General features: G+C 57.3%; 96 protein-coding genes and 5 tRNA genes. 67 read left to right on the forward strand and 34 right to left on the reverse strand.

The genetic code is table 11. The features are described from left to right. Positions 1 to 699 (forward strand): hypothetical protein (locus KBX14_RS06540; RefSeq protein ID WP_256042136.1); only part of this gene is annotated, 699 nt, incomplete at its 5' end. A 305-nt stretch (positions 700 to 1,004) separates the two neighbouring features. Then, on the forward strand, positions 1,005 to 2,066 hold the full coding sequence (locus tag KBX14_RS06545; RefSeq protein WP_070362600.1) for a glycoside hydrolase family 25 protein: 1,062 nt from the start codon (positions 1,005 to 1,007) through the stop codon (positions 2,064 to 2,066). On the opposite strand, the gene KBX14_RS06550 is transcribed toward KBX14_RS06545, so the two are convergent. The 6 genes from KBX14_RS06550 to KBX14_RS06575 all read right to left on the reverse strand — a co-directional run bounded on the left by KBX14_RS06550 (position 2,063) and on the right by KBX14_RS06575 (position 7,263). Next, positions 2,063 to 2,872 carry a spermidine synthase gene (locus tag KBX14_RS06550; RefSeq protein WP_070362599.1) on the reverse strand — a complete coding sequence of 270 codons (810 nt, stop codon included), beginning with the start codon at positions 2,870 to 2,872 and terminating at the stop codon, positions 2,063 to 2,065. The two genes, KBX14_RS06545 and KBX14_RS06550, sit on opposite strands and share 4 nt — an antisense overlap. 16 nt (positions 2,873 to 2,888) lie before the next feature. Continuing rightward, the gene (locus tag KBX14_RS06555; RefSeq protein WP_083433196.1) at positions 2,889 to 3,638 is read right to left on the reverse strand and encodes an ABC transporter permease; all 750 of its coding nucleotides are present in this window, start codon (positions 3,636 to 3,638) and stop codon (positions 2,889 to 2,891) included. A gap of 2 nt (positions 3,639 to 3,640) precedes the next feature. Further along, positions 3,641 to 4,387 carry an ABC transporter permease gene (locus KBX14_RS06560; protein WP_070362598.1) on the reverse strand — a complete coding sequence of 249 codons (747 nt, stop codon included), beginning with the start codon at positions 4,385 to 4,387 and terminating at the stop codon, positions 3,641 to 3,643. Next, positions 4,384 to 5,298 (reverse strand): ABC transporter ATP-binding protein, encoded by a 915-nt coding sequence (locus KBX14_RS06565; protein ID WP_070362597.1) that lies wholly within the window; start codon positions 5,296 to 5,298, stop codon positions 4,384 to 4,386. Before KBX14_RS06565 ends, KBX14_RS06560 begins: the two co-directional genes overlap by 4 nt. A gap of 82 nt (positions 5,299 to 5,380) precedes the next feature. Then, positions 5,381 to 6,085: a response regulator transcription factor gene (locus tag KBX14_RS06570; RefSeq protein WP_070362596.1), complete on the reverse strand. Its 705-nt coding sequence runs from the start codon at positions 6,083 to 6,085 to the stop codon at positions 5,381 to 5,383. After that, the gene (locus tag KBX14_RS06575; protein WP_256042137.1) at positions 6,082 to 7,263 is read right to left on the reverse strand and encodes a sensor histidine kinase; all 1,182 of its coding nucleotides are present in this window, start codon (positions 7,261 to 7,263) and stop codon (positions 6,082 to 6,084) included. The genes KBX14_RS06570 and KBX14_RS06575 overlap by 4 nt, the downstream gene beginning before the upstream one ends. A gap of 100 nt (positions 7,264 to 7,363) precedes the next feature. Between KBX14_RS06575 and mnmA the strand changes: the two genes are divergently transcribed. Together mnmA and KBX14_RS06585 are read left to right on the forward strand one after the other, a co-directional pair. Continuing rightward, positions 7,364 to 8,455: a tRNA 2-thiouridine(34) synthase MnmA gene (mnmA, locus tag KBX14_RS06580; protein ID WP_070479184.1), complete on the forward strand. Its 1,092-nt coding sequence runs from the start codon at positions 7,364 to 7,366 to the stop codon at positions 8,453 to 8,455. Further along, positions 8,452 to 9,297: a methionine synthase gene (locus KBX14_RS06585; RefSeq protein WP_070362593.1), complete on the forward strand. Its 846-nt coding sequence runs from the start codon at positions 8,452 to 8,454 to the stop codon at positions 9,295 to 9,297. The genes mnmA and KBX14_RS06585 overlap by 4 nt, the downstream gene beginning before the upstream one ends. Here the strand turns inward: KBX14_RS06585 and KBX14_RS06590 are convergent. Further along, a complete protein-coding gene (locus KBX14_RS06590; RefSeq protein ID WP_070363535.1) occupies positions 9,294 to 9,977 on the reverse strand; it encodes a 3'-5' exonuclease in 684 nt (227 codons plus the stop codon). The two genes, KBX14_RS06585 and KBX14_RS06590, sit on opposite strands and share 4 nt — an antisense overlap. 50 nt (positions 9,978 to 10,027) lie before the next feature. Here KBX14_RS06590 and ligA point away from each other — a divergent pair, with 50 nt between their 5' ends. Beyond that, the gene (gene ligA / locus KBX14_RS06595) at positions 10,028 to 12,076 is read left to right on the forward strand and encodes an NAD-dependent DNA ligase LigA (protein WP_070362592.1); all 2,049 of its coding nucleotides are present in this window, start codon (positions 10,028 to 10,030) and stop codon (positions 12,074 to 12,076) included. Here ligA and KBX14_RS06600 read toward each other — a convergent pair. Beyond that, positions 12,073 to 12,738 carry an amino acid-binding ACT domain protein gene (locus KBX14_RS06600; protein ID WP_070362591.1) on the reverse strand — a complete coding sequence of 222 codons (666 nt, stop codon included), beginning with the start codon at positions 12,736 to 12,738 and terminating at the stop codon, positions 12,073 to 12,075. The two genes, ligA and KBX14_RS06600, sit on opposite strands and share 4 nt — an antisense overlap. 189 nt (positions 12,739 to 12,927) lie before the next feature. On the opposite strand from KBX14_RS06600, the gene gatC reads away from it, so the two are divergent. The 5 genes from gatC (at position 12,928) to gatB (ending at position 18,559) form a co-directional block, all read left to right on the forward strand. Beyond that, positions 12,928 to 13,227, forward strand: coding sequence for an Asp-tRNA(Asn)/Glu-tRNA(Gln) amidotransferase subunit GatC (gene gatC / locus KBX14_RS06605; RefSeq protein ID WP_070362590.1), 300 nt, complete (start codon positions 12,928 to 12,930; stop codon positions 13,225 to 13,227). Between the two features lie 2 nt (positions 13,228 to 13,229). Next, on the forward strand, positions 13,230 to 14,711 hold the full coding sequence (gene gatA, locus KBX14_RS06610; RefSeq protein WP_256006515.1) for an Asp-tRNA(Asn)/Glu-tRNA(Gln) amidotransferase subunit GatA: 1,482 nt from the start codon (positions 13,230 to 13,232) through the stop codon (positions 14,709 to 14,711). A gap of 199 nt (positions 14,712 to 14,910) precedes the next feature. Continuing rightward, positions 14,911 to 15,942, forward strand: coding sequence for a 6-phosphofructokinase (locus KBX14_RS06615; RefSeq protein ID WP_070479179.1), 1,032 nt, complete (start codon positions 14,911 to 14,913; stop codon positions 15,940 to 15,942). 90 nt (positions 15,943 to 16,032) lie between these two features. Continuing rightward, positions 16,033 to 17,037 carry a bile acid:sodium symporter family protein gene (locus KBX14_RS06620; RefSeq protein WP_070479177.1) on the forward strand — a complete coding sequence of 335 codons (1,005 nt, stop codon included), beginning with the start codon at positions 16,033 to 16,035 and terminating at the stop codon, positions 17,035 to 17,037. Positions 17,038 to 17,059: 22 nt separating this feature from the next. Beyond that, positions 17,060 to 18,559, forward strand: a complete 1,500-nt coding sequence (gatB, locus tag KBX14_RS06625; RefSeq protein ID WP_070479176.1) for an Asp-tRNA(Asn)/Glu-tRNA(Gln) amidotransferase subunit GatB — start codon at positions 17,060 to 17,062, stop codon at positions 18,557 to 18,559. A gap of 77 nt (positions 18,560 to 18,636) precedes the next feature. Here gatB and KBX14_RS06630 read toward each other — a convergent pair whose 3' ends face one another. Continuing rightward, a complete protein-coding gene (locus KBX14_RS06630; protein WP_070976366.1) occupies positions 18,637 to 20,070 on the reverse strand; it encodes a hypothetical protein in 1,434 nt (477 codons plus the stop codon). A 348-nt stretch (positions 20,071 to 20,418) separates the two neighbouring features. Continuing rightward, positions 20,419 to 20,880 carry a MarR family winged helix-turn-helix transcriptional regulator gene (locus tag KBX14_RS06635; RefSeq protein WP_070362584.1) on the reverse strand — a complete coding sequence of 154 codons (462 nt, stop codon included), beginning with the start codon at positions 20,878 to 20,880 and terminating at the stop codon, positions 20,419 to 20,421. 165 nt (positions 20,881 to 21,045) lie between these two features. Between KBX14_RS06635 and KBX14_RS06640 the strand changes: the two genes are divergently transcribed. Beyond that, entirely contained in the window at positions 21,046 to 21,861 is an 816-nt protein-coding gene (locus KBX14_RS06640) for a DoxX family protein (RefSeq protein ID WP_070362583.1), read from the forward strand. Positions 21,862 to 21,874: 13 nt separating this feature from the next. On the opposite strand, the gene ilvD is transcribed toward KBX14_RS06640, so the two are convergent. From ilvD to KBX14_RS06655, 3 genes are read right to left on the reverse strand one after another with little or no spacing between them, the layout of a single operon-like run. Beyond that, on the reverse strand, positions 21,875 to 23,713 hold the full coding sequence (gene ilvD / locus KBX14_RS06645; RefSeq protein WP_070362582.1) for a dihydroxy-acid dehydratase: 1,839 nt from the start codon (positions 23,711 to 23,713) through the stop codon (positions 21,875 to 21,877). A 3-nt stretch (positions 23,714 to 23,716) separates the two neighbouring features. Beyond that, complete coding sequence (locus KBX14_RS06650; protein ID WP_070362581.1) at positions 23,717 to 24,244, reverse strand: PH domain-containing protein; 528 nt, start codon at positions 24,242 to 24,244, stop codon at positions 23,717 to 23,719. Positions 24,245 to 24,267: 23 nt separating this feature from the next. Beyond that, positions 24,268 to 25,701 carry a mechanosensitive ion channel family protein gene (locus KBX14_RS06655; protein WP_256042138.1) on the reverse strand — a complete coding sequence of 478 codons (1,434 nt, stop codon included), beginning with the start codon at positions 25,699 to 25,701 and terminating at the stop codon, positions 24,268 to 24,270. Between the two features lie 241 nt (positions 25,702 to 25,942). Here KBX14_RS06655 and KBX14_RS06660 point away from each other — a divergent pair, with 241 nt between their 5' ends. The 3 genes from KBX14_RS06660 to ilvC are packed head-to-tail and all read left to right on the forward strand — an operon-like array spanning position 25,943 to position 29,411. Continuing rightward, positions 25,943 to 27,817, forward strand: a complete 1,875-nt coding sequence (locus KBX14_RS06660; protein ID WP_256008507.1) for an acetolactate synthase large subunit — start codon at positions 25,943 to 25,945, stop codon at positions 27,815 to 27,817. 1 nt (position 27,818) lies between these two features. Next, a complete protein-coding gene (gene ilvN / locus KBX14_RS06665; RefSeq protein ID WP_070362578.1) occupies positions 27,819 to 28,337 on the forward strand; it encodes an acetolactate synthase small subunit in 519 nt (172 codons plus the stop codon). A gap of 60 nt (positions 28,338 to 28,397) precedes the next feature. After that, positions 28,398 to 29,411 carry a ketol-acid reductoisomerase gene (gene ilvC / locus KBX14_RS06670; protein WP_070362577.1) on the forward strand — a complete coding sequence of 338 codons (1,014 nt, stop codon included), beginning with the start codon at positions 28,398 to 28,400 and terminating at the stop codon, positions 29,409 to 29,411. 71 nt (positions 29,412 to 29,482) lie between these two features. Here ilvC and KBX14_RS06675 read toward each other — a convergent pair whose 3' ends face one another. After that, positions 29,483 to 29,887 carry a hypothetical protein gene (locus KBX14_RS06675; protein WP_070362576.1) on the reverse strand — a complete coding sequence of 135 codons (405 nt, stop codon included), beginning with the start codon at positions 29,885 to 29,887 and terminating at the stop codon, positions 29,483 to 29,485. A gap of 99 nt (positions 29,888 to 29,986) precedes the next feature. On the opposite strand from KBX14_RS06675, the gene KBX14_RS06680 reads away from it, so the two are divergent. The 7 genes from KBX14_RS06680 to KBX14_RS06710 all read left to right on the forward strand — a co-directional run bounded on the left by KBX14_RS06680 (position 29,987) and on the right by KBX14_RS06710 (position 38,768). After that, positions 29,987 to 30,895, forward strand: a complete 909-nt coding sequence (locus KBX14_RS06680) for a cation diffusion facilitator family transporter (protein WP_256008508.1) — start codon at positions 29,987 to 29,989, stop codon at positions 30,893 to 30,895. A gap of 21 nt (positions 30,896 to 30,916) precedes the next feature. After that, positions 30,917 to 32,800 carry a DUF262 domain-containing protein gene (locus tag KBX14_RS06685; RefSeq protein ID WP_070976374.1) on the forward strand — a complete coding sequence of 628 codons (1,884 nt, stop codon included), beginning with the start codon at positions 30,917 to 30,919 and terminating at the stop codon, positions 32,798 to 32,800. A gap of 40 nt (positions 32,801 to 32,840) precedes the next feature. Further along, positions 32,841 to 33,680, forward strand: a complete 840-nt coding sequence (locus KBX14_RS06690; RefSeq protein ID WP_240492716.1) for a hypothetical protein — start codon at positions 32,841 to 32,843, stop codon at positions 33,678 to 33,680. 56 nt (positions 33,681 to 33,736) lie between these two features. Then, complete coding sequence (gene serA, locus KBX14_RS06695) at positions 33,737 to 35,323, forward strand: phosphoglycerate dehydrogenase (RefSeq protein ID WP_256042139.1); 1,587 nt, start codon at positions 33,737 to 33,739, stop codon at positions 35,321 to 35,323. 72 nt (positions 35,324 to 35,395) lie between these two features. Continuing rightward, positions 35,396 to 36,412 (forward strand): 3-isopropylmalate dehydrogenase, encoded by a 1,017-nt coding sequence (locus tag KBX14_RS06700; protein ID WP_256042140.1) that lies wholly within the window; start codon positions 35,396 to 35,398, stop codon positions 36,410 to 36,412. Positions 36,413 to 36,476: 64 nt separating this feature from the next. Continuing rightward, entirely contained in the window at positions 36,477 to 37,940 is a 1,464-nt protein-coding gene (locus KBX14_RS06705; RefSeq protein ID WP_256042141.1) for a cell wall-binding repeat-containing protein, read from the forward strand. A gap of 36 nt (positions 37,941 to 37,976) precedes the next feature. After that, positions 37,977 to 38,768: a fumarylacetoacetate hydrolase family protein gene (locus KBX14_RS06710; RefSeq protein WP_083290949.1), complete on the forward strand. Its 792-nt coding sequence runs from the start codon at positions 37,977 to 37,979 to the stop codon at positions 38,766 to 38,768. Positions 38,769 to 38,774: 6 nt separating this feature from the next. On the opposite strand, the gene KBX14_RS06715 is transcribed toward KBX14_RS06710, so the two are convergent. Beyond that, positions 38,775 to 39,890 carry an isochorismate synthase MenF gene (locus tag KBX14_RS06715; protein WP_256001098.1) on the reverse strand — a complete coding sequence of 372 codons (1,116 nt, stop codon included), beginning with the start codon at positions 39,888 to 39,890 and terminating at the stop codon, positions 38,775 to 38,777. A gap of 91 nt (positions 39,891 to 39,981) precedes the next feature. Between KBX14_RS06715 and gltX the strand changes: the two genes are divergently transcribed. From gltX to KBX14_RS06750, 7 genes are all read left to right on the forward strand, one after another. Next, complete coding sequence (gltX, locus tag KBX14_RS06720; RefSeq protein WP_070479159.1) at positions 39,982 to 41,481, forward strand: glutamate--tRNA ligase; 1,500 nt, start codon at positions 39,982 to 39,984, stop codon at positions 41,479 to 41,481. Between the two features lie 189 nt (positions 41,482 to 41,670). Continuing rightward, positions 41,671 to 41,742: transfer RNA gene (locus tag KBX14_RS06725), tRNA-Gln, on the forward strand. A 28-nt stretch (positions 41,743 to 41,770) separates the two neighbouring features. Then, positions 41,771 to 41,843: transfer RNA gene (locus KBX14_RS06730), tRNA-Glu, on the forward strand. A gap of 83 nt (positions 41,844 to 41,926) precedes the next feature. Next, complete coding sequence (locus KBX14_RS06735) at positions 41,927 to 43,186, forward strand: alpha/beta hydrolase family protein (protein WP_256042142.1); 1,260 nt, start codon at positions 41,927 to 41,929, stop codon at positions 43,184 to 43,186. 39 nt (positions 43,187 to 43,225) lie between these two features. Continuing rightward, positions 43,226 to 43,298: transfer RNA gene (locus tag KBX14_RS06740), tRNA-Glu, on the forward strand. Between the two features lie 127 nt (positions 43,299 to 43,425). Beyond that, positions 43,426 to 44,226: a carbonic anhydrase gene (locus KBX14_RS06745; protein WP_256006537.1), complete on the forward strand. Its 801-nt coding sequence runs from the start codon at positions 43,426 to 43,428 to the stop codon at positions 44,224 to 44,226. A 30-nt stretch (positions 44,227 to 44,256) separates the two neighbouring features. After that, positions 44,257 to 44,556 carry a hypothetical protein gene (locus KBX14_RS06750; protein ID WP_070362564.1) on the forward strand — a complete coding sequence of 100 codons (300 nt, stop codon included), beginning with the start codon at positions 44,257 to 44,259 and terminating at the stop codon, positions 44,554 to 44,556. On the opposite strand, the gene KBX14_RS06755 is transcribed toward KBX14_RS06750, so the two are convergent. Beyond that, the gene (locus KBX14_RS06755; RefSeq protein WP_176754842.1) at positions 44,537 to 45,229 is read right to left on the reverse strand and encodes an IclR family transcriptional regulator; all 693 of its coding nucleotides are present in this window, start codon (positions 45,227 to 45,229) and stop codon (positions 44,537 to 44,539) included. The two genes, KBX14_RS06750 and KBX14_RS06755, sit on opposite strands and share 20 nt — an antisense overlap. 60 nt (positions 45,230 to 45,289) lie before the next feature. Between KBX14_RS06755 and leuC the strand changes: the two genes are divergently transcribed. Continuing rightward, a complete protein-coding gene (gene leuC, locus KBX14_RS06760; RefSeq protein ID WP_256042143.1) occupies positions 45,290 to 46,732 on the forward strand; it encodes a 3-isopropylmalate dehydratase large subunit in 1,443 nt (480 codons plus the stop codon). 19 nt (positions 46,733 to 46,751) lie between these two features. Continuing rightward, the gene (gene leuD, locus KBX14_RS06765) at positions 46,752 to 47,348 is read left to right on the forward strand and encodes a 3-isopropylmalate dehydratase small subunit (RefSeq protein ID WP_070976394.1); all 597 of its coding nucleotides are present in this window, start codon (positions 46,752 to 46,754) and stop codon (positions 47,346 to 47,348) included. Here the strand turns inward: leuD and KBX14_RS06770 are convergent. The 3 genes from KBX14_RS06770 to KBX14_RS06780 are packed head-to-tail and all read right to left on the reverse strand — an operon-like array spanning position 47,332 to position 49,284. Continuing rightward, positions 47,332 to 47,793, reverse strand: coding sequence for a hypothetical protein (locus KBX14_RS06770; protein ID WP_070362560.1), 462 nt, complete (start codon positions 47,791 to 47,793; stop codon positions 47,332 to 47,334). The genes leuD and KBX14_RS06770 overlap by 17 nt on opposite strands. Position 47,794: 1 nt before the next feature. Then, on the reverse strand, positions 47,795 to 48,241 hold the full coding sequence (locus KBX14_RS06775; protein ID WP_070976395.1) for a YbjN domain-containing protein: 447 nt from the start codon (positions 48,239 to 48,241) through the stop codon (positions 47,795 to 47,797). A gap of 35 nt (positions 48,242 to 48,276) precedes the next feature. Then, positions 48,277 to 49,284, reverse strand: a complete 1,008-nt coding sequence (locus KBX14_RS06780) for an NUDIX hydrolase (RefSeq protein WP_071573936.1) — start codon at positions 49,282 to 49,284, stop codon at positions 48,277 to 48,279. A gap of 113 nt (positions 49,285 to 49,397) precedes the next feature. Here KBX14_RS06780 and KBX14_RS06785 point away from each other — a divergent pair, with 113 nt between their 5' ends. Next, entirely contained in the window at positions 49,398 to 50,411 is a 1,014-nt protein-coding gene (locus tag KBX14_RS06785; protein ID WP_176754843.1) for an NAD(P)H-dependent glycerol-3-phosphate dehydrogenase, read from the forward strand. Positions 50,412 to 50,432: 21 nt separating this feature from the next. Next, entirely contained in the window at positions 50,433 to 51,497 is a 1,065-nt protein-coding gene (locus KBX14_RS06790; RefSeq protein ID WP_370296005.1) for a D-alanine--D-alanine ligase family protein, read from the forward strand. On the opposite strand, the gene KBX14_RS06795 is transcribed toward KBX14_RS06790, so the two are convergent. Beyond that, the gene (locus tag KBX14_RS06795; RefSeq protein WP_256042144.1) at positions 51,494 to 52,465 is read right to left on the reverse strand and encodes a DUF3515 domain-containing protein; all 972 of its coding nucleotides are present in this window, start codon (positions 52,463 to 52,465) and stop codon (positions 51,494 to 51,496) included. The genes KBX14_RS06790 and KBX14_RS06795 overlap by 4 nt on opposite strands. A gap of 31 nt (positions 52,466 to 52,496) precedes the next feature. Here KBX14_RS06795 and KBX14_RS06800 point away from each other — a divergent pair, with 31 nt between their 5' ends. From KBX14_RS06800 to coaD, 6 genes are read left to right on the forward strand one after another with little or no spacing between them, the layout of a single operon-like run. Continuing rightward, complete coding sequence (locus tag KBX14_RS06800) at positions 52,497 to 53,462, forward strand: thiamine-phosphate kinase (protein ID WP_256042145.1); 966 nt, start codon at positions 52,497 to 52,499, stop codon at positions 53,460 to 53,462. Beyond that, positions 53,459 to 54,103 (forward strand): uracil-DNA glycosylase, encoded by a 645-nt coding sequence (locus tag KBX14_RS06805; protein WP_070362555.1) that lies wholly within the window; start codon positions 53,459 to 53,461, stop codon positions 54,101 to 54,103. Before KBX14_RS06800 ends, KBX14_RS06805 begins: the two co-directional genes overlap by 4 nt. 11 nt (positions 54,104 to 54,114) lie before the next feature. Continuing rightward, positions 54,115 to 55,677: a DAK2 domain-containing protein gene (locus KBX14_RS06810; protein ID WP_256042146.1), complete on the forward strand. Its 1,563-nt coding sequence runs from the start codon at positions 54,115 to 54,117 to the stop codon at positions 55,675 to 55,677. A gap of 3 nt (positions 55,678 to 55,680) precedes the next feature. Next, entirely contained in the window at positions 55,681 to 57,783 is a 2,103-nt protein-coding gene (locus KBX14_RS06815; protein ID WP_256001090.1) for an ATP-dependent DNA helicase RecG, read from the forward strand. Positions 57,784 to 57,799: 16 nt separating this feature from the next. After that, on the forward strand, positions 57,800 to 58,384 hold the full coding sequence (locus KBX14_RS06820) for an RsmD family RNA methyltransferase (protein ID WP_070362552.1): 585 nt from the start codon (positions 57,800 to 57,802) through the stop codon (positions 58,382 to 58,384). A 3-nt stretch (positions 58,385 to 58,387) separates the two neighbouring features. Next, a complete protein-coding gene (gene coaD / locus KBX14_RS06825) occupies positions 58,388 to 58,897 on the forward strand; it encodes a pantetheine-phosphate adenylyltransferase (RefSeq protein ID WP_070362551.1) in 510 nt (169 codons plus the stop codon). Positions 58,898 to 58,950: 53 nt separating this feature from the next. Here the strand turns inward: coaD and KBX14_RS06830 are convergent, their stop codons facing one another. The 6 genes from KBX14_RS06830 to KBX14_RS06855 form a co-directional block, all read right to left on the reverse strand. Further along, positions 58,951 to 59,742: an amino acid ABC transporter ATP-binding protein gene (locus tag KBX14_RS06830; protein ID WP_070362550.1), complete on the reverse strand. Its 792-nt coding sequence runs from the start codon at positions 59,740 to 59,742 to the stop codon at positions 58,951 to 58,953. Between the two features lie 2 nt (positions 59,743 to 59,744). Further along, positions 59,745 to 60,686 carry an amino acid ABC transporter permease gene (locus KBX14_RS06835; RefSeq protein WP_070362549.1) on the reverse strand — a complete coding sequence of 314 codons (942 nt, stop codon included), beginning with the start codon at positions 60,684 to 60,686 and terminating at the stop codon, positions 59,745 to 59,747. A gap of 6 nt (positions 60,687 to 60,692) precedes the next feature. Next, positions 60,693 to 61,559 carry an ABC transporter substrate-binding protein gene (locus KBX14_RS06840; RefSeq protein WP_070479199.1) on the reverse strand — a complete coding sequence of 289 codons (867 nt, stop codon included), beginning with the start codon at positions 61,557 to 61,559 and terminating at the stop codon, positions 60,693 to 60,695. Between the two features lie 84 nt (positions 61,560 to 61,643). Further along, complete coding sequence (locus KBX14_RS06845) at positions 61,644 to 62,198, reverse strand: hypothetical protein (protein ID WP_256042147.1); 555 nt, start codon at positions 62,196 to 62,198, stop codon at positions 61,644 to 61,646. Between the two features lie 87 nt (positions 62,199 to 62,285). Then, positions 62,286 to 63,425 carry a hydrogenase formation protein HypD gene (gene hypD / locus KBX14_RS06850; protein ID WP_070362547.1) on the reverse strand — a complete coding sequence of 380 codons (1,140 nt, stop codon included), beginning with the start codon at positions 63,423 to 63,425 and terminating at the stop codon, positions 62,286 to 62,288. A 36-nt stretch (positions 63,426 to 63,461) separates the two neighbouring features. After that, positions 63,462 to 63,731, reverse strand: coding sequence for a HypC/HybG/HupF family hydrogenase formation chaperone (locus KBX14_RS06855; protein WP_070362546.1), 270 nt, complete (start codon positions 63,729 to 63,731; stop codon positions 63,462 to 63,464). 240 nt (positions 63,732 to 63,971) lie between these two features. Here KBX14_RS06855 and hypE point away from each other — a divergent pair, with 240 nt between their 5' ends. Next, positions 63,972 to 65,066: a hydrogenase expression/formation protein HypE gene (gene hypE, locus KBX14_RS06860; RefSeq protein WP_256042148.1), complete on the forward strand. Its 1,095-nt coding sequence runs from the start codon at positions 63,972 to 63,974 to the stop codon at positions 65,064 to 65,066. A gap of 23 nt (positions 65,067 to 65,089) precedes the next feature. Here hypE and hypF read toward each other — a convergent pair whose 3' ends face one another. Beyond that, positions 65,090 to 67,387, reverse strand: coding sequence for a carbamoyltransferase HypF (hypF, locus tag KBX14_RS06865; protein WP_256042149.1), 2,298 nt, complete (start codon positions 67,385 to 67,387; stop codon positions 65,090 to 65,092). A gap of 47 nt (positions 67,388 to 67,434) precedes the next feature. Between hypF and KBX14_RS06870 the strand changes: the two genes are divergently transcribed. The 6 genes from KBX14_RS06870 to KBX14_RS06895 all read left to right on the forward strand — a co-directional run bounded on the left by KBX14_RS06870 (position 67,435) and on the right by KBX14_RS06895 (position 73,585). Beyond that, positions 67,435 to 67,779: a hydrogenase maturation nickel metallochaperone HypA gene (locus tag KBX14_RS06870; protein WP_070362543.1), complete on the forward strand. Its 345-nt coding sequence runs from the start codon at positions 67,435 to 67,437 to the stop codon at positions 67,777 to 67,779. Positions 67,780 to 67,795: 16 nt separating this feature from the next. Further along, entirely contained in the window at positions 67,796 to 68,614 is an 819-nt protein-coding gene (gene hypB / locus KBX14_RS06875) for a hydrogenase nickel incorporation protein HypB (protein WP_256042150.1), read from the forward strand. 167 nt (positions 68,615 to 68,781) lie between these two features. Beyond that, the gene (locus KBX14_RS06880; RefSeq protein WP_083329509.1) at positions 68,782 to 70,023 is read left to right on the forward strand and encodes a hydrogenase small subunit; all 1,242 of its coding nucleotides are present in this window, start codon (positions 68,782 to 68,784) and stop codon (positions 70,021 to 70,023) included. 38 nt (positions 70,024 to 70,061) lie between these two features. Next, the gene (locus KBX14_RS06885) at positions 70,062 to 71,801 is read left to right on the forward strand and encodes a nickel-dependent hydrogenase large subunit (RefSeq protein WP_070479130.1); all 1,740 of its coding nucleotides are present in this window, start codon (positions 70,062 to 70,064) and stop codon (positions 71,799 to 71,801) included. After that, positions 71,798 to 73,030, forward strand: coding sequence for a Ni/Fe-hydrogenase, b-type cytochrome subunit (gene cybH / locus KBX14_RS06890; RefSeq protein ID WP_084028583.1), 1,233 nt, complete (start codon positions 71,798 to 71,800; stop codon positions 73,028 to 73,030). The genes KBX14_RS06885 and cybH overlap by 4 nt, the downstream gene beginning before the upstream one ends. A 3-nt stretch (positions 73,031 to 73,033) precedes the next feature. Next, positions 73,034 to 73,585, forward strand: a complete 552-nt coding sequence (locus KBX14_RS06895; protein WP_083290945.1) for a hydrogenase maturation protease — start codon at positions 73,034 to 73,036, stop codon at positions 73,583 to 73,585. Here the strand turns inward: KBX14_RS06895 and KBX14_RS06900 are convergent. Further along, a complete protein-coding gene (locus tag KBX14_RS06900) occupies positions 73,563 to 73,898 on the reverse strand; it encodes a hydrogenase maturation nickel metallochaperone HypA (RefSeq protein WP_071573925.1) in 336 nt (111 codons plus the stop codon). The genes KBX14_RS06895 and KBX14_RS06900 overlap by 23 nt on opposite strands. 51 nt (positions 73,899 to 73,949) lie before the next feature. Here KBX14_RS06900 and KBX14_RS06905 point away from each other — a divergent pair, with 51 nt between their 5' ends. The 3 genes from KBX14_RS06905 to KBX14_RS06915 all read left to right on the forward strand — a co-directional run bounded on the left by KBX14_RS06905 (position 73,950) and on the right by KBX14_RS06915 (position 75,470). Continuing rightward, complete coding sequence (locus tag KBX14_RS06905; RefSeq protein WP_256042151.1) at positions 73,950 to 75,074, forward strand: reducing hydrogenase subunit alpha; 1,125 nt, start codon at positions 73,950 to 73,952, stop codon at positions 75,072 to 75,074. A gap of 7 nt (positions 75,075 to 75,081) precedes the next feature. Further along, entirely contained in the window at positions 75,082 to 75,339 is a 258-nt protein-coding gene (locus tag KBX14_RS06910; RefSeq protein ID WP_070362538.1) for a HypC/HybG/HupF family hydrogenase formation chaperone, read from the forward strand. A gap of 57 nt (positions 75,340 to 75,396) precedes the next feature. Continuing rightward, positions 75,397 to 75,470 (forward strand) — tRNA-Leu (locus tag KBX14_RS06915). 130 nt (positions 75,471 to 75,600) lie between these two features. Here KBX14_RS06915 and KBX14_RS06920 read toward each other — a convergent pair. The 3 genes from KBX14_RS06920 to KBX14_RS06930 form a co-directional block, all read right to left on the reverse strand. Continuing rightward, on the reverse strand, positions 75,601 to 75,960 hold the full coding sequence (locus tag KBX14_RS06920) for a hypothetical protein (RefSeq protein ID WP_256001398.1): 360 nt from the start codon (positions 75,958 to 75,960) through the stop codon (positions 75,601 to 75,603). Continuing rightward, positions 75,957 to 76,355, reverse strand: a complete 399-nt coding sequence (locus KBX14_RS06925) for a TetR/AcrR family transcriptional regulator (protein ID WP_256001397.1) — start codon at positions 76,353 to 76,355, stop codon at positions 75,957 to 75,959. Before KBX14_RS06925 ends, KBX14_RS06920 begins: the two co-directional genes overlap by 4 nt. 142 nt (positions 76,356 to 76,497) lie before the next feature. Further along, positions 76,498 to 77,247, reverse strand: a complete 750-nt coding sequence (locus KBX14_RS06930; protein WP_256042152.1) for a sulfite exporter TauE/SafE family protein — start codon at positions 77,245 to 77,247, stop codon at positions 76,498 to 76,500. A gap of 144 nt (positions 77,248 to 77,391) precedes the next feature. Here KBX14_RS06930 and KBX14_RS06935 point away from each other — a divergent pair. The 7 genes from KBX14_RS06935 (at position 77,392) to KBX14_RS06965 (ending at position 86,117) form a co-directional block, all read left to right on the forward strand. After that, positions 77,392 to 77,465: transfer RNA gene (locus tag KBX14_RS06935), tRNA-Leu, on the forward strand. Positions 77,466 to 77,506: 41 nt separating this feature from the next. After that, positions 77,507 to 80,176 carry a DNA polymerase I gene (gene polA, locus KBX14_RS06940; protein ID WP_256042153.1) on the forward strand — a complete coding sequence of 890 codons (2,670 nt, stop codon included), beginning with the start codon at positions 77,507 to 77,509 and terminating at the stop codon, positions 80,174 to 80,176. Positions 80,177 to 80,812: 636 nt separating this feature from the next. Next, the gene (rpsA, locus tag KBX14_RS06945) at positions 80,813 to 82,276 is read left to right on the forward strand and encodes a 30S ribosomal protein S1 (protein WP_256042154.1); all 1,464 of its coding nucleotides are present in this window, start codon (positions 80,813 to 80,815) and stop codon (positions 82,274 to 82,276) included. Positions 82,277 to 82,343: 67 nt separating this feature from the next. Then, a complete protein-coding gene (gene coaE / locus KBX14_RS06950) occupies positions 82,344 to 82,958 on the forward strand; it encodes a dephospho-CoA kinase (protein WP_256001394.1) in 615 nt (204 codons plus the stop codon). A gap of 31 nt (positions 82,959 to 82,989) precedes the next feature. Next, positions 82,990 to 85,089, forward strand: a complete 2,100-nt coding sequence (gene uvrB / locus KBX14_RS06955; RefSeq protein ID WP_070479118.1) for an excinuclease ABC subunit UvrB — start codon at positions 82,990 to 82,992, stop codon at positions 85,087 to 85,089. An 18-nt stretch (positions 85,090 to 85,107) separates the two neighbouring features. Then, positions 85,108 to 85,566, forward strand: coding sequence for a universal stress protein (locus KBX14_RS06960; protein ID WP_070362532.1), 459 nt, complete (start codon positions 85,108 to 85,110; stop codon positions 85,564 to 85,566). A 107-nt stretch (positions 85,567 to 85,673) separates the two neighbouring features. Next, complete coding sequence (locus tag KBX14_RS06965; RefSeq protein ID WP_070362531.1) at positions 85,674 to 86,117, forward strand: universal stress protein; 444 nt, start codon at positions 85,674 to 85,676, stop codon at positions 86,115 to 86,117. Positions 86,118 to 86,164: 47 nt separating this feature from the next. Here the strand turns inward: KBX14_RS06965 and KBX14_RS06970 are convergent, their stop codons facing one another. From KBX14_RS06970 to KBX14_RS06980, 3 genes are all read right to left on the reverse strand, one after another. Next, on the reverse strand, positions 86,165 to 88,360 hold the full coding sequence (locus KBX14_RS06970) for a UvrD-helicase domain-containing protein (RefSeq protein WP_256042155.1): 2,196 nt from the start codon (positions 88,358 to 88,360) through the stop codon (positions 86,165 to 86,167). A 72-nt stretch (positions 88,361 to 88,432) separates the two neighbouring features. Beyond that, a complete protein-coding gene (locus KBX14_RS06975; protein ID WP_256001392.1) occupies positions 88,433 to 89,473 on the reverse strand; it encodes a DoxX family protein in 1,041 nt (346 codons plus the stop codon). Between the two features lie 82 nt (positions 89,474 to 89,555). Next, positions 89,556 to 90,176 (reverse strand): MBL fold metallo-hydrolase, encoded by a 621-nt coding sequence (locus tag KBX14_RS06980; protein ID WP_256042156.1) that lies wholly within the window; start codon positions 90,174 to 90,176, stop codon positions 89,556 to 89,558. Between the two features lie 108 nt (positions 90,177 to 90,284). Between KBX14_RS06980 and uvrA the strand changes: the two genes are divergently transcribed. From uvrA to argH, 12 genes are all read left to right on the forward strand, one after another. Further along, a complete protein-coding gene (gene uvrA / locus KBX14_RS06985; RefSeq protein WP_256042157.1) occupies positions 90,285 to 93,137 on the forward strand; it encodes an excinuclease ABC subunit UvrA in 2,853 nt (950 codons plus the stop codon). Between the two features lie 260 nt (positions 93,138 to 93,397). Beyond that, on the forward strand, positions 93,398 to 93,946 hold the full coding sequence (gene infC / locus KBX14_RS06990; protein ID WP_083290943.1) for a translation initiation factor IF-3: 549 nt from the start codon (positions 93,398 to 93,400) through the stop codon (positions 93,944 to 93,946). Positions 93,947 to 93,977: 31 nt separating this feature from the next. Beyond that, positions 93,978 to 94,172 (forward strand): 50S ribosomal protein L35, encoded by a 195-nt coding sequence (rpmI, locus tag KBX14_RS06995; RefSeq protein WP_070362525.1) that lies wholly within the window; start codon positions 93,978 to 93,980, stop codon positions 94,170 to 94,172. 53 nt (positions 94,173 to 94,225) lie between these two features. Then, positions 94,226 to 94,612, forward strand: coding sequence for a 50S ribosomal protein L20 (rplT, locus tag KBX14_RS07000; protein WP_070362524.1), 387 nt, complete (start codon positions 94,226 to 94,228; stop codon positions 94,610 to 94,612). 88 nt (positions 94,613 to 94,700) lie between these two features. Further along, positions 94,701 to 95,522, forward strand: coding sequence for an RNA methyltransferase (locus KBX14_RS07005; RefSeq protein WP_256042158.1), 822 nt, complete (start codon positions 94,701 to 94,703; stop codon positions 95,520 to 95,522). A gap of 111 nt (positions 95,523 to 95,633) precedes the next feature. Further along, positions 95,634 to 96,662 (forward strand): phenylalanine--tRNA ligase subunit alpha, encoded by a 1,029-nt coding sequence (gene pheS, locus KBX14_RS07010; RefSeq protein ID WP_370687077.1) that lies wholly within the window; start codon positions 95,634 to 95,636, stop codon positions 96,660 to 96,662. Positions 96,663 to 96,675: 13 nt separating this feature from the next. Further along, positions 96,676 to 99,183: a phenylalanine--tRNA ligase subunit beta gene (pheT, locus tag KBX14_RS07015; protein ID WP_256042160.1), complete on the forward strand. Its 2,508-nt coding sequence runs from the start codon at positions 96,676 to 96,678 to the stop codon at positions 99,181 to 99,183. Positions 99,184 to 99,346: 163 nt separating this feature from the next. After that, on the forward strand, positions 99,347 to 100,480 hold the full coding sequence (locus tag KBX14_RS07020; protein ID WP_256042161.1) for a bifunctional ornithine acetyltransferase/N-acetylglutamate synthase: 1,134 nt from the start codon (positions 99,347 to 99,349) through the stop codon (positions 100,478 to 100,480). A gap of 110 nt (positions 100,481 to 100,590) precedes the next feature. Beyond that, the gene (argF, locus tag KBX14_RS07025; RefSeq protein ID WP_070362519.1) at positions 100,591 to 101,538 is read left to right on the forward strand and encodes an ornithine carbamoyltransferase; all 948 of its coding nucleotides are present in this window, start codon (positions 100,591 to 100,593) and stop codon (positions 101,536 to 101,538) included. Beyond that, positions 101,538 to 102,029, forward strand: coding sequence for an arginine repressor (locus KBX14_RS07030; protein WP_070362518.1), 492 nt, complete (start codon positions 101,538 to 101,540; stop codon positions 102,027 to 102,029). The genes argF and KBX14_RS07030 overlap by 1 nt, the downstream gene beginning before the upstream one ends. 89 nt (positions 102,030 to 102,118) lie before the next feature. Further along, on the forward strand, positions 102,119 to 103,318 hold the full coding sequence (locus KBX14_RS07035; RefSeq protein WP_070479104.1) for an argininosuccinate synthase: 1,200 nt from the start codon (positions 102,119 to 102,121) through the stop codon (positions 103,316 to 103,318). Between the two features lie 18 nt (positions 103,319 to 103,336). Then, positions 103,337 to 104,770, forward strand: coding sequence for an argininosuccinate lyase (argH, locus tag KBX14_RS07040; RefSeq protein WP_070976437.1), 1,434 nt, complete (start codon positions 103,337 to 103,339; stop codon positions 104,768 to 104,770). The last annotated feature ends 172 nt before the right edge of the window (positions 104,771 to 104,942 follow it).

The raw sequence follows: 104,942 nt of genomic DNA on the forward strand, positions 1-104,942 counted from the left end.
GGCAAGATCGGCAAGGATTACAACTCCACCATCGGTGCCGCCGATGTGAAGGTTGATGGTAAAGCGCTTGCCGCGCAGCAGGAAGCGATGCAGCAAGCTGAGGCCGCGCAGGGCAGTGCGAAGGTTGCTGTTGTAGGTGACCCTGAGCTTCACCGTGGTGAGAATACGGTGAGCTTGAAGGTTGCAAATCCTGGGTTGGATGCGGCCCGGATGCGTGTTGAGGTTGTCTACCCGTCGGGGAAGGCCGAGCAGGTTGTTACGGTTGCTGGTCAAGGCGAGGCGACGGTTGCGCTGCCAATCAGTGTTGGTGTGGTGAAGACGTCGTCGTTGCCGTTGGATGTGCGTGTGGTCAATGAGGATGGCTCCCAAGCCTTTGCTGGCCGGTTTGATGTTGCCGCGGTCATGGATGCGGATGTTGATGGTGATGCGATGGCTGGTGCGCCTCGTAAACCGCAGCAGAATACGCAGACTGCCCCGACGACGGCGAAGGCTGGTAAGCATGAGTCTTCGCAGCAGTTGACGACGGCGCAGCGCCCAGCGGCGAGTGTGCAGGATGATCGTCAGGATGCGGCAAGCAAGGATCGTATCCAGGCGGAGGGTGAGACGAATATTGCGGCGATTGTTGCTCCGATTGTGGTGCTGCTGCTGTTAATTGGTGGTGGTGTTGCCGCGGCGATGTCTGGTGGTCTGCACTTCTAGCTAGTTGTTCTGTGGGGCCTGTGGTGCCGGGAGTGTTCCCGGTGCCGAGGGCTCCGTTTTTCTATTGTGTGTCGGGCTGGGGTGTGGGATTGTTCCCCGGCAGCACGAACTATTTTCGAGTGGCATGAGGGGGTGCACCAGAATCCGGGTTTTGCCGCCCGTCGTGACGAGAACTTGCTGGTCGTGTCTGCGTGTGGTGGGAATGTGGTGCCCAGCCAACATACAGGCAGATAGTACTGAAGCGTCTGATGATTTGTGTGTGTCGCGTGTGAATGGTGTGACTGGTGTGCGCTAGAGTGTCGCGTATGTATGTAGCCCCTAGACTTCGCTCTGCAACCGCGGCTTTTGTGGCCGCGACGCTTGCCCTTGCGCTTACTGTTTTTGCACCTCAATCGTTGAGTCCTCATGCGGATGCTCAATCAATCCCTGGTCTGATCTCTGGCGTTGATGTGGCTGATCACCAGCGCCCTGGTGGTGCGCCAATCAACTGGAAGATGGCAGGAACGGTCGGTGGGCAGCACTTTGCGTTCGTCAAGGCGACTGAGGGAACGACGTACAAGAACTCGTTTTACGAAGAAGATGTCAAAGCTGCTGCAGATGCAGGTTTGAAGGTCGGTGCATATCACTATGCGCGACCGGGGATGGACCCTATTGCGCAGGCTCGCCACTTCGCAAACGTCATTAACGCTGGCCCTGCGCAGCAGCTGCCACCAGTTCTTGACCTTGAGGTCGATGAGGGGCTTGGTCCAACACAGCTCGCGGCGTGGACGCAGATCTTCCTCACTGAGTTGGAGCGTGCATCGGGCAAGCGGCCGATGCTCTATACCTACCGTTATTTCTGGTACGAGCGGATGAACAACACCAACGCGTTTACTAGCTACCCGCTGTGGCTTGCCGCATACCAGAACCAGCCGCCACGTCCGGTCGGTGGCTGGGACAAGTTGACGTTCTGGCAGCGTAGCGACTCCGGCCGGGTCGCTGGTATTCCGGCGACTGTCGATATGAACTTGTTTAACGGCACCGGTGCACAGTTCGGCGGTTTCGCCGCTGGCAATCTCGGTTCCGCAGGTGGCGTCCTTGAGACGTTCCAGGTGCCGGACTCCGATCAGCTTGAGGTTCTGGAACAGAACAGCACGGCGCTGGTCGTCGCGATCCTCGCGTTGGCCGCCGGTGCCCTGGGTGCATCACAGGTTGCGTCGGAGGCTGCGAAATTCGGCTTTGATATTAAGGACGCGAACAACATCGCTGGCCTTGTCCAGCGCCTGGCTTCTCAGGGCGAACTGCCCGTGGATGACCTGCGTAACATGATGATTGGTGATTACCAGGTTGGTGACCTGCTGATCCTGTTGGATAACGCTGCGCACTAGACGTCGGTAGGCGCGTCGTAGCGAGGGCTCGTAGCAAGGCTACGGGCCCTTTTTTCGTGCTTGAACTGCGCAGGCACGGCGCCTTTGAGCAGTTCACGGTTTAGCGAAGGGCTGGCCTCGATTGGTGTGTTTGCGGCGATGAGGACGATGTTGCCGTAGCGGCGGCCTTTCAGCATTGGTGGGTCCGCGATTGCGGCAACGTGTGGCCACACTTCGAGCATGCCAGCCAGTTCTTCCTTCGCTTCTTTGAGATCCGCGTGGCTGCCGCAGTTTGCCACATATATTCCTGACGGGCTGAGTGATTTCCGCGCTTGCTCGAAGAACTCCACCGTGGTCAGGTTTCGTGGAGTGATCGCTGATGAGAAGACATCGCGAATGATGATGTCGCGGGTGTTGGGTTTGAAGCTGTCGGTGACTTCGCGGGCGTCACCGACTCGTATTTTAACGACCGGTGAACGGGGGATATCGAAAAGTTCGCGGGCGAGCTCGGCAAGTGACATGTCAATTTCCACGACAGTGTTGCGCGAGCCGTTCCACTTAGAAGCAAAGTAGCGGGGCAGTGTGCAGGCAGCGCCACCGAGGTGGGTTAGGCGTGGTTTGGGCCAAAGGGGGACGTCGACAAGCTGTTGGTCGTTCAGAAAATCAGCGATCCACCTCATGTATTCGAAGTCCAGCCGTTCGGGGTCGCCGGGGACGATGTGGGAGCTCGGCACGCCGTTGACGAGGAGCACCATGGAGCCGTCCGGTTCGTGGAGAACCTCCGCGACGCCGGTATCGATTTCATGGAATTCACTTTTTGCTGCCATGCACAGTGACAGTACCTTACGCCTTCACGTCGGCATGGCGCAGGTACACGACGGACGCAAGCCACGCTGTGGCAGTAAGCAGCAGGGTGCTTGCGAGGACGCCGGACACCGCATTCCACTCGAGGATACCCGAGCCCGCGACTGCGTTACCGCCCATCCACAGCATCGTGGCCACGCCGACGGGAGGAAGCAGAAACTGCGCTACTGTGGCGCCGGCAGCAATTGCACCAAAAGCGACGAGGCTGGCCACCACGCCAAGGGCGACTGGCATGGCAAAGTTGCGGACCAGCATTGAAGCGAAGCTTTGCCACGCGGCCACTGCCATCGCAGGAACCACAGCGAGTAAGGACGATGCGAGTAGGGCCATCGGCGGCATGCCTGATAGGCCAGCGACCCAACCACCGATAGTGCTCAAGACGATGAACACGCACTGCATAATTGAGGTCATCGCGATGAGTACAGCAAGTTTTGCGGTGACCAGACTCGCCGCCGATCTGGACGAGGTAAGCAATGTGTTCCAGTTGCCGCCACGGTGCTCAACGCGCCACGTGGAGGACGCGAGAATCGAAATACCCGCCACCATGAAAAGCATGCCGTAAAATAGCGTCGCCTGGGACCAATAGCTCGTCCACCCGGATTCCAAAGTCTCAGAGTTGGCGGCGTAGTTGCCAGCACCGAAGACGACGGAGACGAGTGGGATGGCGACGGCAACGATTGTGATGTAAGTGCGCCGAAGTTTACAAAACTCGTTAACGATCATGTCCATGATTAGATTTCTTTCCTGTCGAGTATTCGCGTTATTGCAACGAACCCTGTAGCGAGCAACACGACGTAGACACACCACGAAGCCCAACCTGGTTGCGTAGGAACTGCGCCTTCGTTAGCGAAGGTGTATGGGAGTAGGACTGCAAAATAGCCGAAGGGGTTCATCTCAGCGAGCCACACAGGGGAAAGCAGCGAGGTGATGCCGAGGAAGCCTCCCGCCACGCCAAATGCCAGCACTCCTACTTGCGATTCAGTGACCGCTGCGAGCACGAACATGGCGCTGGTGATCGCTAGGCTAGTGACAACGGCTGCAACTACGTACACTGCCCAGGCTCCAGCTGTGCTTCCGCTAGGCAGCGGCGCACCCAGCAATACTGGTAGCGCGATGCACGCCGTGAACTCCATCAGCTTGAGCGTGACGATGAGAGGCGCCACTACTCGGAACTTTCGTCGCAGCAGCGAGCCCTTGCGGACGCCAGCAACCGCGTTGAGCAGCCACCCGCCACTTGCATGCTCGTTATCGACGGCGCGACTGGCAATGAGCGCCAATTGCAGTGGGGTGAGAAATGCGAGCGACATCGCAACCGCAATCAGTTGGCCCGACCATGCTGCCTCCGGGGCAGCGGTGAACGCGTCGATTTGGCCGTCTGAGAACAAGCTCATACAAGCGAACAGTACGATGCCCAGGGAGAGCACGCCGCCCAGTAGCGAGATGTGCGTACGACGCAGCTTCAAGAATTCGATGCTCATGCGCTAAGCCCCTTGCGTCCTGTCATCCCAATAAAAATTTCTTCCAGGCTGCGGTGCTTTCGCAGAACCTGGTAGATCGGGACTCCGTGATGGACGAGCTGCGCGCATGCAGTAGCAACGGCCTCCTCGGTAAGTCCGGGTAGTGCCACGCCCCCGGAAACGATGCGTGGTTGCAAGTCTCGTAGAACTTCGGTGGCAACGGCTGCCTGTGGGGTTTGGACGTAGACGTCGGGGAGGTGGGCGTCGAAAAGCTGCTGCTTCGAGCCTTGAAATATGAGCTTGCCTTGGTTGATAATGCTGAAGCTGGTGGCCATCTTCTCCATTTCGGAGAGCAAGTGACTTGAAACGAGGACAGTACGGCCTTCGTCGCGTGCGAGACTGATGATAAGCTCGCGGATTTCTTCGATACCTGCAGGGTCGAGGCCGTTGGTTGGTTCATCGAGGATGAGCAATTGAGGGTCGCGTACGAGCGCGATTGCGATGCCGAGGCGTTGCTTCATGCCGAGCGAATAGTTCTTGACCTGTTTGTCCATGTGCTTTTCCAAGCGAACAAGTCGTACCGCGCGCTGCGCGTTTGCAGAATCGGCTTTGAATAGACGCGTCACAATCTTCATGTTCTCCGCACCGGTGAGGTGCGGGTATGCCGCTGGCGACTCGATGAGTGAGCCGATGCTAGCGAGTACCTCGCCGCGTGTTGAGCGGGTCATCGGCTGCCCCAGCACGGTGATCTCCCCGGCAGTTGGTGTGGTCAGGCCGAGCAACATTTTCATTGTGGTTGATTTGCCGGAGCCGTTCGGCCCCAGGAGCCCGTGCACGGCGCCCTGCGGAACCTCAAGCGAAAGCTTGTCGACGACTGTGTGCGCACCGTAGACCTTCGTCAGGCCCTTCGTAGTAATGATTGGTGAGTTCATGGTGTTCACTATCGCCAAGTGAGGCTCCGAAAGCGTCGGAGCTTGGTACGATCTTGCAAGTCATACCGGGGGATGATGGTGCTTAGCCATCGAGGAGATCGGAACGATCGACAAGGCCCGTGCGATAGGCGAAGAGCGCCGCATGCACGCGGTCGCGCGACTGGGTCTTGGACAAGATCCTCCCGACATGCGTCTTCACCGTTGGCATGGAAATGAACATGCGCTCAGAGATCTCCGAGTTTGACCAGCCACGACCGATTGCGATGAGTACTTCGCGCTCGCGGGCAGTGAGCTCGCCAAGCGCCATGCGGTCAGTCGCAGAAATTGAAAGCTCCTCGTCGGCGTGTGCGGCTTGGCGCGTGCTGTGAGAGATCCGAGCAATGATGCGTTTGGTGGCGCGCGGAGAGATGACGGCATCGCCAGCAGCGACGGTACGGATGGCGTCGAGAAGTTCCTCGGGTTGTGTGTCCTTGAGCAAGAACCCACTGGCGCCGGCCCGCAGTGCGTCCACGACGTAATCCTCGTCATCGAACGTGGTGAGGATAATGACCTTGGTTTGCGGGAAACGGCTGGCGTACTCGGCCGTCGCGGCAATGCCGTCGAGGATGGGCATTTGCACATCCATCAGCACTACATCGACCGGGTGGGATGCCTGTTGCTCGAGTGCCTCAGCGCCGTTCGAGGCCAGCCAATCGACGCCCAAATCTGTCTGGGAGTCGATGACGAGCTGGATACCGTGGAGGAAGAGTGCCTGGTCGTCGACGATCCCTAAGCGAATTGTGCTCATGCATGCTCCAGCGTGTCGGGGTGTATCACTCCGGCGAGACCTTGCTCAACGTAGGGGATTCGCACTTGCGTGACCCACTCTGCACGCCCGCTGTTGGTGGGGGTGGGGCCTGCCTGCAAAGTTGCCCCGATAAGAGCGGCGCGCTCCCGCATCCCACGCAAGCCGTGGCCATTGACAAGGCTTGCTGCAGTGCCATCGAATCCATTGTTCACACGGATTACCACTTGTTTTTCCTCCCACGTCACATCAAGCAAAGCAGCGCCGTCGCCGTGTTTGAGCGCATTCGTGAGAGCCTCCTGGACCACGCGTCTGGCCGCAAGGGACGTAGCAAGTGGTAGCTGCTCTGGTGCAGATCCCGTTTGCGAGTAAGTGATATCCAGGCCGCCGAGTCGACTCGTACGAACCAGCTCTTCGAAATCTAGAGACACTGGTGAAGGTTCCACCGACCGCGACTCGGGCGCACGAAGTAGCGCGACCACTTCGCGCATTTGCGCCAGGGATTCCCGTCCGACCTCTCCGATTACTCGAAGGGCTTTGTCGCAGTCCCCGCCGTAGCGTCCGCCATCGGCCTGCGCAACAATCACAGTGAGCGAATGGGTAACCACGTCGTGGATCTCGCGGGCAAGGAACGCGCGTTGCTCAGACATAGCCTGTTGAAGCTCGATCCGTTGCTGCCGCAGCGCCTGCTCGAGCTCGCGGGTTGCGGCTTCTTCGGTCCGCCTGCGTAGCTCGCCGAAGAGTCCAGCCGCCACTAGCAACGTGGCGCTCCACGCGAGGTGGGGAAGCTGCTGCTCAAAGGGCATGCTCCGAGGCACGGGCGATACGAGTGAGAGTGCCACGAGGTCTCCTGTAACGAGCGCAATGGCAGCGAAGTCGCGAAGAACTGGGCGAACATTGCGACGGATGATGTAGGCAGTGAAGACCCCAACGACAATCACCGCTACCGTGAGGTTCGTGCTGAATGCACGCATCCCCAATAGGACGAATGCGGTGAGCACAGTTGCAGTTGGCCATCGCCAGCGGGAAAAAGGGGCGACGATAGCCCACAGCAGGAGAGGTACGACCGCCCATGCAGATCTCGTGGCACTCAGGACACCAAGCGAAGCACACACGCCGAGGACAAAAGCGATGCTTGCGTCACGCATGCGGATCGGCAGGCGGGCAGTAAAGGGAGGCATATCCATAACCTAATCGACCTGCGCAGGGCTGTCGTCATGCCTGGGTATGATTCGGCGTACGCTTTTCTTCTCCTCCTGCTCGCGGGTACACTTCCGCCACATGCGAGTTTTAGTGGCGATGAGTGGAGGCGTGGACAGCTCAGTGGCCGCTGCACGCCTTGTCCAAGCTGGCCACGACGTTGTGGGCGTGCACCTGGCGCTCTCGCAGGACCCGCAGGCCACCAGAGAGTCGGCACGCGGGTGTTGCTCGCTGGAGGATTCTGCGGACGCTCGACGTGTGTGCGACAAACTCGGGATTCCATTTTATGTGTGGGACTTTTCCGATCGCTTTAAAGCCGAGGTCATTGATAATTTCGTGTGGTCGTACGAGCATGGTGAGACCCCGAATCCATGCCTGCGATGCAACGAGAAAATCAAGTTTGCTGCCTTGCTTGAGCGCGCTGTCGCGCTTGGGTTCGACGCGATCGCTACCGGCCATTACGCAACTATCGACGAAGACGGGAACCTGCGGCGCTCGGTGGACCCGCTGAAAGACCAGTCTTATGTGTTGGGAGTGCTGACGCGTGATGAGCTTGACAAGTGCATCTTCCCAGTCGGTGATACGGAAAAACCTCAGATTCGTGAGGAGGCGGCAGCGTTCGGGTTCGCTACCGCTCAGAAGCCGGACTCCTACGATATTTGCTTTATCCCGGACGGCAACACCCAGGCATTTTTGGGTAGGTCCATCGGTATGCGCCCAGGAATCGTGCGCGATCAGGACGGCACCGAGCTCAAAGAGCACGACGGCGCGTTCCAGTACACCATCGGACAGCGCCGCGGCCTCAACCTTCGCGTGCCAGCCCAGGACGGAAAGCCGCGCTACGTCACCGATGTCGACGCCACCACGGGCACGGTTACTGTCGGGCCGCGCGAAGCGCTCAAAGTCTGGCAGATCGACGCAGACCGCCTGAAAGTACTGCATCCGGCGATGCAAGGTGAGTTCGCGGCCAATGTACAGATCCGTGCGCACGGCGGGGTCGTCGCCTGCCACGCACGCGTTGAGGGCAACAGCATGCATCTCGAGTTGGAGACGCCCCTGGAGGGAGTCGCGCGAGGGCAGGCTGCCGTGCTGTACTTGCCTGACCCGGACGGGCGCGGTGACGTGGTGCTGGGGTCCGGCACGATTTGTGGGACTTCGAGCGTGCAACCATGACGGCGTTCGGCCTCGGGGAGTTGCCCGGCACAGACCTCGTCACTGCCGCGGACGTTGTGCTTTCAGAATCACCGCTGCCACACATTCCACAGCTGCCAGAGCGTGGGATCGGGAGTGACCTGATTGGGCGAACAGCCGCGTTGCTCGACATTCCCATCGACCGCGGCCCGCGCGGATGGCGCGTTGGCACCCAGCACCGGGCGGTGCGTGACCAGATGGATCGCGACCTGGATGTCCTGGAATCGCTGTGGGCCGGCAAGCTCGATGCGATCAAAGTCCAGGTTGTCGGTCCTTGGACACTTGCAGCAGAAATTGAGATGCGCAATGGACACCGCATGATCACGGACACTGGTGCGCTGCGGGATGTGACCGAGGCGCTTGCACAGGCTATTGACGATCATCGAGAAGATGTGGGGCGTCGATTAGCTCCGACAGTGCTGCAAATCGACGAGCCAAGCCTCGACGCCGTGATGAGAGGCTCACTGCGTGGTGCGACTGATGCCGAACGCATCCCGGCATACCCAGAACCGGAGGAGCGCCTCGCAGGCTTTGGTAAGTACCTACTCCACGCGCCAATGATGATCAACGTCCCTTGGCAGACCGTAGACCTTGCGGACCTACAATCAACCGCCGAAAAAGACCGCTTTGCGCAACTGCTCGATCGCGGCAGCCGCTTCGCGCTTGCACCCATGCGGCCAAGGGATGTGTGGAACGTGCTCGACGAACTCCAAACCGACCCTGAGGCCTGCAGCTTCGACGTGTGGGCACGACCCGCGGATACGTTGAAACAGGCCGCTGCGAACTACCGTGAAGCCGCTGAAATGGCGGAAGGGCTGCGCTAACTCGCATCCCCGATCATCGGCCACGACGTCGTGAGGTTTGAGACATCACGCCCCTTCGACTCGAAGAACTCCCGCAACTCTGTTTGGAGTTTGTAGTACTCCACGGCCTGAAACTCCATCAACTCGTCCGTGCTCATCTGGGCGAGTTCAGGGTAGGTGGAGCGGACCTGCTTCCACGCAAGGCGCGCAGCGGCGGTCGCATCAGCCGTCGCATCGTGAGCGTTGTCGAGCTTCACTCCGTACAGCTCGCACAGAGCGCCGAGGTTGCGTTTCCCCTTCCTGTAGCGGTCCTTCGCCCGGTCGATGACGAGAGGGTCGAAAACCGGGCCGGTTACAGTGAAGTCTCCGGTGAGCTGTCGCAGCACAGAAAGGTCATACGGCGCGTTAAAAACGATGAGAGTGAGGCCGTCCTCCCAACCGCGCTTAATCATGTCAACTGTTTCTTGCAAGACCTCATCGTGCGGGCGGCCGTGCGCGCGGGCGTACTCCGTGGTGATGCCGTGGACCGCGGCAGCCTCTGCGGGTATCTCAACCCCTGGGTCCGCGAGCGCCTCGTGCGCGTTCGCCTGCGCACCGTCGATCGTGACAAGGGAGGACGTCACAATACGAGCAGTGCGTGGGTTCACAGAAGTCGTCTCGAGGTCGAAGGACATCATGCGGGATGCGTCGAAGAAAGCCATGCACATTACCTTACTAACCGTGTCGGACAGAGACGCTAGACTTGCACGTTATGAACGAAAATGTGAACGAATTGCCTGCTAATGACGTCGATGTGCGTCGACTCTGGGATGAGATTGCCAGCCAAGTTCGTCACCATCGGGATCTGTACTACAACAGCCAACCCGTTATTAGTGACGCCGAGTTTGATGAGCTTTTCCAGCGCTTGGTGCGACTTGAGGAAGAGCACCCCGAGCTCGCTGTTCCGGACTCACCGACGATGCAGGTCGGTGCGCCGACCGGCGGTGCGTTCGACGATGTCGAGCACCTCGAGCGGATGATGAGCCTAGATAATGTTTTCTCGGAGGCAGAGCTACGAGACTGGCTGGCAAAGGCGCCGGGCCCGTATCTGACAGAGCTCAAGATCGACGGGCTTTCGATCGACCTCGTGTATGAAAACGGCGAGCTGGTTCGCGCTGCTACGCGTGGTGACGGGCGCGTGGGCGAGGACATTACGGCCAATGCAAAGGTCATTGAAGATATTCCGCACCAGCTGCAGGGCGATGCCCCGGCGCTAGTCGAGGTGCGAGGGGAAGTTTTTATCCGGCCCGAGGACTTCCCAGATCTCAACGCTGCTCGCATCGAAGAGGGCGGGAAACCGTTCGCGAATCCGCGCAACGCGGCTGCCGGAGGCTTGCGTCAAAAGGATCCCGAGGATGTGAAAAAGCGCAAACTGCGGATGATTTGCCACGGCATCGGTGCGCGCGAGGGGTTTGCCCCGAAGACCCAGCACGAAGCCTACGAGCAGATGGCAGCCTGGGGGCTGCCAGTGTCTGAATACACAAAGCGCGCAGCAACTGCTGATGCGGTGGTGGATGCCGTTCGCTATTGGGAACAGCACCGCCACGACGCGATCCACGAGATGGATGGGCTCGTTGTAAAAGTCGATGCGGTTGAGGAACAGCGCCAACTAGGAGCGACGTCGCGGGCGCCACGGTGGGCGATCGCGTACAAGTACCCGCCGGAGGAGGTCACGACGAAACTGCTCGATATTGAGGTTTCCGTTGGGCGAACTGGCCGAGTAACACCGTACGCGGTAATGGAGCCGGTTTTCGTGTCTGGTACGACTGTCGCCATGGCGACGTTGCACAATCCGACCGAGGTCCGCCGCAAGGGCGTCCTCATTGGTGACACGGTCGTAGTGCGTAAAGCTGGCGAGATTATCCCTGAGGTGTTGGGTCCCGTCGCAGATCTTCGCACTGGAGAGGAGCGGGAGTTCGTGTTCCCCGCGGAGTGCCCAAGTTGCGGGGCAACGTTGGCGCCTGCGAAGGAAGGGGATGCGGACTGGCGCTGCCCGAATACGCGTTCATGCCCGGCCCAGCTGGCGCAACGTCTGAAGTACCTCGCCAGTCGCGGCGCCTTTGACATTGAGGCGCTGGGCGAAAAGGGCGCGCAGGACATGATTGACACTGGTGTGATCCAAGACGAGGGCGACCTGTTTGATCTCACAGAGGAAGACCTCAAGAAGTCACAGGTCTACACCACGAAGAAAGGTGCGGTAAATGCCTCTGGCCGCAAGCTACTGGAGAACCTCGACACTGCGAAAAATGCCGATTTCTGGAGAGTCCTCGTCGCGCTTTCGATTCGACACGTCGGTCCGACCGCAGCTCGTGCGCTCGCCTCCCGTTACGGCAACATGGAAGCGCTTGTCGACGCCCCACTGGAGGACCTTGCGCAAACAGACGGAGTAGGCGCCATCATTGCGGAATCGTTCCAAGAGTGGTTCCGCGTTGACTGGCACCGCGAGATCGTCGAAAAGTGGACAGCTGCTGGCGTGACGATGGAAGTTGATGCCGCCGACGTTGCTCCGCAAACCCTTGAGGGGATCACCGTGGTGGTGACGGGCACGCTCGAGGAATACACGCGTGATGGCGCGAAAGAGGCGATCGTGTCGCGTGGTGGTAAGGCATCGGGGTCTGTGTCAAAGAAGACGGACTTTGTGGTCGTCGGCGAAAATGCCGGTTCAAAAGAGCAAAAGGCGCGTGAGCTCGGCCTCAGGATTCTCAACGAGGAAGAGTTCACCCGCCTGCTCGAACAGGGGCCAGAAGGAGTTGAAGACTAGGAAATTATCGAACCGATGATGGTTCCCAAGTCTCCGATCTGAGCTACCTCTGATGCAAGGAAATCAGGGCCGCCGATGCGACCGACAACGAGAATGTACTCGGAGGCGCCGAGGGGAGTGATGGCAAGCGCGGTATCGAGTTGCCACCACGACTCTGGTGTCCACGCGTCGTTGTCCGGAACGAGCACCCGCGCATGCTCGAGCGGTGGCATGATTGGGTGGGATTGGTCATCTTCTGGTGCAGCCTGGGAGGCGCACAGGCGGTCGAGTCCTTCGGGGGTGTGCTTCAGCACCACGGCCCAGGAAGAGGTCATTGCCTGGGGGATCATCACGGTTAACTCGTCGAGTGCCTGCTTCGGATTGTTTGCAAGCTCGGCGATTTTCGCCAGCATCCGGATGTGCCCACTGCGGTCAACGCGCCCAGTGAACGGGCGGATCGAATCAACTTCAACGCCGTCGATGGCTGAAGCTGCTGTAATGAGTGCGTCGACCATCGTTCCGGTGGGCAAGCTGACAACAATGTCGTCAGTGACGGTACCGCTTGGATCAGTCTCGACGATGTCGACGGACTGAATATTTGCGTCGATTACGCCGAAGGCTTCCGCGAGTTCGCCAAGACTGCCGGGTAGGTCGGGCAAGGTCACTCGTACGAGGTAAGACATAGGCTCTTTTATAGCACTGCATACGGACAGCATGCTGCCAATTACATGAATATATGCATGCAATTGTAAAAATGAGGCGAAAAGGGATGGGGCGATGGTGTGGTGTTGCCTAGTGCGATGCGGGTTCTGGGGATAACGTAGAATGAACACGTTTTAGTGGCTAACCTACGGTAAAGATTGGACTTCACATTGGCTGAGATTTCACGCGATGAGGTCTCCCGCATCGCACGCCTCGCGCGAATTGCGTTGCAGGAGGATGAGCTTGACCAGATCGCCCAGCAGCTCGACACCATTGTTGACGCTGTTTCGAAGGTGCAACAGGTCGACACTGATGGGGTGGAGCCGATGAGCCACCCCCACTCGATTGACGCTGGCATGAGGCCGGACGTCGAGAAGAAGACGTTGACGCAGGCGCAGGCCCTTGACCAGGCCCCTGAAGTTGATGAAGAGCGCTTCGTAGTTCCACAGATCCTTGGAGAAAGTGAGTAGGCATGACTGAGTACACGCTTCCATCTGAAGGCATTGTGTCGCTTCCAGCTCACGTGCTTGCACAGAAAATCCAATCCGGCGAGCTGACGTCGCGCGAGGTTACCCAGGCATTCCTGGACCGCATTGCGGAGACTGATAACGAGCTCGGGGCATTCCTACATGTCGGCGCCGAGGAGGCTCTCGCTGCGGCAGACGAGGTGGATGCCCAGGTCGCTGCTGGTAAGCCACCGGCTTCAAAGCTGGCTGGTGTACCTCTGGCACTGAAGGATTTGCTGGTGACGACGGATGCCCCGACCACCGCTGCATCGAAGATGCTTGAGGGATACCGCAGCCCGTACGACGCTACGGTAGTCCGCAAGTTGCGCGAGGCCGGTATCCCAATTCTGGGCAAGACGAACCTCGACGAGTTTGCGATGGGTTCCTCCACTGAGAACTCCGCCTATCAGGTCACCCGTAACCCGCATGACCTCGAGCGTGTTCCGGGTGGATCTGGCGGTGGTACCGCTGCTGCACTTGCCTCTGGCCAGGCACCAATTGGTATTGGCACTGATACCGGTGGCTCTATTCGTCAGCCGGCATCGCTGACAGGCACCGTCGGTGTGAAGCCGACGTACGGCGGTGTTTCCCGCTACGGTGTGATCGCTTGTGCGTCGTCGCTGGATCAGGTTGGACCGTGTGCGAACAACGTCCTCGACACGGCGTTGCTGCACGAGATTATTGGCGGCCACGACGAGTTCGACGCCACAAGCGTTGACACTCCGGTACAGGAGCTCGCAGCTGCCGCTGAACAGGGCGCTTCGGGCGATCTGTCTGGCGTGAAGATCGGACGCGTGAAGCAGTTCTCGCGCCCAGGTACCCAGCCAGGCGTCACTGAGCGTATCGACGCCGCCTTTGCACAGTTCGAACGTCAGGGCGCAGAGATCGTCGAAGTGGACTGCCCGAGCTTCGACGACGTCATGGGCGCGTACTACATCATCCAGATGTCCGAGGTTTCGTCGAACCTCGCGCGCTTTGACGGTATGCGCTATGGCCTGCGCACGGGTGACGACGGCAAGCACTCTGCGGAAGATGTGATGGCGTCGTCCCGTGGTGACGGCTTCGGCCCGGAGGTGAAGCGTCGCATCATCCTCGGCACGTATGCGTTGTCTGTTGGTTATTACGACGCCTACTACCTGCAGGCGCAGCGTGTGCGTACCCTCATCGCGCAGGATTTCCGTCGGGCGTTTGAGAAGGTGGATGTCATCGCTGGCCCGGCCGTTCCTCAGACTGCGTTCAAGATCGGGGAGAAAGTCGACGATCCGTTGGCAATGTACAACTTTGACCTCTTCACCTTGCCGTTGAACCTGGCAGGCCTCCCGGGCATGAGCGTCCCGGCGGGGACGGCAAGCGATACTGGTCTTCCCGTTGGCTTGCAGATTATTGCTCCTGCTTTTGAAGACGAGCGCCTGTACCGTGTTGGTGCGGCGTTTGAGGCTGGACGCTAGCTTTCTTATCTGGCATATCCACCACGACCCCGCAGGTTACTGCCGCGGGGTCGTTTTCATTTTGATAACACCTTAATCGTCTATGTTGTGGATTTGTGTGTGAATGGGAGTATCAATTTGACGCCTGTGACCAGCGGAAATCAGATTTTTGGGCATGCGGAATAAGCCCTTTTGCCTTGAAAGCGCTAGGGTTGTGTGTATGCGACTTGCCACTCTTACCTCCGGCGGCGACTGCCCAGGGCTGAACGCCGTCATTCGCGGAATCGTCCGAACTGCCAGCGCGGAATATGGCTCGACAGTTGTCGGGTACCTCGATGGCTGGGTCGGGCTGATGGAAGACCGCAGGATTGACCTGTACGACGATGCGTTTATCGATTCGATTTTGCTGCGCGGCGGCACCATCCTGGGGACCGGCCGTTTGCACCCCGACAAGTTCAAAGCCGGTATCGACACTATTAAGGCGAATATGGATGACGCCGGTATCGACGCCCTGATCGCCATTGGCGGCGAAGGTACCCTCAAGGGTGCCAAGTGGTTGTCCGATAATGGCATTCCAGTTGTCGGCGTTCCAAAGACCATTGACAACGACGTCGCCGCGACTGACTACACGTTCGGCTTTGACACCGCAGTATCGGTTGCTACCGACGCGATTGACCGCCTGCATACGACTGCAGAATCACACAACCGCATCTTGATCGTCGAAGTGATGGGCCGTCACGTCGGCTGGATTGCACTCCATGCCGGTATGGCAGGTGGTGCACACTACACGGTCATCCCTGAGGACCCATTCGACATTGCAGATATTTGCAAGGCAATGGAGCGCCGCTTCCAGATGGGAGAGAAGTACGGCATCATCGTTGTCGCCGAAGGCGCTATCCCGAAAGAGGGCACGATGGATGCAGGCCTCGGTGAGGAAGACGAGTTCGGTCACAAGACCTTCAACGGGATGGGGCAGATCATCGCTGACGAGATTAAGCGCCGCCTCGGTTACGATGTCCGAACTACGGTGCTGGGGCACATCCAGCGCGGTGGTACGCCAACGGCGTATGACCGAGTGCTTGCCACTCGTTACGGCGTGCACGCAGCCCGTGCTGCACACGAAGGCAACTTTGATACCTGTGTAGCCCTGCACGGTGAGGATATCGATCTCGTGCCGCTCGAGTCCGCAGTGGCACACCTGAAGACGGTTCCGGAACACCGGTACAAGACTGCACGAAGCATGTTTGGATAAGAAATTTTTGGGTGGAGCGCCCGCGCCAGTGCAAAAGATTTTTGCGGAAACTGGCGCGGGCGCTCCTTTTGTGTGTCTATAGTGTGACCTATGACTGTTTCGGTAGATGAGAAAAGAGAACCATCTAGCGGGAATGCCCAGGACCGCGCTGCATACCTCGCAACGCTGGGCTTCCCAGTGCTAGTACTGATTGGCTTCGCGCTTGGTGCAGCAGCACCTGGCGCGGTCGCCCCAATTTCTGGTTGGACTACGTGGCTCCTGGGCATTGTGATGTTCGGCATGGGGCTTACCTTGCGCCCAGTTGATTTTCGTCTCGTTTTTTCGCGTCCGCTCCCGGTACTCATCGGTGTGGTTGCGCAGTTCGTCATCATGCCTGCAATTGCAGTAGCGATTACTGTGGTGCTCGGTCTGCCGTCTGAAATCGCGGCAGGTGTGATCTTGGTTGGATGCGCACCAGGTGGTACGTCATCCAACGTCGTTAGCTACCTTTCCCGTGGTGACGTAGCTTTGTCGGTCACTATGACGTCGATATCGACGCTGCTTGCACCAATCATGACGCCGCTGTTGACTCTGTGGCTGGCAGGCCAGCACATGCCAGTGAGTGCAGCAGCAATGGCGCTGTCGATCGTCAAGATGGTCATCGTTCCAATCGTGCTCGGTCTCGTCGTGCGCCTCGTGCTGCCTCAGCTTGTTGACGCCATCTTGCCTGCGCTGCCGTGGGTCTCTGTGATTGCGATCTCGATGATCGTGGCGATTGTCGTGCAGGGCTCCCGTGAGAAACTTGCAGAGGCTGGTCTCTTGGTGCTGCTGTGTGTAGCAATCCACAACATCCTGGGGTACCTGCTGGGCTACCTGACTGGAAAGGTCACGCGTCAGCCGGAAACCGCTTCTCGAACAATGGCTGTCGAGGTTGGGATGCAGAACTCCGGCCTAGCCGCCACGCTTGCCGCACAGTACATGAACCCAGTCGCGGCACTTCCAGCGGCAGTGTTTTCTGTATGGCACAACCTCTCCGGTGCGGTATTTGCGTTCATCTGTCGCTCCGTAGACCAGCGGAAACGTGCTATGGGCGCGCCAAGCGACACGGAGAACTAGGAGAGCACTACACTAGAGCACTATGACTGCGTACGACCTGATGGATTACGACGAAGTACTGGAAAAATTCGACCCGGTTATGGGGTTGGAGGTACACGTTGAGTTAGCAACCGAGACCAAGATGTTCTCGACATCTTCAGCCCACTTCGGTGCGGCGCCAAACACCAACGTCGACCCTGTGTCGCTTGGATTGCCTGGCGCATTGCCCGTCGTTAATGCAAAGGGTGTTGAGTGGGCAATCAAGATCGGCCTTGCACTGAACTGCAAGATTGCGGAAAGCTCGCGCTTCGCGCGTAAGAACTACTTTTACCCGGATCAGCCGAAGAACTACCAGATTTCGCAGTACGACGAGCCGATCGCGTACGACGGCTACCTGGACGTCCTGCTCGATGATGGTACTGAGTACCGCGTTGAAATCGAGCGCGCGCATATGGAAGAAGACACCGGTAAGCTGACGCACCTCGGGTCTGCCTCGGGGCGCATCACGGGTGCGACGGCCTCGTTGGTTGACTGTAACCGCGCTGGTGTTCCGCTCATTGAGATCGTGACGAAGCCGATTATCGGTGCAGGGGAGCGTGCTCCCGAGGTCGCTCGTGCGTACGTTGGCGCGCTCCGCGAGCTTGTGAAGGCTCTCGGTGTCTCTGATGCACGCATGGACCAGGGGTCGATGCGCTGTGACGCGAACGTTTCGCTGCGCCCGATCGGTCAGGAGAAGTTCGGCACCCGTACGGAGACGAAGAACATCAACTCCTTGAAGTCGGTTGAGCAGGCCGTCCGCTTCGAGATGATGCGTCAGGCACAGGCGCTCGTCAACGGCGAAGAGATTGTGCAGGAGACTCGCCACTACCAGGAGAAAGATGGCTCGACGTCGAAGGGGCGTCCAAAAGAAGAGGCCTCTGAGTACCGCTACTTCAACGACCCAGACCTGCCCCCAGTTATCGCGAAGCCTGAGTGGGTGGAGGAGATCCGCAAGACGCTTCCGGAGCTTCCGTGGGTGCGCCGGGCGCGAATCCAGGAAGAGTGGCAGTTGCCTGAGAAGGAGTTCCGCGATTTGGTGAACGCTGGCGCGTTGGATCTGGTTGTGGATACAGTCGAGGAAGGTACGACTCCTGACGAGGCGCGTGCTTGGTGGGTGTCGTACATTCAGAGCAAGGCAAACGAGCTCGGCAAGGACCTTGACGCAGTTGGAGTGACGCCAAAGGACGTTGCTCGTGTGGTCGAGTTGGTGAAAGAAGGCAAGCTGACGACCAAGCTGGGTCGCCAGGCTATCGACGGCGTGATTGCTGGCGAGGGCCATGTTGATGAGGTTGTCGCTGCTCGTGGCCTCGAGGTCGTGCGTGATGATGGCGCTATCGAAAAGGCTGTCGACGACGCGTTGGCTGCCAACCCGGACATCGTTGAGAAGTACCGAGCCGGCAACAAGAAGGTAACCGGCGCGATTGTCGGTGCCGTGATGAAGGCAACGCAGGGCAAGGCTGATCCTGGTCAGGTGAACAAGCTGATCGCGAAGAAGCTGTCCTAAGCTACATCGCATAAAGGAGCCCCCGCGCCGATTCGAACCGGCGCGGGGGCTCCTTTATGTACTGCAACGAAACGGATCTATTTGCCCTTCGATGCGTTCTTGACGTCCTCGTCGGTGACGGCTGGGAACGTGCCAGTTTCGTACATCTCTGAGTAGGCCTCCCAGTCGATTGGGTCGTCGTGTGAGTCGGCGTCACCAGGTGCACCGTCGTACTCCTCGGAGTCGGGGTCGAGTGCCGGTGCGTCGTCGAGCGAGAACTCATTCTCTGGATCAGCGTGGAGATCCGCAGCGACTTCCTCCTGGACGGATTGCCACAGGTGTGTGTCACCAACGTGAGACTCGGTGACCAGGTCTTCGACCTCTTCGCGCTCCTTCGCGGACAGTTCGCTTTCTGCTGGGTCCAGCGCGGTTTCTGCGAGCTCTGCGAGGCGCTCACGTCGTTTGGTCTCTGCCGCGATACGTCCACGATCCTTGAACCAGGAAATAATCATAACGATCGAGAGCACAAGTCCGAGATAGCCAACGACAGGGTAGACCCAACCAACGAGGGCCGAGAAACCGATGAAAGACAGCGCGAAGCCAATGCCGACCACGATGAAGTAGATCAGTCGGAACTTTTCCTGACGGCCATGAGCGAGACGCCGCGCCATGGCGTAGAACATGCCTACCGCGGTGTTGTAGATCATCAAGTAAATCAGCAGCGAGACGACGAAGCCGACCGCTGGGTGCATGTTGTCAAACACCATGAGCAGTGGGAAGTCGGCGCCGTAGACGCCTTCCATGTTCATGAAAATGATGAAATTCAGGATGACCAGTAGGGCCGCAAAGATGAACCCGCCAAGCAATCCGCCAATGCCGGCTTCGCGAGGGTTGAGCTGCGAGCCCGCAATGACGAGGATCATCGAAACAGCCATGATGATGCAAAGCGTTGCGTAGTTGACAGCGGAGAGCAACCAGTTGTTGCCCACACCTGTAGCAGGTGCGTTCTGCATGGAGAGCTCGTTGATTTGGCTGATGTTGTCTGGCATGTGCACCAGCGTGATCATCAGCGCCACGATCACCGCGACGATAAGAAATGGCGTGATGATGGAAATGACGTTCGTGAGCTTGTCGACGTCCAGGAACCCTGAAAGGACAAGCAGGACGGTCATGATGGCCGCGCCCACCCAAGTTGGGAGCCCGAACTGTTGGTCAAGGTTCGAGCCTGCACCGGCGACCATGACGAAGCCGATCGCAAAAAGGGTGAACATCGTGGCGACGTCCATAAATTTCGATACAAGTGGCTTTGATACGTTCTTAAAGACGGCGCTGTGGTCGTCAGCGAGGTAGAAAGAACCCAACTGGAAGAGCGTCGAGCCAACGACGACGATAATGATGCCAGCAACAATCGAGCCGACAAGGCCCCAGTAGCCGTACGCGAGGAAGTACTGAATCACTTCCTGGCCGGATGCGAAGCCAGCTCCGACGAGCAACCCCACGAACGCGAGCGCCACACGGATAGATTTACGCATAAAACTTTGTCCCTATTGAATATGTAGAAATCGATATAAAAACTTAGCGGTGGCGTTATTGCAACGTCCACCGAACGGGAGTTGATGGTATCAAAGGCATTTCTCCAGCGCACACCATAAAACGGACGGAACAGTAGTGTTAAAGGCTCTGGGGGTGGCGCTGATAAGCGTTCGGCCGTGGTGGGCGTGGGTTGCGACTATCGAATAAACCGCCTGGTAGTAAGGGAGAAGTTGCCAGGTGGTCAGACGGGGGAGGTGCGGGGACGTGTGGAGGGAGAAGCTGGCGTCAAAAAGTATGAGATGCACGCCAAAGCGTTACAGAACTGTTACCTTGGCTAGGCTCGTGCCTTAATGGTCTGGTCCTGCCTTGGCGACGATCTTCTTCATGATTCGGTTGAGTTGGTCGGCCTCTTCCGGCGTAATGGAATCGAATACGAGCTCGCGGAGCTTCTGAAGGTAACCGGGCGTGGACCGCACGATGAATTCGACGCCGTCTTTGGTGAGCGTGGCGATGTTGGTGCGGCGGTCCGTCGAGTCTTGGCTTCGCGCCACGAGCCCACGTCTCTCCAAACGTGCGACGATATGGGACAAGCGTGATGCAGACATCTGTGTTGCCTTCGCGAGTTGGCTCATCGTGATCTTCTGATCGTCAGCTTGTGCGATCTCTACCAGTGCAAGGTAGTCAGACAGATTCATGCTTTCATTGGCCTTGAGTGCTTCGTCAAGGCGGGCAGGGATCCACGAGATCATTGCCCACATAGTGAGCCAAATTTCAGTGTCGTGTTCATCAAGCCAACTGAATCGATGCATGTGATGAGATGTTAGTAACTACAACAGATTTCAACCTAATTTTGTTCAGAGTCCCAGCTTCCGGGGCTACGTTTGAACGAAGGTGGCGTCTCTTAGCGCAAGAAGTTTTGTGGCGCGCCGACGTACAGCCTCGTAATCGGGCAGATTTGTTCTAGATTGCTAGGCATGACTGATAAAAACTTGCGCGATGCTACACCCGAGGATGTAAGTGGACTCGAAGGCATTCCTGAGTTTCAGGGATCGGCTCGAGGCGACTCGGCTCAGGGAATCTATTCGATGACGGGGAAGGCTGCTCCCACTGAGGTGTTTCCAAACGCCGACGCTCCGGGCGGCTTCGATGCCACACCGGCGACCGAAACGGTTGTTGCCAACAACACGCTCGATTCGGTGCCGACGACCTATGCGCAACCAGATGTTGCCGCTGACTCTGACCTGGAAGAGGAGAAGGTTGAGCACGCAAAGCGCGGTACGCTCGACTTTGGCTTGCTGATTGCGCGCCTTACCATCGGGCTCGCGCTCATCCTGCAAGCGATTGCGGTGTTCTTCCGTCTAGGCGATTCGGCTGGTATCGGTGGGCTGGAAGCAGAATTTGCTGCGCAGGGCTACGCATTTACCGACGGCCTGGCTATCATCCTGCCGACGTTGCAGCTCGCCGCAGGTGTCTTCTTGCTGCTAGGGCTGTTGACGCCAGTTGCAGCGATGGTGGGCATCGCAGTTACTGGCTTTGCCGTTTTACACAGCATTGTTGTGAGCGGAGTTGGCCTGAACGTGTTCGAGTGGGAACCAGCAACAGTCTTGGCAGCAGTGCTTTTCGGTGTGGTGCTCGCGCTGCAGTTTGCTGGCCCTGGCCTGTACGGCGTCGACGCGACCCGCTCGTGGGCGCGCCGACCACTGGCAAGCTCCTGGATTTTCGCAGTCCTTGGGTTAGCCGCAGCTGGTGCGCTGTGGTGGTTCGGCGCCGGGGTAAACCCGCTCGCCTAACCACGACTGCCCGCTAGTCGAGCTGGCGGACGGCGCCCTTGTCGGCGGACGTTGCCATCTTTGCGTACACCTTGAGAGCCTTCGACACTTCGCGGACACGATTTGGTGTCCACGGGTGCTCGGAGGCTTCCATTGCTTCACGGCGCTTTTCCAGGACGTCTTCGTCGACATCGAGGGTGAGCTCGCGCCGAGACACTGAGATCGAAACGGTATCGCCGTTTTCGATCAGGCCGATGAGGCCACCGTGGGCAGCCTCGGGTGAGATGTGTCCGATGGAAAGTCCTGACGTGCCGCCGGAGAATCGGCCGTCGGTAATCAGGGCGCACTTCGTGCCCAGTCCGGCACCCTTCAAGAAGGAAGTGGGGTGAAGCATCTCCTGCATGCCTGGCCCACCCGCGGGTCCTTCGTAGCGGATCACGACAACCTCACCCTCAAGTACTTCGTGTGCCAAGATCATCGACACCGCCTGCTCTTGCGAGTCCACAACATGCGCCGGTCCCGAGAACTCCCAGAGACCTTCTTCAACACCTGCAGTTTTGAGGATCGCGCCGTCCGGAGCAAGGTTGCCACGCAGGACGACCAAGCCGCCGTCAGAAGTAAACGGGTGGTCGACATCGTGGATCACGCCACGGATGGCATCGGTATCCAGGCTCGGCCACCGCGCTGACTGCGAGCATGCCTGCGTGGTTCGCTTGCCACCCGGCGCGGCGTGGAAGAGCTCGATGGCTTCTTCACATACGCCGGTGCCACGGATATCCCAGTCCTTGAGCCACTCGTGGAGGGAGTCGTAGACAATTGAGTGCACGTCCTCGTGTAGCAGTCCGCCGCGGTGGAGCTCGCCGAGGATTGCTGGGATGCCTCCGGCGCGGTGGACATCTTCGACGTGGGCTGTGCCGTTTGGAGCAACCTTTGACAGGCACGGGATGTGGTGGGACAGGTCGTCGATATCCGCGAGTGAGAAGTTCACCTCGCCCTCTTGCGCGGCCGCAAGGATGTGCAGAATCGTGTTCGTCGATCCACCCATGGCCATGTCGAGGGCCATTGCGTTGCGGAACGCGTGCACGGTTGCGATCTCGCGCGGCAACACTGAGGTGTCGCCCTCTCCGTAGTAGCGGTTGCACAGGTCAACGATGGTGGCGCCAGCTTTTTCGAACAGCTCACGGCGCGCTGTGTGCGTGGCCAGAGTGGTGCCGTTGCCAGGCAGTGAAAGGCCGAGCGCTTCGGTAAGGCAGTTCATGGAGTTAGCGGTGAACATGCCGGAGCACGATCCACAGGTAGGGCAGGCGCCTTCGACGATGGCATCGAGTTCGTTATCGGAGACAGCATCGTTTGCGGAAAGCGCGATGGCGTCAACAAGGTCGGAGGCTGGCTTTTCGACGCCACCAACGTTAATTGGCTTGCCTGATTCCATCGGGCCGCCGGAGACGAAAACCGTAGGGATGTTGAGCCGCAAAGAAGCATTCAGCATGCCCGGTGTGATCTTGTCACAGTTGGAGATGCATACCATTGCGTCGACGGTGTGGGCGTTGACCATGTACTCCACCGAATCCGCGATGATCTCGCGGCTGGGCAGGGAGTAGAGCATGCCGGAATGACCCATGGCGATACCGTCGTCGACGGCGATGGTGTTGAATTCTTTCGGCACACCGCCGGCGGCGCGTACAGCTTCCGCAACAATTTCCCCTACCTCTTTGAGGTGCACGTGGCCAGGAACGAACTGCGTGTATGAGTTGACGATGGCAACAATCGGCTTGCCGAACTCATTTTCTTCTGTACCGGTTGCTCGCCATAGTGCACGTGCGCCTGCAGCTTGGCGGCCAATGGTTGTGACTCGTGAGCGGAGAGGGATCACGGCTTACTCCTTTGTACGTGGCGCGGGCTCGGGCCGTGGCCCGGGCAGATCAGGGTGTGCCTTGACGTATTCGTCGTAGGCTTCTCGCGACATTAGTACTTTATTGCCGTCTTTGTTGATGATTTCATATTTTCCGTCGGCGGCTTCCTGCGCCTGCGTGATGACGTCCGTGATTCGGCCCCGGGAAGCTTCTGCAAGTTCCGGTAGCATATTAAAGGTCACGCCGGGCATGGTGTGCGATGCCCCGTCAAGAGTTGTGGCCTTCGCCTTCGCACCCTGAAATGCAATTCCCGCCAGGTCAGACCAGGCGATGGTCACGTTTGGCTTCACCATGTACCGCAGAGCAATGCCGCGTTCGCTGATCGTGGTGGAGGCGGTGAAGATCCAGAGCAACCACGCGAGCGGAATGATCAGCAGCCAGCCAAGAAGGAGCGGAGCCCAGGAAATTCCGATCAACGCGATGCCTGTCATGAGGACAACCGCAATGACGTGTTGTTTGCTAGGGCGAAAGGTGGTGGGCGAGTCAGTCATGCAAGTTATGCTAGCCAATCTTGTTACGGCTGCGGGAGTTGCTCCTTATCGACGTCCACTTCGTCCGTCGCCGTCTCTTCCTGAGTAGCTGGCGTGGCCACCGGTTCCGGTCGTTCGTATGTGGATGTTTCGGACGTCCAATCAGATGATTCCGACTCGGTCGTTGTGGATGAAGGCGTGGTTGCTTCGGTGGTTGGCGTGGCTGTTGGAATAGTAGTGGTGACGTCGGACGTGGGGATCTCTTCTTGGGTGGCAGGCATGGGGGCGCTCGTGGATGCAACCGGCCGGGCAGGTGGCGCCCAAACACCGGAATTTGCGTTGCTTTCCTCCGCGGGTTGCAACATGAGGCCGCGGACAATGAGCAAAATGGCGAACCCCGCGAGGAGGAACGCTGTGGACATACGCATAATTCCGCGGAATACGCGCTTCGGTTCAGGTGCGTCGTCATCAGTAAGCGTCAAGTCATCAACTGCTGCCGGATCTTGGGCCACTGGGTCTGTCGCCGGCAGCTTTTGCGTCTGAGGAAAGGACTCTGGAATACGCTCTGTGGGCGTTTGCGCATCGAAGTGCCTGGTCGGTTGTTCCAAACCTTGCACCAGTGCGCCCTCGAATGTTGTTGCCGCGCCGTACTCGTTCCAAAACTCGTCGAGGATCGCCATGCGGATTGCGCGCTCCACCTTCCACTGCATCAATGGTTGAGTGCGAACCATCACGCGCATATCCACGGTCCATGAGCTTCCGACAGTTGCGGGGGCGTTCACCGCTACTGCGGGTTGTACTTCGACCTCGTCGATGGTGGCGTCGGCAATGTCGGGTTGCGCAATCGCACGCTGCGCCGCGGCGAGGGTCCTCTTCAACGCTTCTTCCGCAGACGTTGAACCGAGCAGTGGGACAGGAATGACGACGACCGCGCTGGACCAGTAGTTGGATTGGTTGATGCATATGCGTGCCGTCGAGTTCGGAATAGAGATGGTCGATTGCTCGATGGTGCGGATTTGAGTTGCGCGCATTGTAATCTGAATGACCTCACCGGAGACGTCAATCCCGTTGCCCTGAAATGCGACGTAGTCGCCCACACCAAACTGCTTTTCGCTGAGGATGAAGAAACCCGCCAGGAAATCCGCGATGATGTTCTGTGCGCCAAAACCGATGGCTGCCGATACAACCGTTGCGGGGATCGCGGCACCGGCGAGTGAAAAGCCGAGTTGTTGCAGTGCAAAGACGAAAATCAAGAAGTAGGCAACCATCTGGGCGATGTATACCCCGACGCCCACGATTGCTAGGCGGCCCTTCGATTCGTCCGTCTCACCAGACTCTTTGACCTGCCGCTCAGCGTGACGGTTGAGGAAACGCCCTGCTCGTGGTACTAAAAATGCGAGGGTGAGCAGGAGCGCGAGATTGATGCCAGTCTCGGCGAACCAGCGCCAGATCTGTTCGGCTATGTATGACAACGGCATAGTTTTTGAATATTAATCCGAATCCCTCACATTTCCCTGTGGAATGTGTATGATTCAACGCATGATCATTTCGCGTGTACTAGTCATTCTTATTCCGCACCGGCGCTTGCCGTAGCGGACTGCTTGCCTAGTCAGTCGCGAACTCAAGCGCCCTCGACAGCCACACGGCTTGGTCGGGGGCTTTTGTTTTAGATCTGATTCGATATTTGCTGTTAATTGAAACACTAAGGAGCTCGACATCGTGGTTGCTTCACACAAGCCCCCGACGAATGCATCGACGCAGCCTGGTGATGAGCGCACCGCGCCGCTCATCACCGGTGCCGACGCTGTCGTTCGCAGTCTTGAGGAGCTAGGTACCGAGATTGTCTTTGGCCTCCCCGGTGGCGCGGTGCTTCCTCTCTACGACGCACTGTTTGCAGCGAAGAAGCTGCGGCACGTGCTGGTTCGACATGAGCAAGGTGCAGGCCATGCTGCCGAAGGGTACGCGGTGGCATCCGGAAAGGTCGGTGTGTGCATCGCCACTTCCGGGCCGGGGGCCACAAACCTTGTCACACCGATCGGTGACGCTTATCTGGACTCTGTGCCGATGGTCGCCATCACCGGCCAGGTAGGTTCGTCAATGATCGGAACCGACGCGTTCCAAGAGGCGGACATTCGTGGCATCACTATGCCGATTACGAAACACAACATCATGGTCACGGACGTCAACGAGATCCCGAGTGTGATTGCAACTGCATTCCACATCGCATCTAGTGGCCGTCCTGGTCCGGTGCTTGTGGACATCCCGAAGGATGTTCAGGCACAGCTCATGGAGTTCTCGTGGCCGCCGAAACTGCTCGAGACTGGGTATGTTCCCGCTGACGAGCCGCTCAGCGAACAGGTAATGAAGGCTGCGGAGCGAATCTCGCAGGCGAAGCGGCCGGTGTTGTATATCGGTGGTGGCGTCGTCAAGTCTGCTGCGAACAAGGAGCTGCTTGAGCTTGTCGAGGCCACTGGCATCCCAGTGGTGACTACCTTGATGGCGTTGGGCGCATTCCCGCAGGACCAACCGTGCTACATGGGCATGCCTGGCATGCACGGCACCGTGCCGGCGGTTGGTGCCCTGCAGGAAGCGGATCTCCTGATCGCAATCGGAACCAGGTTTGATGACCGCGTGACCGGTGACGTTGACACCTTCGCGCCTCACGCAGACACGATTCACGCTGACATCGACCCGGCGGAGATCGGGAAGATTCGTCCAGTTGATGTGCCGATCGTCGGTGATGCGAAGAAGGTGCTTGCTCAGCTCACTGCAGCGTTTACAGGCTCGCCGAATACTCCGGCGCCGAAGATAGACGCCTGGATGGAGCGGCTTCAGGATCTCCAGGAGCGGTTCCCGCGTGGGTACGACAAGCAAGACGATGGGAAGCTTTCTCCGCAGTTTGTGATCGAGATGCTGTCGAAGACCGTCGGAAAGGATGCGATTTACGCGTCCGGCGTTGGCCAGCACCAGATGTGGTCAGCGCAGTTCCTGGACTTCGATAAACCTCGTCACTGGTTGAGCTCCGGCGGCGCCGGCACCATGGGGTATGCGGTGCCAGCCGCTATGGGTGCGAAGGCTGCGATGCCCGATAAAGAGGTATGGGCCGTCGACGGTGATGGTTGTTTCCAGATGACGAACCAGGAGATCACCACCGCGGCGATGGAGGGCTTGCCAATCAAGGTCTGCCTGATTAACAACGGCAACCTCGGCATGGTCCGCCAGTGGCAAACGTTGTTCTATGAAGGCAACTACTCGCACACCAAGCTCGGTGGGGAAGAGGCATACGTCCCTGACTTTGTGAAGCTCTCTGAGGCACTCGGGGCGCAGGCTGTTCGCGTCACGAAGGAAGAGGACGTCGTCCCCGCGATTGAGTGGGCGCGCGGTATCAATGATCGGCCGGTCGTAGTTGAGTTCATCGTCGGCGAGGACGCACAGGTTTGGCCGATGGTCGCTGCGGGCGCTTCGAACTCAGACATGCAGTACGCGCTCGGGATGCGGCCGTTCTTCGACATGGAGGAATCCGCCGCGGAAACCCCAGAAGCAATTCACGAAGTGTTGACGACACTCGAAGATGAAACAGAGGGAGCGAAATAAGATGGCACCAGTGCAAACAATCACTCGGCATAGGCTGTCGGTGCTTGTGCAGGATGTCGATGGCATCATTACGCGCGTATCCGCTCTGTTTACGCGCCGTGGCTACAACATGGTCTCGCTTGTGTCGGCAAGCACTGAGACCGAAGGCATCAATCGGCTGACCATCGTGGTCGATGCGAGCGAGTACTCCGTTGGGCAGATCCAGAAGCAGCTCAACAAGCTCGTCCAGGTTATTAAAGTCCAGAGGCTTGACGACGACGCCACCGTCGCCCGATCAATGATGCTGGTCAAGGTGAGCGCGGACAACAGTAACAGGCCGCAGGTCGTGGATGCCGCGAACATCTTCCGCGCACGTGTCGTCGACGTCTCGCCCGAGTCCCTCGTGATTGAAGCAACGGGCACGCCCGCAAAGCTGCGGGCGTTGCTTGAAGTACTCGAGCCCTTCGGAATTCGCGAGCTTGCGAGTTCCGGTGATGTCGCGCTTTCGCGCGGCGCCGAAACAATGGCATCGCAATCCTAAGCGCGACGCTATTGACTCCGATATATTTCTCCATACGCATACAGAAAGGTGAGCCGACTCATGGCTATTGAAGTTTTTTACGACCAGGATGCAGACCTGTCCATCATCCAGGGAAAGAAAGTCGCAGTAATCGGCTATGGATCGCAGGGCCACGCGCACGCGCAGAACTTGCGTGAATCCGGCGTCGATGTTGTGATCGGCCTGCGTGAGGGCTCGAAGAGCGCGGAAAAGGCCAAGGAGGCTGGCTTCGAGGTCAAGAGCAACGCTGATGCTTCCGCATGGGCGGACGTCATCATGTTGCTGGCACCGGATACTTCGCAGGCAGAAATCTTCCGCAACGATATTGAGCCAAACCTGAAGGCTGGCGACGCCCTGTTCTTCGGCCACGGCTTGAACATCCACTTCAACCTGATTGAACCAGCGGACGACATCATCGTGGGCATGGTTGCGCCGAAGGGCCCGGGCCACTTGGTGCGTCGTACGTTTACTGAGGGCAAGGGCGTGCCGTGCCTGATTGCTGTCGAGCAGGACCCAGAGGGCAATGGCCGCGACCTGGCACTCTCGTACGCTGCAGCAATCGGTGGTGCTCGTGCCGGTGTCATCCCGACGACCTTCGAAGCTGAAACCGTCACCGACCTGTTCGGAGAGCAGGCCGTTCTGTGCGGTGGCCTGGAGGATCTCATCATGACGGGCTTCGATGTCCTCGTCGAGGCTGGTTACGAGCCAGAAATGGCGTACTTCGAGTGCCTGCACGAGATGAAGCTGATCGTGGATCTGATCTACGAAGGCGGCATGGCGAACATGAACTACTCCATCTCCGATACCGCAGAGTTCGGTGGCTACCTGTCTGGTCCGCGCCTCATCGACGAGGGCGTTAAGGACCGCATGCGTGACGTGCTGCGTGATATCCAGGATGGCACCTTCACCAAGCGCCTCGTTGAGAACGTGAAGAACGGTAACAAGGAGCTGGAGGACCTGCGCGCCAAGGTCTCCTCGCACCCGATTGAGAAGACCGGCAAGGAACTGCGCTCGATGATGAGCTGGGTGCAGAACCCGCTGAATGAGACCGCCTAGGCTTTCTCATAACGTAAAAACTGGGAGCGACCCAACAGAAGGGCCGCTCCCAGTTTTGTTTGTGCTTTGCGCTATTGCGCTGGTGCCGTCTCGGATTCGGGTGCGTCGCTAAGGACTTCGTCGAGATTCACTGTGGTAGTGACTTCTTCCGGCACTGTCGGTTCGGAAGCGTCAGTGTTCGTCTCGGTAGCAGGCTCAACCGTTTCCGTGGTGTCTTCTGTCATCGTGGTGGTGATATCGACGGTTTCAGTTGCCGTCACGCTGGGCTGGTTGTTGTTGAATTCTTCTTCACTTTGGCCGCCGGCGAACAGGGACCACAGTAGCCATGCGAGAAGGAGGAAGACGAGGATGCCAAGGAGCCACTTCCACCAACCGCCGTTCTGCGGAGTTGGCTCGGATGGAGCGGGAAGGTGGCGTCGCTCCTCTGGTATCTCGAGTGGGGGGTTGTTTGGGGTTTCGTGTGGTTGCTGAGTCACGTGTTTCCTTTCTTTTTGGTCCAGGCTAGCAAAAATCGTTCTGATTGCTTCCGAAGTTGCCCGCTTTACCGATATTAAAAGGTGGATTAGAATTACGGCATGTCGCATAGCCAGGACCACGCTCACACTCACGACCACGATCACGTCGGCGACGCGCCACTGCGTGCCCTGCTGATCGCGCTGGGAGTCACCAGCGTGGTCTTTTTCGCTGAATTGATCGGTGGCTGGCTCACCGGTTCGATGGCGCTGATGGCCGATGCCATGCACATGCTGTCGGACGCTGCTGGACTGATCATTGCGGTGATCGCCGTGGTGATAGGGAAGCGGGCAGCCTCGATGAAGGCCACGTATGGATATCGGCGCGTTGAAGTACTGGCCGCGGCGACCAACGCGCTGACGGTGCTTGTGATTTCTGTCTGGATCGTGGTGCAGGCCATTCGTCGAATCTCTGCACCTACTGAGATTGACACGGCACCGATGATGGTGATCGCCCTCATTGGCTTGGTCGCAAACGCGGTATCTGCGTGGGTGCTGCATAGCCAAAGGGAAAACTCCGTCAACGTTGAGGGCGCGTTTTTGCACGTATTTGTGGACATGCTCGGTTCGGTTGCGGTGCTTGTCGCCGGTGCGGTGATTGCTTTTACTGGCAGCCAGCTGCCGGACGTTATCGCTTCCTTCTTGATCGCGGCGTTGGTGTTGCCACGGGCGTGGTCGCTGCTCCGTCACTCCCTCCAGGTGCTACTGGAGCAGGTCCCTCCGGGATTCGATGTTGAGAGCGTCGAACCGGCCCTGCGAGCAATTGCCGGTGTGGTGGATATCCATGACTTGCACCTGTGGTCGCTCGATGGGGTGTCCGTATTGGCGACGGTTCACGTGGTTAAGCACCCTGGTGAGCAAGGAGCCCGTGTTCTCGACGACGCCCAAGAAGTATTGCGTGAGCTGGGGATTGAGCATTCCACGATCCAGGTGGAGCTGCCCGAACACCGCGGCCACGAGAATGTTTGTTGATTCTGTTCTAAAGTATGACTTATGGGTTTTACTACGCCAAGCTATTCACTCAAGGATCTCTTCGCGCGGGCTGAGCGCGGAGAGCTGCAGCTACCCGATTTTCAGCGCGAGTATATCTGGGATGTTGACCGCATTCGCACCCTGGTTACCTCAGTCTTGCGCGGCTATCCAATCGGCTCGTTCCTCGCGTTGGATACACGCGGGACACCGATGCGATTTCGCCCGCGCCCGCTCGAAGGGCTCGAGCCGAGCGTCAAGGAACCGCAACCGGGGCTGTTGCTTCTCGACGGCCAGCAGCGCCTCACTTCGCTGTACCACGCATTTAAGGGCGACGGCATCGTCCCGACCGTAGACTTCCTTGGTCGACGCATTCACCGCCAGTTCTTTGTGGATGTGCGGATGGCCGTCTCTGCCGATCCAATGCCGGTTGAAGCAGTCTTCGCTGTTGACGAAGAAGGCCAGATCCGTTCGCACTTTGGACCGGATATTCCGGAGGGCATCCGGAACCGGGAGGACATGCTGAAGCACGGTGTCGTGCCGGTGTCGCTGTTGCTCTGGAAAGAGGGCAATGACCTGCTTTTAGACATGGCGGCGGATGCCGAGGATCATGAAATGCGCGACGCGGTCAAGCTCTTCCTGAACGAAGTCATGCGCTGGATGCCGGCCTACGATGTTCCAGTGATCCGCATTGACCGGGAGACCTCGCAGATTGGCGTTGGCCAAATCTTCGCCCACGCAAACTCGGCGGGTGTCCAGATGGATGTTTTCGAGTTGCTGACGGCCATGTTTGCTACGCAAGATCCTGACTTTTTGCTTGCTGAGCATTGGCGGGGCGTCGAAAAGCAGTTGCGCGAGTACCCAGCTTTGGATGACATTGGGCGCATTGAATTCCTCCGTGCGATGTCACTTTTGCTGACGAGTCGGCATGGACACGCTGTTGGACACCGCGGCGACATCTTGAACCTTTCCCTCGATGACTACCGCCAGCATGCGCAAGAAATGGCGGATGCGTTTAAGGCGGCGGCTGAGTTTATGGCTGAGCGTTGTATTCTCAGCGTGGATCAGGTCCCGTACACCTCGCAGATTGTTCCGCTGGCTACGATTTTGGCGCGTTTGGCAGAGCACCCGCAGTGGGACCGAAGCCAGGAGTCGAAGGACCGTCTCAACCGCTGGTACTGGTCGGGTGTGTTCGGAGAGCTCTACGGTGCGCACGCACCGACGATCCGTGCGGGCCTCGACGTTACCGAGGTCACCCCGTGGGTGCTGCAAGAGACTGACGCGACGCCACGTACAGTGTCGGACGCCACGTTCTCGGAGTCTCGTTTGCTTACGGCGACGGAGGAAAGCGGTGTCTACCGCGGACTGTACGCACTGCTGATGGCACGCGGCGCGCTCGACTGGAGGACAGGAAAGCCGTTCAACCGGGAGACATTTGCGGAGCTGCAGCCGTACTTCAACACTGTGTTCCCACCTGCGTTTTGTGATGACATTGGTGCTGACCCAGTCGTTGCACAGTCGGTGCTCAACCGCACGCCGATGGGCAAGCGCACGGATGTGCTGATTGAGGACAATCAGCCGAAGCGCTACATTCCGCGCCTGCAGTCGAAGTCGCTGATGGACGACGACGAGTTTGATGAAGTCCTCGAAGGTCATGAGATGACGCCAATCTTCTTGCTGAACTCTCAGTGGACGGAGTTCTTGGCGGATCGTCGCGAACGTTTCGTCGGGATTGTCGAGTATGCGCTTGATAAGGCCGTGATCCGCGATATTGATGGCCCACTCGAGTCAGAGGTTGATTTCTCTGAAGAGCCCGAGCCAGAAGTAGAACCTGCACCAGCTGCTGAAGAGCCTGAGTTTGAGGCGCCAGAAGTTGAGCAGGAAGAGCCGGAAGGCGAAGAGGATTAAGCAGGTTGGGATACGGCAGCGTTGCCTCGCATTGTTGTGCGTGGCAACGCTGCTTGTTGCTTGCTCGCCAGAGCAACAATTAGGCCCGCTGGGCGAGGCGAGGAAAGTCAACCAGTCGCGCCATGTATCAGCGATGTTTGAGCAGCATCCTGTCGTGTTAGCAGACCGGACGGGGCTTGCATCGTTGCAGTATTTCTTCCGTGCTTCCGAGACGCTAGTGGTGTCGGATCCTTCAGTAGAAGCACAGCTGCGAGCCGCCTCAATCGCCGTTGTTGCCCACGCCCCGATGTTGGTCTACGACCCAAACCGACACAACGAGATTCTGCAAGAAACCGAGCGTTTACATACCTATACGGTGCTTACGGTTGGTGATGTGCCACTGGCGCAAACCACTGGACGGATGCGTGTGTACCGCGACCCGGGTGGGCGGGGAGCTTTAGGCCCGATGACGTCGCTGATGTTTGAGGAACGATTGATATCCTCACCCGAGTCTGCTGCGCAGGAAGTGGCGAAGTTGCGCTCGCGTGAGCCGACTTGGCTGAGAGCCGCATGGGCGGACCCTGCCGTGATGAAGGGGGCGCAGGCAAGACCATTCCCGATTCTCTCCCGCAGGGATGCTGATATGGCTCCGTTGGTTGTGGCGACGGCGAATACTTCGATTGCCGCGATTGCGAATGCGCGCAGCTTTGGGGCGAAGGTTGTCTTCGTGGATGAGCCGGACCCGAGAGCATCCTTTGAAACACTATTTGCTCTTGCAGGGTTAGCGGACGGCCCGCTCGTTGCACTTGGAACCGATTTCGGGACCAGCGACGAGCTATCGCGCAGGATTTCGCAAGCGGAAGAAAAGTATCAGGCTAACCGCAGGACAACCGGTAACTGACCTATTAAGGTGTTCGGGGTATCCACTCTGTTTGATTCTCAGGAGACCCCATTCTTATGTCGAAACCTGTTGTCCTCATTGCCGATAAACTTTCCCAGTCAACCGTTGACGCACTTGGCGACGCGGTGGAAGTCCAGTGGGTAGATGGCCCAAACCGTGAGGCGCTGCTCGCGGCAGTCCCCGCCGCGGACGCGCTGCTTGTTCGCTCCGCAACGACGGTCGATCGTGAGGTGATCGAAGCAGGTGCAAACCTTAAGATTATCGGCCGGGCTGGTGTTGGTCTTGACAACGTTGATATTCCGGCGGCAACCGAGCACGGTGTGATGGTTGCTAACGCCCCGACCTCGAATATTCACTCAGCCTGTGAGCACGCAATCGCATTGCTGCTTTCTACCGCTCGCCAGATTCCAGCAGCTGATTCCACGCTGCGTAATGGTGAGTGGAAGCGCTCGGCGTTTAAAGGCACCGAGATCTTCGGCAAGACCGTAGGCATTGTCGGCTTCGGGCACATTGGCCAGCTGTTCGCACACCGTCTGTCTGCGTTCGAAACCACGATCATCGCATACGACCCTTACGCGAACCCTGCGCGTGCAGCGCAGATGGGTGTCGAGCTCGTCGAGCTCGAGGAGCTGATGGCTCGTGCAGATTTTGTGACGATCCACTTGCCGAAGACGAAAGAAACTGCAGGCATGTTCAATGCGGAGCTGCTTTCGAAGGCCAAGCCGGGACAGATCATTATCAATGCGGCCCGCGGTGGCCTCGTTGATGAGCAGGCGCTTGCTGACGCCATCAAGTCTGGCCACATTCGTGGTGCAGGTTTCGACGTGTATGCAACCGAGCCGTGCACGGATTCGCCGCTGTTTGAACTCGAAGAGGTCGTCGTAACGCCGCACCTTGGCGCATCTACGGCTGAGGCGCAGGACCGCGCGGGTACTGACGTTGCGGATTCTGTGTTGAAGGCACTGGCCGGCGAGTTCGTCGCTGATGCTGTCAACGTTGCTGGTGGCAACGCGGGCGAGGAGGTAGCTCGTTGGCTCGACTTGTCGCGGAAGCTTGGGCTGCTTGCGGGCAAGCTACTGGAAGAGGCTCCGGTATCGCTGAAGGTGACGGCTCGCGGTGAGCTGTCCACGGAGGAAGTCAACCTGTTGGGCCTGTCTGCTGTGCGCGGTCTGTTCTCGGGCATCGTCGATGAGCCTGTGACGTTTGTGAACGCACCTGCTATCGCTGAGGCCCGCGGATTGAGCTATACGGTCGAGACTGAGACTGAAGCACTGACGCACCGCAGCGCGCTCGAGGTCCAGGCCGTTGGGGCAGAAGGGCAGACCGCTACGGTGACTGGCGCGCTGACGAGCCTGGAGGGTGTTGAGAAGATCGTTCGCATCAATGGTCGCGGTGTAGACATGCGTGCGGAAGGCCGCAACTTGTTCTTCCGCTACACTGATGTTCCTGGAGCGCTCGGAAAGGTGGGTTCGCAGCTTGGTGCGCACGACATCAATATTGATGCTGCAGCGCTGACTCGCACCACGAAGGGCGACGGTGCGGTGCTTATCCTGCGCGTGGATAAGGAAGTTCCAGAGCAGCTCGAGGAGCAGATCGCGCAGTCTATCGACGCCACTTCGATCCAGCTCGATTTGGATTCCTAAAGGCGGTTCCCTCACGGGCGGACAGTGTTACACTAAACGCACTGTCCGTCTGGTGAGAAAGGAATCCCAAAAATGAAGGTTGCTGTTATTGGTGGGGACGGCATCGGCCCTGAAGTGATGGCAGAGGGGCTCAAAGTTCTGAATGCTGTTCGCTCGGACATAGATACCACGGATTTTGACCTCGGTGCGCGTCGATACCTGCGTAACGGCGAGCTACTCACGGACGGTGACCTCGAGGCGTTGTGTGAACATGACGCAATCCTGCTCGGCGCAGTCGGGGACCCGCGAAAGGTTCCCGCTGGTGTGCTTGAGCGCGGGCTCCTGTTGCCACTGCGCTTCAAGCTGGATCACTATGTCAACCTGCGCCCGTCGCGCTTGTACAAGAGTGTGACCTCGCCGCTGGCACGGCCGGGTGACATTGACTTTGTAGTTGTCCGCGAGGGAACCGAGGGGCTCTATGCCGGCAATGGTGGCACGCTGCGCGAAGGTACCCAGCATGAGGTTGCCTCCGAGGTTTCTCAAAACACTTATTACGGTGTTGAGCGCGTCGTGCGCTACGCCTTTGAACTTGCTCAGCAGCGCCGCAAGAAGTTGACTCTTGTGCACAAGACGAACGTCCTGGTCAACGCTGGTGGTTTGTGGCAGCGAGTCTTCGACGAGGTCGCGCAGGAGTTCCCGGAGGTGACCACGAACTACCACCACATCGACGCGGCGACTATTTACATGGTCAGCGACCCTTCGCAGTACGACGTCATTGTGACGGATAACCTGTTCGGCGATATTTTGACTGACTTGGCCGGCGCAGTTGCGGGTGGTGTGGGCCTTGCGTGCTCGGGCAATATCAACGCGGCAAAGGTCACGCCTTCGATGTTTGAGCCAGTCCACGGTTCTGCACCGGATATTGCAGGTCAGGGGATCGCCGACCCGTGCGCGATGATTCTCTCCGTCGCGATGATGCTGCGCTTCCTCGGCGATGAAGACAATGCCCAGAAAATTGAAGCGGCCGTGGAAAAGGAAGTGACGGGCCGCGGAGGGGCTGAGATAGTGACGACTGAGGTTGGCGACCGGATTGCTGCCGCGCTGAGGTAACCACGTAGGGTTGAGGCCAGATTTAAACAGGACCTCCGTGTAGGAAAGGCGGGAGACATTGAAGATGGCTTCGACCCGGCATCGTGTTGGCAGCGTCATCGTTGCGCTCGGTGTCGCAACGGCAAGCTTGAATGCGTGCGCAACTGGCGACGCCGAAAAAGGAGCGCAGGGCGCGCAAGCCTTGGAGATGTCCGGTGCCGAGGTTATTCAAGACCCAGACGGTACCGGCGCGGAAGTTTCGAAGCGGTTGTATCCAGCATCGGACGCTGTGGTTGTCGCGGGTAAGGAGCGGGAGTCGCAACTGCTTGGTGCGGCAATCGCCCTGGAACGTGGCATCCCTTTGTTAGTGCGTTGGCCAGGTACAGACGAGACTGTTGATGTAGAGATTCAACGTCTAGGCGCCACCGAAGTCATCACGCCATCAGAGGAAGCGGGCGTGGAGCCGCTGCAAAGCGACAACCCTGAGCGTGATATCGCCGCAGTTGCGGCTACGCAGCCACAGCAACCTGGGGCACTCACACTGCCACCGGTCCTGGTGACGGAGGAGACGTCGCTTGGAGCCGCCGTGTCCGCGCGTGCAGCAGGTGCGGAACTCGAAGTCTTGCAGTTCCCGGATCCACGTGTCACCTCAGACGCTATGCGCACAGTGTTGGAGCAAGACACGCTCGCCCTTGGACTGCAATGGGGCAACACCGAAATGTACCGGGACAAGATCACGCTCGCGACCCACGGTGAATTACCTGGAGGTGGCGGTCTTGTCTTTCCCGGACGGCGCATGATTGCGCTGTACGGGCACCCGTCGGGCCCAGCACTCGGCGTTATGGGGGAGCAGCCTCCGGCTGAAGCGGCCCAGCTAGCAACATCGTATGCGCAACAGTACCAACCGTTGGACGGGCAGCCGGTGATCCCTGCGTTCGAGATTATTGTCACGGTGGCTTCGCAATCTCCTGGCCCTGACGGCGACTACTCCAACGAGACAGCGATCGAGGACCTCGTACCGTACATCGATGCGATCACTGAGGCTGGTGGCTACGCGGTGCTCGACCTCCAGCCCGGTCAGGGTGATTTCCTTCACCAGGCTCGACTCTACGAAGAGCTCCTGCTTCGGCCGAACGTGGGGTTGGCCCTCGATGCCGAGTGGAAGCTGAATCCCGGCGAGCAGCCATTGTCCCGTATCGGGTCGGCAACTTCGGGCGAGATTAATGCTGTTGCTGATTGGCTTGCGGCCCTCGTTCGAGAACACAAACTGCCACAAAAGATGCTCATCCTGCACCAGTTCAGGCTGGACATGTACCCGGATCGTGAAAATATCCGCACTGACCAGCCGGAATTGGCGTGGGTGCTCCACGCGGACGGCCACGGCGTGCCGGAGCAGAAGTTTGATACCTGGAACGTCCTGCGTCAAGGTTTGAGTCCTGATTACTTCATGGCGTGGAAGAACTTTATCGACGAGGACACCCCTACCTTTAGCCCGGAGCAGACATACAACGACGTCCAACCTCGGCCGTGGTTCGTGAGCTACCAATAAAGTGCGAGCAGCCTTCGGGGTTGTATGCTCGTCCCTATGCGTTTTGGACGAATTGCTACACCCGAAGGCATGACCTTCGCTGTCATTGATGAAGCGGCGACGACCGCGCGTGCCATTGCTGGTACACCATTCACCGACCCCGAGTTCACCGGCAAAGAGTGGAAGCTTGAAGACGTGAGGCTGCTTGCACCGACGCTGCCGTCGAAAATTGTGGCAGTCGGCCGCAACTACGCGGACCACGTCAAGGAAGTCTTTCAACAGACCGCGGATGATTTGCCGCCGACGATTTTCATCAAACCGCCGACAGCAGTTGTCGGTCCCGGCGCGCCAATTCGCATCCCCAAGTTCGCTACCCGCGTTGAGTTCGAGGGAGAGCTTGCACTCGTCATCGGCGTGCCGTGTAAGAACGTGAAAGCGGACCAGTGGAAGTCGGTAGTGCGTGGTGTCACCATTATTAACGACGTCAGCTCGCGTGATCTCCAGTTCTCCGATGGGCAGTGGGCACGCGCGAAGGGCATGGATACCTTCGCTCCGCTAGGGCCATGGATTGAGACAGATCTTGAGCGCTTCAATTTTGATTCGCTGCCGATCAAGGCGCACCTCACACATGAGGGGGAGACTGCGACAAAGCAGGATTCCAACTCGGACCAGATGATTAAGTCGATCGGTGAAATCGTCGAGTGGGTCAGCGAGTCATTCACGTTGCTTCCGGGCGATGTCATCGCAACTGGCTCACCTGCGGGGACCGCGGAAATGGTCCCGGGCGACGTGATTGAGATTGAGATCCCAGGTATCGGCTCGCTGACTAACCCGGTGGCGCGCGCCTAGTTGGGGCTAAAGGCCGAGCGCACGCATGATGGTGCGCAGTTTGGCTGTGGTCTCGTCGAGCTCATCTTGCGGGACGGAATCTGCGACGAGCCCGCCGCCAGCCCAGGCGCGAGCCTGAGTGCCCGCGGCGTTGACCTCCGCGCAGCGGATCGCAACCATGTATTCGCCATCGCCGTTCTTGTCGGTATAGCCGACGGTGCCAGCATAGAACCCTCGGTCGGTCTCTGCGGTGGTGATGAGCGCCTCCGCCGCGGCTTGCGGGGTACCGCAAACAGCTGGGGTGGGGTAGAGGCGAAGCGCAAGGTCGAGCGCTGTTGGCGCAGGGTCTTTCAGAACGCCGCGGATTGGGGTGGCAAGATGCCACATTTCTGAAGTCTTATCCAGTTGTGGTCCGTCTGGAATGTCGAGTTGGGAACACAGTGGCGCCAGAATCTCGCGGATGTGCTCGACCACGTAAGCGTGCTCGTCGCGATCCTTGGCGGAAGCAAAGAGTGCCTGACCATTCGCCTCATCAGCCGCAGGGTCGTGTGGGACACGGGCAGCTGATCCTGCTAGCGGATACGAACTCACGATATTGCCTTTGCGGCGCACCAAAACCTCAGGTGATGAGCCCACGAAGAAGTGGCCGACACGCCCGCTCGGTGTGAGGTCTGCGATGAACCCGTCACGGGTATAAGAAAGGTCAATCAGGCGCGCGGCGACCAGGCGAGGATCGACGGGTGGATCGAATGCGATGTCCACTGCACGAGCAAGGACCACCTTGTCCAACATGGACCCCTGGATCGTGGAGACCGCTGCTTCAACCCGGCGCAGGTGTTCTTCCGGGGTGGGATCGACGTCGATAAGCGACGCGTGCAGCTTTGAGCCTGGGCCGACTCGATAGTAAGGATGAGGCTCGAGCGTGCCAGATTCCCGGACTATGGATTCGGGCACTGTCAGCGCCGCGGGCGTGTCTTTATCGAATGGGAGAGCGCCTACCACCATCTCGACGTCGCCGGACTCGAGGGCGTCGATAGCTTTCCATGCATCTGAGAACGTTTGATTGGCACCTTGCGTGCGCACTGAACCGGTGCTTCGGGAAAGCAGGAAGTCGGGCGCAGTGGTGGGGCGGGCTGAACACATGTGGTCATATTTTACTAGGCGCAGTCCCGTAGCCCGTACTAAGGGCCTGCCATATGCGCCTTGATGGGGCAGGGGCGCTACGATAAAGCACATGAATAAACCAGCAAAGATGCGTGTCCGATTTTGTCCGTCTCCAACAGGTACGCCCCATGTCGGTATGGTGCGTACGGCCTTGTTCAACTGGGCACAGGCACGACACAGTGGCGGCACGCTGATTTTCCGCATTGAAGATACCGACGCCGCACGTGACTCGGAAGAGTCCTACCAGGCAATCATCGACTCCTTGAAGTGGCTGGGCCTGGATTGGGATGAAGGCGTTTTGGTAGGCGGCCCACACGAGCCTTACCGCCAGTCGCAGCGAATGGATATCTACAAGGAAGTCCTGGACAAGCTGATCGAAGCCGGGGAGGTCTACCCGGCGTACTCCACGAACGAGGAGGTTCAGGCGCGGCACAAGGCGGCAGGGCGCGACCCCCAGCTTGGCTACGACAACTTCGACCGCGACCTGACTGAAGAACAGGTCGCTGCATACGAGGCTGAAGGCCGCAAGCCAGTTTGGCGTCTGCGCATGCCGGACAAGGACTGGACCTGGAACGACTTGGTGCGTGGCGAAGTGACGTTCAAGTCGCAGACGCAGCCAGACTACGTTGTTGCACGTTCGAACGGTGCGCCGCTGTACACGCTGGTCAACCCAGTTGATGACGCGCTGATGCAGGTCACGCACGTCCTGCGTGGCGAAGACTTGCTTTCTTCGACTCCGCGCCAGCTTGCTCTGTATGAGGCGCTCCAGCGTATCGGCGTCGCTGAGTTCACTCCTGAGTTTGCGCATCTGCCGTTTGTGATGGGGCAGGGCAATAAGAAGCTTTCCAAGCGCGATCCGGAATCGAACCTGTTTAATCACCGCGACAACGGCATCATCCCGGAGGGCATGATCAATTACCTCGCGCTGCTGGGCTGGTCGCTGTCTTCTGATGAAGACATCTTCAGCGTTGATCAGCTTGTCGAGGCGTTCGATGTTTCTGATGTGCTGGGTAACCCTGCGCGCTTCGACCAGAAGAAGCTGGAGGCGATCAACGCTGACCACATCCGCTTGCTTGAGCCAAAGGACTTCGAACAGCGCCTGCGTGATTACCTGACTGAGTTCACCGACTTCCCAGCCGACTACCCGGCTGACAAGTTCGCACTCGCCGCCGAGTTGGTTCAGACCCGTATCAAGGTCCTGTCAGATGCGTATGGACTGCTGAAGTTCCTTGTTACTCCGGATGCAGATCTTGTCCTCAACGAGAAAGCGGCGAAGAAGAACCTCAAGGACACTGCTGTTCAGCCTCTCGACGCCGGCATTGCGGCACTCGACGCCGTTGCCGAAGATGACTGGACTACTGAGTCTATTGAGAAGGCTCTGCACACCGCGCTGATCGAAGAACTGGAGTTGAAGCCACGCGTTGCGTTCGGTGCGCTCCGTGTTGGAATCTCCGGGGAGCAGGTTTCTCCACCACTCTTCGAGTCGATGGAGCTGCTTGGTAAGCAGTCCACGATGGCGCGCTTGCGCGCTGCGCGTGAGGTTACTCCGTACACTGCGCCGGAGGCTTAACGGGCCTAACGGGCCTAACGAGCATTGGCGAAGTCGAAGAGGTATCGCATGGTTTGCGATACCTCTTTTTCTATTATGACCAGGCGATTTGTGTCGTATTGGGCTTTATGGTTATAGTAGTCATCGTTGTTCAGAGCGAGCAAGGCAAAACGAAAGACACAGTTTAGTCTTGTGAGTGAAGAAAAACAATGGCCTATGGTGTAATTGGCAACACAACGGTTTCTGGTACCGTCATTCTTGGTTCGAGTCCAGGTAGGCCAGCTACAGAACTTTGGTTCTGTGTCCTAATGCCCCGTTCGTCTAGCGGCCTAGGACGTCGCCCTCTCACGGCGGTAACACGGGTTCAAATCCCGTACGGGGTACAAGTAACAGCCAGTGCGTTGCACTGGCTGTTTTGCTTTGTTTACCTTGGTCGGTCCGTCAGTATGGTTGGTACAGTTTCCCTATGCCGATCCCTGTACGAAAACGCTGTGTCCTAGCAGTCTCGGTGGTAGTACTGCTTGCCCAGGCGCAGGTACCGCCAGCTGAAGCGGAGGCCAGTTCAGCCCAGAACAATCCGCTGTCGTCGATCTTCACAGGCGAGCCTTCGCGGTCAGGGTCGAGCGTGCTTGATGCCGCAAGCGTGGTGTTGGCGGTTCTCAGCCTGAGTTCCGCAGTGCCATTGCTCGCCATCCCCGCAGCGGTGTTGGTTGCGTTAGGCAGGGGAGAGCTGGGGTCATCGATGTACCAGCTGTATCCGGGAAGCTCCACTGGTTCGTCGAGAGGAGATGCATCAGCAACGTTTCCAGCGCATGAAGCGCCGCCCGCTGAGCTGCGGTCTATGCGCCAAGTTGAAGGGGACTTGTGGGAACTCACGGTGTGGTCGCCGTCGATGCAGCGAGAGGTGACGAATGATGTGCTGCTGCCGCGTGGCACCGCGCCTCGACCAACGTTTTACCTCATGATGGGGGCAGACGGCGCTGCGGGCGGCTACAGCTGGGCGAATTCCTCGGACTATCAAGCGTTCTTCGCTGGCAAGCTCGTCAATGTGGTGACACCGAAGGGGTCAGTGTCTTCAATGCAGGCCGACTGGTATCGAGAGGACCCGGCTACAGGTACGAACAAGTGGCTCACCTACATGACTCGTGAGTTACCGCCACTTATCGACGCCCAGTTCCACGGCAACGGGCACGACGCCATCGCCGGCATCTCGATGTCTGGTGGCCCTGCGCTGGACATCGCCGCGAATGCTCCGGATCGGTTCGTGGCGGCCGCATCCTACTCGGGCTGCCCGGCGACCACCGGCGTGCTCGGCGGTATCTACACATCGTCAGGGGTGACAATGAACAAGGGGAACCCGGTCAACATGTGGGGGACGTCGTCGAACAGGGCGTGGTGGCGGCACTCGCCAATTCTTAACCTGGAGCGACTACGCGGGACCACGCTATGGCTGGGGGCTGCACAGGGCGTGCCCGGTGCGATTGATGAGGAGACATCGTCAAAGAGGCTCGGAGCGCCCATGGTAATCGAAGCAACTTCGTATGCATGCTCGAAGTACTTCGCTGAGACAGCACAGCAGCAAGGGCTCAACGTGACGTGGCATGAAATCGTTGAGGGAACCCATACGTGGGGAGTGTTTGAGCATATGCTGCGAGCGTCATGGCCAACCATCGAGGGCGCGTTGCGGGAAAGCGGCGCGTGGCCTGCAGATTTGGAGAGTTCATAGGGCGACGTTTATTGTTAACGAGTCGCAAAAAGCGAGCGCGCCCCGTTCGTCTAGCGGCCTAGGACGTCGCCCTCTCACGGCGGTAACACGGGTTCAAATCCCGTACGGGGTACAAAGGCAGTCAGTGCAAGCACTGGCTGCCTTTCTTTTTGTGCTTCAAAGGCATGTAGTTTACAGGCTGCGCAGTTCGCGTACCATCGGAGGACCAAACTCCAAGATGAAAGGAACGTGAACATATCATGAGAAAAGCTCATTCTGCGGCGCTTGCAGCGGTGGCTGCTAGCGCACTGCTGCTGGGCGGCTGCTCGCAAGCTGGCACGAGCGCACCATCCACATCGTCAGAGGCCGCCCCGGCCAGTGAAGCGCACTGGGGGTACGAGGGCGATGGTTCCCCAGAGCATTGGGGAGAGCTTTCTGCTGAATTCGAGACCTGTGGGGCAGGCAAGGAGCAGAGCCCGATTAACCTGCGTGATGCTACCCCTGAAGACTTGGCAGACATAGAGTTTGCATATGCTGCCAGCACGGGTGAAGTTCTGAATAACGGACACACGTTGCAGTACACGCCGTCGACAACGCAGAAGGTAACTCTCGACGGTGAAGATCTGGAGCTCGCGCAGCTGCACATGCACACTCCTGCAGAGCACGAGGTCGACGGTAAGCAGCTTCCTGGCGAGATCCACTTTGTACACAAGAATGCGGCAGGTGACATTACAGTCCTCGGAATTCTGCTTGAGGAAGGTGCACCGAACGAGCTAGTGCAGTATTTGCTCGATAACGCTCCAGACACCGTAGATTCCTCGCACATTTCCCAAGAGGAAGTCAACATTTCGGATGCTCTTCCAGCATCACATGAGTACATCACGTATGCAGGCTCTTTGACGACGCCACCTTGCACTGAAAACGTTCGTTGGATCGTGATGACGCAGCCGGTGACGGCTTCGACTGAGCAGCTGCAAGCATTCGAATCGACTATTGGGAAGAACGCACGCCCTGTTCAGGACATGAACGGTCGCGAGCTGACCTTGGATGCAACGAGTTAACCACACGGTGGCGGAGAGTACCCTGGTCACGTGTTGATTACAGTGTTGCTCTCCATCACGTTCGCGTGCGGGCTGATCATCGCAGCCCTGCATGTGTTGAACCACCAGTTCATCGCCCCTGTGTATGACGTGTGGCTCAACCTCGCAGCGTTTGCAGCGGCCACGACGTCGAATACGTTGCTGCACCAACCGTTGCCGGCGGTTCTGTCGGGGTGTGCTGTGGCCGCCTGGGTGTATCTCGGAATGAGAACGGTGAGAGCGAAGCGTGCTGGACTTGTTGCTGGCGGGCAGCGCCGCCAGCAATCAAGGGTTACCGCAGGGCCTCGGTGAGCTCCTGAGCAGCCTCATGCAGCTCGGGGCCCCACTTTTCGATTGGGGTGGGGGTGAGCCGCTCGGCCGGCCCGGAAACGGAAAGGACAGCGATGACTGATCCGTCTGGGTTGGTGATGGGCGCAGACAGGCTCGCCAGCCCAACTTCACGCTCTGCGATTGACTCAGCGAGTCCGGTTTCGCGGATCGCCTCGAGGTCTTGCGAGGGAAACGGAGAGGCGTCGATAAGTGAGTGGGCGGCGAACACACGGGCCGCTGAGCCTGCGGTGAGCGAGAGCTGCGAGCCCACGGGAACTGTGTAGGTGAGGCCGCTCTCAGGCTTTTCTGCCGCGATGCAGGTGCGGGTGTCCCCGCTGAGCTTGTAGAGCTGCACGGACTCGCCAGTGACTTCAACGAGGTTGCGCATAATTGGTGCGGCGGCAGAGAGCAAACGGGGGGAGGAGTGCCCTGAAAAGTGGGAGAGTGCGCGGCCGATCGTCCATTGTCCGTCCTCTGTCCTTGCTAGGACGTTATGCACTTCCAGTGCAGTGGCTATTCGGTGAGTCGTCGCTCGGGGCAGTCCGGTTGCTTCGCTGAGCTCGGCGAGGGTTTTGTCGCCGCCTGCGACCGCTCGTACGATGGAAATCGAGCGATCGAGCACTTTAATTCCAGAGTCTTCGCTATACTGTCTCACGTCATGGATCCTACCATCTCACTCGGTGGGAGGTGGTTGCGACTGTTGAGGAGGAGCAAGATGGGCCAAAAGCCATTAACGCTGGCGGAAAAAGTGTGGCGTGATCACGTGGTCACCCGTGGAGAGAACGGTCAGCCTGATCTTCTCTACATCGATTTTCAACTCCTGCACGAAGTGACGTCGCCGCAGGCATTTGATGGTTTGCGCCTCAACGGGCGCCGCATGCGCCACCCAGAGCTGCACCTTGCCACCGAAGACCACAACGTGCCAACCACGGGCATCGTTTCTGGTGAGCTGACAGAAATTAGCGACCCGACCTCGCGCACCCAGGTCTCGACGCTGCGAAAGAACTGTGAAGAGTTCGGCGTTGTGCTGCACGAAATGGGCGATAAGGAACAGGGCATCGTCCACACCGTTGGTCCACAGCTGGGCATTAGCCAGCCCGGCATGACGATTGTGTGCGGCGACTCGCATACGTCGACGCACGGCGCGTTTGGTTCGATCGCCATGGGTATCGGCACCTCTGAGGTAGAGCACGTGATGGCGACCCAGACGCTGCCGCTGGCACCGTTCAAGACGATGGCGATTGAGGTCAGTGGAACGCTGCAACCTGGTGTGAGTGCGAAAGATTTGATCCTGGCAATCATCGCCAAGATTGGTACTGGCGGTGGCCAAGGGCACATCATCGAATACCGCGGCGAAGCCATTCGGAAACTTTCAATGGAAGCGCGCATGACCATCTGCAACATGTCCATCGAGGCAGGCGCCCGTGCCGGCATGGTGGCACCCGATGAGACGACATTTGAGTACGTTAAGGGACGTCCCTACGCGCCGAAGGGGAAGGACTGGGACGACGCAGTGGCGTACTGGAAGACGCTGCCAACTGACCCCGGCGCGAAGTTCGACACCGTCGTAGAGATCGACGCCTCGACGCTCACCCCGTTCGTCACCTGGGGTACCAATCCCGGCCAGGGCTTGCCGCTGAGCGCCTCTGTTCCTGCCCCTGAGGACTTCGGAGACGACAGCGTGAAGCAGGCCGCGGAAAAAGCATTGCAGTACATGGGGTTGACCCCTGGCACGCCGTTGCGTGACATCAAGATTGATACAGTCTTTCTGGGATCGTGCACGAACGCGCGCATCGAAGACTTGCGCGCCGCTGCAGAGGTTGTGCGCGGCCAAAAAATCGCGAAGGGGACCCGCATGCTGGTCGTGCCGTCCTCTGCCAAGGTCAAGCAGCAGGCGGAAGAAGAAGGCCTGCACACAATCTTTGAAGAGTTCGGCGCTGAGTGGCGCACCGCGGGCTGCTCTATGTGTCTGGGTATGAACCCCGACCAGCTTGCCCCTGGAGAGCGCAGCGCTTCGACGTCCAACCGAAACTTCGAAGGCCGCCAAGGACCTGGTGGTCGCACACACCTAGTTTCGCCCGAAGTAGCGGCTGCTACAGCAGTACTCGGCCACCTCGCCGCACCCGCAGACATTCCTTCCACCGCCAACGCACAGTAGTCAGGAGCTGAACACGATCATGGAAAAATTCACAACCCACAGTGGCGTCGCAGTTCCGTTGACGCGGTCAAATGTGGACACCGACCAGATTATTCCCGCCCGCTACCTCAAGCGGGTGACCCGTACCGGATTCGAAGATGGCCTGTTTTCAAACTGGCGCAACAATGAACCTGACTTTGTGCTGAACAACGAGGCATACAAGGAAGGGTCGGTGCTGTTCGCCGGCCCCGACTTCGGCACTGGCTCCTCCCGCGAACACGCGGTGTGGGCTCTGCAGGACTACGGGTTCCGGGCGGTATTTAGCCCACGGTTTGCTGATATCTTCCGAGGCAACGCGGGCAAGGCGGGCCTTCTAGCTGGCATCATGTCGGAGTCTGACATCGAACTGATCTGGAAGCAGCTCGAGCAGGCACCAGGCACTGTCGCTACTGTTTCATTGCCGGACCGCACCGTCACAGTCGGGGAGAGTACCTACTCGTTCGACGTCGACGACTACACCCGCTGGCGCCTGAGCGAAGGCCTCGACGATATCGGGCTGACGCTGCGAAACGAGCAAGCCATCGAGGAGTACGAACAGCAGCGTCGCCCGTTTTACCCCGCTACTTCTCCTCGGTAGCAGGGGTGCCGAGACGTTCGAGAGCCGAAGGCGCGAACGTCGATAAGAAGTCGCGGACCGACGTTGTGATGCCGTGAATAGCAGACGAAACGTGGTCCGCGAACTGCTGGTCGCTGTACTCCCAATAGCCCGGCATGACATACGCAACGCCCAGAGCGGAGACATCGCGCTTCTCGTCTTTCATTACGACGAGCGATGGGAATGCGTGGGCGTTGTTGTAGTCCTCGCACCACGTGAGCACTTCGTCGAAACGACTTGCGTCGACAGCATCGATTGAGACAGTAGAGACGAAATGCAGACTTGTATCGACCAGCTTCATCTCAAAGCCGATACCGGAAAATGCTGTAATGAGAGAGTTGTACTGCGTAGGCTCCCGGTACTCCCAACCGCGTTGGTCAAACAGCTTGCGAAGACGATCAAGACTTAACGGCTGTAGCTGTTGCATTTTACTGTTCCTTCTCCTGCTTGTACGGGTGCTTGTCTTTGAGATGCGCGAAGTTTTCGTCGAGCGCTTCCACCGCGTAGTGCATGATGGAGAAGTAAAACTGCAGCATTGACTGCAGCTGCTCGTCGCTGAAACCGTCGGAGGAGAAAAACGGTGCCTCAAATAGCGCAACCAGAGCACCGTCCTCGCGCTGAATCGGATGTGCACGAACGAGGGGCAGTGAGCGGTTCAACTCATTGATGCTGAGACGAAGATTGCTCTTATCTGCATTCATCTTCGCGGTTCCAAGCCACTGGCTGGTGATCTTGAATCCGATGTCCTTGACTTCAAAGAAGCACATGATCGACGGAAACGCGGTGCGGGTGAGGCCGTCCTCGGAACTGCGGAAATACTGCAATTCAAGCGCATCGAGTGCCGCTTCGATTCGTTCTTGGGTAACTGGCTGCAACTGGGCAGTCCTTTCTTTTTCTAGGCGAAGTGTCCTTAGAGCACCGGTAGTGGAGATGGCATGTAGTCGGCGCCGATGAGTTGCCCATCGTTAAAGGACAGTACCCATACCGACGCCTTCTTCGCCAGGATCGGCGAATCGATCGGCAGACGACCGTCGGCCGAAAGCGCAGCAATCATCTCAGGGATGACCCCACCCTGCGAGCACACAACGTGTGTGCCACCGCGTTTGATGAGCGCATCAAAATCTGCGCGGGCAGCTACCTGGTTCTCCTGCCACGCGATTTCACCGAAGGTGGCGTCGATCGTGATGTCTTTACCGAGTGCCTTCGCAAGTGGGATCAGTGTCTGCTCGCAACGCAACGGCTCGGCAGAATAGAGAGACTCAGGAGCGAACGCCTGCAGCAGCGGCACAAGCGCCTTCGCCTGGCGCTTGCCCTTCTTATCGAGCGGCCGACGACTATCGTCGTGCTTCCAGGCCTCCTTGTAGTTCGCACGAGCGTGGCGCACGTACAGAATCCTGGTGTCAGCAGGGGTGGCGAAGCGCTTCGCAGCTTTCAGCAATACTTGCCTGTCGAGCTCGTAGCTCATCAGCTGCGTCGCATCGTCGATGTTGAGCCAGCGGATCTCGTCGACCTCATTGTTAGGAGTGAACTCGCCGCCGACTACCTTGCCGGTCCAGTAGTACACAACCTTCGTCGTGTTCTTAACTGGATACACGGTTTTGCCAATCAACTTTCCCAGCCGGACTTCGTAGCCAGTTTCCTCCTGAATTTCGCGAACGGCGGTGGTAACGAGGAACTCGCCCGGATCCACCTTGCCTTTGGCGAGCGACCAGTCGTCGTAGTGTGGGCGGTGGATACAAGCGACTTCTATAGAATCCGGATGCTCCAGATCGCCACGCCACAGCACGGCACCCGCAGCGAGCGTTGTCTTCTTGAACTCCCGATGCGGATGGCGGGGGACTTCTTGGTGGCGTCCGGTAATGAACATTTCTCCGAATTGGTCTTTGTGTTGTTCGTGGAGCTTCGTTGAACGTGACATACTTTCTATCTTTACGCACTTTGCAGGTTTTCGCTGCAGCGACAGGTCAGCGGGCTGATTGTGGATATTGGCGGTAGAAAAGTGCTAGCGTGAAACGGTTCATGCAGACAGGAATGGCGGTGGCACAAGTGGTAAACGTAGCGGTAATGGGTGCAGGTTCCTGGGGGACAACCTTGGCCAAAGTGTTTGCCGATGCCGGCAACATGGTGCAGTTGTGGGCACGCCGGGACGAGCTGGCGAAGACCATGCAGGAGACTCGGGAGAATCCCGATTACCTGCCGGGGATTGCGCTGCCGGACGGGGTCTTCGCAACGTCTGACGCGGAAGCGGCACTGCAGGCTGCCGATATCGCTATTTTTGCTGTGCCGAGCCAAACCATGCGCCAGAACCTGGAAGTGTGGGCCCCGCTGCTGCGTACTGACACTACGCTGTTGTCCATTTCGAAAGGTATTGAGACCGGCACATACATGCGAATGTCGGAGATCATCGCTGAGGTTACCGGTGCAGAGGAGAACCGAATCGCGGTGCTCAGTGGGCCAAACCTTTCCCGCGAGATTGCTGAGGAGCAGCCGGCGGCCACCGTCATCGCCTGCAGTGACATTAACCGTGCGAAGCTCGTGCAGGCGGCGTGTGCGACGTCGTACCTGCGCCCGTACACGAACACTGATGTTGTCGGCTGTGAGATCGGAGGTGCGACGAAGAACGTCATCGCGCTCGCCTGCGGCATGGCTTCTGGCCAGGGGCTAGGGGAGAACACGCTGGCAACGCTCATTACCCGTGGTTTGGCTGAAAGTACGCGTCTAGGCCAGGAGTTGGGTGCCGACGCCCGGACGTTCGCAGGCCTGGCGGGCATGGGGGACTTGGTTGCCACGTGCTCCTCGCCGCTGTCTCGCAACCGAACTTTCGGTTCCGCGCTGGGGAAGGGGGCCACGATTGAAGAAGCGAAGGCTGCAACGAAGGGCCAGGTTGCCGAGGGAGTTATTTCCTCACGCAGCATTTATCAGCTCGCCGAGCGCCACGGCGTGGACATGCCGCTGACACAAGCCGTTTTCGCGGTGTGTCACCAGGGTGTGACGGTGGAAGAGACGATTGCTGCGTTGATGGGTCGGTCGAAAAAATCGGAGTAGACACCAGGTAATGTGTCAGCTGTGATTCGTATTGCAGTAGTCTACGGTGGTCGTTCCACCGAGCATTCAATTTCTTGTATTTCTGCCGGCTCCATCATGGCCCACCTGGACCCCGAGGTGTACGAGGTGTTTCCGGTAGGTATTCGCCGGGATGGTACTTGGGTGCGCGGGGAAATCGACCCCGTTGGCGGAGAGGCGCTTCCCGAAGTTCGTGGTGGGGCAGAGATCGCGTTGAGCATCAACCCTTCGCGCCGCGGTGAGTTTACTGATGTCGCCACCGGCGAGACCGTCGCACAGGTCGACGTTGTTTTCCCGGTCCTGCACGGGCAGTTTGGTGAAGACGGCACTATCCAAGGTATGTTCGAACTTTCGGGCATCCCGTACGTGGGGCCAGGCGTCTTGGCGTCCGCGAGTGGCATGGACAAGGAGTACACGAAGAAGCTCGTGGCACTTGCCGGAATCACAGTGACTCCGGAAGTGATTCTCCGCGGAGGTGAACTGCTGCTCGATGAGGATAAGCAGCGCCTAGGCCTTCCGGTGTTCGTCAAGCCCGCCAACGGTGGATCGTCGATTGGTGTGTCCAAGGTGACCACGTGGGAAGACTTCGATGCCGCACTGCATCAAGCGTACGAGTGCGACTCGAAAGTGATCGTCGAGTCGGAGCAGGTCGGCGACGAAGTCGAGGTTGGAGTTCTGGAGTTTCCCGATGGCCGCATCGAAGCTTCCGTGCCGGCCAAACTCAACGGAACTGATGCCTCCGCAGAAGGCTTCTACGGCTTCGAAACGAAGTACATGGAAGAGGGAGTTACAGCAACAATCCCCGCGCCTTACGACGCCTCTTTGATAGCTACCCTGCAGGACCAAGCAGTCCGTGCATTCAATGCACTGAACTGTAAGGGATTGGCACGCGTGGACTTCTTCGTCACCGACAAGGGTCCTGTGCTCAACGAGATCAACACCATGCCGGGGTTCACCGCAATTTCGATGTACCCACAGGTGTGGAACGCAAGCGGCATCGACTACCCGAAACTGCTCGACACACTGGTCCGCACTGCGCTGCGGGCAGCCGACGGCGCAACGGACTAAGACTTGCGTTCGGGGACGTGCTTCTCGACGAGCTCGGTCAGCGTGGTGATGACCTCATTGCCCTCACCTGAGGGCACAAAGGCCGCAACGTTGACCTCTCGCCCGAGCGCGTACCACGTCGACGAGGTGGTACCAGTTGCAGTGATGGTGTCCTCAAACCAAGGGATCCCGTTGATCTGTTGCAAGGTCGCTCCGGCCTCGTAGTGCTCCGGGTCGTTCACACCACAACGCAGCACAATCGGTTCGTGGCCAAGCTGCGTCCAGACTGCAGTTTGCGGCGAAGCCACTTTGTTCTCAGGAAGCCGTTTATAGCCTTCGACGAGCGATTCAGGAAGCGCAGCAAGCAATCCGCCGCATGCGTTTGCTCCACTCCCGTCCGTTGAATGCATCGCTGGCTGCAGCTCAGAGAGCGGCGCCGGGTTGCGAGGGAGATCGCGCTGCGGCAGCGCGCTCACGTTAATCTCGTCCACTGGCGTATCTGCCCTGCCGAGTCCCTCCGCGTCGGTAGTCACGGCGACTACCGGCCAACGGTCCGCGCTAAACCACGTAACCATGCTTGATCCTGGGGTGGCGTCGTCAATTCTGATCCACTCTGCACCATTGTGGGAGGACACCGGGGTGTACTCGGTGTACTGAAGGGGCATTTCCACGCCGCAGCGCAGCGTGACGCGTCGAGTTGAAGAGGACTGCCACGCGGCAGCACCTGCCGGAGCCGGGGCGGCGAGCTCCGCACGCTTGTGCCCAAGCACCTTTTCAGGAAGGCTGTCCACGAGCGCAGCGCACTCGGGTGAATCAGCCTCGGGGGAGGGTAGCTCAGTCATCGCGACAGGCTGCAACGCCACCTGCTGGAAAAAGTACCGGGCACCCACAATGACGCCCAAAACAAGCGCCACTGCGAGGCCCAAACTGATGTAGACCGCTGTACGGTTAATCTGTGAATCATGCAACGCGCCAGAGGAATCATTCATGGCGTACAAGTCTACTGAAAGGCGCACTTTGGTGAGTAACGTCGGTTTTCCCACACACGGCCCGACGCTGCGGGAGGTAGGCGAGCAAGCAACGATTGACGCCATCGTTGGAGCCTCGCCGTCACCGCTCAATGGTGATGACGCAGCCGTCCTCGAGTCACACACACCGAATAGCCGTGCGGTCGTGGCAACAGACATGCTCATTGAGGGCCAGCACTTTCGCTTTTCGACGACCACCCCCGCGCTGCTGGGACGCAAAGCCATCGTGCAAAACTTCGCCGACATCGAGGCGATGGGTGCTCGCCCCGTTGCCGCGCTACTCGCGCTCTCGGCGCCTCCGGACACCCCGCTTGCCGTCGTGAGTGAACTTGCACGAGGGATCCATCTCGAATTGGAGCGATACTCGAGCGAGCTCGTCGGCGGGGACATCACGAGTGGGAACCAACTGACGATCGCGATCACCGCGATTGGTTCGTTAGGAGGTAGTTTGCCGCCACTGCGCTTGAGCCAAGCGCGTCCGGGGCAGCGAGTGATAGCGCACGGGAAAATCGGCTATTCTGCTGCAGGCTTTGCACTACTGGAGTCCGGACGGGAAATCCCGGAAAGGCTTGCAGATATCGTACATGCGCACCGCTGCCCGCAACTGACTCCTGGGCGCGGGGTTGTTGCACGAGCAGCAGGGGCTACAGCCATGACAGACAACTCCGACGGGCTACTGCACGATCTGGGCGTGATAACCCGGGCCTCGAACGTGGGGATTAACATCTCGCGCGCCGCTGTAGCCCCAAGTGATCAGCTGCGAGAAGCCGGTGAGTTCCTAGGCGTCGACCCATGGGACTGGGTACTCAACGGGGGAGAAGACCACACATTGCTGGGCACGATCGATGGGGACGCACCCGTGGGGTATCGTTCGATCGGTACGGTCACACGCAAAGTCGGCGTGGAAATCGACGGCGTCGCACACACCGCGCGCCATGAATGGGAGCCATTTTCATGAACTTACCCGTCCACCCTTCCTGGCAGGAACCGCTGGCGGAAGTAGAACCTGCCATCCACGCGATGGGAGACTTTCTCCGCGGTGAACCCGCGTACCTGCCTGCCGGAAAAGACATTCTCCGTGCGTTTTCGACCCCATTTGAAGATGTCCGTGTGCTCATCTTGGGCCAAGATCCGTACCCGACGCCCGGCCACCCCATGGGTCTCTCATTCTCGACGCAGCCAGGCGTGAAACCGCCCCGATCGTTGGTAAACATCTACCAGGAGCTCAACGATGACCTCGGTATCCCCCCACGAGCCGACGGGGACTTGACCTCTTGGCAGCGAAACGGAGTCATGCTTCTCAACAGAGTACTCACAGTCCGGCCCGGCGCGCCGGCGTCACACCGCGGGAAGGGCTGGGAAGCAGTGACCGCACACGCAATCGCAAAGCTCGCTCAGCGTAATACTCCGTTGGTTGCGATCCTGTGGGGCAGAGACGCACAAACTGCGAAACAGTTCCTCGGGAGTACGCCAACGATTGAGTCCCCACATCCCTCGCCGCTGTCGGCGCGCCGGGGATTTTTTGGGTCGCGGCCATTCAGTCGGGCAAATCAGGCGCTCATTGCACAGGGTGCCTCACCTGTCGACTGGGCACTGTAGACTGTCTGACCATGGAAACAGCAACTGCACTCGATGGACCACGGCTCCTGTCCTGGGCTCGTCGGGCAGCGGCAGAACTCGAACGTCGCCGACACGAGATCAACCAGCTCAATGTGTTTCCCGTCCCGGACGCGGACACTGGTTCCAACATGGCGCAGACGATGGCGGCGGCTGTCGAAGAGGCGTCGAAAAGATCTGATGCTCAGTCGATGCAGGAAGTAGCCGAAGCGCTTGCCGTTGGCGCCATTCGCGGCGCGCGTGGCAACTCGGGTGTTGTGCTGTCCCAGGTCATCAGAGGCGTCGCGCAAACCGCCGATGAAGATACTCGAAGCGGGAAGTTCATCGCGAACGCGCTTGCCCAAGCAGTGCAGTTTGTTGACCGCGCAATTGCCGAGCCGGTAGAGGGCACCGTGATCACGGTGCTGCGGGCGGCGTCGACTGCGGCATCGCAAGCGCTGCAGGATTCAGGGGGAGAAGCACCCGCGTTGAGCATCGCACAGGCTGCCGCCGACGCTGCGGAAACTGCACTTGCACGTACCCCGTCACAGCTGGAAGCGTTACGGGAAGCGGGCGTCGTCGACGCAGGAGGCACCGGCCTCGTTATCCTCCTGGAATCACTTGTATACGAACTCGACGGCCAACCCTACGAGGTAGCGCAGCCTGCCACACACGGAACCTCTCACGTGATCTCACACGCAAGCGGCAAGGCAAACCTGGAAGTCATGTTCTTCTTCGAAGGCGACATGGATGTCCTTGAGGGCGAACTGAGCACCATGGGTGACTGCCTTGTGATCGCTCGCAATAACGAGCACAGCGGCAAAGTCCACATTCACTCCACCGAGGCCGGCGCAGTGATTGAGCGCGCGTTCGCCCGCGGTACCGTGACACAACTGCAACTCGAAGTGCTCCCGGACGAACCTGTCACGCAAACTCCCACAAGACTGGTTGTCGCAGTGACGCCTCCCGGATCACTTACTGATCTCTACGCGCAGGCAGGTGCGGTAACAGTCGCGCCGGGCGAGAATATTGTCGCGGACATCCTCGCCGCCGTCCACAAAACCGAAGCTCGCGAAGTTATTTTGCTGCCGAACGGACTGCTTGATCAGCGAAGCCTCGCCGCAGTGGAGAAAGCAACCCACGCCTTCGAACAAAGCATCACCCTGCTTCCTACCGTGCGGCTTGTTTCCGGTATCGCGGCGCTCGCCGTTCATGACCCAGCCCAACCACTCGCGACGGCAGCTTTCACCATGTCGGAGGCCGCCGGAGAAATGCGAACCGCTGTCCTCCAGCGCGCCCCTAAAGCCGGGCTCGTGCAAGGAGGGGCAGTCTCGAAGGGCGACATCATCGCCATGGCACACGGCGAAACACTCCTGATCGCTGACGACGCGATAGCCGCCGTCGAAAAGACCTGCAAGCGCCTCCTCGAGCCCGGTGGGGAACAAGTCACCGTACTCTTCGATACCGCATCACTGCGCGCCGAAGACCTCGCGGCACTCGACGACAAACTCGACGTCGACGTCATCGTTTTCCCCGCAGACGGGCTCGGTGCCGTCGCCGAGATCGGAGTCGAATAGGAAGTGCTAGGAAACATCGACCCCAGGCCGCTCAACCTCGTCATCCCCTTGAAACAAGCCAAGGCAATCACCAAACACCTTGGATACAGCACCTGCGGCGAGCTCCTCGAGCACTACCCACGCCGATACCTCCACTACGGCACCGCGACCGACCTTGCCACCATCAATGAAGGCGATACACTCAGCATCGTCGGCGAAATCACCGCTACCCAACGCATCCCCAACAGAAAACACCCCAACCGACCCATCTACCGAACCCACGTCTACGACGGCACCAACACCTTCACCGCAACATTCTTCGGCTCCAACTACGCCATGCGAGTGCTCAAAGAACACACCCGCGTCATGATGACCGGCAAAATCAGCACGTACCGCAACGAAATCCAGTTCCAACACCCAGACTTCGTACTACTCGACGGCCCCACCCAAGCCACCGGAGCACTACGACAACTCCAACACTTCGGCGACCTCGAAGCAATCCTCTCCGGACGCGAATGGCTCCCAATCTACCCGGCAACAAAACAGGTCAGCACCTGGACCATCATGGGAGCCGTCCACACCATCCTGCAAAGCCTCCCCACAGTCCCCGAACCACTCGGCGCAAGCCCTGACGGATACATCGCCCGCGACAGCGCCATCCGCACCATTCACCAACCTGACACCGAAGGACCCGAACCCGCCCGCCGACGCCTCAAATACGACGAAGCCATGACCGTCGCACTCGCCATGAGCGTGCGACGCACCGACGCAAACAACCACAACGCTCCAGCCCTTCCCAAACAACCAAACGGCGAACAATCCCGACTCATTACACAACTCCCATTCCCACTCACTGGCGGGCAACAACGCGTCATCCAGGAAATCTCCACCGACCTGACTCACGCCCACCCAATGAGCCGCCTCCTCCAAGGAGAGGTCGGCTCCGGCAAAACTATCGTCGCACTGATCAGCATGCTCCAAGCGGTTGATAACGGTGCTCAAGCAGCCCTGCTCGCACCTACCGAGGTGCTCGCGCAGCAACACGCACGATCGCTTACAGAGACACTCATGCGCGCCGGGCTGCACACGACTGTGGTGCCACTCACAGGCTCCATGCCGACGGCACTGAAGCAAGATGCCCTCCTCAAGATTGTCTCGGGTGAGGCGGACATAGTCGTGGGCACCCACGCGCTGATTCAAGACAGCGTGGAGTTCTTTAACCTTGGCTTCGTCATTGTCGACGAGCAGCATCGTTTTGGCGTGGAGCAGCGCGACCGACTTCGCGCTAAGTCGGGGGCGCAGACTCCGCACTTACTTGTCATGACAGCGACGCCGATCCCGCGCACAATCGCAATGACCGTCTTTGGTGATCTCGAGGTCTCGGTGCTCAACGAGCTGCCAGGCGGAAGGAAGCCTATTCAGTCCTCAGTTGTTCCGGAGTTCAAGCCGACGTGGATTGCACGTGCTTGGGAGAAGATGCGGGAAGATGTCGCGGCTGGCCACCAGGTTTACATTGTGTGCCCGCGCATTGACGGTGAGGGTGGTGTCCTTGAGACTGCCGAGTGGTTGCGCGCTACCGAGTTCCCAAGCCTGCAAGTAGCCGTACTGCACGGCAAGATGCGTGCTGAGGAAAAAGACGCTGTGATGTCCGATTTTGCAGCGGGTGGCATTGACATCTTGGTAGCTACGACCGTCATCGAAGTTGGCGTAGACGTGCCGAACGCGACTGTCATGATGGTACGGGAATCAGAAAGCTTTGGCGTTTCACAGCTGCACCAGCTGCGAGGCCGAGTCGGGCGAGGCGGCAATCAATCTCTGTGTCTTTTCCATACACAGGCAGAAGAAGGCAGTGATGCCTTTCAGCGGGTCTGGGAGGTTGCTCAGACGAGCGATGGCTTTGCTCTTGCCGATCTAGACTTGCGCCACCGCCGTGAGGGTGACGTGCTCGGAACAGAGCAGTCAGGTATCCGTCGCACGTTTAAATTGATCGACTTGATTGAGGACTACGAGATCGTTACCAGTGCGTACCGCGATGCGGCCCGCTTTGTCGAAGAAGACCTTGAGAAGGCACGGGCGCTCAGTGCACACCTCCAAGATGAGGACTTTGTGTACCTAGAAAAGAGCTAAAGCTAGAGTGAGTACCATGAATCGCATCATTTCTGGTGAAGCCCGTGGGCGCAAGATTAAAGTTCCACCGGAGGGGACACGGCCAACGTCGGACCGCGCGCGAGAGGGCCTCTTTTCCTCTCTGCAGGTCCGCTTTGGGTTCCCTGGGCAGCACGTCCTTGACCTCTTTGCGGGATCCGGCGCACTAGGGCTGGAGGCAGCCTCGCGTGGCGCTGAGGAAGTGGTGCTTGTGGAAGACGACCCGAAAGCGGTCGCGGTGATTGAGCACAATGCGGGCGTTGTCGGGCACCCGAACACCTGTGTCGAGCCCGTGAAAGTCTCCACGTATGTGGCGCGTGCTCCCAAGCAGCACTTTTCAATGGTGCTCGCCGATCCACCCTATGACCTTGCCGATGAAGCCGTGGCCGAAATGGTCACTGCGTTGCAGGAGCTACTCGTCGACGGCGCCGTGGTCGTCATCGAACGTCACCGCGAAAGCCCCGAGACCGCATGGCCGCCCGCGTTTACCCCTACGGGACAGAAACTCAAGAAGCGCTTGTACGGGATCGCACGGTTCGATATGGCAGTGTATACAGCCCCCTCAGACGCTCAGGAGGAGTGAGTTATGGCCCAATCGTTAGCTTCGGCCCGTAACGTTGCGGTGTGCCCCGGGTCGTTCGACCCCTTCACGAACGGGCACCTGGATATCGTAGACCGTGCTCGACGCCACTTCGACGAAGTAGTCGTTCTGGTAACTGGGAACCCAACCAAGAAAACTGGAATGTTTACAGTGGCGGAACGAGTCGCCTTGATCCAGTCCGCCGTCGCCGACATGCCGGACGTGAAAGTAGACAGCTGGGGTGGGTTGTTGGTCGACTACACCAGCGCACACGGCATTACTGCCCTGGTGAAAGGCTTGCGATCGTCACTTGACTATGAGTATGAGCTGCCAATGGCGCAGATGAACCGCCGCCTCACCGGTGTTGAGACGTTCTTCTTGCTCACTGACGAGAAGTACGGCTACATTTCGTCCTCGCTATGCAAGGAAGTCGCCCGCTTCGGAGGCGATATCGGGGGACTGGTACCTCCGGCGGTTATGCAGGCGATGAACGAACGCCTGCGCGAAGTAAAGTAAAAGCCCGGAAGATCAGCCAAGAAGATCTACCGGGCTCCGATTGGGCGCTCAAGCTAGAATATCGTCGAAAGGAAGGCTTTCGTGCGTTCCTTTTGAGGGTTGTCGAGCACCTGTTCAGGGGTGCCGTACTCGACGATCTGACCGTCGGACATGAATGCAACGTGATCTGCGACCTCGCGCGCGAATGCCATCTCGTGCGTGACCACCAACATCGTCATACCGTCTTGCGCAAGTTGCTTCATCACCCGCAACACTTCACCAACAAGCTCCGGGTCAAGTGCGGACGTGGGCTCGTCGAAAAGCATGAGCTTTGGATCCATCGCGACCGAACGAGCGATAGCGACTCGCTGCTGCTGACCACCTGAAAGCTGGATCGGGTAGGCGTCTGCCTTCGATTCGAGACCGACCATGCGCAGAAGCTCCATCGCACGGACCTTTGCCTTCTCCGGCGACTCGCCCTTGACATGGACCGGAGCTTCAATGATGTTGTCGAGCACGGTGCGGTGCCCGAACAAGTTAAAGCTCTGAAAGACCATCCCGATGTCCCGGCGCTGGACTGCGGCATCCTTCTCGCTCATCTCATAGAGCGTGCCGTTCTTTTCGCGGTACCCGATCAGATCACCATCAACGTACAGGCGACCAGCAGTGACCTTCTCAAGATGGTTAACGCAGCGAAGGAATGTGGACTTGCCGGAGCCGGAAGGACCGATCAAACAGGTAACAGAACCCGGAGCTACTTCGAGGTTGATGCCCTTGAGTACTTCCAAGCTGCCGAAGGACTTCCATACGTCAACCGCTTGGATCATTGGCGTTTGGGCGGGGGAAGAAGATGTAGGAGAAGCCATGGTTACCGTTGGTTCCTTTCTGGAGCTTCAATGATCTCGACGTTGTTTGGAATTGTGCCTTCGGCGTCGGCCAAGCTAGCGAGCTGCCGGGCAGTGAGCTGGCGGGTTGCGCCCCGGTCGAAGTAGCGCTCCAGGTAGTGCTGCGCGACCATCAGCAAGGAGGTGATTACCAAGTACCACGTTGCTGCCACAAGCAGCAACGGAACCGGCTGGAACAGCGCTGCAGCGATATCCATCGAGCGGCCGTACAGCTCCAGGGAGTAAGGAACCGCAACAACCAACGAAGACGTCTTCAGCAAGGAGATAAATTCATTTCCTGTCGGCGGAATGATAATGCGCATCGCTTGGGGAAGAACTGTCCTAGTCATGGTCTGGGACCAGCTCATGCCCAGCGACTTCGACGCTTCAATCTGTCCTTCTGGAACAGCGGAGACACCCGAGCGGACAATTTCCGCCATGTAGGCGGCCTCATTGAGGCCCAGACCAACGACGGCGAGAGCAAATGCGGAAGAGGTGAACGGATCGAGGGAGATTTGCGTAAACCCGAGATTGATGGAGTCGTAGATTGCTCCGATCAGGCCCCAGAACATCAACTGAACGTACACGGGGGTACCGCGGAAAATCCAGAGGAAAACCCAGCTTACGGTGCGAAACACCGGGTTGGGACTCATACGCATCACGGCAAGGAGCACACCGCCGACCACGCCAATAAGCATCGCGAGGACCGTAATCGCAATGGTGTGTAGAGCAGCTACCGCGATTCGAGTATCGAAGAGGTACTGCGCGTATGTGTCCCACCCATACGCTTCATTCTTGGCTGCGCCAATAATAAACCAGACAACGAGGACGCCGAGCAGGACCGCGAGCGCCCACCGTCCTGGGTGCCGTAACGGTTTCGCTTCAATTCTGGCAGGCCGACTTTGGCTAGTAGATGGTGTGGTCATGGTCTGTTACTTCCATTCTGTAAGGGGCTGTTCGTTAATAAGCGCGGTATCGAGCAGGCCAGTTCGTACGTTCCACTGCGCCAAAATGCGCTCGTAATCGCCAGTGTCGATGAGATGCTGCATTGCGTGGGCAAGCGCAATGCTCAGACCTGAGTCTTTTGGCACCGCGATTCCGTATGGTGCTGCGTCGAACATGTCACCCACGAGCTCGAGCTTCCCGTCGGAGCGTTCGACCGCCCAAGACGTGACAGGGGAGTCAGCACTAAAGGCATCTGCACGGCCAACCAGTGCCGCGAGCGCCGCGTTGTCAGAGGTGTCGAACGACAGGATGGTGATGGGTGGTTTTCCTGCTTCAATACAAGCATCATTCTTCGGACGCACGTCATCGGTCTCGGAAACGGTTGTGCGCTGAACCGCAACTGTGAGACCACAAGCATCCTCTGGGTTCACATGCGTACCGGTGAGTTGAGCCCACTGGATTCCTGCGAAGAGGAAATTAACGAACTCAAAGCTTTTGCGGCGCTCTTCGTTATCAGTAAATCCAGACATGCCAGCGTCAAGGCTGCCTGCCTGAACCGCAGGTAGGATCATAGAAAAATCCATCTCCTGTGGATCGAATTCGAGACCCATGATTGAGGCAAGCGCGCGCCCGAGGTCAAGCTCCAGCCCGATCAAATTACCTTGTGAGTCTTTGAACTCGAAGGGGGCGAATGGTGGGTTGGCGCCAATTGAGAATTTGCCGTCTTTCGAGACATTCTCGGGGACCATCGCCGCAATCTCAGGAACGGTAGCAGGCTCAATAGGCTCCCACCCATCTGGGTTGCCACCTTCCACGTTGGTTACGCAGCCACTGAGAAGACCAACGCCCATCATCAACGTGAACGCGCTGAGGACCCTCGTCGCCTTGCCAAAGCGTTTGTTTTGGTTCATTGTTTTCGACCTTGTTTGGGATTGTTTCTAGCGTGGGGTTGGAAGCGATCGCAGCCCACGCATGATGAGCTCTACCGTTTGTCCAACCAGAAACACACTCAACATTGCGAGAAGCACTGGTGCTGTCGCTTGGCTTGAGCCCTGAGAACTTTGAGCAAAATTACCAGTGAACAATCCACGGACCATATTCGAAGATCCCTGTACCTCAGCTTTAGTCCATTCGAGCGGGTTTGCGGTGCTTGGTATCGACGACCCCTTCGCCCATCCCTGAACAAAGTCCTTGCCGTCGCCCTCTGGCATGTCATCAGTCCACTTGAGGAATAGCTCAGAGCTGGAGATTTTCTGCACTGGGTTCTTTTCGGGCGGAATGTAGAGAGGGTCGTTCTCTGGGTCTTGATCCAGGGAGCTCTTCTTTTCGCCCTCGGACGCGCTAGAAGCTCCACCGGCGTCTTTATCAGAGTCTATCGAACTTGTAGCAGGTGCTTCGGGGGCTGGGATTTCCGCAAGTGCGGAAGGGCTGACCACCGAAGCCGTTGCAATGAGAGAAGCCGCGGTGACCGCGGCCGTGATACGTTTGCGCATGAGTGAATAATACCCACTCGGACAGTTTTGCGCTAACAAATCGAAAGATTTTACCCCCAGGCAGTTCTGACCTGGGGGTTTACTAATCTAAGAGAGGGAAGAAGTGGTGATTTTATCTATTCTTCCGAAGTTGTAATATGCGGCACAGGCTCCTTCTGGGGAAACCATGCAGGTACCAATCGGGGTGTCCGGCGTACAGGCGGTACCGAAGACCTTGCACTGCCACGGCTTGATGTGGCCGGTCAGGACAGACCCGCACTCACATGCCGCGGGGTCTTCGACTCGGTTGCCGGGCACATCGAAAATGCGCTCCGCATCCCACTTGGCGAATTCTTCAGAGATGGCCATTCCGGAATGGGGAAGGGTTCCAAGGCCACGCCACTCGAACTCGTCCCGTATATCGAAGACCCTATCCAAGAGCGCTTGCGCTGAAGGGTTGCCCTCTGGGCGCACGACGCGGGCGTACTGGTTTTGGACGCGTGCCTTGCCCGCGGCAATGTCGCCCGACGTAAACTGCTCCAGCAACTGGGCAACGCCCTGAAGAATATCCAAAGGTTCGAAGCCGCAAACGGAGACTGGCCGGTTAAATTCTTCAGCCAGGAAATCGAAAGCCTTTGTGCCGACCACAGTTGCTACGTGGCCGGGCCCGATAAAGCCGTCAACCTCCGTGACACCCCCGTTGGCGATTGCACGCAGTGGTGGCTCGATGGTCACATGGTTAGAAAAGACTGAGAAGTTTGGGATATCGCGTTGCTTGGCGGCGGTTAGCGTCACAGCGGTGGATGGCGTCGTCGTCTCAAAGCCAATTGCGAAGAAGATAACGTGCTTATCCGGGTTCTCCTCCGCGATCTTGAGAGAGTCCAGTGGAGAGTAGACAAAGCGAACGTCGCAACCACGTGCACGAGCCTGCAACAGTGACTCCTCGGAGCCTGGAACACGCATCATGTCGCCGAACGTGGTCAAGATAACGTCAGGCTGGTTTGCAAGCCAGAGTGCGTCATCGACCCTGCCCATTGGAATGACGCAGACTGGGCAACCAGGTCCGTGAACGAGGTCGATGGAGTCGGGGAGAAGATTTTCCAGGCCGTAGCGGTAGATCGTATGGGTATGCCCACCGCAGATTTCCATGAGCTTAATCGGGCGGTCGAGTTGCTTCGCCTGTTCCTCGATGGTTGCAATCAGTTGGCGAGCTGCGGCTGGGTCACGAAACTCATCGACGAATTTCATGTGGGGTCCTTTCTTAGGAACGTAGGGGACGGTGGCTTAGTCGATTCTTGAGGTTGTAAACGAATCGAGCTCGTCCTCAAACGTATTTGCGCCGAGTTGTTGAATCTGTTGCAGGGTTGTCGCGGCTTCATCCTCGTCAATTTTTGACAGCGCAAATCCTACGTGTACCAGCACCCATTCGCCGACCTCGAGTCCTTCTTCAACAAGAAGATCAGTGGAGATTGCACGGGTTACTCCCGAGATGCTGACTGTTGCGCGGGTGGGATCCTTAATTTCGACAACCTGCGCTGGTACTCCCAGACACATAAAGCAGAGCCTTCCATCGATTGCATTATTTTCACACTTTTTCGTGCTTATTCCGTTTTACATTATTGCCCATGATTTGTGCATTTCTAAAAGTACCCAGCAAGCTAACTATGCGCGTCACCCACAACCTTCAAGCCCCGAAAACCCAAAACACGGTACCGGCGGTAGAATTCACACACGGAACTATTCGTAGCAATTCCACACGGTGGCTAGTTGCGAAAATAAGAAAAGGAAAGTGCTGTGAAGCCTAAAAACCGCCTCAATGTAGATGAGTCCAAGGTCAATGACAACATTGCTCGAGTGCGTCGTCGTGGTGGACGCTTGAAGGATGAATATGTCACGCTCGCACACGGGGCGGGCGGAAAGGCGAGCGCGACACTGCTAGAGCAGGTATTTTTCGACGAGTACGGCAACGATCTGCTCTCACAGGGGGAAGACTCGACGCTGTTGGACCTCGATTTGAACGGCGGGACGCTGGCGTTTACAACCGACAGCTATGTGGTGAACCCGATAGAGTTCCCGGGTGGATCCATCGCGGATCTCGCGGTAAACGGTACCGTCAACGATCTTGCCGTGGGTGGTGCGGAGCCGAAGTATATTTCGGTGGGTTTCATTCTGGAAGAAGGGCTTGAAGTAGAGACGCTTCGCCGGATCGCGCAGAATCTCCGCACCGCAGCAGAACGCGCCGGAGTACAGATTGCGACTGGCGACACAAAAGTAGTTCCGAAGGGTGCTGGGGACAAGATTTATATCAATACAGCAGGCATCGGCGTAGTACCTGCTGGACGGGAACTCGGTTTTGCAAAAGTCAAGCCTGGTGACCGGATTATCGTTTCTGGCCCGATCGCAGACCACGGTATGGCGGTCATGATGGCCCGCGGAGACCTCGCAATCGAAGCACCGATCGAGTCCGACTCGCGCGAGGTCGCAAGTTTGGTGCGGGCGATGCTCGCCGATGCCCCCGAGACTCGTTGGATGCGTGACGCCACACGTGGTGGTCTAGCGACAGTCATGAACGAACTTGCAGAATCAACTGGCTACGGCGTTGCACTGCACGACGAGAAGATCCCTGTGCAGCCGATGACGCGCGCAGCTTGCGACATGCTGGGCATTGATCCGCTCTACGTCGCGAACGAAGGAACGTTTACGGCGGTGGTGCCGGAAGACCAGACCGACCAAGCACTCGCGGCGCTGCATGCAGCAGGCGCTGAAGGGGCGGCGGTCGTTGGAAAGATCGTCGAGGAACCAGCTGCAGCGGTGGTGTTGGTCACCGGCTTTGGTGGTACCCGTATGGTCGACAAACTGGTTGGCGATCCGTTGCCACGAATCTGTTAAGTTCCTGAGGCTGCATGGGTTCGCTACCGCGACCAGAGCCTTCCTGCGGCCGCCTGGCCGAGGCTGAGCCCGCCATCAGTGGCGGGCACTTTTTTATGCGTTAACACCGTCAATGAGGGGCGTTGGTGCCGGAATACTTGCAAGATGTCGTTCATCAAAATGCGGTTGACGGCGCAGCCCCCCGTGATGCCAATGACCTCGGTAGCTTCTTCTTGGGCGGCGTCAATAAGCGAGCGAGCAACGAGTGTCGCTATGCCTGCGTGTGCAATCCGGGCAATGTCTTCGAAGAGGCGTGTTCCATCTAGGGTTGCGTTGATCACCCATTGTGCAAGATGCGGGAACGATCGAATGTCTTCGGTTGCGTCAAGCGCTTCTGCCGACGAAAGGCGAGACTTGCCTGCGAGAGCCTCAAGCTCCATCGCTGCTTGCGCTTCGTAGCTCACCGATTGCTGGACCTGAAGTATCGATGCGAACGCGTCGAAGAGTCGTCCCATCGAAGTTGTTGCAGTGGTGCCGAACCCGCTGCTGAGCTGAGAGTCGACTAATCGCAACTCGTCTAGATCAACCTCAGGAGGCACGCTGAGGTCTTCGAGCTGCCAGCTATGCGCGAGACCGCGCGCAATCCGCCACGGATTTCGCACCGCTTTGTCGCCACCGACGAGGGAAAATGGTGGTAGGTGCCAGAGCCGCTCGGCGTTGCCATCGTCGGTTACATGAAGTATTTCGCCACCCCAAATGGTGCCGTCCGTTCCGTAGCCGGTGCCGTCGAGAGCTGCGACGACGGCGGGCGTCGATAGTCGCTGATGCTCAGCCAACAGTGACAGTGCATGTGCGTGGTGATGCTGGACCTCAATGAGCTCGACGTCACGCTGGTCAGCGTAACGCTGCGCCCACATCGAAGTTTGGTAACCAGGGTGCATGTCGCACACAACAACGTCGGGTTGTGCGCCTTGTATTGAGCAGAGCTGTTTTACCATTTTCTCGAAGTGCCGCTGAGCATCCCATGACCCCATATCGCCTACATGCGAGGAGACATGTGCGTACCGCCCAACGGCCAGAGTCGCCGTGTTCTTGAGTTCGCCCCCTACCGCTAGGACAGTTGGCTTTCGCTCAGTATCGAGCAACATTGGAATCGGCGCCAGTCCGCGAGACCTCCGAACAAGCGTCGTATCGACGTAGACCGAGTCTTCTACGGGCACATAAATCTCACGATCGTGGAGCACAAACATGTCCGCGAGGTGCGTAAGTTTCCGAAGTGCCTCTTCATTAGTGACGCATAGAGGCTCGCCACTGAGATTGCCCGAGGTAGCCACCACAGGTCGGTCAACCAACAGATGGTGCAGTGGTGAATACGGAAGCATGAGGCCTACTTCCCTCAAACCAGGCGCAATACCTTCGCAGAGTGCTCCTTTGTGAAGCGGTACGGACACGATCGGATGCGACGGCGATGCCAAAAGATCCTCCGCTTCTTTACTGAGTGTTGCAATGGATTTGGCGGCGTCGAGATTTGGCACCATCACCGCGAGAGGCTTGTCGGGTCGGCGCTTGCGCTCCCTCAGCTTTTCGACGGCCTCTTCGTTTTCCGCCGCGCACATCAGGTGAAAGCCACCAATCCCTTTGACCGCGACGACCGCACCAGATTCCCAGGCGTTTTGAACCTTGAGCACGAGCTCGTCGAATTTGCCGGGGTCCAATGCAAGCGCATCCGTTCGCGTTTCGGCGAGGACGGCACCGTTGGCATCCGTACACCACAAAGTAGGGCCGCAATGTGGGCAGCTTATTGGTTGCGCGTGAAACCGCCGGTCGTCTGGGTTCGTGTATTCTTCCTCGCATTGTGTGCACATAGGGAATTCACGCATGGTGGTAGTCGCGCGGTCGTAGGGGAGCGAAGTAATGATGGAGAGACGTGGCCCGCAGTGTGTGCAAGTGGTGAATGGGTAGTGGTAGCGCCGGTTGTCTTGGTCATCAATATCGGCTAGGCAGGCTTCACACGTTGTCATGTCAGGGGAGATGAGTGTCTTTTCTCCCTCGACATGTTCTGACTCGACAATCCGAAACCCCGTTTCGCCGTATACGAGTGGGAGCGGAGACGTTTGGCTATCCAAAATGTGGGCGAGAGGCGGGAGCTCGTCGATAAGCGTCCTCTGCGCATTGTGGAGTGCTGATGCTTCGCCCTGAAACTCGATAAAGACTCCGCGCTCGTTGTTGCCGACAAGTCCAGTAAGGCCGAAGCGTTGTGCGATTCGCGCGACGTGCGGACGCATTCCCACCCCCTGGACAATGCCTTCGAGAAAGACGCGGACTCTGCTCTGTGCTCCCATGCTGCATACTCTACAAACTTCTTGAATAATCGCCTAGGCTAGGTGCTGTGCATGAAGTTGCATTAAGTCATCAGTTAGCGTCAGCAGTTCAGCGCGCAGCGCGCGGACGAACGGTGCTGTCGGTGCACCTCCGAATCGGTGCGCTGCGACAAGTCGTGCCGGAATCACTCGAGTATGCCTGGGGGTTCGTCACAAAGGGGAGCCCCATGGAAAAGTCGGAGCTGCGGATCGACTGGGTTCCAGCCGAGATCGAGTGCAGCAACGGGCATCGAAGAATACTCGACCCCAATGAGTATCTCGACGTCCGATGCCAGGAATGCAACGCTCCCACGAGTGTGATTACGGGCGAGGAATTCGCTGTCGTAGACATTGATGTGACATCTGACCGTTAAGAAGGAGAAAAGAAGCATGGGACGTTTCCACCGCCACGACGACGGGACTGTACACAGCCACGATCATTCGCATGATCACACGCACCACCACGAACACGATCACCTCCACGTGGGAGTAGATGCGGAGCACTCTGAGCACGGAGACCACACTGGGTATGACACTGGACGTGAACGCATCGCGGTGCTTGAGGATATTTTCACGGAAAACGATGTAAAAGCGGCCGCAAACCGTTCCGCGTTTGAAGAGCACGGCGTGGTTTGCATCAACGTGATGAGCTCCCCGGGAGCAGGAAAGACGACGCTGCTGCGTAAAACCTTGGAAGCGCTCGCGGACAAAATCCGTTTCGGGATTGTAGAAGGTGACATCGAAACTGCGTTAGACGCAGAGCGCTTGGAAAACCTCGGTGCACAGGTAAGTCTGCTCAATACCGGGAACGGGTTTGGGGGCGAGTGCCACCTCGATGCTCCGATGGTTGCGCATGCTTTAAAGGGGCTCAACCTCGATGATGTCGATATGGTGCTGATTGAAAATGTTGGCAACCTAGTGTGTCCGGCTGAATTTGAAGTTGGAGAGCATCATAAGGTAATGGTTGCCTCAGTTACCGAGGGGGAGGATAAGCCGCTGAAGTACCCGGTCATGTTCCGGAGTGTCGAAGTGGTCGTCGTAAACAAGGTTGACCTGCTGCCTTACCTGAATTTCGATCTCGATCTGTTCAAGGAAAATCTTGAGAAGGTGAATCCTGGAGTGAAGGTAATCCTTACCTCAGCTGCAACGGGGGAAGGGTTAGACGAGTGGAATGAGTGGCTTATGTCCCAATCGGGGGTAGATTTCTAGCCCTGCCGACTTCACGACACCGGAATTACTTTCATGTCTTGATACCCTGGCCCTATAGATGCGTTAAGCATGCAGCTTGACCGCTGATGGAATCTGTACACGTTCATTTGAGGGGTATGGGCCGGAGTATGTGCCGGCACATGGCTCTCGCATGAGAGGGAAAATCGATGCTTCTACAAGACACTTGGCAGAGTGGAACGCTTTGGGAAAACCTGTCGAAGAAGGGGGTGAAGCGTCGAGACTTCCTTAAAATGTGCAGCTCTATGGCTGCAGTGTTTGCAGTGGGTGCGCCGCTTGCCTCACGCGCCAACGCTGAAGAGACTGAGGTAATTGCTGAGGCGCTCGGTGATGTAAAGAAGCCAATGGTTGCTTGGCTTCAGCTACAGGAGTGCACCGGCTGTATGGAGTCGGTGCTTCGTTCCGGTTCCTCCACAGTTGAGGACCTCGTCTTGAACCAGCTGTCGATGAACTACAACGAGCTCGTGATGGCTGCATCAGGGCACGCAGCCGAGCAGGCACTGGAAGAGATGAACAAGGAACCGCACATTCTGGTGGTCAACGGCTCTGTTCCAACTGGTGCAGGTGGCGCATACTGCCAGATCGGCGGCAAGAGCGCCGAGCAAGTTCTCCGCGAAGCCGCAGAGAACGCAACCGTAATCCTTTCCGTAGGTGCATGTGCAGTGTATGGCTCAGTACAGGCTGCTCGTCCAAACCCGACCGGGGCAGTGGGTGTTGACGAAATTATCAAGGATAAGCCAGTCATCAACGTGGCTGGTTGCCCGCCTATCGGTGAAGTTATCACCGCAACAATCACCTACCTGCTGACCCACGGTGAGCCACCAAAGGTGGATGCAGAGGGTCGTCCACTCTTTGCGTACGATCAGCGCATTCACGATTCCTGTCCGAAGCGTCCACACTTCGATGCGGGCCAGTTCGTGCGCACGTTTGATGACGAAGGCGCTCGTAATGGCTGGTGCCTCTATGAAGTTGGTTGCAAGGGCCCATCGACCTTCTCGCCATGCCCGATCATCCAATGGAACCTCAAGTCCGGCTGGCCGATCGGCGCTGGTCACCCGTGCATCGGTTGTACGGAAAAGGACTTCTTTGACCGGTTTACTCCGTTCTACGAGGAACTGCCGAATGTTCGTGCATTCGGTCAAGAAGCTTCCGCTGGCAAGATTGGCCTCGGCCTCATTGGTGTCGCCGCCGCTGGTACCGCAGTCCATGGCGCACTCAGCGTAGTCAAGGAGGTTGGCATCCGTCGCAAGAGTGGCGAAGTTCAGCCTCTTGCGGCCTTTGGCGAAGAAGACGGTCCCGAGGATATCTCGGCACTTATGGCAGAGGGTGATCAGGCGTTCGCGACCACCACCGATACTGATGGACACCACCGACCCAACCCATCCGCGTAAGCGGCGTTCACGACGATTGAAAGGAAAAGCAACTAAAAATGGCTGAAAGAGTTGTTGTAGACCCGTTGACGCGTATCGAGGGTCACCTCCGCATGGAGATGGAAGTCGAAGACGGCACCATCACCAACGCTTGGAGCGAGACCACGATGTTCCGCGGCATTGAGAAGATTGTAGAAGGTCGAGATCCTCGCGACGTCTGGGCGTTTGTTGGCCGTATCTGTGGCGTTTGCACTGGTGTTCACTCCCTCGCAAGTGTTGTTGCCGTCGAAGACGCAATTGGAAGCCACATCCCAAAGCAAGCGCAGCTTATTCGTGACCTCGTCCTGACAAGCCAGGAAATCCACGACCATGTTGTGCACTTCTACCACCTGCACGCCCTTGACTGGGTGAACGTTGTCTCCGCAGCAAAGGCTGACCCAGAGAAGGCAGTCGAGTTTGCGAAATCGATAGGTTCGAACTGGAAGCTCAACTCCGTCGACAAGTTCCAGCAGGTGAAAGACACCTTGAACTCGGTTCTTGATTCCGGTCAGCTTTCTATCTTCACCGGTGGATACTGGGACCACGAGGACTACCGTCTGCCACCAGAAGCAAACTTGATGGCGGTTTCGCACTACCTCGATGCGTTGCAGTTCCAGCGCTCGATTATCCGCATCAATACGGTGTTTGGCGGTAAGAATCCGCACCCGAACTTCCTCGTCGGGGGTATGGCCTGCACGATCGACCAGGATAAGTCAGAGACGGTCAACCAGGTTTCGATTGACCAAATCAAGAACTGGGTCGCAGAGATCCATGAGTTCATCAACGGTGTGTACCTGCCTGACGCAATGGCGATTATGGGCGTGTACAAGGATTACTTTGATATTGGTGCGGCTGCCCCGAACTTCCTCGCGGTTGGTATGGCTGGCGCAACAGTTCGTGGTGATCACATGGAGCGAACCATGGGGTACACGCACACGGACATCACTCCGGGTGTACTGCTCAACGGTGACTACTCCAAGGTCCATGAGCTCAATCCGGACCTGTTCAAGGAATACGTTTCCTCGGCATGGTTCGCACAGGATGACAAGAACGAAGGCAAACACCCATTTGAGGGCGACACTATCGCCGATTACACCGGTCCTAAATTGCCGTATAAATGGCTCGGCGATAACGAGGAGTACACCTGGTCTAAGGCGCCGCGTTACGACGGCCACGTCGTTCAGGTTGGCCCAGTTGCCCGTATCCTGCTCGCATATGCTCAGAACGAGCCAAGCACGAAGCGCCTCGTTGATGATGCGCTGAAGAAGCTCGGCATTAAGCTCGAACAGCTGAATTCGACCGGTGGCCGTACGCTGGCTCGTGCTCTGGAAGCTGTAACGACTTCTGAGGCCATGACCAATGTGTTGCTGCCCGAGTTCATCGAAGGATTGCGCAAGCGTGACTACGACGTCTTCGACTCCAGCAAGTGGGAACCTTCTTCCTGGCCGAAGGAATCAGAAGGCTTCTGCATGATGGAAGTCGCCCGTGGCTCTCTCAGCCACTGGACCAAGATCAAGGATGGTAAGACGGAGCGCTACCAGGCCGTCGTGCCGACCACCTGGCTGGCCGGTGGTCGTGATCCTGAGGGCAAGATGGGCCCATACGAGGAATCTCTGGCGAATGGCAAGCACCCGCTGGCCAACCCAGAGGAACCGCTAGAGGTACTTCGCACCATCCACTCGTTTGATCCATGCATGTCCTGTGCTGTGCACCTGCTGGACACGGAAGGCAATGAACTTGTGAAGGTGATCACGCAATGAGCACCCAGCTAAACCGTGCTTCTTCGAGCTCGGGTGGCGTGCCTGAGACTCGCAAGATCGCTCCAGATAAAAATCTGGTGTTGAGCGTCACAGAATCACGGCCGATAGACGATATCGGTGCGGAAACACTGTTGCGCCTGGCATCGTCGCAGCCGGCAAACTCGCCAGATCCTGTTGATCAGGCGCTGCTGCGTGCTGTTGACCCCGACTACGTCTACGGCACCGTGGAGAGCTTCAGCCCCGCGACGCCAAGCCGAAAGTACTCGCTTTCGGTCGTGCGTAACGCAAAGTTGCTCGGCGAGCGCCAGGACGTAGCGGTCATGCGTGGAGACCTTGCATCGGTAGTTCAAGCATCTGCATGGGATAAGCATGAGATGAAGACGATGATGCAGAACGTCGACACAGTTTCGAAGTTCGGCAATCGATGCATGGGCGTCGCCGTTGCACCTGTAGATGGCGACAAGACCGGTGAATTTGTACTCAAAGGCTATATTGCATTCGGCATCGGCGACCATGTCCGTCCGCGTCCTGTATCCAAGGGCGGCTACACCCGCATCGAGATGTGGCCGGTTGCACTGCGTTGGCAGCACTGGATCAACATGATTTTGATCATCATGATGACGATCACTGGTTACTACATCATGGATCCATTCTTCGGTCCTTCGAATGCTCACGATGCCGGAATGCTCATGGGCTGGAACCGTCTCATCCACTTCATTGCAGCCTTCGCGTGGATCGCACTGTCTATCTGGCGCCTAGCCATTATGGTGTTCGCTCAAACACGACAGATGAAGTGGCGGGCACTGTGGCCAGTGCGAAGCCAAGATGATCTGAAGTTGATGTGGGAGCAGACGAAGTACTACCTGCTCCTTACGAACGAACCGCCACCACGTGTTGGCCACAATGGTCTCCAGCAGACGGCGTACACGGGCATTTACGCTATGTGTATGGTGCAGATTTACTCTGGTCTTGCGCTTTTCGGTTTGCCCAAGCAGGATAGCTGGTTCTGGCGGCTCATGGCTGCACCCGTGGAATGGATCGGCATCCCATACTTCCGTTTGGTGCATGCATTGATCATGTTCATTATTTGGGCTTTCGTTATTCTGCACGTCTACCTTGTGTTCCGTGCCGATGCGACGGAGCGCCACGGTGGCCTGTCTGCAATGATCAACGGCGGTGTTTGGTTGCCGAAGGGCACGAAGCCGGTTGACGGTCCTGAGGTTGAGTAGAGTATGACGGTCACGAGGAAGCTTCGTCCTGCGCCAGATGTCCCGGTGCCATCGCCTGAGTTGGTGACGCTTGATGGCGTCACTATCAACGTCATTGGCATTGGAAACGAGATCATGGCGGATGACGCAGTTGGGCTGGCCATCCTCCGCGAGCTTGAGGCGGACCCGATCCAGGGCGTGAACTTCATCTATGGAGGAACGTCTGGCATGGAGATCCTACCCATGGTGCAGGACGCCGACTACCTGCTGGTGCTCGATGGGCTCAAACAGGGCCAGCCAGGTGATGTGGCTGTGCTCGTCGGTGATCAAATTCCGCGCCTATTGCAACAGCAGCTATCGCCTCACCAGGTGGGACTGCTGGACCTGTTGAGCGCCGCGCGCCTCACAGGTCAAGAACCCGACAACGTGGCGGTTGTGGGTATCACGGCGCGCGACGTCGAATTCCGTACATCGCTGAGTGAGGAGATCAGTGCTGCAATTCCAGAAGCAGTGCAGCGGGCCCGGCAGCTGCTAAAGGAATGGACAGCAGAAGCTACTCAACATCAACCCAAGTAACTTGGAACTCGTCACCCCCACGCAGATCTGCAGTGGGGGTGTCACATTTAGGGCATCGCAGCGCGAAGTATTCGTCAATCTCGACGGTATCTTCGCATTGAGGGCACCAGACTGCCGCGGGGATAATGTCCAAGTCGAGCCGGGCTTGAGCACACGTTGTATCGACGCGTGCAAGATCCCATGCTTGGCGAAGCGCATACACATCAACCCCGGAGCGCGTGCCTACTTTCATACCGACCGCCAGGACGTTTCGGCCGGGCACCGACTCGTTCACTGCATCGATTACCCCGCGAAGTAGACTCAATTCATGCATACCCCCATTATGTTCAATTGGGGTAGGCAACGCGAGTAAGGAGCATGGAAAATGTCAGAGAAGTTGTTTCTTGACGCCGTCATCGATCCGCTTGCAGCGACAGTCATTGTCGAAGGTGAGGGAAATGAACGCACGGCACGCTTCGACATCGCCGGCGTGCCGCGCGTAGACAAGCTGTTAGTGGGCAAGCGCGCGAGCGAAGTTCCGACTATCGTGACGCGACTCTGTGGGCTGTGCCCGGTAACGCACCACTTGGCGGGGATGCGAGCACTTGACCAACTTGTTGGCTCGAGCGATTCGATGAGCGAGCAGGCCGTGCAGCTCCGCCGCCTTCTTCATGCAGGTTCGGTTCTTGACACGCTCGCACCGCGCCTGCTGCCTGACCACGGATTAGAGATCCGCAAATTTGCGAAGCTGGTGCTGCGTGCCGCCGGTTGTCCGGGTCACTTTCCCGATGTTGCGATTCCTGGGGGAGTTCGCGCTCATGCGGATGCTGATGCAGTCAAGCGCGCAGCTGAAGGCGTCTCGACGATCCGTAGTCTCTTGCCTTCCCAACCGGTTGAGCCTGTGGAACAGCATCCACCAAAGCTTGCCGACCTTTTCGCGTGTGATGCCGACGGCGCAGCAGATCCACTAGGAGAGCGCATCGCCGCGCGTTTCGAAGGTGAGCTGCATTTGTTCCCAGCGCATGATTTCTATGAGCACGTTCGAGAGCAGCACCCCGGTGCTATCACCCCGCGGCCCCAGGTACTTATTGACGGCCACTGGCGCGACTACCGGGTAGGCCCAGTTGCGCGATTCCCCCATCTGAGCGCGCGCGACGCCCAGTTTGCGCTCGTGCGCTCGGTACTAGACGATATCGAAAAGCTTTTGCAGGTTCCTGAGCTGTTGGCTGAGCCGGTCGTCGTCGATAATTCACTGCGCGATGGCACCGCAACGGGCATCGTTGATGGTCCTCGAGGCTTGTTGGTGCATCGCTATACTGTGGAAGACGGCAATCTGAGCGATTGCCAAATTTTGAGCCCTACCGCGCAAAATGAGGGATGGCTTGCTCGGATGCTCACAGAGGCATCGACTTCCGCGGAGATGGAGCATGCGATCCGTAGCGCAGACCCTTGCCTGCCGTGCACCTCGGCACCGGAAGGCGCCATGAACATCAACATTGAAAGGAAATGATGTAGCGATGTGTCTTGGAGTTCCAGCGAAAGTACTGAGCACTGGCGACCTGTCCAGCCCCATGCCGATGGGGGCCATCGATATGAAGGGTGAGGAGCGGCCATGCTGCTTCGCATATCTCCCAGAAGTTGAGGTGGGGCAGTGGGTGCTCATCCAGAATGGATTCGCGATGGACGTCATTTCGGAAGATGACGCGCAGGCCTCGTTCGAGGCGATCGATGAGTTTGATCTGCTACCAAACCAACCCGGCTCTACTGTGCGCTGACCTTAACGGCGTCCGATTGTTGTTCTGCTCGCGCCGTGCGCTATATTGAGCAGGCACGCCCCAGTAGCCCAATTGGCAGAGGCAACGGATTCAAAACCCGTCCAGTGTGAGTTCGAGTCTCACCTGGGGCACAAGGAGCGGGGTCGGAGTCTTTTCTCCGACCCCGCTCCTTGCCTAGATACGGCTGACTTATATACCTCCGCACGTCTCTTTCAACGGCTAGCGAATATTTTTTACCTTGTTATGTATCCGCTAATAGCTCTATTTTGCTGAGGCCAGACCGTTGATGCGTTCGACGGCTGTTACAGGGTCATCAACTGTGAGAACCAGACGGTCGAATTCCTCGTCTTTTAGCTCGATAACAACTGTGTTTTCGAATCCGCTGACATTCCAAAACAACTTTTCACCATTTGAGTGGAAAGTTCCTGCCAGCTTTTCTCCCATCCTTAATCCAGGAAAGCGAAACCCCTTGGGCTCGTTCTTCATGCCCGGGTCGTGCGTGGCTCCGCGTACATGTTCCCAGGGGATGTCGATGCATCCTTTGAGCGACCAAATCTTGTCCAGGCCAAGTAGTTCAACGACAAGGGCTGTGTCGGTGAACTCGAGATTGTTGTTTCTCATCGTGCTTCTCCTATCGGTCTACCGCTCGCGCGGTCTAGCAGGTGCTTGCCAAGTGCCGTCGGATTCTCCTCGAAGCAAAGAGCGTTTGCTTCGAGGATCAGGGGCCGTAGCTCTTGGTTCATGGGCGCTACTTCCACTAGCGTGACTGCAACGAGGCTCTTGGCTTCGGGTGTCACTTCACCGGCCTTGGCGCCTTGGCAAACTGCCTCCAACGCGGTTCTCAAAAGGCCGTGCTTGGATCCGAAGATCTTGTAGAAGCTTGAACGATTTAACCCAAGGTACGAAAGGGTTGTGTCAACAGACAGTGCTGTGAATCCCTGTTCGCCAAAAAGCTGTATCGCCTTACGAACTACTTCATCTTCATTAAACTCTCGTGGCCTACCCATGACTTTCATACTATTCATTCTGGAATGAAATGTCCATTACTCGGAGAAAGTCTTACCCGAATGTCAGATCAGTGATTGTGGTGCTTGGGGCAGACAGCAAATAGGCGCTGTGCGGTTCGGGCTCCTGCGCGCAATTGTGTTGGTTTGGGGGCTACGCTCCGGCACCAAGCAACCCGCGAACGAGTGCGGTGAACCCACCGAAAATCGCCAAAGCGAGCGCGATACGGTATCCCACTTGTACCGGCACTCGTGCTGCCATGCGGGTGCCAACGACGATGCCCAGCACCATCGCAACAATGCCAACCACCCACGTTTCAGGAGTCACCGCGGAGAGGTTTGCTGCACCAGTGATTTCCTTAATGGCGAAAGAGAGAGCGCCACTGACCAGGAAGATTGGCTGGAGCGTAGCTGCGTAGATCTCCTTAGGCCAGCGTGCCGCATGAGCGTACACGGTGATTGATGGGCCAGCTACTCCCGCCAGCGTGTTCATGAAACCACCAACTGAACCTGCGATAACAGAAGGTACGGTGCCTTCAATATTCGGTATGTAGCGCTTTCCCAACGTCACTGTGCCGAGCGCGATCAACAATAGAACGCCAACGATGATTAGAAGCAAGCTAGCTGAAACTGCCCGTATGAGGAATGCGCCGGGTACCGCACCCAAAACAAGGGTTCCAGCAATTGGGGCAAAGCGTTTCCAATCAACGCGCTCGCGCATGGAATAGGTGTTGGCAATCGCGTTGGCGGTGGCTAATACGTTGACCATGAGCACGCCGGATACCGGGCCGAGTAAGACAGAGAGTGCGGGGGCCGCAATTAGTCCGAGCCCCATTCCTGAAATTCGTTGGAGCGCTGCACCGGCAAATATGGCCAGGAAAATCCCCATCAGAACTGGTGTCACTGTGCCCTCCTGCGCTCTACTCACTATACGGCGCTCATCACCCTACCTGACAGATTCTAGATACCCGCAGTGAACTGGCGATTTAGGTGATTTCGCGCTGCGATTCACGCCGGAGCGCCTGCCTGCTATATACTTTGCGACGTCGCCCCAGTAGCCCAATTGGCAGAGGCAACGGATTCAAAACCCGTCCAGTGTGAGTTCGAGTCTCACCTGGGGCACAACACCCGGCCACGAGCCGGGTTTTCTTGTTTGAGTCGTCATGTCGGGACGTACGTCTACACTAGGGGCCGTGAAGAAACGGTTATTGCTCATTGACGGACACTCCATGGCATTTCGAGCGTTCTACGCTCTGCCTGCTGAAAACTTTTCGACGACCGGTGGCCAAACAACGAATGCGGTGTATGGCTTCTTGTCGATGTTCGCCAACGTTGTGGCGCAAGAAGCACCGACGCATATTGGTGTGGCGTTCGATGTGGGGCGCAAGACGTTTCGAACGGAACGTTTTCCGGAGTACAAAGCTCAGCGCGAATCCACTCCGCCAGAGTTTAAGGGGCAGGTTCCGCTGATTCAGGAGTGTCTTGCGGACCTCGGAATCATCAGCTTGTCGAAGGAGAATTTTGAAGCTGACGATATCGTGGCGACGCTGGTGCACCTGGCTCGCGCTGATCAGGATTTCGAAATTGTCTTGGTTTCAGGGGACCGTGACTACCTACAACTGGTAGACGATTCAACGACGCTGTTGTACCCGATGCGCGGGGTTTCGACGATGACACGTTTCACTCCGGACAAGGTCGAGGAGAAGTACGGGCTGACTCCGGCACAGTATCCGGATTTTGCGGCGCTTCGGGGAGACCCGTCTGATAACCTCCCCTCGGTTCCGAAGGTCGGGGAGAAGACGGCGACAAAGTGGATCACGCAATACGGTTCGCTTGCAGAACTCGTTAACCACGCGGATGAAATCAAGGGAGTCGCAGGTCAAAACTTCCGAGACCGTATCGAGCAAGTGCAGCTCAATCGTGAACTCACGCAGATGGTCACCGACGTAGAGCTCCCTGTTACGCCAAATGACTTGGAGCTAAAGGCCGTAGACATCGGTGCTATTGCGAAGCGATTTGATTCTTTGGAGTTCGGCACGAATCTTCGCGAACGTGTGCTATCCGCGCTTCCTACGGAAGGGGACGCCGAAGAGCATTTGCCTGTGGAGCTTCCAGAAGTTGTGATCGACGAAGGGCCGTTGGACGCATGGATCGCTTCCCATAGGGGTCAAGGATTAGCGCTGTATGTGGACGGTAGTCCGCTGCCGGCAAACGGCGATGCTACTGCGATTGGGATCGTCGATAAGGAGCGGCACGGCACCCAACGCGAAACAGCGGAGCTAACCCCTGAAGAGGATGTTGCGCTGAAGGACTGGTTGGAGTCAGATGACCCCAAGTACCTCCACAACGGTAAAGCTATGTATCACATGCTGCGGGGCAGAGGTATCACACTCAGCGGGATTGCGCATGACACAGCGATTGCTGCCTACCTGCTTCGCCCGGGGCAGCGCACCTATGCGCTGGCTGATGTATACCAGCGTCACTTGCAGCGACAGTTGGACGTAGGGCAAGAGCAACTCAGTCTGTTGGATCAAACTTCACAGGTTGATGCCGCCGTTGCTGTGCTGGAACTGGCGCAACATCTTGCTCAAGAACTTCGTGAAATCGACTCTTACGCGCTGTATGCCGACCTGGAGCTGCCACTTGTACCCATTCTTGCCAGGATGGAGGACGTCGGCGTGGCTGTTGATATCGAAGCTCTTGAAAATCTTCGCAAGGAGTTTACTGACAAGGTTGCCCAGGTAGAAGGAGAGGCCCGCACGCTTGTCGACGAGCCAGCTCTCAACCTTTCAAGTCCGAAGCAGCTTTCTGTCGTTCTTTTCGACAAACTCGACTTGCCTAAAACCAAGAAAACAAAGACTGGGTATTCGACGGCAGCCAAGGAGATCGAGGCGCTTGCAGAAAAGAATCCGCATCCGTTCCTTGATCATCTGTTGGCACATCGTGAATATCAGAAGATGAAGTCCACAATCGAGGGGCTTATCAAGGCGGTACACAGTGATGGCCGAATTCACACAACCTTCAACCAAACCGTGACTTCAACGGGCCGACTGAGTTCGACTGATCCAAACCTGCAGAATATTCCCGTCCGTACAGAGACAGGCCAAAAGATTCGAGCAGCATTCACCGTTGGTAAGGGGTATGAGTATCTACTGACCGCTGATTACTCACAGATTGAGATGCGAGTGATGGCGCACCTGTCCGGGGACAAGGGGCTCATCTCCGCGTACAAGGATGGCGAAGACCTGCACAACTACGTCGGTTCCCAGGTATTTGACGTAGCTATCGACGCCGTGACGCCCGAGCTACGCCGTCGGGTCAAGGCAATGTCATATGGTTTGGTCTATGGGCTCTCTGCGTACGGCCTTGCCGCGCAGCTCTCGATCTCGCCAGGTGAAGCCAAGGAAATCATGGAGAGTTACTTCCACCGTTTCGGTGGGGTGAAGCACTATCTGGACTCGGTCGTCGAGAAGGCCAGAAAAGATGGATACACGGCAACTGTGTTTGGGCGCCGACGCTACCTGCCTGAGCTCAACAGCGACAACCGAGTCGCCCGAGAAAATGCTGAGCGGGCGGCCCTGAATGCTCCTATTCAAGGTACTGCCGCAGACATCATTAAAGTAGCGATGATTCACGTTGACCGAGCGTTGGCTGACTACGAGTCCCGTGTGCTGTTACAAGTGCATGACGAGTTGGTTGTTGAAGTCGCTCCTGCTGAGCTCGATGAAGTGCGTGAGATTGTTGAGCGGGAGATGGATCGCGCTATTGAGCTCAACGTGCCGCTCGAGGTTTCTACCGGATACGGAGAGAACTGGCAAGATGCTGGCCATTAAGGCGGGAAGTGTGGGGCTATAGAGCGGCCCCCATTATTCCGCTCTATAGCCCCGAGACGGTCCCAGAGCCTCCTTCTCAATCCGTCTGGGACTGCCTTCCCCCATCAACCGCTTCCTCCCCCGAATTCCCCCGAGAAGCGGTGCCACGGTTCACCTCGCGAGGTTTCACAGCTCTAGATTGGCCTTATCTATCGCTGCTGCGCCTTGATCGTGGCAATGAAAACACTAACAGACGTCTGTGGGGAACGTAAGAGAATTGGCCAAAAATGGACTACATTAAACAAAATATTGACTAATTATGGGGGTGTGGGATGGCGAGTGTATTGCTTTGACCTGCGAGTTTGCGCCTTATCGGCGGTGCGGCAGACTTACGGCGTTCTCAGTTGGCGAGTTCGGTGAAGGATGTGTTGTTTGCCTTAACGGTCGACCTGATGGGGATTTATCCGAGTGTTGATATTTGCGCGAGCTGGGCAAAGGCGATATTCTTGCACGAGCATATCTGGGCAATAGGTCTCGTGGTGTCGTAATAGGAGGGCATCACCGGCTCATATTGCGGGATCTTTCCGCGCTGGTAAGAGATGATATGCCCCTGTCCAAATACGATCTCCTATTTCAATTTCGGAGCACATTTAACTTATGCGCACTTCCAACGCACCACAGGTCGCAATCAACGATATCGGCGGACCTGAGGAATTTCTCGCCGCTGTAGACGCAACCATCAAGTACTTCAATGATGGTGACATCGTCTCCGGCACCGTAGTTAAGGTTGACCGCGATGAGGTTCTCCTTGACATCGGCTACAAGACTGAGGGTGTTATCCCTACCCGTGAGCTGTCGATCAAGCATGACGTTGACCCGGACGAAGTTGTCCAGGTTGGCGACGAGATCGACGCACTGGTCCTGACCAAGGAGGACAAGGAAGGTCGCCTCCTGCTCTCCAAGAAGCGTGCTCAGTACGAGCGTGCTTGGGGCACCATCGAAGAGCTGCAGAAGAACGACCAGCCAGTTACTGGTACGGTCATCGAGGTTGTCAAGGGTGGCCTCATCCTCGACATCGGTCTTCGTGGCTTCTTGCCTGCGTCGCTCGTTGAGATGCGTCGCGTCCGTGACCTGGATCCATACATTGGCCAGGAGCTCGAGGCAAAGATCATCGAGCTGGACAAGCACCGCAACAACGTGGTCCTGTCCCGCCGTGCATACCTCGAAGAGACGCAGTCCGCTGTTCGTTCCGACTTCCTGCACCAGCTGCAGAAGGGTCAGGTACGCAAGGGTGTTGTTTCTTCCATCGTCAACTTCGGTGCTTTCGTGGACCTTGGCGGCGTAGACGGCCTGGTTCACGTTTCCGAGCTGTCCTGGAAGCACATCGACCACCCATCTGAGGTTGTCACCGTCGGCGATGAGGTTACCGTTGAGGTTCTCGACGTCGATCTCGACCGTGAGCGTGTTTCCCTGTCGCTGAAGGCGACCCAGGAGGACCCATGGCGCGTGTTCGCACGCACCCACGCTGTCGGCCAGATCGTGCCGGGCAAGGTCACCAAGCTTGTTCCATTCGGTGCGTTCGTTCGCGTCGAAGAGGGCATCGAGGGTCTGGTTCACATCTCCGAGCTGGCACAGCGCCACGTCGAGGTACCGGACCAGGTTGTCAACGTTGGCGAAGAGGTCATGGTCAAGGTCATCGACATCGATCTGGACCGTCGTCGTATTTCGCTGTCGCTGAAGCAGGCGGACGAGGACTACAACGAAGAGTTCGATCCGTCCCGCTACGGCATGGCTGATTCCTACGACGAGCAGGGCAACTACATCTTCCCAGAGGGCTTCGATCCGGAGACCAACGAGTGGATGGAGGGCTTCGATGAAGCTCGTCAGCAGTGGGAGGCTCGCTACGCAGAGGCTGAGCGCCGCTTCCAGGCGCACACTGCACAGATCGAGCGTCATCGCGCTGCTGCTGCCGAGGCGGCAGAGCAGGCGGGTGACCAGGCGAACTACTCCTCGCAGTCCAACGCTGCAGCTCCGGCAGCGGATGAGACCGCTAGCGCAGGTGGCTCGCTCGCATCTGACGAGCAGCTCGCAGCACTTCGCGACAAGCTCGCTGGCAACTAGTCTTTACTAGCTAATCGACGACCCCTTCCTGGAATCCAGGAAGGGGTTTTCGCCTATTATGTGACGCATGTTGAAAATTGGGCTTACCGGAGGAATCGGAAGCGGAAAGTCGTCCGTTGCCGCGTTGTTACGTGAGCGTGGCTTCGTCGTAGTCGATGCTGACCGTATCGCGCGCGATGTTCTGCAACCAGGAAACGATGCGCTAAAAGAGGTGGCTGCTGCATTCGGCGATGACCTGGTGGACGCTTCCGGCGCTTTGAACCGCAAGTTGCTGGCGCAGCGGGCGTTTGCCTCGGAGGAACAGACGCAGAAGCTGAATTCGATTACGCATCCTGCGATTCGTAAGGAGTCATCACGGCAGTTCGACGCCGCTGAAGCTGAAGGAGCCCGGGTTGCTGTGTACGATATGCCACTGCTTGTAGAGCTTGGGCTGCACCGTCAGATGGACTTCACCGTTGTAGTCGACGTGAATCAGGAAGAGCGAGTGAGGCGACTGGTCCAATCGCGCGGTCTAGCGGAGGCAGACGCCCGTTCCCGTATTGCACGGCAGATTGATGACGACGATCGACTCGCGGCCGCTGACTACGTGATTGACAATAGCGGTCCGTTGTCTGAGCTCGCTCCGCAGGTGGATGCTTTGGTCGACTATGTCGAACGAGAATTGTTGCAGCATCAACGTTGAGGAATCAGGTTGAGTCATTAGACTGAGCTGCATGGCATTTGCAGCAGAACATCCGGTCCTGGCACATTCGGAGTTTCGACCAGTAGGCGAGATCGAGCGTCGAGAAAAGCCCTTTGAAGTCGTCTCGGAGTTTGAGCCATCGGGGGATCAGCCTAAAGCGATCGCAGAGCTAGATGAACGTCTCAACCGGGGAGAAGAAGACGTCGTCCTCATGGGTGCCACCGGCACCGGCAAGTCGGCGACGGCAGCGTGGCTGATTGAAAAGCAGCAGCGCCCAACGCTCGTGATGGCTCCGAACAAGACGCTCGCCGCGCAGCTAGCAAATGAGCTTCGGCAGCTCCTCCCAAATAACGCGGTTGAGTACTTCGTCTCGTACTACGACTATTACCAACCAGAGGCATATATCGCTCAGACGGATACATACATCGAAAAAGATTCCTCCATTAATGATGATGTGGAACGCCTGCGTCACTCAGCTACCTCCGCATTGCTGTCGCGTCGTGACGTAGTGGTGGTGTCGTCAGTCTCTTGTATCTACGGCCTTGGTACGCCGCAGTCCTACCTTGATCGCTCTGTGGTGCTGCGCGTGGGGGAAGAGGTTGAGCGTGACCGCTTCCTTCGATTACTCGTTGATATCCAGTACGAGCGCAACGATATTGACTTCAAACGCGGTACGTTCCGAGTAAAGGGCGACGTCGTCGATATCATTCCTGCGTATGAGGAAGTCGCGGTTCGGGTTGAGTTCTTCGGAGACGAGATTGACAGCTTGTATTACATTCATCCGCTCACGGGAGACGTGCTGAGCCAAGAAGATGAGCTTCGGATCTTTCCTGCTACCCACTACGTGGCCACTGAAGAGCGAATGGAAAAGGCTATCGAATCCATCAAAGAAGAGCTTGCAGACCGTTTAGAAGACCTCGAGAACCGCGGAAAACTACTTGAGGCTCAGCGACTTCGGATGCGCACCGAGTATGACCTCGAGATGATTCAGCAGGTCGGCTTCTGCTCAGGCATTGAGAACTATTCTCGTCACATGGACGGGCGCGAGGCAGGATCGGCGCCAGCGACGCTCATCGACTACTTCCCGGAAGACTTCCTCACAATTATCGACGAGTCTCACGTGACCGTCCCGCAAATTGGAGGAATGTTTGAAGGCGATATGTCGAGGAAGCGCAACCTCGTGGAATTCGGATTCCGGCTGCCGAGCGCCGTCGACAACCGTCCGTTGACCTTCGATGAGTTTGAATCGCGCGTGGGGCAGACGGTGTACATGTCCGCGACACCGGGCGATTACGAGCTCGAAGCAGCACACGGCGAGTTTGTTGAGCAGGTTATTCGCCCAACAGGCCTCGTCGATCCAAAGGTCACGGTGAAACCGACGAAGGGACAAATCGACGACCTGATTGACGAGATTCGCGTCCGGGTGGAGAAGAACGAGCGCGTGCTGGTCACTACCTTGACGAAGCGCATGGCTGAGGACTTGACTGATTATCTCCTGGATAACGGGGTAAAGGTGCGCTACCTGCACTCTGACATTGATACGTTGCAGCGCGTTGAGCTGCTCCGCCAGCTGAGGCTTGGAGAGTTTGACGTCCTCGTTGGCATCAACCTGCTGCGAGAGGGTCTCGACTTGCCGGAAGTTTCACTTGTTGCAATTCTCGACGCCGACAAGGAAGGGTTCCTGCGTTCGACCAAGTCGCTGATTCAGACTATCGGGCGCGCAGCTCGTAACGTATCTGGAGAGGTCATCATGTACGCCGACCAGGTCACTGAGTCGATGGAGGAAGCAATCAGTGAGACAGAGCGGCGTCGCGAAATTCAGTTGGCGTACAACAAAGAACATGGGATCGATCCGCAGCCGCTGCGCAAGAAGATTGCCGACATTTTGGATCAGGTATATGAGAACACTGACGGTGAAGCTGAAAATGGCGTTGCCTCGGATACCGCAGTTGTATCGAAGCCAGACGTGTCCGAGATGGCCTCTGATCAGGTACAAGCATTGATCGACGACCTTACGAAGCAAATGGGTGCAGCAGCTCGCGAGTTGAAGTTTGAGCTCGCCGGCAGACTGCGTGATGAAATTGCTGATCTCCGAAAGGAACTTCGTGGTATGAAAGATACAGGAAACTAAGAAAGGTTCGAGGAATCTATGCATACCTATAAGTCGATTGCTGTCGGTACTGACGGTTCACCAACTTCGCTTGTTGCGGTTCGTGCTGCTGCGAGCCTGGCCCGCGTGTATGACGCGAAGCTCACAGTCATCTGTGCTCACTACACAGCGTCGGGCTCGATGCTGAACGCAACCAACGCGGAGCTGAGCAAGATCGATATCGTGACGGAATCGGGCGCCGAGGATATCTTGAGGCGTGCGAAGGCGATCGCAGTCGAAGAACAGGCACCAGAGATTAACTTGGTCTCCAGTGGCGGCCAGCCTGCGAATGTACTGCTGGAATCAGTAAAGGAATACAGCGTAGATCTCCTCGTGGTTGGAAACAAAGGAATGCGGTCCCTCGCCGGTCGAGTCTTCGGCAACATCCCAGGTAGCGTGGCAAAGAAGGCGCCGGTTGATGTCATGCTCGTTGACACCCGAGCTGAAGGCCACGACTAGCCTTCATCCGCGCTAGAACCAGGTACTATAAATTTGACCGTGCTTGTTGGCGCCACCGTTATCCAGCGAGCGACAGCTGAATCAGGAAAGGTCTCAAGAATACAGCTATGGCCAATTACTACAAGACCATCGTCGTAGGGTCCGACGGGTCCAAGTCTTCACTGCTCGCCGTTGAGCGTGCTGCAAAAATGGCGAGTGCATTTGGTGCCACGCTAGTGATCGGTACCGCGTATTACGAAACGGAAGCGGACGCGACGAAGAGCCTGCGACAAGATTCGGTCACCATCCTCGGTGACAAGGACGCGTTGGCAAATCTTGAAGCGGCAGCAGAACATGCGCGACAGCACGGAGCAAAAGACGTGCAGACTGCGACCCGTCCGGGTACTCCAGTAGAGGCTCTGATGGCGATTGTTCGTGACAACAATGCGGAACTGCTGGTGGTCGGTAACCGCGGTATCAACTCTCTGACCGGTCGCCTGCTGGGGTCTGTCCCAGCAGACGTTGCTCGCCAATCGGACTGCGACGTCATGATCGTACATACCGTCAGCTAACGTCTTCATGTAACAACCTCCGGCCAACTGCATGGCCGGAGGTTGTTCTATGGCATCTCACCGATGACGGCGAGGCTTTGAGTTGCTCGGGTCATCGCCACGTAGAGGTCTTGCCAACCTTGCGGAGAGGCGTCGATAATTTCTTGGGGTTCTATTAGTACTACATGGTCAAATTCGAGTCCCTTCATCGCATCGACATTTGACTTGTCGATGATCGCTGTCGTGCGCCCATCCTCGTATGTTGCGACAGTTTCTGGGGTGGTGCCGGAAGGCCAAAACTCGACGGGTTGCCCAGTGCTTCGAATACTCTCAGGGACCGCTGCCTCTGAGTCGATCGCGTGAAGAACTTTCGCGGCGTACTCCATAATCTCCGACGGAGTGCGGTAGTTCACACTCAAGGTATGCGTGCGGAAACGCGAGCCAACAAACGGTTCCAGCGTTGCTGACCAGTCGTCTGAACCCGCAGGCGAAGAAGTCTGCGCGGTGTCTCCAACTAATGTCATCCACTTTGATGGGCAGCGCCGAAACACCATCCGCCATTCCATCGGTGAGAGCTCTTGTGCCTCATCCACGATCACATGCCCATAGGCCCATGTGCGATCTGCGCGTGCGCGCTCTGCGGTCGAACGGATATCGGTGCTCGCCTGGCGCTGCGCGAGCGTTTCCGCATCAATGACGTCTGACGCAGAAAGGATCTCAGCCTCGAACTGGTCGTCATCGTTGTCAGTGGACTCGGATGAAGCCAAGACGTCCAACGCGTCCTCTGCCTCGGCCACCTGCTGTTGCCACGCATCGTCATCGGAGTCACGAATACCCTCCGCTGGGCTACTACCAATAAGAATCGACAGCTCGTCGAGTAACGCAGCATCCGACGGGGCCGTTGCCGCACCAGGCTCCCGAAAGAGGGCATCTTGTGTGTAGTCGTCGTAGTCATACGCGACAGCTGCGATTGCGTCGCGGTCTTCAAGCAGATTGCGTAGTACTTCTGCAGGCGACAGAGTAGGGAAGTGGGCGTCAATAAACTCTCGGACCTGGGATTCTTCAGCCAGGTCATCGTGGAACTGATCGACGTCCGCAGCAGATAACAGATTCTCACCGCCTAGAGGGTCCGCACCAATGGTGTTGGCAAGTGCTTGCGCAAGAAGTTCGCAAAGATGTTCCGCAAACACGGCTCGTGCTTCATTATGAGGACGACGTGACCGTCGTGCTTTGGTTCTGGCTGCCTTAACCATGGCCGGCGTCGCAGCGACAGGAACGTTCTCAATTGAAAGGGTTACCGCGCGCTCCGGAACCGTCTCATATGACTGCACAGCCCGCTTGAGAATCGTGACCATCTCAATCGAGCCTTTGACTTCCCGTGCAGCAAGCGACTCGCTACCTTCCGGGGTAAAACCGGGGATTAAGTCTGAGATGGTGGAAAGCACTACGCCGGTCTCGCCGAGCTCCGGAAGAACTCGCGAGATGTAGTCCAAAAAGACGGTATTGGGGCCAAGAACCAAGACGCCGGTCTTCGCCAGCTGCGCTCGCCAAGTATAGAGCAGATACGCAACACGATGGAGAGCGACTGCAGTCTTGCCAGTACCTGGACCACCCTCGACAACCATCACTCCACGCGTAGCGTCACGAATGACGGCATCCTGTTCACGCTGGATTGTCTCAACGATGGATTGCATGTGCGCAGTGCGTGGCCGATTCATGGCGCGCCGCAGCGCAGCCTCGGATCCGACACCCGAGGCTTCAACACCCGTACCTGTGCCGGAGAGGACCTCGTCGTCAATGGTTTCCACCGTGCGACCCCTCATACGGATGTTTCGCCGGGTTTGCACGCCTGAAGGGTGCGCCGTCGTCGCGAGGTAAAACGGCCGTGCCATGGGCGCCCGCCAATCGATGAGGAGCGTCCGGTACTTGTCTTCGGGGGCGTCGATGCCCATCCGGCCTATATAGCGTCGGTCAAGATTGTCGCTGTTAGGGACTAGATTCTCCGGAGACTCGTCCTCCACATCAATTCGGCCAAAAACTAAGCCAACTTCTGCCAGGTTGAGTGCATCGAGTTTTGCATTCAGCCCATGATATTCGGTTTCGCGCCGGACGAGCGCATCAGAATCTGGGTTGTCAGGGTCGACATCTCGTTGCACCGCTTCCAGTTTGGCTTGGGCTTTCGATACTTCATCGTCAAGACGAGAAAATAGACCGTCGACGTAGTGCTGTTCGCGAGCAACCTCTTGCTCTGACACGGTGAACATAATCTCCTTCAAAGTAAAAGCCACCCCGTAACCACAACTATGCGGCCACGGGGTGTACTACAGAAAGTCAGATTAGCTGAGCTTCTTCTGAACCTTCTTTACCAGCTTGTTCGCGCGCTTTTCGGCCTTCTTAGCCTTACGCTTCCACTTCCACTGCTTGCACTTTGACGGCGCAACATCCAAGTTGTCGAAGGCATCCTGCAGGGAGTCAACCGCGTCCTGGGCACGGTCCTGCAGCTTCGCGGTGCTCTTCTTTACCTTGCGCTTTGCCTTGAACTGGTCCAACTTGCTTGGCTCGAGGCTCTCCAGCTTGTCCTGGAGATCCCCAACAACGCTGTTGACCTTGCGCTTTGCCTTGAACTGCTGGAGTTTGCTTGGCTTCAAGTCCTTGTAGGTGTCTTGAGCGCTATCGGAAACATCCTCCATCCAGTCACCCGCATCAGAGAGGAACGAGGAGGTTTGCTTGCGCGCATCCTGCCAGAAGCCCTCAGCTGCGTCAGATGCCTGGTCCGCAAACTTAGAGGCCTGCTTCTTCCAGTCATCCTTGTTGTTATCGACGTAGTCGACCACTTGATCTGCAGTATCGGACAGCCAGTTACTTGCTTTACCCAGAGCCTTTTCGGTCTCAGACTGGGTAGGCAGTGCCTGCTGTACGTTCTTCTTCGCGGTGCGGGCAGCCTGCTGGGCGCGCCACTGCAGCCCTGGCTTGCCAGCAGTGTCCACAGTCGCGAGGAGCACACCACCGGCGAGAGCGACATCGGTCAGCGCGCCAGTCTGACGACGCTGCTTCTCATTCGCCTCGTCAGCCTCCCAGAAGGCATTACGGCCGATAATCGAGGGGATTGCAGTCGCAGCGAGCAGTGCAGCGGAAGTGCGTGGCAGCTTGCCAATGGCGAAGAGGCTGCCTGCACCTGCTTTAATGCCACCAACGACCTGAGCGGCCGTCTTCGGGTTGCTCGGGATCAGACCACGGTACTCGCTCGGAACGGCACCGCGGACCTTATCTAAAAGCGCCTTCGTGCTTTCTTTATTGGCATTTGGGTCACGCAGCGTCTGAACACCGTCAACGATGTAGACGGACGCGAGCATTGGCCTTGCGAGTTTTCGAATCATAAATGCATTCCTCTTTTCTTTTCGCAACGTACCGGTCGCTGTATATACGTTCTATGTGACGTCCGACATTCGGATTACGCTTTTACCAGCGACGGTTCCACCAAACATCTAAATCTGGACGCTCTGTACCAAGCGTAGTGGATTTACCATGGCCCGGCCACACAATTGTCTCATCCGGATATGCGTCGAAGAGTTTTTCTTTGACATCGCGGAAGAGTCGCACGAAGTCGCCTTCGGAATTTGTTTTCCCAAGCCCACGAGGGAAAAGGGAATCACCGACAAAGAGGTTAGGCACCCCCTTGAGGTCGGCGTGCACGGCTGCGCCACCTGGGGTATGTCCACGCAGAATTACCACTGGGAGCTCGTGGCCTGCGAACGAAATCGAGTCGCCGTCGTGGAGTTCGCGGTCGACAGGAGCAGGCAGGGCAGGTACCTCGAGGAACGGTGCCCAGTGTGTAGCGCCCGTTGCTTCTAGGACTGCAGCCAATGCACGCACGTGATCGTGGTGGCGATGCGTCGTTAATACATCCGTGATCTTGACTCCGGCCAGTTCGGCCATGGCGAGGATAGCCGACGCGTCGTCAGCGGCGTCGATAAGCAGGCCCTGGCCATCTGCGCAGAGGAGATAGCAGTTGTTGTCCATCGAGCCGACGGAAACTTGGTGCAGTGTTATTTGGGGCAGTGGAGTTGATCCTGAATTCATGGTGCCTACCCTAGTCAATTCTTTCTTCGCCAGAACAGTGATTACCGAAGTGGTATACGCTGGTATGTTCGGAACAAAATGAACCGATCTTCTGGAAGAGGTATCTAGGTGGCTGACCGTCTTGTTGTACGTGGAGCAAGAGAACACAACCTGAAGGGCGTCGATGTGTCTCTGCCGAGGGACAAGATGGCCGTATTTACAGGTCTGTCTGGATCGGGTAAGTCCTCGCTGGCATTCGATACGATCTTTGCGGAGGGACAGCGTCGATACGTTGAGTCTCTTTCGTCGTATGCTCGGATGTTCTTAGGACAGATGGATAAGCCCGATGTCGATTACATTGACGGACTATCGCCCGCGGTATCAATCGACCAAAAATCGACGAACCGTAACCCCCGTTCGACTGTAGGTACCATCACCGAAATCTACGATTACCTTCGCCTGCTCTATTCGCGGGCTGGCACTCCTCATTGTCCAGAGTGCGACGCTGTGATTGAACGGCAGACGCCGCAACAAATTGTGGACCGCGTGCTGGGGATGGAGGAGCGCCTCAAGTTCCAAGTCCTTGCCCCGGTAGTACGAAAGCGTAAAGGCGAGTTCGTTGACTTGTTTAAGGATCTCGCCGCTCAGGGTTACTCTCGAGTGAGCGTGGACGGCGAGTTGTACCAGCTCAGCGATCCACCGAAGCTTGAGAAGCAGGTCAAACACACGATTTCGGTGGTAGTGGACCGCCTTCAAGTGAAGCAAAGCCAAAAGCAGCGTCTCACCGACTCAGTGGAGACAGCACTCAAACTTGCCGACGGCCTCGTTGGCTTCGAATTCGTTGACTTCGATGAGGGCAACCCTGATCGGATCCAGATCTTCTCTGAAAAGATGGCGTGCCCGAACGGGCACAAGCTTAACGTTGAGGAGTACGAGCCGCGCGCGTTCTCGTTTAACTCACCGTTTGGTGCCTGTCCAACGTGTGACGGTCTCGGGACGCAGAAGAAGATTGACGAAGAACTCGTTATTCCAGATCCAGACGCACCAGCAATTGATGCTTTCCAGCCATGGAACTCCAGCCCGAACAAGCGATACTTCGTCAAATTGATTGAAGCGTTAGCAAAAGAGGAGGGCTTTGATGCTCACGCTCCGTTCAGCTCGCTGACGAAAACGCAGCAGAAGCATTTGGTAAATGGTTCCAAAACCAAGATCAGCGTGCGGTACAAGAACCGCTACGGCAGGCAGCGGTCATTCAGCGCAGCTTATGAAGGCGTCATTGGGTACCTGGAGCGTAAGCTCGAGCAGGCCGAAAGCGATACCCAGAAAGACCGACTGCTTGCTTATACGCGAGAGGTACCGTGTCCTTCGTGCAAGGGCGCTAGGTTGAAGCCCGAGATTCTCGCCGTTCGCCTCGACTCAACAACGCATGGTGAACGCTCCATCGCCGGGCTTACGGAACTGAGCATTGAGGATGCGTCCGAATACCTTGATAATTTGGTACTTGGTTACCGCGAGGAAATGATCGCGGGTGCGGTACTTCGAGAGATCCAAGCTCGACTGCACTTTCTCTTGGACGTAGGACTGAGTTACCTCTCGCTAGCTCGGTCAGCCGGCACCCTGTCGGGCGGTGAAGCGCAGCGCATCCGTCTGGCCACGCAAATTGGGTCTGGCCTTGCCGGTGTACTGTACGTGCTTGATGAGCCGTCAATCGGTTTGCATCAACGGGATAACCAGAGGCTGATTAAGACTCTGAAGAAACTTCGCGACCTTGGGAACACGCTAGTTGTGGTCGAGCACGATGAGGAAACAATCCGGGAGGCAGATTGGTTGGTAGACATCGGGCCGCTCGCCGGAGAGTACGGCGGGGAAGTGGTCTACCAGGGAGAACCCGACGGTATCCGTGAAGTAGAGAACTCCATTACCGGAGACTACCTTGCGGGCAGGAAAAAGATTGAGGTCCCGGATCAGCGTCGACCGGTAGACGCAGACCGCAAGCTGAGAGTTGAGGGCGCGCGAGAGAACAACCTCAAGAACGTATCAGTGGATATTCCACTGGGAGTGTTGGTAGCTGTTACTGGGGTATCTGGGTCTGGCAAGTCTACGCTGGTAAACCAGATTCTGGCTAAGACTCTCCAGAATGAGCTCAATGGAGCTCGACAAGTCCCGGGACGGGTAAAGAAAGTCAGTGGCCTTGACCATCTCGATAAACTTGTCCAAGTCGACCAGAGTCCCATCGGACGTACACCACGATCAAACCCCGCGACATATACAGGGGTGTTTGACAAGATCCGCAACCTATTCGCGGAAACACAAGAGTCAAAGGTTCGCGGCTACAAGGCTGGCCGATTCTCGTTCAATGTCAAAGGCGGGCGCTGTGAAGCGTGCCGTGGTGATGGCACTATCAAGATTGAGATGAACTTCCTACCGGATGTATACGTCCCGTGTGAGGTGTGCCAGGGAGCACGATACAACCGTGAAACCCTCGAAGTGCGCTATAAGGGTAAGAACATTGCCGAAGTTCTCGATATGCCGATTTCTGAAGCAGCTGAGTTCTTCGAGCCAATTCAGTCAATCCATCGATACCTCAACACGCTTGTAGACGTCGGCCTGGGCTATGTACGTCTTGGGCAGGCTGCGACAACGCTATCCGGTGGTGAGGCACAGCGGGTGAAGCTGGCGGCAGAATTGCAGAAGCGAACTAACGGCCGAACAATTTACATCCTCGACGAGCCCACTACGGGGCTGCACTTCGAAGACATTCGTAAGCTCATGCTTGTGCTGAATGGCCTGGTGGAAAAGGGCAACACTGTGTTGGTGATCGAACACAACCTGGACGTTATCAAGTCGGCGGACTGGGTGATTGACATGGGGCCTGAGGGGGGATCAGGCGGTGGAACGGTGGTCGCGCAGGGAACGCCAGAAGACGTAGCACGTAATGGCAAGTCTCATACAGGTGCTTTCTTGAAGGAGATATTGCAATAGATCCAGCTTGAATGCATGATTTGCTTGAATAAACTTCATGTATTAAAGTTCTCACCACTACCGCCCAGAGCATTCTTTACAAAGGTGCCTGGGCCACAAGTGGAGTGAATCCCACCCCATGCCGGTCAATAGTGATCAGGATACGGGTCAAGGTAGCCAAAGCATTTTTTGGTTGCCTACGGAAAGCTCCCGCGTTATTAGTAATAGCGCGGGTTTTGTGCTTTTGCGCAGAATCACTGGTGGTCTGGTAGCGATCACACATTGGTTTCTATGTTTTAGGAGTTCTCATCAGCGCTGAAGCTCGGATTAACGATCGTATCCGTGTCCCGGAAGTCCGCTTGGTCGGCCCGTCCGGCGAGCAGGTAGGGATCGTCCGTACCGACGATGCTCGGAAACTGGCTTACGAGGCCGATCTTGACCTCGTCGAAGTTGCGCCAAAGGCGAAGCCGCCCGTGGCGAAGATCATGGACTACGGCAAATACAAGTATGAGCAGGATCAGAAGGCTCGCGAGGCCCGCAAGAACCAGCAGCAGACCGTAGTGAAGGAACAGAAGTTCCGTCCTAAGATCGATGAGCACGACTACCAGACGAAGAAAAACAATGTGGAGCGCTTCCTAGAGAAGGGCAACAAGGTCAAAGTCACCATCATGTTCCGTGGCCGCGAGCAATCGCGCCCAGAACTCGGCTACCGCCTCCTCGAGCGTCTTGCAGACGACATTCAAGAGGTTGGTGTCGTGGAGTCCCGTCCGAAGCAGGACGGGCGAAACATGACGATGGTATTCGGACCTGCTCGCAAGGGCAAAAAGTAGATCAAGTTTTCAACTCTGAAGGGCTTTCAACATGAAGCAGAAGACCCACAAGGGCACCGCAAAGCGCATCAAGGTTAACGGCAAGGGCAAGCTGCGTCGTGAGCAGGCTGGTAAGCGCCACCTGAACGAGAAGCTGTCTTCGAAGCGTCGTCGCAAGCTCTCGGGTACCACCGACGTAGCTAAGAACGACGTGAAGCGCATGAAGCGCCTCCTCGGCATGTCCTAAGCACTGCCCAAGTTAAAACAACCGGTGAACGAAAGAAAAGGAAGTATTGACTCATGGCACGTGTCAAGCGTTCAGTTAATGCCAAGAAGAAGCGTCGCGCGATTCTGAAGTCCGCAAAGGGCTACCGTGGCCAGCGCTCCCGCCTGTACCGTAAGGCAAAAGAACAGTGGCTGCACTCCCAGACCTACGCTTACCGCGATCGTCGTAAGCGCAAGGGTGAGTTCCGTAAGCTGTGGATCCAGCGTATCAACGCCGCGGCCCGTATGAACGACATCACTTACAACCGTCTCATTCACGGCTTGAAGCTCGCAGAGGTCGAGGTTGACCGCAAGATCCTCGCGGAGCTCGCAGTGAACGACTTTGCAGCCTTCTCCGCTATCTGCGAGATCGCTAAGAAGGCCTTGCCAGCTGACGTAAATGCGCCAGTTGATGCAGCATAAGTTGCCTAGAACGTTGAACTAGGACGGAGCCCGTCGGCAAGCGTGAACGCTTGGCGGCGGGTTTTTACATTCAGGAGTAGGAAATTTCGTGGCCCTTGACTTTTCACAGCCCTTCACCGAACGAACCCCGCGAGTCGTGAATGCAGCGAAGCTGCTCCGCGCAAAAGGACGCAAGAAAGCAAACCGCTTTCTGGTGGAAGGGGTGAACAGCGTCGAGGCTGCCGTAGCTACGGGCGCGGCTACTGACCTCTTCGTGACAGAACATGCGTCACAAGCCTTTGCTGACGTTGTGACTACCGCAGAATATATGGATGTATATGTTCATGTCATTACAGATATCGCAGCGAAGCACTTGAGCGACACTGTAAACACCACTGGTATTTTTGCTGTTTGCAAGCCAGTGTTGTGGTCAGTCGGGGCAGCTCTTCGCGGTAAGCCTTCTTTTGTTGTGGTCGGGGTTGATACTAACGATCCGGGTAACGCAGGCACGATGATTCGCATTGCTGACGTGTGCGGGGCGGATGCTGTCATATTTGCCGGCGACTGCGTCGATCCTGAGTCGGGCAAGGCTGTGCGGGCCTCAGCAGGTTCGTTGTTTCACTTACCTGTGGCACGCGAGCGCAATACCCAGGACGTCCTTGGCCAGCTAAAAGCAGCAGGGCTTCAGACAGTGGCGACGACTATCGACGGCGAGGTATCCCTTGAGAAAACAAGTGATCTGCTTTCTGCCCCGATTGCTTGGCTGTTCGGAAACGAAGCACACGGATTGTCAACAGCTATTGCAGATCGTGCTGATGTACGGGTATCAATCCCGATTCAGGGATCTGCAGAGTCGCTGAACCTTGCAACAGCGTCAGCAATGTGTCTTTGGGAAACTGCCAAAGCAAAGATGGCGCAACAAGAGCTTTAGTTATATGTGTCGTGTTTGAAGCGACAGGTATGCTTAGTTTCGTTTTAACGGCTTTACAACCTTTACTACAAAGCGTAATCGGAAGGACCGAGTGTGTCGGAAAATAGTGGAATCGAATTGTCAGAAGAGAAACTCAATGCGGCAGCAGAAGCTGCAATTTCGGATTTTGAAGCAGCTGCAGACCTGCAGGCGTTAGAAGAGGCTCACAAGCAGCACTTGGGCGACCGAGCCTACATCCCTCAGGCTCGGCGTGCACTCGGTTCGTTGCCAAAGCAAGACCGTAAAGACGCTGGTAGGGCAGTGAATGTGGCCCGAGGCCGTGTAGAGAAGGCGTATGCCAAACTTCACGCGGTGCGTGAAGCCGAGTACCGCGAGGCTCAATTGAAAGCAGAGGCTGTCGACGTAACTCTACCGACACGTCGTTCTCAGCTGGGCGCGATGCACCCCATCACAACGTTGAGTGAGCAGATCGCAGATATCTTTATCGGCATGGGGTGGGAGATCGCCGAAGGGCCAGAAATCGAAGCCGAATACTTTAATTTTGATGCACTGAACTTCATTCCGGATCACCCGGCGAGGACGCTGCAGGACACCTTTTACGTTGGTAAACCTGGTTCCCGCCAGGTGATGCGCACGCATACTTCGCCTGTCCAGGTTCGAACGATGCTTGACCGTGATGTGCCTGTGTACATTGCTTGCCCTGGCAGGGTATTCCGCACCGATGAACTTGACGCAACGCACACCCCAGTTTTCCACCAGATTGAGGGTCTTGCCGTCGATAAAGGCCTGACTATGGCTCATTTGCGTGGCACACTCGACCACCTTGCGAAGACGCTGTTCGGGCCAGAGACGAAGACGCGTATGCGTACCAATTACTTCCCCTTCACCGAGCCATCTGCTGAGGTAGACGTTTGGTTCCCAAATAAAAAGGGTGGTGCTGGCTGGATCGAGTGGGGTGGCTGCGGCATGGTGAACCCGAACGTGCTTCGCGCAGTAGGCATTGATCCGGATGAGTACTCAGGCTTTGCGTTCGGGATGGGCCTTGAACGTACTCTCCAGTTCCGTAACGGCTTGTCAGACATGCGTGACATGGTCGAAGGCGATATCCGTTTCACCGTCCCATTTGGTGTGCAGGCTTAAAGGAGTTAATGACATGCTGATTTCAAAAAATTTCCTCACCACCCTTCTGCAACAGGCGGGCAATACTGGTTGGTCTGTCACTGACGAAGAGATGGACGCAGGCTTCGTTCGCGTCGGTTTTGAGACTGAAGGCTACGCCCCGATTGAAAAAACCGAGGGTCCCCTAGTGCTCGGCAAGGTCCTTGAAATTGAAGAGCTCACCGAGTTCAAGAAGCCGATTCGTTACTGCCAGGTTGACGTGGGACAGGCGAATGGCACGGGTGAGCCGCAGGGCATTATTTGCGGTGCACGTAACTTTACTGTTGGCGACACGGTAGTTGTCGCGCTTCCGGGGTGCGTTCTTCCGGGTAATTTCGCTATTTCTGCGAGAAAGACTTACGGGCATATCTCTAACGGGATGATGGCGTCAGCGGCGGAGCTCGGTCTGACCGCGAAGAGTGCTGGCATCATTACTCTTAGCGATGAAATCGGCGCCCCTGGCACTGATGCGCGGGAAGTTCTGGATCTCGACGACACTATCTTCGAAGTGAACGTCACTCCGGATCGTGGTTACGCTTTGTCGGCGCGTGGCCTAATGCGAGAGCTTGCGTCGGCATTCGACATCGCTTTTGTCGACCCAGCTCAGCAGCCTGACATCGCCGGCATCGATATTTCTGCAGTTCCTGCGCCAGCAGGTTCCCTTCTCGACGTCACCGTAGAGCCGGACACCGCTACGAAGCGCTTCGGGCTGCGAAAGGTGGAAGGCATCGACCCCGAAGCGGCGTCGCCGTTTTGGATGCAGCGCGAGCTCATACTCAGCGGCATCCGTCCAGTGAACGGCGCAACCGATGTTACGAACTTCGTAATGTTGCTGCTCGGTCAGCCGATGCACGCCTTTGACGCAGATACAATCTCTGGCGCGCTTCGCATCCATAATGCGGAAGAGGGCACTGAATTCGAAACACTGGATCATACAATGCGAACCCTTCGCGCTTCCGATGTAGTCATTTCTGATGACTCTGGAATTCAGTCTCTGGCTGGCGTCATGGGTGGCACGACCTCAGAAATTTCGGAAACCACGAAGAATGTTTACTTCGAAGCAGCAACTTGGGATGAACTTACGGTTGCGCGTACTGCTCGTCACCACAAACTGAGCTCAGAAGCCTCCCGTCGATTTGAGCGTGGAGTCGATCCGGCACTGGTGGAGGTAGCGTTGGATGTAGCTTGTGAGCTGCTGACGAGCTTTGCCGGGGGCAAGGTTGCAGCAGGTCGTACGTTGGTGGGTGAGGTGCATCAGCGAACTGAGATCTCTATGGCGAAAACGTTCCCTTCGGCATTGATCGGCGTCAAGTACTCTGAAGAGACCATTTCTCAGCGGCTACATGAAGTCGGGTGCGGCGTTGAAGAAAGTGGTGGCAATTTCATTGTGACGCCACCTTCCTGGCGGAATGACCTTACGGTCCCAGTAGAGCTTGTAGAAGAGATTGTTCGGCTCGAAGGGCTTGACGCTATTCCATCGATTCTTCCGACGCCGAAGGGGGGACGTGGCCTGACTGCAACGCAAAAGCGTCGTCGTGCAGTGACGCATGCTCTTGCGTACTCAGGTTACGCAGAGATTATTCCTACACCGTTTATGGCCACGGGTCTTTTCGACGCCTGGGGCCTGAGCAAGGACGATGCCCGCCGCGCAACCGTGTCTGTTCAGAATCCTCTGGATAGCGACTACGCCGTACTCGCTACGACACTCTTGCCCGCAATGCTCGAGGCACTAGCGAAAAATGCGGCCCGCGGTCAGCATGACGTGTCGATTTACTCAGTTGCACAGGTAGCTATCGGCGGGGAATCTGAAACACCAATGCCAAGCGTTGATCACCGCCCGGACGAAGAGACCCTGGCAGCAGTGGTGAACTCATTGCCGAAGCAGCCGCTGCATGTTGCAACTGTTGGCGTCGGAGATGCCGAAGTAGAGGGGCCTTGGGGCGATTCGCGAATGTACTCGTGGGCTGATGCTGTTGAATCTGCGCAGATAGTGGCGCGGACAGCCGGGATAGAGCTCGAGGTCCGGGCAGCAGACTACCTACCATGGCATCCGGGACGCTGCGCAGAGTTGCTGGTCGACGGCCAAGTTGTTGGTCACGCAGGTGAACTACACCCGCAGATTCTGGAAGAATGTGGCTTACCTGCACGAGTTTGCGCAATGGAGATGGACCTTTCGGCATTGCCACAGAGTGCTCACCTGCCCGCTCCGAAGCTGTCTGCGTACCCGGCAGTTCACCAGGACCTTGCATTGGTCGTGGACGACTCGACACCGGCCGAAAGCGTGCGAAAGACCGTAGCAGAACACGCCGGGCCGTTATTGGAAAATGTAACGCTGTTTGACGTCTATCGTTCTGAGTCCCTCGGCGAAGGCAAGAAGTCGCTCGCATTTGGACTCTTGTTCCGTGCGGATGACCGAACGCTCACTGAAGACGAAGCGTCGGAAGGGCGTTTAGCTGCGGCTGAGGCAGCGAAACAGGAATTTAATGCCACGATGAGGGCGTAGGTTACTTTTGCTGCTGACAGGCAGGACATCGCAGTGAGCGGCGTCCTGCCTGCTGTCGTTTTAGGAATGCATGTATCTTGAATCGGCACGAGCTTGCCATTTGTCTGGCAGGATGGGACTCCGTAGCCACAAGCGTCTACACCCGTAAAGGAGCCATAAAACCATGCCACAACAGACCGTTCTCACCCCTAAGGGATTTGTGGCTGCAGGTCTTCACGCGGGAATACGCGAAGGCGAGGGGCATGATCTGGCGCTCATTGTTAATCAGGGACCTGCTTGGAACGCAGCAGCGGTGTTTCCAGATAGTCGGGTCTGCGCCTCGCCTGTTCGAGCTACGCGCGAAGTTATGCGCTCGCATGCTGTGAACGCAGTTGTTTTAACATCAGGCAACGCTAATGCGTTCAACGGTTCAACGGGGGATGCGGACACTCGTGAGATTCAGAAGCGCGTATCCCAAGAGATTGGAGTCCCAGAAGACCGGGTCGCAGTCTGCGCGAAGGGACAGTTCGCAGTGCCTTTGCCAATGGAGCGTGTGAAAACTGGGTTAGCCAAACTCGCCACGGATCTGGGAGATACCCCTGCGCACGCTGAATCGGCTGCGGCCGCAATAGCGTCAACCCAAGGAACGATCAATCAAGCAGGCGTGAGCTGTGGAGCTTGGAGTGTCGGGGGCATTTCCCAGGGGGCTGGAAATTCACAGGAAACACTAGACACAGTACTGGGGTGCCTCACCACAGATGCGCTTGTACCGGCCTTTTCACTCGAAAAGGCATTGCGACGGGCTATGGAAACTACGTTTAATACGCTTGATCGATCTACAGCCCCGCTAACGAACGATACGGTGTTGTTGCTCGCATCTGGTGCGAGCCAGGTCACCCCCAACCAAACTCAGTTGGATGAGGCAGTGCTTGCGGTTTGCGAGGCATTGGTGGAGCAGCTTTTGGTCAACCAGGGAAGCGCGACCAAGAAATTGACGCTTGCCGTAGCTGGCGCTGCAAATGATGAAGAGGCACGCATCGCAGCACAAGCCGTAGCATGTGACGGACGTTTTCGAGAGTCGCTACTCAGTGGTGCTCCGGACTGGCCACGCGCACTCGCGATTGCGGGGAAGACAAAAGTGTGCCTAGATGCTGAGGCACTGGAGATCAACGTCAATGGAACACAGCTCTGCCAGGGAATCACTCCGCTCTTGACAAGCCGGGTGCTTGACTACGACGAACACGTGACTATTACGCTGGATCTAGGAACTCGTGGCGTCGGTACAGCAACAGTGCGGACGTTTTTGGAGCCTATGTAAGGGGAAAGTGGGCGTCGAAAAGCGAACGTCCAGGAGGCTTTGAAAATACAATAGGGGAGACGTCCGCATATTTTGCAGCAATCATAACGCAGAAATAGGAAGTAAACAGCATGGTGAACTCAGTTCGGCACTTTTTCGCAGACGATGACTTGACGCCAGAGGAACAAGCGCAAGTGCTCACGCTTGCCGCAGAGATGAAAAAGAACCCTTATGCGCACCGACCTCTCGAAGGGCCGAAGTCTGTTGCGGTACTTTTCGACAAGACCTCCACGCGCACGCGGTTCTCCTTCGATACAGGGATTGCACAGCTGGGTGGGCACGCGATTGTTGTCGAAACTCAGAATGCACAAATGGGCAAGGGTGAGTCCTACCAAGATACGGCGGCGGTGCTTTCGCGATACGTCGAAGCAATCGTTTGGAGGACGTATGCCCACGACAATTTGCTCCAGATGGCGGAGACATCACAGGTTCCGATTGTTAACGCGCTTTCCGATGACCTGCACCCGTGCCAAATTCTTGCGGATCTGCAAACAATCGTCGAAACCTTTTGTCCTGAGCAGGGGCCGGCGGGACTCCACGGCCTGAAAGCTGTGTATTTGGGAGATGGCGCTAACAATATGGCCAACTCCTACATGATTGGGTTCGCAACTGCGGGGGTAGACATCGCGATCATCGCGCCTCCGGAGTTTCATCCGGAGCAGCGGTTTGTGGACCGTGCGCGTGATCGTGCAAGCCAGACAGGTGCGACAGTCACGGTTACCAGCGATGTTGCTGCGGTAGCTGGAGCAGACGTGGTTATCACGGATACTTGGGTGTCAATGGGCATGGAGGGAGATGGAAAAGATCGACGCACTCCGTTCTTGCCATACCAAGTAAATAGTGGAATTATGCAAATGGCCGGTAATAATGCGATATTTCTTCACTGCCTACCGGCGTATCGTGAAAACGAAGTGACCGCAGAAGTAATCGATGGGCCGCAGTCGCGAGTCTTCGATGAAGCTGAAAATCGTCTTCACGCCCAAAAGGCGTTGTTGACCTGGTTGTTGGAGCACCAATAATGACCCAAACTGTCTCAAGAACTGCGCGACAAGCTCGGATTCTGGAGATACTTGTGAGCACGCGAGTGTCTTCTCAGATCCAGCTTTCCGAGCTTTTGCAAGACGAGGGTATCGAGATTACGCAGGCAACCCTGTCCCGTGATCTTGATGAGCTGGGAGCAAAGAAAGTGCGGCCAAGCGACGGAGGCCGTGCATATTACACGGTGAACTCCGATGCCGAGGCTTTTGATGCCTTGCATACAGGCCCACGTGAGAAACTTCGTCGAATGATCGAGGAACTCGTCGTCTCTGTTGACCATTCTGCGAATATGGCTGTACTGCGAACTCCACCTGGAGCTGCACAATATCTGGCTAGCTATATAGACAGAGTCGGTTTGGAGCAGGTAGTAGGCTGTATCGCTGGTGACGATACGATTTTTGTTCTCGCCCGAGATCCGCTTAAGGGCGGTGACCTAGCCCAGCAGGTATTTGGACGCAATACAAAGGCGTAAGTGACGCCGAAGCAAGCACAAACCCCGCGCTAGGTATACTATGTACCGCAGTGCAGAATATGATCTAGAAACACAAGGAGCTTTGATCCATGACTAACCGTGTTGTACTCGCATACTCAGGCGGGCTCGATACCTCTGTTGCGATTTCCTACCTCGGCGAAATGCTTAATGGCGAAGTCATTGCAGTAGCACTCGACCTTGGCCAGGGCGGCGAAGATATGGAGTCCGTACGTCAGCGCGCATTAGATTGCGGTGCTGTGGAATCCATCGTTATCGATGCGAAAGATGAATTTGCTGAGGACTACTGCCTGCCAACCATCAAGGCGAACGGTATGTACATGGGTGAGTACCCGTTGGTGTCAGCAATTTCCCGCCCGTTGATCGTAAAGCACCTTGTGAAGGCCGCACAGGAGCACGGTGGCACTCACGTATCACACGGTTGCACCGGTAAAGGCAATGACCAGGTTCGTTTTGAGGTTGGATTCCTGAACCAGGACCCAGATCTGGAAATTGTTGCGCCTGCTCGCGATTTTGCGTGGACACGCGATAAGGCGATTGCGTACGCAGAAGGAAAGGACCTGCCAATTGAGCAGTCGGCAGCTTCGCCATTCTCGATTGACCAAAACGTTTGGGGGCGCGCGGTAGAGACAGGCTTTTTGGAGGACCTCTGGAACGCGCCGACGAAGGATCTATACGCTTACACGGAAAGCCCTTCGATGGGCAATGCGCCTGACGAAGTCATTATCTCGTTCGAGGGAGGCAAGCCGGTTGCAATCGACGGCCGCCCGGTAACGATGTTGGAAGCAATCGAAGAGATGAACCGTCGCGCTGGTGCGCAGGGCATCGGTCGTCTGGATATGGTCGAAGACCGCTTGGTTGGCATTAAGTCCCGTGAGATTTACGAAGCGCCAGGCGCGGTCGCTCTGATTACGGCGCACAAGGCGCTCGAGGACGTTACGATTGAGCGCGAGCTGGCTCGCTACAAGCGACTTATCGACGCGCGCTGGTCGGAGGAAGTGTACGACGGTCTTTGGTTCGGTCCGCTCAAGCGCTCCCTGGATGCGTTCATCGAGTCGACACAGGAGCACGTCACTGGGGACATCCGCATGGAAATGCATGCAGGTAAGGCAGTGGTCAATGGCCGCCGCTCCAACCACTCCCTGTACGACTTCAACCTCGCAACGTACGACACAGGCGACACTTTCGACCAGACCTACGCTAAGGGCTTCGTCCGTTTGCATGGTTTGTCATCGCAGATCGCGAACAAGCGCGATCGCGAAGCGAAATAGCAGGGAGCTTTGGAAGTTATGCAGCAGCATAAGACGAATGAAGGCGCGCTGTGGGGCGGTCGGTTTTCTGGCGGCCCTTCTGAGGCGATGTTCGCGCTGAGCGTATCGACGCACTTCGATTGGGTGCTTGCGCCTTATGATGTATTGGCATCGAAAGCTCACGCAAAAGTCTTGCACCGTGCAGGACTTCTTTCGGACGAAGACCTGAAGACCATGCTCGAGGGGCTTGAGCAACTCGGCGCAGACGTTGCAAGTGGTGCGTTTGTTCCCGAACCGACGGACGAAGATGTTCACGGCGCAATGGAGCGCGGCCTGATCGACCGAGTAGGTCCTGAGGTAGGAGGGCGCCTGCGTGCAGGGCGCTCGCGGAATGACCAGGTGGCAACGATGTTCCGGATGTGGGTTCGTGATGCCCTGCGCGGTGTTGCTCTGCACATTACGGATCTCATCGATGCTCTCGTTGCACAGGCGGCTGCACATCCCGATATCATCATGCCGGGTAAGACCCACTTCCAGGCTGCGCAGCCTATTTTGCTCGCACACTCGTTGCTCGCTCACGCACACCCGCTGTTGCGTGACTTGGAGCGGATTCAGGATGCGGACAAGCGGTTGGCTGTGTCGCCGTACGGCTCTGGCGCTTTGGCGGGTTCTTCGTTGCACCTAGACCCGGAGGCGATTGCGGAAGAACTTGGCTTCTATGAAGCAACCGACAACTCACTGGACGGCACAGCTTCGCGTGATTTCGCAGCCGAAGCGGCCTACGTTCTAGCCCAGATTGCAGTGGATGTGTCCCGCTTTGCGGAAGAGATTATCGCCTGGTCGACGCCAGAGTTCGGTTACGTCACGTTGGACGACGCATGGTCGACTGGTTCTTCGATCATGCCGCAAAAAAAGAACCCAGACGTTGCGGAGCTTGCCCGAGGCAAGTCAGGTAGGTTAATCGGCAACCTTACCGGATTGATGGCCACTCTTAAGGCGCAGCCTCTCGCGTATAACCGCGATTTGCAAGAAGACAAGGAGCCGGTAATCGATTCCGTAAACCAGCTCAACATTCTTCTGCCAGCGTTTACCGGGTTGGTCTCGACTCTCAAGTTCCATGGTGATCGAATGCGTGAGATTGCACCTGCGGGATTCACGCTTGCTACCGATTTGGCAGAGTGGATGGTTCGCCAGGGTGTGCCATTCCGAGAGGCGCACGAAGCTTCCGGAGCATGCGTACGCATCGCGGAGTCCCGAGGCATCAACCTTATTGACTTGACAGATGAGGAGCTCGCGAGCGTAGACCCTCGACTTAACGCAGGTGTCCGTGACGTGCTCACGATTGAGGGTGCTGTGAGCTCGCGCGATACACGCGGTGGAACCGCCGGCCCACGGGTAGAAGAACAGCGTGTACGCGTAGCGGAGGCAAATAGGAAGTATCGAGCGTGGGCAGAGAAGCCTGTGCGGGGTTAAAATCGGTACCGCATTTGCGACGCCCACCTTTCGGTGGGCGTTTCCACTTTTTGTGGCTTAAGGGACATTTTGTGTGTTTTTACGGCGTGTCGCGATAAGGGACATTTTGTGTGTGTTTAGCTGCGTCCAGCCCACCCTTTTCTCACGCCTAAGCTGGGGTTCCACTGATGAT

This window comes from Corynebacterium sp. CCUG 61414, assembly GCF_024453945.1.
GTDB classification, from domain to species: Bacteria; Actinomycetota; Actinomycetes; order Mycobacteriales; family Mycobacteriaceae; genus Corynebacterium; species Corynebacterium pseudogenitalium.

Coding starts and splice junctions, on each gene's coding strand:
- KBX14_RS06975 (WP_256001392.1), bottom strand. CDS start 89,473: ATGATTCGAAAACTCGCAAGGCCAATGCTCGCGTCCGTCTACATCGTT.
- ilvN (WP_070362578.1), top strand. CDS start 27,819: ATGGCACCAGTGCAAACAATCACTCGGCATAGGCTGTCGGTGCTTGTG.
- KBX14_RS06770 (WP_070362560.1), bottom strand. CDS start 47,793: ATGCAACAGCTACAGCCGTTAAGTCTTGATCGTCTTCGCAAGCTGTTT.
- KBX14_RS06925 (WP_256001397.1), bottom strand. CDS start 76,355: ATGAAAGTCATGGGTAGGCCACGAGAGTTTAATGAAGATGAAGTAGTT.
- KBX14_RS06810 (WP_256042146.1), top strand. CDS start 54,115: ATGGAAACAGCAACTGCACTCGATGGACCACGGCTCCTGTCCTGGGCT.
- KBX14_RS06855 (WP_070362546.1), bottom strand. CDS start 63,731: ATGTGTCTGGGAGTACCAGCGCAGGTTGTCGAAATTAAGGATCCCACC.
- KBX14_RS06905 (WP_256042151.1), top strand. CDS start 73,950: ATGTCAGAGAAGTTGTTTCTTGACGCCGTCATCGATCCGCTTGCAGCG.
- coaD (WP_070362551.1), top strand. CDS start 58,388: ATGGCCCAATCGTTAGCTTCGGCCCGTAACGTTGCGGTGTGCCCCGGG.
- serA (WP_256042139.1), top strand. CDS start 33,737: ATGTCGAAACCTGTTGTCCTCATTGCCGATAAACTTTCCCAGTCAACC.
- KBX14_RS06960 (WP_070362532.1), top strand. CDS start 85,108: ATGCATACCTATAAGTCGATTGCTGTCGGTACTGACGGTTCACCAACT.
- gatA (WP_256006515.1), top strand. CDS start 13,230: ATGACTGAGTACACGCTTCCATCTGAAGGCATTGTGTCGCTTCCAGCT.
- KBX14_RS06900 (WP_071573925.1), bottom strand. CDS start 73,898: ATGCATGAATTGAGTCTACTTCGCGGGGTAATCGATGCAGTGAACGAG.
- KBX14_RS06550 (WP_070362599.1), bottom strand. CDS start 2,872: ATGGCAGCAAAAAGTGAATTCCATGAAATCGATACCGGCGTCGCGGAG.
- uvrB (WP_070479118.1), top strand. CDS start 82,990: ATGGCATTTGCAGCAGAACATCCGGTCCTGGCACATTCGGAGTTTCGA.
- KBX14_RS06700 (WP_256042140.1), top strand. CDS start 35,396: ATGAAGGTTGCTGTTATTGGTGGGGACGGCATCGGCCCTGAAGTGATG.
- KBX14_RS06795 (WP_256042144.1), bottom strand. CDS start 52,465: ATGAATGATTCCTCTGGCGCGTTGCATGATTCACAGATTAACCGTACA.
- ligA (WP_070362592.1), top strand. CDS start 10,028: ATGAACGAAAATGTGAACGAATTGCCTGCTAATGACGTCGATGTGCGT.
- KBX14_RS06590 (WP_070363535.1), bottom strand. CDS start 9,977: ATGGCTTTCTTCGACGCATCCCGCATGATGTCCTTCGACCTCGAGACG.
- KBX14_RS06820 (WP_070362552.1), top strand. CDS start 57,800: ATGAATCGCATCATTTCTGGTGAAGCCCGTGGGCGCAAGATTAAAGTT.
- KBX14_RS06655 (WP_256042138.1), bottom strand. CDS start 25,701: ATGCCGTTGTCATACATAGCCGAACAGATCTGGCGCTGGTTCGCCGAG.
- hypF (WP_256042149.1), bottom strand. CDS start 67,387: ATGGGAGCACAGAGCAGAGTCCGCGTCTTTCTCGAAGGCATTGTCCAG.
- KBX14_RS06780 (WP_071573936.1), bottom strand. CDS start 49,284: ATGTCACGTTCAACGAAGCTCCACGAACAACACAAAGACCAATTCGGA.
- KBX14_RS06680 (WP_256008508.1), top strand. CDS start 29,987: ATGTCGCATAGCCAGGACCACGCTCACACTCACGACCACGATCACGTC.
- KBX14_RS06895 (WP_083290945.1), top strand. CDS start 73,034: ATGACGGTCACGAGGAAGCTTCGTCCTGCGCCAGATGTCCCGGTGCCA.
- KBX14_RS06545 (WP_070362600.1), top strand. CDS start 1,005: ATGTATGTAGCCCCTAGACTTCGCTCTGCAACCGCGGCTTTTGTGGCC.
- KBX14_RS06880 (WP_083329509.1), top strand. CDS start 68,782: ATGCTTCTACAAGACACTTGGCAGAGTGGAACGCTTTGGGAAAACCTG.
- KBX14_RS06555 (WP_083433196.1), bottom strand. CDS start 3,638: ATGGACATGATCGTTAACGAGTTTTGTAAACTTCGGCGCACTTACATC.
- pheT (WP_256042160.1), top strand. CDS start 96,676: ATGCTGATTTCAAAAAATTTCCTCACCACCCTTCTGCAACAGGCGGGC.
- KBX14_RS06620 (WP_070479177.1), top strand. CDS start 16,033: ATGACTGTTTCGGTAGATGAGAAAAGAGAACCATCTAGCGGGAATGCC.
- KBX14_RS06830 (WP_070362550.1), bottom strand. CDS start 59,742: ATGGCTTCTCCTACATCTTCTTCCCCCGCCCAAACGCCAATGATCCAA.
- rplT (WP_070362524.1), top strand. CDS start 94,226: ATGGCACGTGTCAAGCGTTCAGTTAATGCCAAGAAGAAGCGTCGCGCG.
- KBX14_RS06785 (WP_176754843.1), top strand. CDS start 49,398: ATGGCGGTGGCACAAGTGGTAAACGTAGCGGTAATGGGTGCAGGTTCC.
- gltX (WP_070479159.1), top strand. CDS start 39,982: ATGAATAAACCAGCAAAGATGCGTGTCCGATTTTGTCCGTCTCCAACA.
- coaE (WP_256001394.1), top strand. CDS start 82,344: ATGTTGAAAATTGGGCTTACCGGAGGAATCGGAAGCGGAAAGTCGTCC.
- KBX14_RS06835 (WP_070362549.1), bottom strand. CDS start 60,686: ATGACCACACCATCTACTAGCCAAAGTCGGCCTGCCAGAATTGAAGCG.
- leuC (WP_256042143.1), top strand. CDS start 45,290: ATGGGCCAAAAGCCATTAACGCTGGCGGAAAAAGTGTGGCGTGATCAC.
- KBX14_RS06715 (WP_256001098.1), bottom strand. CDS start 39,890: ATGTGTTCAGCCCGCCCCACCACTGCGCCCGACTTCCTGCTTTCCCGA.
- hypB (WP_256042150.1), top strand. CDS start 67,796: ATGGGACGTTTCCACCGCCACGACGACGGGACTGTACACAGCCACGAT.
- KBX14_RS06565 (WP_070362597.1), bottom strand. CDS start 5,298: ATGAACTCACCAATCATTACTACGAAGGGCCTGACGAAGGTCTACGGT.
- KBX14_RS06745 (WP_256006537.1), top strand. CDS start 43,426: ATGAGAAAAGCTCATTCTGCGGCGCTTGCAGCGGTGGCTGCTAGCGCA.
- KBX14_RS06980 (WP_256042156.1), bottom strand. CDS start 90,176: ATGAATTCAGGATCAACTCCACTGCCCCAAATAACACTGCACCAAGTT.
- rpmI (WP_070362525.1), top strand. CDS start 93,978: ATGAAGCAGAAGACCCACAAGGGCACCGCAAAGCGCATCAAGGTTAAC.
- KBX14_RS06805 (WP_070362555.1), top strand. CDS start 53,459: ATGAACTTACCCGTCCACCCTTCCTGGCAGGAACCGCTGGCGGAAGTA.
- hypD (WP_070362547.1), bottom strand. CDS start 63,425: ATGAAATTCGTCGATGAGTTTCGTGACCCAGCCGCAGCTCGCCAACTG.
- argH (WP_070976437.1), top strand. CDS start 103,337: ATGCAGCAGCATAAGACGAATGAAGGCGCGCTGTGGGGCGGTCGGTTT.
- KBX14_RS07030 (WP_070362518.1), top strand. CDS start 101,538: ATGACCCAAACTGTCTCAAGAACTGCGCGACAAGCTCGGATTCTGGAG.
- gatB (WP_070479176.1), top strand. CDS start 17,060: ATGACTGCGTACGACCTGATGGATTACGACGAAGTACTGGAAAAATTC.
- ilvC (WP_070362577.1), top strand. CDS start 28,398: ATGGCTATTGAAGTTTTTTACGACCAGGATGCAGACCTGTCCATCATC.
- KBX14_RS06585 (WP_070362593.1), top strand. CDS start 8,452: ATGACGGCGTTCGGCCTCGGGGAGTTGCCCGGCACAGACCTCGTCACT.
- KBX14_RS06560 (WP_070362598.1), bottom strand. CDS start 4,387: ATGAGCATCGAATTCTTGAAGCTGCGTCGTACGCACATCTCGCTACTG.
- KBX14_RS06845 (WP_256042147.1), bottom strand. CDS start 62,198: ATGCGCAAACGTATCACGGCCGCGGTCACCGCGGCTTCTCTCATTGCA.
- KBX14_RS06575 (WP_256042137.1), bottom strand. CDS start 7,263: ATGCCTCCCTTTACTGCCCGCCTGCCGATCCGCATGCGTGACGCAAGC.
- KBX14_RS06735 (WP_256042142.1), top strand. CDS start 41,927: ATGCCGATCCCTGTACGAAAACGCTGTGTCCTAGCAGTCTCGGTGGTA.
- argF (WP_070362519.1), top strand. CDS start 100,591: ATGGTGAACTCAGTTCGGCACTTTTTCGCAGACGATGACTTGACGCCA.
- KBX14_RS06640 (WP_070362583.1), top strand. CDS start 21,046: ATGACTGATAAAAACTTGCGCGATGCTACACCCGAGGATGTAAGTGGA.
- KBX14_RS06635 (WP_070362584.1), bottom strand. CDS start 20,880: ATGCATCGATTCAGTTGGCTTGATGAACACGACACTGAAATTTGGCTC.
- cybH (WP_084028583.1), top strand. CDS start 71,798: ATGAGCACCCAGCTAAACCGTGCTTCTTCGAGCTCGGGTGGCGTGCCT.
- rpsA (WP_256042154.1), top strand. CDS start 80,813: ATGCGCACTTCCAACGCACCACAGGTCGCAATCAACGATATCGGCGGA.
- KBX14_RS06630 (WP_070976366.1), bottom strand. CDS start 20,070: ATGCGTAAATCTATCCGTGTGGCGCTCGCGTTCGTGGGGTTGCTCGTC.
- KBX14_RS06885 (WP_070479130.1), top strand. CDS start 70,062: ATGGCTGAAAGAGTTGTTGTAGACCCGTTGACGCGTATCGAGGGTCAC.
- polA (WP_256042153.1), top strand. CDS start 77,507: ATGTCGGGACGTACGTCTACACTAGGGGCCGTGAAGAAACGGTTATTG.
- KBX14_RS06600 (WP_070362591.1), bottom strand. CDS start 12,738: ATGTCTTACCTCGTACGAGTGACCTTGCCCGACCTACCCGGCAGTCTT.
- KBX14_RS07035 (WP_070479104.1), top strand. CDS start 102,119: ATGACTAACCGTGTTGTACTCGCATACTCAGGCGGGCTCGATACCTCT.
- KBX14_RS06970 (WP_256042155.1), bottom strand. CDS start 88,360: ATGTTCACCGTGTCAGAGCAAGAGGTTGCTCGCGAACAGCACTACGTC.
- leuD (WP_070976394.1), top strand. CDS start 46,752: ATGGAAAAATTCACAACCCACAGTGGCGTCGCAGTTCCGTTGACGCGG.
- KBX14_RS06615 (WP_070479179.1), top strand. CDS start 14,911: ATGCGACTTGCCACTCTTACCTCCGGCGGCGACTGCCCAGGGCTGAAC.
- KBX14_RS06685 (WP_070976374.1), top strand. CDS start 30,917: ATGGGTTTTACTACGCCAAGCTATTCACTCAAGGATCTCTTCGCGCGG.
- KBX14_RS06965 (WP_070362531.1), top strand. CDS start 85,674: ATGGCCAATTACTACAAGACCATCGTCGTAGGGTCCGACGGGTCCAAG.
- KBX14_RS06710 (WP_083290949.1), top strand. CDS start 37,977: ATGCGTTTTGGACGAATTGCTACACCCGAAGGCATGACCTTCGCTGTC.
- KBX14_RS07020 (WP_256042161.1), top strand. CDS start 99,347: ATGCCACAACAGACCGTTCTCACCCCTAAGGGATTTGTGGCTGCAGGT.
- KBX14_RS06570 (WP_070362596.1), bottom strand. CDS start 6,085: ATGAGCACAATTCGCTTAGGGATCGTCGACGACCAGGCACTCTTCCTC.
- mnmA (WP_070479184.1), top strand. CDS start 7,364: ATGCGAGTTTTAGTGGCGATGAGTGGAGGCGTGGACAGCTCAGTGGCC.
- KBX14_RS06650 (WP_070362581.1), bottom strand. CDS start 24,244: ATGACTGACTCGCCCACCACCTTTCGCCCTAGCAAACAACACGTCATT.
- KBX14_RS06705 (WP_256042141.1), top strand. CDS start 36,477: ATGGCTTCGACCCGGCATCGTGTTGGCAGCGTCATCGTTGCGCTCGGT.
- KBX14_RS06910 (WP_070362538.1), top strand. CDS start 75,082: ATGTGTCTTGGAGTTCCAGCGAAAGTACTGAGCACTGGCGACCTGTCC.
- KBX14_RS06840 (WP_070479199.1), bottom strand. CDS start 61,559: ATGATGGGCGTTGGTCTTCTCAGTGGCTGCGTAACCAACGTGGAAGGT.
- KBX14_RS06920 (WP_256001398.1), bottom strand. CDS start 75,960: ATGAGAAACAACAATCTCGAGTTCACCGACACAGCCCTTGTCGTTGAA.